The organism is Neotabrizicola sp. VNH66 (genome assembly GCF_049445895.1).
In the GTDB taxonomy this organism is placed as follows: domain Bacteria; phylum Pseudomonadota; class Alphaproteobacteria; order Rhodobacterales; family Rhodobacteraceae; genus Pseudogemmobacter.
The window spans coordinates 1-89,511 of sequence record NZ_JBMSDW010000017.1; the positions used below are offsets into that span (position 1 = coordinate 1).

Sequence of the window (89,511 nt, forward strand, 5' to 3'; positions counted from 1 at the left end):
GACCAGACCAAGGTCATGGACGGCACAATGTGCTCGGTCCTGAGCTGGTACGACAACGAATGGGGCTTCTCCAACCGCATGGCGGATACCGCCGTCGCCATGGGGAAACTCATCTGAAACCGCGGAAATCCCACGAAAAAGGCGCCTTCGGGCGCCTTTTTTCATTCAGAACAGCTATGCCGCACCTGCATAGCCGCACCGCAGCATCGGCAGTTGTTAGCGCCAGCATAAACGCTATCTTTCACTCAGCCGGAAGGAAAAGCAGACCCCCGCGATGAAAGGATATGAAAATGCTGACGATGATCCGTGAAGCCGCCCGCAAGCATACGCTCTACCGCCGCACCCGCGACGAGATTGCCCGCATGCCGCGCGAAGTGGCGCTTGACCTGAACCTGTTCCCGGAAGATGCCCAACGCATCGCCTATGAAGCCGTCTACGGCCGCAAAGCCTGAGACGTCTTCCCTTCCGGGTCCCGCAGGGCCCGACCAGAACACGGGGGGCCCAAAGCCCCCCTTTCGCATTTCAGGCGTATTTCGCCTTCAGCGCTTCGACCACCGGCGGGGTCACAAAGCGCGAGACATCGCCCCCCAGCCGGGCGATTTCCTTCACCAGCTTGGAGGCGATGGCCTGACGGCGCGCATCGGCCATCAGGAAGACCGTCTCGATACTGTCGTCCAGCGCCCGGTTCATGCCGACCATCTGGAATTCATATTCGAAATCCGCCACCGCCCGCAGTCCGCGCACGATGACCGTGGCATTCACATCCCGGGCGCAGTCGATCAGCAGGTTTTCGAACGGATGGACCACGATCTCGCCCCCGGTACGGGCCTGGATCGCGTCACATTCGGCGCGGACCATGGCCACCCGCTCCTCCAGGTTGAACAGTGGCCCCTTGTCGCGGTTGATCGCCACGCCGATCACCAGACGGTCCACCATCGCCATGGCGCGCTGGATGATGTCTGTATGGCCAAGCGTCACCGGATCGAAGGTTCCGGGATAAAGACCGATGCGCATTCGGGCATCCTCCAAGGGGCATTCCACGCGACGCACGCAACAATATTGCGCGCGTCGCTGCAAGGGCGAAAATGACGCGGCGCAGCGTCAGAAGCCCTTGATCATTCCCTCCAGAGCATCCTTTTCAGCGTGAAGCTCCTCCAGCCGGGCCTTCACCACATCGCCGATGGAGATCAGGCCGACGAGTTCGCCGCCCTCGATCACCGGCATGTGGCGGAACCGGCCGTCGGTCATCTTCTGCAGCACCTCCTGCGCCTCATCCCCGCGCTGGCAGGATACGAGCCGGGACGTCATCAGCGAGCCCACGCTGTCGTTCAGACAGGCTGCCCCGCTTTGCCCGAGTGCACGGACGATGTCGCGTTCCGACAGGATGCCCTGCGCGCGCTGCCCATCGCCCGACACGATGACCGCACCGATCTTGCGACCCGACAGCAGCGCCACCGCCTCGGCGATGGTGGCCTCCGGCGCAATGGTGATGACGCCGGCCGTGGGCTTCGATTTCAGGATCTGGCTGACAAGCATGGGCTCCTCCTTCCCGTGTCCGTCCTTTGAAGCGTGGCCGCCGCGACATGAGTCTGTCAAGCAAGCCTTTCGAATGACGCCATTTCTGCCCGCGCCTCGCGCAGCAGCACCTCGGCAAAGCTGCGCAGCCGCGCGACCCGCCCGTCATCGGCATGGCGGATCAGCCAGAACGACCGCTGCAGCGCGATCTCAGGCAGAATCCGCATCAGCTCGGGTGCGGCGGGCAGCGCGAAATCATGCACCATCCCTAGCCCCGCCCCATGCCGCAAGAGGTTCAGCTGCACCGAGGCGGAGTTCGACGACAGCGTGACCGCAGGGCCGCCCAGTTCGGCCAGATAGTCCAGTTCCTTGTCGAAGATCAGATCGGGGATATAGCCGATGAAACGCCGCCCGGTCAGATCGGCCGCGCTGCGGATCGGCGGCTGCGCAGCCAGCCAGGCGCGGGAGGCCGCCAGCACCAGCCGGTAATCCACCAGCTTCTGCACCGTCAGCCGCCCCGTCTCGGGCCGGGAGACGCCGATCGCCATATCCGCCTCGCGCTTTGACAGGTTGAAGACACGGGGCAAGGCCACCAGCTGCACCTCCAGCCCCGGATTGGCGTCGCAGATCCGGGCCAGCACCTGCGGCAGCAGGAAATTGGCGCAGCCATCCGGGGCCCCCAGCCGGATCAGCCCGCTGAGACCGGCCTCCGGCCCCGTGACCGCGCCCGAAGCCGCCAGCAGCGCCGCCTCGGCCGCTTCGGCATGGGGCAGCAACCGCTGGCCCCCGTCCGTCAGCGCATATCCCTGCGGCGAGCGCAGAAAGAGCCGCCCGCCCGTGGCTTCTTCCAGCCGGGAGATGCGACGGCCCACGGTGGCCGCGTCGATCTTCAGCCGCCGCCCGGCAGCCGACAGGCTTTCGCTGCGCGCCACCGCCAGAAACACCCGCAGATCATCCCAGTCCATGCCATGCCTCCTTGTGCGCTCCGCTTCTCCTCGGAGAGATCCGCCGATGCGCGCATGACCATGCGACGAAGCGGCGGCCTTTGCGAAAATGCAAAATGACTTTGGAATATTGACGCTACCTTCCGCATTTCCGCAAGACTACAAAGGGGCAGCAAAAACGGGAGGCGTCGATGGAAGAGATCGGTCACTGGATCAACGGCAAGCGGGTCGCAGGCACTTCGGGCCGCTTCTCGGATGTCTACAACCCCGCCACGGGCGAGGTTCAGGCGCGTCTGGCGCTGGCTTCGGTTGCGGAACTGGACGCGGCGATCCAGTCGGCGGCGGCAGCGCAACTGAAATGGGCCGCCACCAACCCGCAGCGCCGCGCCCGGGTGATGATGGCCTTTGGCGCGCTGATCAACAAGAACATGGACCGTCTGGCGGAACTGGTCAGCCGCGAACATGGCAAGACCCTGCCCGACGCCCGCGGCGATGTGCAGCGCGGGCTTGAGGTGGTCGAGGTCTGCATGGGTGCGCCCGCGCTTCTGAAGGGCGAATACACCGATTCGGCCGGCCCGGGCATCGACCTTTATTCGATGCGCCAGCCGCTTGGCGTTGTCGCAGGCATCACGCCCTTCAACTTCCCGGCCATGATCCCGCTGTGGAAGATGGCCCCCGCCCTCTCGGCCGGGAATGCGATGATCCTGAAGCCCTCGGAACGCTGCCCCTCGACCTCGATGCTGCTGGCAGAGCTGCTGCAGGAGGCCGGTCTGCCCGATGGCGTGCTGCAGGTGGTGAACGGTGACAAGGAAATCGTCGACGGTCTTCTGGACCATGAGGTCATTCAGGGCATCGGCTTTGTCGGCTCGACCCCGATCGCACAATATATCTACGGCCGCGCCGCGACGAACGGCAAGCGGGCGCAATGTTTCGGCGGCGCCAAGAACCATATGATCATCATGCCCGATGCCGATCTGGACAAGGCGGCGGATGCGCTGATCGGGGCGGGCTTCGGCGCGGCAGGCGAACGCTGCATGGCGATTTCGGTCGCGGTGCCGGTGGGCGAAAAGACCGCCGATGCGCTGATCGACAAGCTGGTGCCGCGGATCGAGAAGCTGAAGATCGGGCCCTACACCGCGGGCGATGACGTGGACTTCGGCCCGGTGATCACCGCACAGGCCAAGGCGCGGATCGACGGGCTGGTGCAATCGGGCGTGGATCAGGGCGCGAAACTGGTGGTCGATGGCCGCAATTTCCGCCTGCAGGGCTATGAGAACGGCTTTTTCGTTGGCCCGTCGCTGTTCGACAATGTCACCCGCGACATGGACATCTACAAGCAGGAGATCTTTGGCCCGGTCCTCTCCACCGTCCGCGCCAAGACCTATGAGGATGCGCTGAATCTTGTCATCGACAATGAATATGGCAATGGCACCGCGATCTTCACCGCCGATGGCGACACCGCGCGCGACTTCGCCAGCCGGGTGAATGTGGGCATGGTAGGCATCAATTTCCCGATCCCGGTCCCGCTGAGCTATTACACCTTCGGCGGCTGGAAGAAATCGGCCTTCGGCGACCTGAACCAATATGGCCCGGACGCCTTCCGCTTCTACACCAAGACCAAGACGGTGACCGCGCGCTGGTTCAGCGGCATCAAGGACGGGGCCAGCCTGAATTTCAAGGCGCTGGACTGACGCAATCGCGGCCGGGGGGCCAGCCCCCCGGCCCCCCCGGGATATTTAGAGACAGAAAATGGCAGCTTGCGGGCTGCCTTTTTCATATTCGAATTTCTTTATATTTATGCTAGGCTGATCCCGGCAGCATTCCCCGGAGGACGCCATGTTCACCACCAATGTCGGCGGCATCGACCGTATCCTGCGCATCGTGATCGGCGCGGCGCTGATCGTCTGGTTCTTTGTCGATCAGGGCACCACCGGCTTCTGGCACTGGGCCAAGCTGATCGGCATCGTGCCGCTCCTGACCGGGCTGTTCAGCACCTGCCCGCTGTATTCGGTGCTGGGCCTGAACACCTGCCCGGTGCGGCGCTAGGCCGCCATGGCCAGCAGGCGGCAGGGCCGGAATGGCTCGACCGTCAGTTCCGCGCCACGGAAGGTGCAGAAGCTGGCATCCGGCAGTTCGGTCCAGTCGCCCTCGGCATCTTCCAAGGGCTCTGACACCACCGCCATGCCACGGCGGCTGTCGGACCAGCGGTAATAGAGCGTCGGCGCTGGTTCGGCATCGCTGGCATAGCGCACGGCGTAAAGGTTCACCCCGTCCGACATGGCCACCGTCATGCGCAGATGCGGCCCCTGCCCCTTGTCCCGCGCCAGCCGGATGAACCGCGCCGCCGCGCGTTCCAGCGCACCGCACGGATCCTGATCCATCCCCTCCCCCAGGGCGACGAGAAACAGCGCCTCGCTGTCGGTCGCGCCCTTGCGGTGCGGATACAGCGCCTCGGGGATCAGCATTTCGGCGTCGCGGCGAAAGCCGTCATAGCCGCCCACCTGCCCGTTGTGCATGAAGCTCCACCGGCCCACGGTGAACGGATGGCAATTGTTGCGGCTGGTCGCGGTGCCGGTCGAGGCACGGACATGCGCCAGAAACAGCCCGGATTTCACCTGTGCGGTCAGGCTGCGCAGGTTCGGATCGCTCCATGCCGGCATCACGTCGCGGTAAAGCCCAGGCTCCGGCCGCTCACCATACCAGGCGATGCCAAAGCCATCCGCATTGATCGCGGTATGGCAGCGCGTCGCGCCCTGACTTTGGTGGATCAGCGAATGTCCCGGACGGGACACGATATCTTCCAGAAAGATCGGCTCACCCGAATAGGCTGCCCAACGGCACATGTCACCCTCTTATGCCCGCCCGCGCTGGTGCCGGGGGTTCATCCTCCCGTACCGCCAGTGTCACCTCTGCGTTGCAGAATAGCAGCCCTTCGCGCCGCCGTTAAGCGGGGGAAAGGCTGACCAGGCCGGATTTTGCGGCAGGATTCCGCCCTTTGCCGCAACAAAGGGCAGGAATTCGTTATTCGATCCCTTCGACCACCACCAGATCGCGCACGGCGGCGCCCCGGGCATGGTCCAGCGCCGCCTGATATTCCGGCGAATGGTAGCAGGCGACCGCCGCCTCAAGGCTCGGGAACCGCGCCAGCACATTGCGCGCACGGTCGGTGCCTTCCAGCTGCACATAGCGGCCGGACCGCGCCAGAAACACCCCGCCATGCGCGGCGATGGCATCGGTGGCCCCGGCGGCGTAAAGCTTGTAACGCTCCGGGTCGGTCACTTCGACATGGGCGATCCAATAGGCTGCGGGCATGGGTTAACCTCCAATCACGGCTTCGGCGGCCTTGATCGCGGCCTCGGCCCCGGCAATATCGGCCCCACCCGCCTGCGCCATGTCGGGACGGCCACCGCCACCCTTGCCGCCCATCGCCTCAGCCGCAGCCTTGACCAGCGCCACCGCGCTCAGCCGCCCGGTCAGATCCGCCGTGACCCCCGCCGCGACCGCCGGCTTGGCCCCGGTATCGGCGATCAGCAGCACCGCGCCCGAGCCGATGCGGCCCTTCATCTCATCAATCAGCGCGGGCAGATCCTTGCCCGAAACGCCTTTCAGCACCTGAGCAATCAGCTTCACCCCGTTGATTTCACGCGCTTCCGGCCCCGCACCGCCACCGCCCATGGCAACTTCGCGCCGCAGGCTGGCCACTTCGTTCTGCAGGCTGCGGCGTTCGTCGAACAGGGCCTTCACCCGCTCCACCACCTCGGCCGGAGAGGCCTTCAGCACCGCGGCAATCTCGGCCAGCCGGGCCTCCTGCGCGCGCAGATGGGCCAGTGCCGCCTCACCCGTCAGCGCCTCAATCCGCCGCACCCCGGCCGAGGACGCGCTGTCGCCCAACAGGACAAAGGCGCCGATGTCGCCGGTGCGCGTGACATGGGTGCCGCCGCAAAGCTCAAGGCTGTAGGTCTTGCCGTCCGCGCCCTTGCCGGACCCGTCCTGCCGCCCCATCGAGACGACACGCACTTCCTCGCCGTATTTCTCGCCGAACAAAGCCTGCGCGCCAAGCCCGCGCGCATCATCCGGCGTCATGATCCGGGTTTCGACCGGGGTGTTCTGGCGGATGTAGTCGTTCACCTCCGCCTCGACCTTCGCCAGTTCCACGGCGGACAGCGCCGCATTGTGGCTGAAATCGAACCGCAGCCGGTCCGCCGCGTTCAGGCTGCCCTTCTGGGCCACATGGGTGCCCAAGGCGCCCCGCAGCGCCTCATGCAGCAGGTGGGTCGCCGAATGGTTCGCCCGGATCGCGCCGCGGCGGCTGTGCGACACCTCCAGCTTCGCGGGCTGGCCCTTGGCCACCGCCCCTTCGCACACCGTGCCGATGTGGATGAAGACGCCTGCTGCCTTTTTGGTATCCGTCACCTCGACCAGCCCGGTATCGGTGCGGATCCAGCCGGTGTCACCGACCTGACCGCCGGATTCGGCATAGAACGGGGTCTGGTTGACCACGATCTGTACCGCTTCCCCGGTCTGAGCGCTGCCGATTTCGGCGCCGTCGCGGATCAGGGCCTGTACGACGCCTTCGGCCGTCTCGGTCTCATAGCCCAGGAATTCGGTCGCCCCGTCCTTCTCGGCCAGTTCGAACCAGATCTTGGCGTCTTTCGCCTCGCCCGTGCCGGACCACGACGCGCGCGCCTTGGCCTTCTGTTCGGTCATGGCGGCATCGAACCCCACCACATCCACCGCGCGGCCCATTTCGCGCAGCGCATCCTGCGTCAGGTCCAGCGGGAAGCCATAGGTGTCATAAAGCTTGAACGCCGCCTCGCCCGGCAGGTCCGCGCCTTCCGGGATTTTCGCCAGTTCGTCATCCAGAAGGCGCAGGCCGCGGTCCAGGGTCTGGCCGAACTTGGTTTCTTCCAGCTTCAGCGTCTCTTCGATCAGGCTCTGCGCGCGGGTCAGTTCGGGGTAAGCCGCCCCCATCTGGCGCACCAGGGCCGGCACCAGACGATGCATCACCGGATCCTTCGCGCCCAGCATATGCGCATGGCGCGCGGCCCGGCGCAGGATACGGCGCAGCACATAGCCACGCCCTTCGTTCGAGGGCATCACCCCGTCGGCAATCAGGAAGGAGGTCGATCGCAGATGGTCCGCGATCACCCGGTGGTGCACCTTGCCCGGTCCATCGGGATCCGAGGAGGTGACATTCGCACTGGCCTCGATCAGGCTGCGCATCAGATCGGTATCGTAATTGTCGTGCTTGCCCTGCAGCAGCGCGCCGATCCGCTCCAGCCCCATGCCGGTGTCGATCGACTGCATGTCCAGCTTGCGCAGGCTGCCATCGGCCAGCTGCTCATTCTGCATGAACACGTTGTTCCATATCTCGATGAAGCGGTCGCCGTCCTCATCCGCGCTGCCGGGCGGGCCGCCCCAGACCGAGGGGCCGTGGTCGTAGAAGATTTCCGTGCAGGGACCGCAGGGGCCGGTCGGCCCCATCCGCCAGAAATTGTCGTCCGTTGCGATGCGGATGATCCGCTCCTCCGGCAGGCCCGCCACCTTTTTCCACAGCGTCGCCGCCTCGTCATCGGTATGATAGACGGTGACCAGCAGGCGCTTCGGATCAAGGCCGAACCCTTGCGTCAGAAGCTCCCATGCGAAGGGGATCGCCTGATCCTTGAAATAATCGCCGAAGGAGAAATTCCCCAGCATTTCAAAGAACGTGTGGTGCCGCGCGGTATAGCCCACATTGTCCAGATCATTGTGCTTGCCGCCTGCACGCACGCATTTCTGCGCCGTGGTCGCGCGCTTGTAATCACGATGTTCGGTCCCGGTGAACAGGTTCTTGAACTGCACCATCCCGGAATTGGTGAACATCAGCGTCGGATCGTTCCGCGGCACCAAGGGAGAGCTGTCCACCACGCGGTGGCCGTTCTTCTCGAAAAAGTCGAGGAAGGTGGAACGGATGTCGTTCAGGGACGCCATGGCCGGGGCCTTTCGGAAATCGGACTATCGGCCTTTCATGTAACGGCGGGTTCGTGGCCTGTCCACGGGGCGCACGGGGCCGGAGCCAAGAAAAAGGCCGGGCATGAGCCCGGCCGTTTCACGGTTACGCGTCGTCTTCGGTGACTTCACCGTCCGACATGTGGAAATCCAGCCCGTTGGCGGCGCGAATCCGGTCTTCGATATCCTGCGCCATGGCCGGGTTGTTCCTCAGGAAGGTCTTGGCGTTTTCACGGCCCTGACCGATCCGCTCATCCTTGTAGGAATACCAGGCCCCGGATTTTTCGACCACGCCAGCCTTCACGCCGATGTCGATCAGCTCACCCGTCTTCGAGATGCCTTCGCCATACATGATGTCGAATTCCACCTGCTTAAAGGGCGGTGCGACCTTGTTCTTCACCACCTTTACCCGGGTGCTGTTGCCGACGACTTCGTCCCGGTCCTTGATCGCGCCGATGCGGCGGATGTCCAGCCGCACCGAGGCGTAAAACTTCAGCGCATTGCCGCCGGTGGTCGTCTCCGGGCTGCCGAACATCACGCCGATCTTCATGCGGATCTGGTTGATGAAGATGACCATGCAGTTGCTGCGCCCGATCGAGGCGGTCAGCTTGCGCATGGCCTGGCTCATCAGCCGGGCCTGGGCGCCCACAGTAGCATCGCCCATATCGCCCTCAAGTTCAGCCTTGGGCGTCAGCGCGGCCACCGAGTCGACCACGATCAGGCTGACCGCACCCGAGCGCACCAGCGTATCGACGATCTCCAGCGCCTGTTCCCCGGTGTCGGGCTGGCTGATCAGCAGCTCGTCCAGATTCACGCCCAGCTTGCGGGCATATTGCGGATCCAGCGCATGTTCCGCATCGACAAAGGCGCAGACGCCGCCCTTTTTCTGTTCTTCCGCCACCACATGCAGCGTCAGCGTGGTCTTCCCCGAGCTTTCCGGGCCGTAGATCTCAACGATCCGCCCCTTGGGCAGCCCGCCGATCCCAAGCGCAATATCCAGCCCAAGGCTGCCGGTCGAGGTCGCCTCGATCTCCATCGCCGGATTGTTCGCGCCGAGCTTCATGATAGAGCCCTTGCCGAACTGCCGTTCGATTTGCTGGAGCGCGCTTTCCAGCGCCTTCTGCTTGTCCATTTCCTTCTTGCTCCCGAAGTCCAGCAGGCTGGCCGTGCTCATGTTCAAGATCCCTTATCCCATAGCCGGTCCGGGGCGACAACCCGGCGGATGTTTCGCAAATGTTCCCGTTCTTATCAGATCAAAACGGGAACAAATCAAGCAAATTCTTGCAAAATCAGCTTTTGCGCGATTCCGTTAAAGGATAGTTTACAGCGCAGAGAGAAACCGTCCGGCAGGGGCGGAAATTTGCGGACGGGGACGGATATGCTGGTTTTCTGGGAGGCGCGGCTGGTCTTTCTGGCCACGCCCAAGGCGGGCTCCACGGCTCTGGCCAGCGCGCTCGAATCGCTGGCCTCGGTCTCGGTCCAGCGCCCGCCCGTGCTGAAACACACCACGGTCCACCGGTTCCGCCGTTTCGTGGGTCCCTATCTGGAGGCGGCGTCCAAGGCCGAATTCACCGTGGTCGCGATGATGCGCGAACCGCGGGACTGGCTCGGCTCGTGGTATCGGTTCCGCATGCGCGAGGATCAGCCCGATCCGCAGAAATCCACCCGCGGCATCAGCTTCGATGATTTCGTCCGCGCCTGGTGTTCGGATCCGAAGCCGGAATTCGCCGATGTTGGCAGCCAGGCCCGGTTCCTGCGGCCGCGGCAGGGGCAAGGGGTGGACCGGCTGTTCCGCTATGAGGATATCGGCGGTTTCGTCGGCTTCCTCGAAGACCGCCTCGGCTGCGAGATCACCCTGCCCCGGGTGAATGTCTCGCCTCCGGGCGCGACCGACCTGTCGCCCGAGACGGAGGCCCTGCTGCAGGAGGCGGCGGCCGAGGATTTCGCTCTGTATCGCGCGCTGCCCTGACCGGCCGGGTCAGTGCAACTGTCCCTGCACCGTGGCCGTCAATTCCGAGAGCGAAAAGGGTTTCGGCAAGAAGACCGAATTCGGAATCCGTGCCTGATCCTCGCTCAAGCAATCCTCAGCATAGCCCGAGACGAAGATCACCGGCACATCCGGCCGGTCGGCCAGCGCCTGCCGGACCCAACTGGGGCCATCCATTCCCGGCATCACCACATCGGTGACGAAAATATCCACCTGCAGGGCCGGATCGGCCAGAGTCTCCAGCGCCTGTTCGGCATTCTCCGCCTCAAGCACAGTATAGCCGCGCAGCCGAAGCGCCCGGCTTGCAAAGGCGCGGACCGGCGCCTCATCCTCGACCAGAAGCACCACGCCATCCCCCTTGCGCGGCCCCTGTATCTGCGGAACGAGCTCAGGAACGGCCCGCTCCGATGCGCCTTCGGTCAGGTCCTGCACCGGGAACAGCAGTTCGAAGGTGGTTCCGTCGCCCGGGGCGCTGTCGACGAAGACATAGCCGCCGGATTGCTTGACGATGCCATAGACCGTGGACAAACCAAGACCCGTCCCCTCTCCCGGGCGTTTCGTGGTAAAGAACGGCTCGAAGATCTTGCCGATGCGGTCGGGCGGAATGCCGCAACCGGTGTCCGACACCCGGATCACCGCATATTCGCCGGCCGGAACCGTGGCATCGCCCCGCAGCACCGGATCGGCCAGATGCAAGGCCTCGGTCGCGATGCGGATGGTGCCCCCCATGGGCATCGCATCCCGTGCATTGACCACAAGATTCATCAGCACCTGTTCCAGCCGCCGGCGATCGGCCCGCACCGGCCCCAGAAGCGGGTCATTCGCCACTTTCAGCGCCACCCGCTCTCCGATCAGGCGGTTCAGGAGGTGGCTCATGTCCAGAAGCACCTCAGCCATATCCAGACGCTCCGGCTTCAGCGTCTGCTTGCGCGAGAAGGCCAGCAACTGGCTGACCAGCGCAGCCGCACGGTTGGCATTCTGCCGGATCTGCTCCAGATCCGCGAAATCGCCGTCCTCGCGGTCCCGCCGCAGGAGAAGCAGATCGCAATGACCCGAAATGGCGGTCAGCAAATTGTTGAAATCATGTGCAATCCCCCCGGCCAGCTGCCCGATGGCCTGCATCTTCTGGCTCTGGTTGAACTGCGCCTCCAGCCGTTTCAGCGCGCTGGCATCGGACAGGATGGCCAGCGCCATCGGCCGGCCCAGTTCAACGAAACGCCGAAGCTGCACCTGAACGAAGCTTTCCTCGCCCGCGCCGCGCAGCCGCATGACCTCGGCCCCGGCGGGCAGCCGCTCCTCGACGATGTCCGAGAGCCAGTCGCCCACCGGACGGCCCAGGTCCTCAAAAAGGTCGTGGATGGCAAGGCCCGCCGTCTCTCGCAGGAGAAGATCACGCGCGGCGCGGTTGGCCGCCTGAAGAAAGCCGTCGGCCGCGAATTTCAGAAGCGGCACCGGAAGCGTCTCGAACTCGGCCGGGCTGTCATCCTCGGGCCGGTGTTGCGCGGGCAGCAGATAGATCTCGCGCCGGTCGCCCACGCCTTCGACCTCGGCTGCGATGGCGCGCACCGGGCCAGAGACCGCAGCCACCTGCACGAATTCGCCGCTGGCAAAGCGGGGCCTGCTGAAAATCCGGTCAAGCCGCTTGGGCCGTTCGCCCAACAGGCGCCGCATCGCCTCGTTCGAGAACAGCACGACCCCGGCGCGGTTCGCCACCACCATCGGCAGGCTCAGCCCCTCGGCCCCGCGGGCGCCCGGGCTGCGGTCCTGAAATTCCTCGATCCGCCAGAGAAATCTTGTCCGGGCCAAACGATGTACCGAAAGCCGCATATGGCCGCGGCGGGTGACCACATCCTCGCGCGCCCAGCCGGAGCCCGCGGCCCGCGTCTGCAGGCGGAACATCACGGCCGAGGGTGAGGCCATCTGTTCCTGCAGCGCGCTGACCAGCGAAGCGGCAGGGCGGTCGCCGAAACGGGTGATCGCCGCAGTGTTCCGGAAGAGGATCTGGCCCAGCTCATCAGTGGAAAAGCAGGGCGCCGCATCTTCGCCCAGCAGCATCTGCAACTGTGCGGCAAGCCTGCCCTCACGCCGAGTCTCAATCCGGGTGAAGGCCACCAGCCCCAGCGTCAGCACGATCAGCACGATTCCCGTCGCGGTCAGTGTCAGCCGGAAGCCGCTTTCCCCCGCCATCAGGGCAAGGACAAGGGCCACCGCCGCAGCCGCCACCAGCCAGACCGCCTGCGCCGACAGGCCGCGTGCCGCGACCATCACCGCCCTGAGTTCGCCGTCCTGCCTGATCACATGCCATCTCCACCCGGGGGAGAGAAGTCCCCGATGCCTTTAGGCCCTGCAAATCGTTAATTCCGACTTAACCGCAGCCCGCCAACATCCGCAAGTTGAGCGATTATGCACGCGCCAGCAGCGCGAGATAGAACCCGTCGCCACCCTGAAGCGGCGAGAACCGGCGTTCCGCCTCGATCCGCCAGCCGGGGGTGCGGGACAGGAAGGCGGCGATCTGGTCCTCATCTTCAGCCCGCAGGAAGGAACAGGTGGCATAGGCCACCCACCCACCGGGGGCGACCATCGGCGCCACGCGGTCCAGAATATCGGCCTGAATGCGGGTCAGCTCGGCCAGACGCTCCGGTGTCAGCGCCCATTTTCCCTCGGGGTCGCGGCGCCAGCTGCCCGAGCCGGAGCAAGGCACATCTGTCAGGACCAGATCATAAGGCGCTGCCTTCTCGGGGTTTTCCGTCAGAATGACTTTCACCCCCGCCCGCGCTGCACGGGCCGGAAGATCGGCCATCCGCCGGGGCGCCGCGTCATGCGCCCAAAGCCGCAGCCTGGACCGCGCGGCCATGGCCAGCGTCTTGCCGCCACCGCCCGCGCAATGGTCCAGCACCCGCATCCCGTCGCGCAACGGCAGCGCCTCGATCACCGCCTGCGAGGCCGCGTCCTGCAATTCCACCAGACCTTCGGCATAGGCGGCGCTGTTCTGCACCTTGCGCGCGCCCTCGGTCACCTCCAGCGCCATGGCGGCCAAAGGATGCGGCACGGCGGCAATCCCCTCGGCGGCGAGCCGGGCCATCGCATCCTCGCGGCGGCCGCGGGCGGCATTCACCCGCAGGCAGACCGGGGCGCGGTCGCGCATCGATTCGGCCACCGCGGGAAAATCGGTGCCAAGTGCCTGCTGCATCAGGGGGATCAGCCAATCCGGCAGATCGGTCGCCTCGGCCCAATCAGGCGCGCGACCGGCCCCGGTGGCAGGGGCCGGGCCATGCGGGCTGCCGTCAAACCACTGGTCCTGCAGGCCGGAGGCACGGGCAAGGCCAAGGATCAGCCCATGGCCCGTGTCGCCTCCGCCAAGTGCCGCAGCCGACCGCCGCCGCCGCAACGCCCCGAAGACAAGGTCACGCACCGCCGCCCGGTCGCCCGATCCGGCATAGCGCGCGCCGCGGCCCCAATGAGTCAGCGCCCGTTCCGCCGGTTCCCCGGCCAGAACGCGGTCCAGCACGGAAATGGCCGCGGCGGCCCGGGCAGCGGGCGTCATCAGCCGACCCGGTAATTCGGGCTTTCGCGGGTGATCTGCACGTCATGGACATGGCTTTCCTTCAGCCCTGCCCCCGTGATCCGCACGAATTCGCAGTTGGTCTTCATCTCTGCAATCGTCGCACAGCCGGTGTAGCCCATGGCCGCGCGCAGACCGCCCACCATCTGGTGCAGCACCGTCGCCGCCGGGCCCTTGTAGGGCACCTGCCCCTCAATCCCCTCCGGGACCAGCTTGTCCGACGCCGCATCCTTCTGGAAATAGCGGTCGGCCGAGCCGCGGGCCATGGCGCCAAGGCTGCCCATGCCGCGGTAGGATTTGAACGACCGGCCGTTCCACAGGATCACCTCGCCGGGCGACTCGTCAGTGCCCGCAATGGCGCTGCCGACCATGGCGCAGGAGGCGCCCGCCGCGATCGCCTTGGCGAAATCGCCCGAGAATTTGATGCCGCCATCCGCGATGATCGGCGTGTCGCCCGCGGCGCGGACCGAATCCATGATGGCGGTCAGTTGCGGCACGCCCACGCCCGCCACGATCCGCGTCGTGCAGATGGAGCCGGGGCCGATCCCCACCTTCACCGCATCCGCCCCCGCGCCGATCAGCGCGCGCGTCGCCTCACCCGTCGCCACATTGCCCGCCACCACCTGCACGGTGTTCGACAGCTTCTTGATCCGCTCCACCGCGCGGGCCACGCCTTCGGAATGGCCATGCGCGGTGTCGATCACCACCATGTCCACGCCCGCGTCGATCAGCGCCTGGCTCCGCTCAAACCCCGCATCCCCCACGGTCGAGGCGGCAGCCACCCGCAGGCGGCCCAGCTCATCCTTGCAGGCATGGGGGTTCAGGACCGATTTCTCGGTGTCCTTCAGCGTCAGAAGGCCGGTGAGTTTCCCCGTGCCATCGGTCACCAACAGCTTTTCGATCCGCCGCGCCTTCATCAGGCTGATGGCCTGCGCGCGGTCCACCGGCTCGCGCAGCACGGCCAGATTGTCGGCGGTCATCATCACCGAAACCGGGGTGCGGTCATCACTGGCAAAGCGCATGTCGCGGTTGGTCACGATGCCCAGCACCCGGCCCCCGGCATCCACCACCGGAAATCCGGTGATGTTGTAGCGCTCCATCAACAGCTTGGCATCGGCCAGCGTCTGATCGGGCGTCAGGGTGATCGGCTTGTAGACCACACCGGATTCGAACCGCTTCACGCGGCGGACCTCGGTCGCCTGCGCCTCGGCATCCAGATTGCGGTGGATCACACCGATGCCGCCCGCCTGCGCCATGGCAATCGCCATCCGCCCCTCGGTCACGGTGTCCATCGCGCTGGACAGCAGCGGGATGTTCATCCGGATCGACTTTGTCACAAAGGTGGTGGTGTCGGCATCGGACGGCAGCACCGAAGAGGCGGCCGGAACCAGAAGCACATCGTCGAACGTGAGAGCCTCACGAATCTCCATGGGAGTCTCCTCGGGGATGATCGTTTGGCGGTTCCCTGTTTCACTTCCCTGCTGCGGGTGCAAGGGGAAATCCCCCGCCCGCCCTTGAAAGCCGCCCGCGCCCGTGCAGACTGGCCGCAGCCTGCCGGAGAAGCCTATGCGCGTGCTGATCGTCGAGAATACCGCCATCACCCATCATGGACAGGTGGGGGTCGCCTTGCATGAACGCGCGGCGCTGGTGGATATCCTTCGCCCCTTCCGGGACGAGGCGCTGCCGCTGCGCCCTATGGCCGATGCGCTGGTGGTCTTCGGCGGCGAACAATCGGCGCTGGACGACGAAAGCCACCCCTATCTGCCGCAGCTGGCCGATCTGATGGCCGCCTATGCCGCCGAAGACCGGCCGGTGCTGGGCATCTGTCTGGGCAGCCAGCTTTTGGCCCGCGCCTTCGGGGCGGAAAACCGGCTGGGCCAGACGCAGGAGTTCGGCTGGTGCGAGGTCGCGCTGACCGGGGCCGGACAGGCCGATCCGGTGACCGGCGCCCTGCCCGGCCGGTTCCCGATCTTCCAGTGGCATTCCGACACATTCACCCTGCCGCCCGGCGCGGTGCATCTGGCGGGCAGCGATGTGGCGCCGGTGCAGGCCTTCCGCATCGGCCGCGCCACCTATGGCACGCAGTTCCATTTCGAGGCGAACCGCGCGGTGGTCGCCGACTGGACCCGCACCTTCCCTGCCCTGACCGAGCGGCTCCGCCCCGGCTGGGCGGATCAGCACCCCGAAGAGGCCCTGACCCGCGGCACCACCGCGGATGCATTGGGCCTCACGCTGGCCCGCAACTGGGTCAGCCTGATCTGATCCCATTCATCTGTTCATAAATATCCTGCGGGAGGTCCGGAGGGTGCAAAACCCTCCGGGAGTGCGGCAGGACGCAACAGCTCAGCCGCTGGCCGCCAGCCAGGCCGCGCAGCCGGTCAGCGCGGCATAGTCATCTTCCACGACCGAAACGCTGAAATCATTCAGCAGAAGATCCACCCGCCGCGCCTCGCGGAAACCTTGCGTCAGGCCGAAGCGGTCGAAATGCGGGGTCATCGCGCGGGCCATGCCGCCGATCAGATAGATGCCGCCCCACGGCAGATGGATCAGCGCCAGATCGGCCAGAACCTGCGCCAGGATCCGGGTATACAGCGCCGCGGCATGCACGGCCACCGGCTCGTTCGCGGCCAGCGCGGCCAGCACCTCGGCAGAGGCCAGACCGCCGGGCTGCCCGGCCTCTGCCGCAGCAAAGGCGTATAGATTGCCCAAGCCGCGGCCGGCCAGAACCTCCTCAACTCCGCAATGCGCCACCTCGCCCCGGGCCGCCAGCAACCCCTCGACAAAGCGCAGCAGGCGCAGGTCTTCGTCACCGCGCACCGGCATGTTCACATGACCGCATTCCGAGGCCGGCACCACGCGGCCCGCCCCCGCCCCATGCACCGGGGCGGCATTGACGCCGGTGCCAAGACCGACCACCAGCATCGGCCCCGCCACTTTCGGCCCGGTGATCACCGGACGCAGCAGCGCCTCGGGGATATGGCCAAGCGCATGGCCCTGCGCCTGCAGATCGTTCAGGATCGCCACCCGCGCAGCCCCTGTCGCGCCCGACAGCTTGGCCGCATCCATCACCCAGTCCAGGTTGGTCATGGTCGCCACGCCATCCTGCACCGGCCCGGCGGCGGCCACGCAAACCCCTTCGGGCGCCGCGCCGGTCTGGGCGAGATAATGCCGCAGGATCTGCGCGATATCCTGCCCGCGCGCCTTGTAATCGGCGTTCGGGAAGCGCCGGATCGTTTCTGTCAGGACGCGCGTGCCCTCGGCCAGCGCAACCCGCGTGTTGGTGCCGCCGATATCGGCCAGAACTGCAAGGGCCATTGCCCGTCTCCCCCCGGAAAACCTTTGGTCTTTGAACCTGCGTTCAGTCGTTTCGGGCCAGCGCCCGCTTCAGCGCGAGATACGAGGCTTTGGGCACCCGCTGCAAGGTTTGATAATCGACATGCACGATGCCGAAGGTTTTGGCATAGCCCTCGGCCCATTCGTAATTGTCCAGAAGCGACCAGTAGAAGAACCCCTTCAGGTTCACCCCGTCCGCAATCGCCTGTTTCATCGCGCCCAGATGCGCCTCTATGAACCGGATGCGGGCCTCATCCGTTATGGCGCCCCCATCGACCGTATCGGCATTCGCCATGCCGTTTTCGGTCACGAAGACCGGCAGATCGCCCACATAGTCGCGCGCCAACCGGGTCAGGAAGCCGTGCAGGCCATCGGGATAGATCTCCCAGCCCATCTGCGTCTTGTCCAGCGGGCCCGCAACCTCACGCGTGGCGGGCCAGGGCGTGCCGGGTGCGGCCTGATGGATGTGGCGGGTGTAGTAATTCACCCCCAGCCAGTCCAGCTTCTGGCCGATCACCGCCATATCCGCCTGCCAGCCCTGCGGCAGATACGGCTCCAGCCCCTCCAGCGCCTCGGCAGGATAGCTTTGCCGGGTGATCGCCTCGATGAACCAGCGGTTGAAGATCGCATCCTGCACCGCCGCCGCCGCCCCGTCTTCGGCCGAAGCACTGGCCGGCGCGGCATGGTCGAAGTTCAGCACGATGCCAAGCGGCGCCGACACCCCGTCCGCGCGCATCCGCTGCATGCCCAGACCATGGGCCAAGAGGATATGATGCATTGCCCGCGCGGCGGCCCGGATGTCGCGCAGTCCGGGCGCATGGGCGCCCAGAAAATGCGACAGCCATGCCACGCACCAGGGTTCGTTGATGGTGGAAATATTCATCACCCGGTCCCCCAGGCGGCCCGCGACGACACCCGCATAATCGGCAAAGTGCTGCGCGGTGTCGCGGTTCGCCCAGCCCCCCCGGTCAGCCAGCGCCGAGGGCAGATCCCAGTGATAGAGCGTATGCGACGGCTTCAGCCCCCGTTCCAGCATTCCATCGACAAGACGGTCATAGAAATCAAGACCTTCCGGATTGACATTCACGCCATCCGGCATCACCCGCGCCCAATTGGTGGAAAAGCGGTAGGCATCGAAATTGCCCGCGCGCAGCAGGTCCAGATCCTCGGGCCAGCGGTGATAATGGTCGCAGGCGATCCCGCCGCCTTCGGCCTTCACCACATTGCCCGGCGTCGCGGAAAACGTGTCCCAATGGCACGGGCCGCAGCCCCCGAAGGATGAACCTTCGATCTGGTAGGCCGCCGTTGCGGCGCCGAAAACAAAGCCCTCGGGGAAATCGAAACGCGAGAATTTCATGGCAGGTCCGTGTTTTCGTTGGGGGATCAGCGCCGCGGCGCCGGACCTGTGGACTGGCCGATGATCAGATCGGCCTCCATCAGGCGGCTTGGCAGGGTTTCGGGCCGCTCGGCGATCAGGCCCAGCAGGGTTTCGGCGGCAATGCTTCCCGCCTGCCGCACCGAGGACCGCGTGGCGGTGAAGATCGGCACATCCTCGCCGTTCTTCATGTAGCTGAGGTCGTCGTCATGGATCACGACCGAAACGTCGCGCCCCATCCGCAACCCCCGCTCTTCCAGCGCGCGGCGGATGCCCATGCCGGATATCATCGAGGATGCCAGAAAGGCCGTGGGCGGATCGGGCAGGTCCAGCATCCGCCGTCCGGCGCGATAGCCCGACACTTCGGTCATCTCCTCGCTGGCCATCAGCCGCGGATCCGGCGCGATGCCGCGCGCGGCCAGCGCCTCGACATAGCCGCTGCGGCGGCGCACGGCGAAATCCATGAATTCCAGCCCGTTGACCAGCGCGATCCTCCGGTGGCCGAAATCCAGCAGCACCTCTGTCGCGCGGTGAAAGGCGCGGCGGTTGTTCACGTCGATCCAGCTGTAGGGCAACGCCACCTGCGAGGCGCGGCCATGCACCACGAAGGGCAGCCCGATCTCGGTCAGCAGCGGGATCCGCGCATCGTCCAGCCTTGGGGCATGGACGATGACGCCGTCCACATTGCCCTTGGACTTCAGCGCGCGGTAGGCGGCCTCCTCATCCTCGTCCCGCACGACCGACAGCACCATGTCATAGCCGTTGCGGCTATAGACCTCTCCGGCACCGGCGATGAAATCCGCGAAGACCGGGTTCACGATCTCATGCCGGCTGGCGATCGGGATGACATGACCCACGGCCATCGCCCGGCCGGTGGCCAGCCGGATCGCCCGGGTGTTGGGATGATAATTGTAACGTTTCGCAGCCGCCATCACCCGCTCACGGGTGGATTCGTTCACCTCGGGATAGCCGTTCAGCGCACGGCTGACGGTTGTGGGCGACAGGCCCAGCTTTGCTGACAGCTCCTTAAGGTTCATTTCAGGTCCGGTCGGGGCGGTTCAAAACGGTTTCAATCCGCCCGAACTTAGCCATTGGCGGCGAAGAGTCAAAGCCCTTCACACCGCCCCTGCGCAGATGCAACGTTGCAATTTCTGCAAGTGCAAAGGCGCTTTGAGTTTGACAGGGCAAAATCCATCGGCAAGTGTTGCGCATCCAAAGCGGTTTGAGCGAATCTGGATTCCGGCCCGTTCCGGGCTGTTTCGGGGATCGTCAGACCGGAAGGATTTCTGCCGGCGGGGACGTCGGCACAGGGGAGGAAGTGATGAAGAAGATTCTGATGACCGGCGCCGGCATGCTGGCGCTGACTGCGGGTCTTGCGCAGGCACAGGACCTGAAATTTCCCGTGGGCGAAGGTGCGTTCAACTGGGACAGCTACAAGGCCTTTGACGAGGCGCACAATCTGGAAGGCCAGACGCTGACCATCTTCGGGCCGTGGCGCGGCGAGGATCAGGTCCTGTTCGAATCGGTCTACGCCTATTTCGCGGCGGCAACCGGCGTGAAGGTGAACTATTCCTCGTCCGAGAATTTCGAACAGCAGATCGTCATCGACACCGAAGCCGGCAGCCCGCCCGATGTGGCGATCCTGCCGCAGCCGGGCCTGATCGCCGAACTGGTGCGCAAGGGCCATGTGCAGCCGCTGGGTCAGGAAACCCAGGACTGGCTGGCCGCGAATTATGCCGCGGGTGACAGCTGGGTCGCGCTTGGCAGCTTTGCCGGGGCGGACGGGGCCAAGGCGCTTTATGCCTTCCCCTTCAAGATCGACGTGAAATCTCTGGTCTGGTACGTGCCCGAGAATTTCGAGGATGCGGGCTACGAAGTGCCCGAAAGCATGGAAGACCTGAAGGCGCTGACCGAACAGATCGTGGCCGATGGCGGCACGCCCTGGTGCATCGGTCTGGGATCGGGCGGGGCGACCGGCTGGCCGGCGACCGACTGGGTCGAAGACATGATGCTGCGCACCCAATCGCCTGATGTCTATGACAAATGGGTCAGCCACGAAATCCCGTTCAACGACCCCGCCGTCGTTGGCGCCATCGACGAATTCGGCTGGTTCGCCAAGAATGACGCCTTCGTGGCGGGCGGTTCCGCCGCCGTCGCCTCGACCGATTTCCGCGACAGCCCGAAGGGACTGTTTACCTCGCCCCCGCAATGCTACCTGCACCATCAGGCCAGCTTCATCCCGTCCTTCTTCCCCGAAGGCACCGTGGTGGGCGAAGATGCGGACTTCTTCTACATGCCCGCCTATGCCGGCAAGGATCTGGGTCAGCCGGTTCTGGGCGCGGGCACGCTTGTGATGGAGATGAAGGCCACCGATCCGGCCAAGGCCTTCATCGAATTCCTGAAGACGCCCATCGCGCATGAAGTCTGGATGGCGCAATCCTCGTTCCTGACGCCTTACAAGGCCGCCAATGCCGAGGTCTATGCCAATGCCGCGATGAAGAAGCAGGGCGAGATTCTGCTGAACTCCACCACTTTCCGCTTCGATGCCTCGGATCTGATGCCGGGCGCCGTGGGCGCGGGCACCTTCTGGACCGGCATGGTCGATTTCGTCGGCGGCAAGTCGGCGCAGGCTGTGGCCGACGCGATCGAGGCCGGCTGGCCGAAGTGACGCGACCGGCCCCGGGGCATCCGCCTCGGGGCCGTCTTCCGCAGCGCCCCGCTCTGGCGGGGTGCGGCTTCGGTTGCAGGGTAACGGGGGGAGGCGAGTATGAATCCGGCACTTCAGGCCGTCGTGGTGATCTTGGTCGGCGTCGGCGGTTGCATCGGCTATTTCTGGCTGGCGAATTTCATTCTGGACAAGGTGCTGTTTCCGGCCCGCGGGCCGCAGGCAGGGCGCAACATCAACCGCGCCAGCGCCATCCGGCCCTGGCTGTTCCTGTTCCCCGCCCTGTTCCTTCTGGGCCTCTATCTGGCCTATCCGGTCTTCGCGACGCTCTGGCTGTCGCTGACGGGCCGCGACGGGCAGTTCGTGGGGCTGAACAACTACACCGCCATGTTCGGCGAGCCGAAATTCCGCGAATCCTTGTGGAACAATCTCTTGTGGCTGGTCGTGGTGCCTGCCGCCTCCACCGCCTTCGGGTTGCTCGCAGCACAGCTGACCGACCGCATCCGCTGGGGCAATCTGGCGAAATCGCTGATCTTCATGCCGATGGCGATCTCCTTCGTCGGCGCCTCGGTGATCTGGAAGCTGATCTATGACACCCGCGATGCCGGGCTGGCGCAGATCGGCCTGCTGAACGCGCTGTGGATGAAGTTCGACGGCGGCATCGGCTCGATCCTGATCCTGCGGGTGTTGCCTGCGGTTCTGCTGGGGGTGCTGATCCTCGGGCTGGCCTATGTGGGCTGGCTGGTGCTGCGCCCGGTGCTGGCGGGCCGTGCCCGCGGGCCGTGGCCCATGGCGGGCCGGATCACCGGCGCGGTGATTGCGGCGGGGCTGGTGATCGTGCTGGCCACATGGCTCTGGGGGGTGTTCACCAATGCCCTGCCCTATGGCCGCCCGCAGGTCTGGCTGCAAAAGCCGTTCTGGAACAGCTTCTTCCTGATGGCGGTGCTGATCTGGATCCAGACCGGCTTTGCCATGGTCATCCTGTCCGCCGCGATCCGCGGCGTGCCCGAGGATACGATCGAGGCCGCCATTCTGGACGGCGCCAACCCCTTCCAGATCTTCTTCAAGATCAAGGTCCCCCAGATCCTGTCCACCATCGTCGTCGTGTGGACCACCATCACCATCACCGTGCTGAAGGTGTTCGATATCGTTCTGGCCATGACCAATGGCCAGTGGGAGACGCAGGTTCTGGCGAATTACATGTATGACAAATTCTTCCGCGCCTTCGACTACGGCACGGGTTCGGCCGCCGCCATGATCATCATGCTTCTGGTGACGCCGATCCTGGTCTGGAACGTCTGGAACGCCCGCAAGGAAATGCGCTGAGGGGAATGGTCATGGACAATATCGCCGGCAAGAAATCCGCGCTGCAATGGGCCGTCCACCTGTCGGTGGGGCTGCTGGTCCTGCTCTGGGTGCTGCCCACGCTGGGGCTTCTGGTCTCCTCCTTCCGCACCGGGGACCAGATCTCTTCCTCCGGCTGGTGGCAGGCGTTTTCGACACAGGAAGCACAGCAGCCCGCCATCCGCATCTCAGGAACCGAGGTGCAGAGGGACGGGCTTTTCGTGATCGAGGGCAGGCTCTTCGCAGGCTCGGGGGCCGAGGTCAGCGCATGGGGCACCTCCTCGCGCGAGCCGGAGGCCTATGAGCCGGGCCAGACCGCCGATCTGCCCGACGGGCTGCGTCTGACAGTGCAGGGCGACGGCGCCTTCAGCCTGACCTCGCCCGTCACCACCGCCGACATGCGGCTGCCCCGCGTCTTCACCACCGCCTCCACCCCGCCCGAATTCACGCTGGACAATTATTCCAACGTGATCTTCTCGCCGATGGCGGGGCAGTCGATCGGACAGGCCTTCCTGAACACGCTGACAGTGGCCATCCCGGCGACGATCATCCCCATCCTTGTGGCGGCCTTCGCGGCCTATGCCCTCGCCTGGATGGATTTCCCCGGCCGGGCGCTGCTGGTGGCCTTTGTCGTGGGCCTTCTGGTCGTGCCGCTGCAGCTGGCGCTGATCCCGCTTCTGAACATGCACAATGCCATCGGCATCGGCAAAGGCTATCTGGGGATCTGGCTGGCCCATACCGGCTTTGGCCTGCCCTTGGCGGTCTATCTCTTGCGCAACTACATGGTGGGCCTGCCGCGCGACATCATCGAAAACGCCAAGGTCGATGGCGCTACCGATTTCCAGATTTTCGTCAAGATCATCCTGCCCCTGTCCTTCCCCGCGCTGGCCAGCTTTGCCATCTTCCAGTTCCTCTGGACCTGGAACGACCTTCTGGTCGCACTGGTCTTCCTTGGCACCGGCAATGACCAGCAGGTGCTGACCGGCAACCTTGTCAACCTGATGGGGTCGCGCGGCGGCGATTGGGAAATCCTGTCGGCCTCGGCCTTCGTGTCCATCGCGGTTCCGCTTCTGGTGTTCTTCTCCATGCAGCGGTTCCTCGTGCGCGGGCTTCTGGCCGGTTCTGTCAAGTGAGAGACCTATGACCATCGAAAAGAACCCGGACTGGTGGCGCGGCGCCGTCATCTACCAGATCTACCCGCGCAGCTTTCAGGATTCGAACGGCGATGGCATCGGCGATCTGCCGGGCATCACGTCGCGCCTGCAGCATGTGGCCGATCTGGGCGCCGATGCGATCTGGATCAGCCCGTTCTTCACCTCGCCAATGAAGGATTTCGGCTATGACGTCAGCGACTATTGCGACGTTGATCCGATGTTCGGCCGGCTGGCCGATTTCGACGCGCTGATCGCCCGCGCGCATGAGCTGAACATCCGGGTGATGATCGACCTCGTGATGTCGCATACCAGCGATCAGCACCCGTGGTTCAAGGAAAGCCGCAAGGACCGCACCAATCCCAAGGCGGACTGGTATGTCTGGGCCGATCCGAAGCCCGACGGCACGGCGCCGACCAACTGGCTGGCGATCTTCGGCGGCTCCAGCTGGCAATGGGATGCCCGGCGCGAGCAGTATTATCTGCACAACTTCCTGGCCAGCCAGCCCGACCTGAACTTCCACAATCCGGACGTGCAGGAGGCGCTGCTGGCCGCCACGAAATTCTGGCTGGAACGGGGGGTGGACGGGTTCCGGCTGGACACGATCAACTTCTATTTCCACGACAAATATCTGCGGGACAACCCGCCGCTGCCCCCCGAATTCCGCAATGACCGGACGGCGCCGAAGGTGAACCCCTATAATCACCAGATGCATCTGTTCGACAAAAGCCAGCCCGAGAATCTGGCGTTCCTGAAGCGGTTGCGCGCGCTGATGGTGCCCTATGGTGCGGCCGCCGTGGGCGAGGTCGGCGATGCCGAGCGCGGCTTGCAGATCATGGCCGAATATACCTCGGGCGGCGACAAGGTGCAGATGTGCTACCCGTTCGAGCTGTTGCAGCCCGCGCGCGTGACAGCCGCCGATGTGGGGGCGACCTTTGATCAGCTGGCCGCCGAAGCCCCCGATGCCTGGCCCTGCTGGAGCTATACCAACCACGACACCATGCGGCATATCACCCGCTGGGGCCTGGATGCGCAAAAAATCCGCGGCTATCTGATGATGCTGCTGTCCCTGCGCGGCTCGGTCTGTCTGTATCAGGGCGAAGAGCTGGGCCTGCCCGAGGCCGAGATCGAATATGAAGAGGTGCAGGACCCCTATGGCCTTGTGCTCTGGCCCGAATTCAAGGGCCGCGACGGCTGCCGGACGCCGATGGTCTGGACGCGGGACAATGCCAATGCGGGCTTTTCCACCGCGGAAAAGACCTGGCTGCCGGTCAAGGCGCCGCATCTGCCCCTGGCCGTGTCGGAACAGGAGGGCCGCGACGGCAGCCTGCTGGAATATTACCGTGCCGCCCTTGCCTTCCGCCGCACCCATCCGGTGCTGGCCCATGGCACGATGACCCATCCGGTCATTCAGGGCGATACGGTCAGCTTCACCCGCGACGGGGACGAACGGCTGTTCTGCGCCTTCAACCTTGGCCCCGATGCCGCGCAGGTCGCGCTGCCCGCGGGCAAATGGCGCAATCTGGCAAAGGAACTTGGTGGTGTGGACCCGGATGCGGCGCAGGTCACCCTGCCCGGCTGGGGCTTTGCGATACTCAGGGAGGGGTAATCCATGGCCGATCTGAAACTGACCGGAGTCGAAAAGGCCTATGGCGAGGTCAAGGTCCTGCGCGACATCAACCTTGATATCAAAACGGGCGAGCTGATCGTCTTCGTCGGCCCCTCGGGCTGCGGCAAGTCCACGCTTCTGCGGATGATCGCCGGGCTGGAAAAGATCACCGGCGGCACCTTCACCATTGATGGCGAGCGGATGAACGATGTACCGCCCGCGCAGCGCGGCATCGCCATGGTGTTCCAGTCCTATGCGCTGTACCCGCATATGACGGTGCGCGACAACATGGCCTTCGCGCTGAAGATCGCCAAGAAGCCGCAGGCCGAGATTGACGCCGCCATCGAAAAGGCGGCGCGGATCCTGCAGCTGACACCCTATCTGGACCGTCTGCCCAAGGCGCTGTCGGGCGGGCAGCGGCAGCGGGTGGCCATCGGGCGTAGCATCGTGCGCGACCCCAAGGTCTATCTCTTCGACGAACCGCTCTCCAATCTGGACGCCGCCCTGCGCGTCGCCACCCGGATCGAGATTGCGCAGCTGAAAGAGCAGATGCCCAATTCCACCATGGTCTATGTGACCCATGATCAGGTGGAGGCGATGACGCTGGCCAGCCGCATCGTGGTGCTGGCGGGCGGCGGGATCGCGCAGGTCGGCACGCCCTTGGAGCTGTATGAGCGGCCCGAGAATGAATTCGTGGCCCAGTTCATCGGCAGCCCCGCGATGAACCTGACCGCCGGAGAGGTGGTGGCCACCGGCGCGCAGACCACGATCCGGCTGGAAAACGGCGGAACCGCCGTGTCGATCGTGCCGACCGCTGCGGCCGATCTGGGGCTGAAGGTCAATGTCGGCGTCCGGCCCGAGGATCTGGTCGAGGCGACGGGCGCCGCGATCTTTGAAGGCACGGTCGAAATCACCGAAGCTTTGGGCGAGGTGACGCTGCTCTACCTGAAGCGCGACGCCAAGGGTTCGCAGGTCATCGCCAAGCTACCCGGCATCCGGCCCGAGCTGCGCCATTCCACCGTCCGGCTGACCGCCGACCCGGCAAAGGTGCATCTCTTCACCGGCGGCAAATCGCTGCTCTACCGCTGAGGTGCGCGGGCCGCCCCGACGGGCGGCCCCTGCTCCGGCCTATTTCCCCCGATTCACTTCCCCCGGGCGTGGAAGATGAAGCCAAGGAAGTTCAGCAGGACCTGCGCGGCCAGAATGGCGGTGCTGCCGGTGTGGTCATAATCCGGCGCCACCTCCACCAGATCTATCCCCACGACCTCATGCCGTTGGGCCACCTGCTGCAGGATCTCCAGCACCTCATAATACAAAAACCCGCCATGCGAGGGCGTGCCGGTTCCCGGCGCGATTGAGGGGCAAAAGCCGTCGATGTCGATGGTCACATACAGACGCGCGTCCTTCGGGATGCGGTCCACCACGCCCATCGTGCCCAGCTTGCGCACCTGCCGCACCGACAGGATGTCGTCGCCCATGGCCCGCGCGGCCTCATACCCGTCTTTCGCGGTCGAACTGACGTTGCGGATGCCAAGCGCGGTGATCCCGGTCACATAGTCCTTCTCGGCCGCCCGCCGCATCGGATTGCCGTGGCCGTGCCGCACGCCATGGCGCACATCGACGAAATCCAGATGCGCGTCGATCTGCAGAATATGGATCGGCCCGCGGCCTTCGAAGGCGCGGATACAGGGGATGTTGACCGAATGGTCGCCCCCCAGCACCACCGGCAGCGCCCCCGCATCCAGAATGGCGCGCACCCCGGTTTCGATATTGGCGTGGCTCTTTTCGGTGTCGGTATGGACGATATCGGCATCGCCAATGTCCACGATGCTGACCTCCGGCCCCAGATAGGTGGCGCCATCCTCATGGTCATAGGCGCCCGCATGTCCGAACGAGAACAGCGTCGAGGCTTCGCGGATGCCGCGCGGCCCGAAGCGCGCGCCCGCCCGGAACTGGGTGCCAAAGTCGAAAGGCGCGCCAAGCACCGCCACATCGGCCCGGATCGCCGACCAGTCGGCCTGATAGGGCCGCTTGCCGAAGGTGGAAATCCCCACGAAGGGCAGGTTCAGCCGCCCGGTGTCATAGCTGTTGGTCATGGTCCGTCCCTGTTCTGGTTGCCGCCATCGTGGCCGCGGCCCGGGGCGCTGGCAAGTCTGCCTGCGGCATCGCAGGGCCTTGCCGCGGCAGGCCGGATCGGATGATCTGGCGCGCAGGAGATGCCCATGACGCCCGACCCCACCATCCGCCCGCGCCGTTATCCACCGCCGGAGTTTCCGCCGCGCCGCCCGAAGCTGTTCGCAAAGACGCCGCCCGCGATCTTTCCACCGATCCTTGGCCTTCTGGGGCTGGTGCTGGCCTTGCGTGCGGGGCTGGCGCATCTGGGCCTGCCCTCGGCGCCCGCCGATCTACTGGCCGGGCTGGTCATACCGCTCTGGGCCTTTGCGGCGCTGGCCTATGCGATGAAACTTGCCCGCCGCCCCGCCGTGATGGCCGAGGATCTGCGGGTGATGCCCGCCCGCGCCGGACTGGCGGCGGCCACCATGGGCGGGATGACCTCGGCCGGGCTGCTGGCGCCCTATGCGCCCGATGCGGCGCTGGCGCTGCTTTGGGCGGCGCTGGTCCTGCACGGGGTCGTGGCTGCCATGATCGTCCGCACCCTTCTGACCCTCCCGCCCGAGGCGCGGGGGGTGAACCCCGGCTGGCACATGATCTTTGTGGGTTTCATCGTCGGTGGGCTGTCGGCGGCCCTGATGGGGCAGACGGCGCTGGCGCAGGTCCTTCTCTGGGCCATGCTGGGGCCCGCAGTGCTGATCTGGGCCGTCAGTCTGAATCAGCTGCGGCTTGGCAGCCCGCCCGCACCGCTGCGCCCGATGCTGGCGATCCATATCGCGCCTGCCGCGCTTCTGGGCAGCGTGGCCTCGGTCACCGGCCCGGCGGAGCTGGCCACGGGGCTTAGCGTTCTGGCGCTGGCAATTCTGGCAACCCTGCTGGTCAGCCTGCGCTGGATCACCGCGGCAGGGTTCAGCCCGCTCTGGGCCGCCTTCACCTTTCCGCTGACCGCTGCGGCGGGGGCGCTGATCCGGCAGGGCGGGCTTTTGGCCGATCTGGGGCTGGGGTTGCTGGGGCTGGCGCTGATTGCGGTGCCGCTGATCGCATGGCAGGTGCTGCGGCGCTGGCCGGGCGGGCAACTGGCCGCCCGCACCAATACGGCCGAGGCCTGAGGCTTAGCCCGGCAGCCGCTCCTTCAGAAAGCCAAGCGCCGCGCCCAGACCATCGGGCGCGATGCCGTGGCCGGTGCCTTTCATGACATGGCCGTAGGTTTCGAACCCGGCCGCCACCAGCGCATTCCCTGCCGCCGACATATCGGCAAAGGGCACCACCGGGTCCTCATCGCCGTGGATCAGCAGAACCGGCGGTTTCACCCGCAGCTGCGCCTGCAACAGCTCGGGCGCCAGCAACCGACCGGAAATGGCAACGATCGCCGCCACCGGCGCAGCACGGCGCGGCGCAACATGCAGGGACATCATCGCGCCTTGGGAAAAGCCCACCAGCGCCACAGCCTCCGGCCCCACGCCCTCATCGGCCATGCGGGCATCAAGGAAACCGTTCAGATCCTCCGCCGCGGCGACAAGGCCCTGTTTCGCCGCCTCTTCGCTGGACCCGTCCAGCCAGGGGATCGGAAACCATTGCCGCCCGAACGGGTTGCCGGTACAGGGCTCCGGCCCGTCCGGCGCCACGAAGGCCGCGCCCGGCAGATGCATGCCCAGAACATCGGCCAGACCCAGCAGATCCGCACCATCCGCACCATAGCCATGGACGAACACCACCAGCGAGGTCGCCTTGCCCTGCGCCACGCCCTTGCGGCCGAATTTCAGTTCCCTCATGCCATGATCCCTTCGCGGCCCCTGTCCACCCGGTAGTAGGCCCAGAGCAGCCGCGCCGCAACCGCACGCCACGGACGCCAGTCCTCGGACAAAGCCCGCAGCGCCTTTTCCGTGGGCCGCGCCTCCAGCGTGAACAGCGCCCGCGCCGCCTCCTGCAGGGCCAGATCGCCGGGGGCAAAGACATCGGCGCGGCCAAGCGCGAACATCGCGTAGATCTCCGCCGTCCAACGCCCGATGCCCGGCAAGGCCACCAGCGTCGCCACCACCTGATCCGAAGGCGCCGCGCGCAGGCCTTCATAATCCAGCCGCGCCTGCGCCAAAGCCAGCGCATAGCGCGCCTTCTGCCGCGACAGGCCCGCGGCGCGCAAAGCGTGATCATCGGCGGCGGCCACCGCCGCTTCTTCCACCAGACCCGCCGCGGCCATCCGCGCCCGGATCGCCCGCGCCGACGCCACCGAAACCTGCTGGCCGATGATCGCATCCAGAAGGGCCGCAAACCCGTCCGGCTGGCGGCGCAACGGCAAAGGGCCGGTCAGCGCCAGCGCCGCGGCAAAGCGCGGATCCTGCGCAGAAAGCCACGCGGCCCCTTCGGCCACGCAGGCGTCGGTCATGATGATACGTTCGTCCATGGCGGCAGATCGCCACGTTCCGCCCCCGCGCACAAGGTGCTGCGGCGTTTTTCCGCAATTTCCGGGCTTGCCCTTCCCATGGGGGAAGGAATTACTCCGCCTCATGACCGGGACAGAACAAATGCACTCCGATTCCCTCGCCCGCCGCAATGTGGCGGTGCTGGTGGCCGCGCAGGCCATCCTTGGCGCCCAGATGCCCATGATCTTCACCGTGGCGGGCCTCGCCGGGCAGACATTGGCGCCGAACGCCTGCCTTGCCACGCTGCCGATCTCGATGGCGGTGCTTGGCTCGATGCTGACGGCCACGCCGATCTCGGCCCTGATGCAGCGGTGGGGCCGGGCCGCGGGCTTTGCCATGGGGGCCGCGGGCGGCGCCGCAGGGGGCGCGCTTGGCGCCTGGGGGCTTTACACCGGCAGTTTCGTGATCTTCTGCCTTGGCGCCCTTCTGACCGGCATCTACATGAGCGCGCAGGGTTTCTACCGCTTTGCCGCCGCCGATACCGCGTCCGAGACGTTCCGGCCCAAGGCGATTTCATGGGTCATGGCGGGCGGGCTTCTCTCTGCCGTCTTCGGCCCGCAACTGGTGACGGCCACCGCCGATGCCTATGTGATCCCCTTCCTTGGCACCTATCTTGCGGTGATCGTGCTGAACATCGTCGGCGTCGGGCTGTTCGCCTTCCTGCGCATCCCGAAGCCCCAGGAAACAGGGGGCCACGGCACCGGCCGCAGCCGGAGAGAGCTGGTGCGCAATCCGGTCATCGCCGTCGCGATGATCTGCGCCACCGTCTCTTACGCGCTGATGAACCTTGTCATGACCTCGTCCCCGCTGGCCGTGGTGGGCTGCGGCTTTGACAAATCGGATGCGGCCAATGTCGTCTCGTCCCACGTCCTTGCGATGTATCTGCCCAGCTTCTTCACCGGACATCTGATCGCGCGGTTCGGGGTGGAAAAGATCATCGCCCTTGGCCTTGTCATCCTGGCCGGGGCCGGGGCCGTCGCCATGGCGGGGGTGGAGCTGGAGAATTTCTTTCTGGCCCTGATCCTTTTGGGCCTTGGCTGGAACTTCGGCTTCATCGGCGCCACGACCATGCTGACCATGGCGCAAAAGCCCGAGGAACGCGGCCGCCTTCAGGGGCTGAATGACATGGTGGTCTTCGGCGGGGTCACGCTGGCCTCGCTGTCGTCGGGCGGGCTGATGAACTGCTCGGGCGGCACGGTGCAATCGGGCTGGCAGCTGGTGAACATGGCCATGCTGCCGTTCCTGATCCTGGCAGGCGGCGCGCTGATCTGGCTGGCCTTGCGTCCAAAGGAAACGCGCTGAGGGTTACCAGCGCCCGGTGAAGGCCTGCCGCAGCAGGCCCCACCGGCGGGCGAATTCCGACAGCTGCAACCGCCCCTCGGCCACCGCCGCCGGATCTTCGGCCGCCAGCCGCAACAGCGGCCCGGCCTGCCACCCGGCCAGCAGTGCAGGCGCCGCCCCGCGCGGCAGCGTCCGCCGCGCAGCCTGCGCCGCAGCCAGCCGCACCAGCCCCTGCCGCGCCAAGGCGGCCACCGCCTCCAGCCCGTCTTCGGGCAAGGGCGCCCTGCCCCGCGCCACCAGTTCCGGCACCGCGCGCAGGTAATTGGCCAACCCCGAGGCCCAGCCATAGCCCCGCACTGCGGCCTCCGCCCCATCCGGCGCGCCAAGGGCGCGGGCGGCCAGCCACATCAGCCCCCCGCCGGTGTCTTCCAGAAACTCCTCCAGCGCGGCGGTGCTGACGAAAGGCTCCGCCCAGGCATCATGCCGCCGCGCCGCGATCAGCCGGTCCAGCACCGGCAGCGGCAGCCCCGCCTCCCGGATCAGCCGTTGCAACGGGCCTGCCACCTCATGCGCGCGGTCTGGACCGGCGGGGGCCGCCTCCACCACCTCGCGCCACCATTGCAGGCGCATCTCGGCGATCATCGCCTCTTTGGTGACCCAGGGCGCGCGCGCCACCTCAAGGTTGAAGGCGTAAAGCGGGAACAGCCTTTCGCGTGCCCAGACCGGCGCCGCCATCACGGCGAGATACCGCTCCGGGTCGCTGCGTTCGACCAGCGCGGCACATTCCGCCACGCTCATGCCGGGACCGCCACGGTCAGGTAATAGCCGTAATCGCCGCCATGATCGCGCCAAAGGTCGATCTCGGCCTGCGTAGCGTCCAGAACGGCGGCCAGTTCGGAATCCGCGCCGGGGCGCAGTTCCGCCACCCGTTCGGACAGCGGCCCGTAATAGGCCGCCCAGGCCGCCTCACCCAGCCAGCGCGCGCCGCGCACCCGCCAGCCCGCGGCCTCCAGCCGGGACAGATGGCCGGGCAGATCGCACATGCCGGGATAGTCGCGGTCCCAGAAGGCGCGGGCCTGCGGCGCAGGCCGCGGGTTGCGCCAGAGGCAATCGGAAAAGGCCACCGCCCCGCCGGGCCGCAGATGCCCCGCCCATGCCGCCAGCGCCGTCCGTACGCCCGGCCCATAGGCCGCCCCGGCCGACCAGATCAGATCAAAACTGCCCACGGGCGCCAGCATGTCGCCCACCACCGCATCGGCCTCGGGCACATCCGCCCGAACCCGCGCGATGAAGGGTTCGTGCAGGTCCATCCCCACCAGCGCCGCCCCCGGGCGCAGATCGCGCAGCACCGCCAGATCAGCCCCCGGCCCGCAGCCCGCATCCAGAATACGCGCGCGCGCAGGCGTTCCCGCCACCTCCAGCGCCCAAGCCAGGCTTTCCGCATCGCCCGGCGCCTCGCGCGGCAAGCCGTGGTGCAGCTCGAAAAACGCTTTCACCGCAACGCCTCCGCCACTGCGGGCGCGCCCACATCGCGGATCAGCTTCCACTGCACCGCATCCAGCAGCGCCTCGAAACTCGCGTCCACGATATTCGGGCTGACCCCCACGGTGGACCAGCGGCGACCCTGCCCGTCTTCGCTGTCGATGATAACGCGGGTGACGGCCTCAGTCCCGCCCTGGGTGATCCGCACCTTGAAATCCACAAGCTTCATATCGTCGATCACGTCCTGATAGGGACCCAGATCCTTGGCCAAAGCCTTGGACAGCGCATTCACCGGGCCGCGGTCGGCGCCTTCCTCATCCAGCGAATCCGAGACGGACATCATCTTCTGCCCCGCCACCTTCACCTCGACCACCGCCTCCGACAGGCTGACCGGCCGCCCGTCAGGGCCGCGACGGCGTTCCACCGTCACCCGGTAGCGCTTCACCTCAAAGAACTCCGGGCAGAGCCCCAGTTCCCGCCGCGCCACCAGCTCGAAACTGGCCTGCGCGCCGTCATAGGCATAGCCCTGATCCTCGCGCGCCTTGACCCCCTCAAGGATGCGCGCCAGCCGCCGGTCCTTGGGATCGACCTCGATCCCGGCCTGCGCCAACCGCGCGCGCAGGTTGGACTGCCCGGCCTGATTGCTCATCGGGATGACGCGCTGGTTGCCCACCACATCGGGGGCGATATGCTCATAGGTAGTGGGGTCCTTCAGGATCGCACTAGCATGCAGCCCCGCCTTATGGGCAAAGGCGCTGGCGCCCACATAGGGGGCCGAGCGCAGGGGCACCCGGTTCAGGATATCGTCCAGCATGCGGCTGGTCTTCACCAGCCCGCGCAAAGCCTCGTCCGACACGCCGGTCTCGAACCGGCTGGCGAAGGGTTCTTTCCGCAAAAGCGTGGGGATCAGCGTCACAAGGTTCGCATTGCCGCAGCGTTCGCCCAGACCGTTCAGCGTGCCCTGAATCTGCCGCGCCCCCGCCAGCACCGCGGCCAGCGAATTGGCCACCGCATTGCCGGTGTCATCGTGGCAATGGATGCCCAGCCGGTTGCCCGGAAGGCCCGCGGCGATCACCTGCTCCACCACCTGCCCCACCTCCGCCGGAAGGGTGCCGCCATTGGTGTCGCAAAGCACGATCCAGCGCGCGCCCTCGTCCAGCGCGGCGCGCAGGCAGGACAGTGCATAATCGGGGTTGGCGCGAAAGCCGTCGAAGAAATGCTCGGCATCGAACAGGGCCTCGCGCCCCTGCGCCACCAGATGCGCGACCGAGGCCGCGATATTCGCCCGGTTCTCCTCCAGCGAGATGCCAAGCGCGGTGGTCACATGAAACTCATGCGTCTTGCCCACCAGACAGACCGCGGGCGTCCCCGCATTCATCACCGCCGCCAGCACATCGTCATTCGCGGCGGAAATCCCGGCGCGTTTCGTCATGCCAAAGGCGGTCATCGTCGCGCGCAGCTTCGGCGCCGCGGCGAAGAAATCGCTGTCGGTCGGATTGGCCCCGGGCCAGCCGCCCTCGACATAATCCACCCCAAGCGCATCCAGCGCCCGCGCGATCTGTACCTTCTCGGCCGAGGAAAACTGCACGCCTTGGGTCTGCTGGCCGTCGCGAAGGGTGGTGTCGAACAGCGACAACCGCTCCCTGCCGGACGCCGCCCCTGCCCCTTCCTCTTGACCCAAATACTCTCGGGGGGTCCGGGGGGCAGAAAGCCCCCCGCTGCCTGCCGGTTCCATCAGAGAAGCGCCTCCAGTTTGGCGGGATCGAAGTCCGCGCCGGTCATCAGGCGGATGCCACTCCGCTCCATGAGAACATCCACCCCGACCGACGCGAGTGCAGCTTTCTTCGCGTCCAGCTTTGAAAAGTCTTTTGTTTCCTTTGCTTCGGTCCAGAGAGCGGTCAACTGGACCGAAAGATTCGCGAAAGGAGATTTTCCGCGAGCCTTAATAATCCCCATCAATGCAAGGTAATCCCTGTCTTTAGCGAGTTGCTCGTACCAAGTCTTTACATCGAAGCCCAATAGAAGCTGCGAAGCATAGATGTCGGCCTTCCGTTCTCCGACATTGGCCTTGCCGATACGCTGCTCAACTTCTTTCGGGGCCAAAAGCGAAAGAGCCAGACTGGTGTTCAGATCATCAGAAAGGGCCTCGACAATCCATGGAAGGGGGGTCCCTGGGACCAAAGTCGAGAGGTCATCATCCATGCTGCCAAGCATGAGGAACATTCGCGACAACGCTGCCCGCGCTTCAACTGTCTTGCGATGCGTCCAGTCCATCGGGCTACGGTAGTGGCTGCTCAGAAGGACATAGCGGATCACCTCGCCGGGATAGCTTCTGTCCAGCAAATCCCGTACCGTAAAGAAATTGCCCAGGGATTTGGACATCTTCTTCCCCTCGACCTGCAGCATCTCATTATGCAGCCAGACGCGCGCAAATTCGCCGTGGGGGTGGGCGCAGCAGCTTTGGGCGATTTCGTTTTCGTGGTGGGGGAATTGCAGGTCCAGCCCGCCGCCGTGGATGTCGAAGCTTTCGCCCAGCAATTCGCGGCTCATGGCGCTGCATTCGATGTGCCAGCCGGGGCGGCCGCGGCCCCAGGGGCTGTCCCATCCCGGCAGCGCGTCATCCGACGGCTTCCACAGGACGAAATCCATCGGGTCTTCCTTGAAGGGCGCCACCTCGACCCTTGCGCCCGCGATCATGTCATCCACGCTGCGCCCCGACAGTGCGCCATAGTCCTTGTAGGACCGCACGCGGAACAGGACATGGCCCTCTTTCGCATAGGCATGGCCGCCGTCGATCAGCGTCTGGATCATCGCCACCATCGGGCCGATATATTCCGTCGCCCGCGGCTCATGGTCCGGGCGCAGCGCACCAAGCGCATCCATATCGGCGTGATACCAGGCGATGGTCTCTTCCGTGCGCCCGCGGATCAGCTCTTCCAGCGTGCCGGGGGCGCCCGCCTGCTGGCGGCGCAGGGCCTCAGCGTTGATCTTGTCATCCACGTCGGTGAAGTTGCGGACATAGGTCACATGATCGGCGCCATAGACATGCCGCAACAGCCGGTAGAGCGTGTCGAACACCACCACGGGGCGCGCATTGCCCAGATGCGCGCGGTCATAGACCGTCGGCCCGCAGACATACATCCGCACGTTTTTCGGATCGAGGGGGGTAAAGTCCTCTTTCCGGCGGGTCTTGGAATTGGTCAGGCGGATCGTCACCATGGTGTCCTCACGCGGCAGGCGTTGCCCGCGCGGGGGATCGGCTGTTCCTTGGGGGACAAGACGAAGCGCCCGCGCGACCGAAGTCAGCGGGTAATGCAGCAGATGCAGGTGTTGCGCAATGTCGTCATGCCCTTGGCGATAGCGCATTCCCGTTGCCGCGCCAAGCGATTCCGGCAAGGATGGCGCATGTCCGGTGATCCCCGCGCCTTCGTCAACGCCACCTGCCGCGCCCTGCCCGGGGCCGAATGGTCAGACCCGTGGGGCGGCGGCCATGATGCGTGGAAGGTGGGGGGCAAGCTTTTCGCCGTCATCGGCGCGGTCGAAGGTCACGGCGTTTCGGTCAAATGCACGGATGTGGACACCGCCCGCCTGCTGATCGACATGGGCCGGGCCGAACGCGCACCCTATTTCCACGCAAGCTGGGTGCGGCTGCCCTGGGGGCTGGTCCCGGAGGAAGAGATCGCCGAACGGATCGCCACCTCCTACGCGCTGATCCGCGCCAGCCTGCCGAAGAAGGTGCAGGCCGCCCTTTGACAGGGGTTGCGGCGCCTGCCCCGCCATGACCTTCTGCCCCGCAGGGAGAGGCCAACATGAACCATGACGAGCTGAACATCTGGTCCAAACGCGCGGCCGACTGGGCGCGGGACTACCATGCCGGGCTGCGCGACCGCCCCGTCCGCGCCCCTCTGGTGCCCGGACAGGTGGCAAGCGCCCTGCCCGCCACGCCCCCGGACGGACCCGAACCGATGGAGGCGATCTGGGACGATTTCACCCGGCTGGTCCCCGATGCCATGACCCATTGGCAGCATCCCCGGTTCTTTGCCTATTTCCCCGCCAATGCGGCACCCGCCTCGATGCTGGCGGCGCAGCTCGCCAATGCCATGGCCGCGCAGGGCATGCTGTGGCAGACCTCTCCCGCCGCGACCGAGATGGAACAGGTGATGATCGGCTGGCTGGCGCAGGCCGTGGGGCTGCCGGAGGGGTTCACCGGCACGCTGCATGACAGCGCGACCACCGCCACCCTGTCCGCCGTGCTGACCATGCGGGAACAGGCGCTTGGGCATGAGGGGCTGGTGAAGGGCCTGTCCGGCATGCCCCGGCTGCGGCTTTATGCCAGTGCCGAGACGCATTCCAGCGTGGACAAGGCAGCGCGCCTGTCAGGCATCGGGCAGGAGAACCTGGTGAAGGTGCCGACCGACACCAGCCTGTCGATGGACCCCGCCCTGCTGGACGCCGCGATCCGCGCCGATCTGGCGGCAGGCTTCCGGCCCTGCGGCGTGGTCCTTTGCGCGGGCGGCACCTCGGTCGGGGCCTTCGACCGGATCGGCGCCTGCATCGCCGTGGCCAAGGCCCATGGCCTGCCGGTCCATGTCGATGCCGCATGGGCCGGATCGGCGATGATCTGCCCCGAGTTCCGCCCCCTTTGGGCCGGAGTCGAAGGCGCGGATTCGGTGATCTTCAACCCGCATAAATGGCTGGGCGCGCAATTCGACTGCGCGGTGCAGTTCCTGCGCGATCCGGGGCCGCAGGTCCGCACCCTTGGCCTGCGCCCGGCCTATCTGGAAACCGCGGGGCGCGAAGAGATCGTGAATTTCAACGAATGGACGGTGCCGCTTGGCCGCCCGTTCCGCGCGCTGAAACTGTGGTTCCTGATCCGCGCCTATGGGCTGGAGGGGCTACGCGCCCGCATCCGCAACCATGTGGCCTGGGCCGTCGAAGCCTGCAACGCGCTGCGGGCACAGCCCGGGGTGGAGATCGTGACGGAGCCGTCGCTGTCCCTGTTCACCTTCGCCCTGGCGGAGGAAGCCGCGACGGCGGCACTGCTGGAGGCGATCAACGACGATGGCCGCATCTACCTGACGCCCACGCGGCACCGGGGACGTCTGGTCATCCGGGTGCAGGTGGGCCAGTTCGACTGCACGCGCACGGATGTCATGGAAATCCCCGCAACCGTGGCCCGGCTGCGGGGCGTGTAATCTGTCAGGACCGGACGGCGAAACCCTCGCCCGCCGGTCCTGCCGGCATCACTTCAGCGCGGCAGTCACGATGACCTCGACCTTGTATTCCGGTGCGGCCAGCTTCGCCTCACCCGTGGCGCGGGCGGGGGTGTGGCCCTGCGGCACCCAGGAATCCCAGACAGCGTTCATTTCGGCAAAGGCGGAAATATCCGCCAGCCAGATCTGCGCCGAAAGGATACGGGTCTTGTCGGTGCCCGCCTCGGCCAGAATGCGGTCCACCTCGGCCAGGCACTGGCGGGTCTGATCGGCCACGCTGTCGCCCGGATTGCCCACCTGCCCCGCCAGCCAGACGATGCCGTTGTAGGACACGGCTTCCGACATGCGGGGGCCGGTGCCGATGCGCTTGATCTCGGTCGACATGGAAATCTCCTTCAGGGTTCTGTCGCCCCGGGGATAGCCGAGCAGGCCGGGTCAGTCCAGCGGGCGGCAGGTGAAGCTGTCGCCCGAGACCGGCGAAAACCACGCCATCGTGCCATCGGGGTTCATGCCCAAAGACAGCTGATAGTCATCCGCAAAGGTCAGCGTATAGGTCTGGCCATCCTGCGCCACGTCCAGAATCTCCATCGGCGCCTCGCCCGGGTCATAGGTGGTGGCGGAGAAACTGAATTCCCCCACCTCGCAATCCCACCGGCCAATGAATGGATAAGAGGTCGGCCCCTCCGTCATCTCGGCTGAGGCCGGGGCCGCAACCGCGGCAAGAAGAAGGGCAAGGATCGCGCGCATGGACGAAGGCTTTCTGGTGAAGGTCTGCCCCCGGAATATCAGCGTGACAGGCCGCTTCGCAACGCCTGCCATGGCCCGCCGCCGCCCCCCCGGCAAGCACCCGCCCATCAAAGCGACGGCCGCCTTGGCACCGGATTGCAGGCGACATGATCACGACCAACTCCGCCGGCGCGGCGCGCGGGGACAAGCCCGTCAACCGGCCGTGGCTGCAAGCGGAAAAAGACATCTGCGGCGGGAGGGGATGGAGCGGGTGAAGGGAATCGAACCCTCGTATTCAGCTTGGGAAGCTGCTGCTCTACCATTGAGCTACACCCGCATGCGCCCCGACCTAAGCCATGGCCGGGGCAAGGTCAAGCGGCCTGCCGTCACTTCAGCGCCAGTTCCACCCGCTCTCCGGCCTTGACGGTGAAGGGCGTTTCGGTGTGGGCGCCGTTCAGGTCCATCGCCGCGATATAATCCCCGGCGGGCAGCGTGGTCTGCCATTCGGGGCCATAGCCATAGCCATGGGCGCTGCGGTTGCCCTGGATGTCCTTCGCCGCCGACAGCACCTCGACATAGCCGCCCTGCGGGAAGGCGAAGGCCACGACGCCCGCGTTCAGCAGGACCTTCACATCATTGCGCTGGCCCGTGGCGATGGTGAACGGCGTCTCGACCCGGGTGCCGCCCAGCTCCACCACCGCCACGTAGTCACCGGGCGGCAGGTCGAACTGCACGCCATCGCCGTAATTGTAGGCCACGGAGTCGCGGTTGCCCTCGATATCCTTTTCGGCCCGCAGGATTTCCACATATTGCCCGGCATCCCCGGCGGCCAGCGTTTCGGTATAAAAGCTGGTGACCACCGCCAGCCCCACCCCCAGAACCACCGTCTTGACCGTCACCTGTCCGGCCTCGATCACCACCGTATCATCGGCTTTGGCCGCCCCCAGTTGGGCGTGAAGCGCGAATTCCCCGACCGGGAACACCCGATAGACCTGACCATAGCCGCTTTCGGTCACATCATCCGGCCCGTCGATCTGGAAGAACCCGTCAGGATCGGGGGTGCCGCCCTCGGTCGCCAGAACCTTCAGGTCCAGAATGCCCGCCTCCATCACCACGAGGGGCTGCGACAGTTCGGACGCCGGGCCGATCTCGACCTCCTGTTCGACCATGGCCTCATGCAGGGTGGTGCGCAGAAGATATTTGCCCGGCGCGAGCTGGCCCGTGGTGCCGCCGTAGATCGTATAGGACTGATCGGTCGGCGTGCCGTCGGCGGCCAGCGTGATGAAGTTGAAGATGGCATCCCGCAGCACACGCTCTTCCGGCTCCGGGCCGCCGGGCACCAGATAAAGCACAGGATCGACGTTGTTTTCCAGTGCAGCAGGGGCCGGCGGCGGCTCCGGTGCGGGGGGCGGTTCGGGCGGGGCCTGAACCACAGTGGTCTTCAGCGCCTCGACCAGCTGGCCCGCATCGCCGGCCTGAATGTATTTACCCCCGGTATTCTCGGCCAGACAGGCCACAGCACGGCCTTCATCCGCGGTAAGGCCGAAGCCCACCACATGGGCGGTGAAATCCACGCCCGACGCCTCCAGCTCGGTGCCAAGGGCGCAGGGATCGGCGGCGCAGGTCTCGATCCCGTCGGTGATCAGGATGACGGTCGCCTTCTCTTCGGTCGAACGCAGGTCGCCCGCCGCCTGCCGCACCGCCTCGGTCAGCGGGGTCTTGCCCTGAAATTTCATCGCATTGGCCGCGTCGATGATGGCCTGTGCCGTGCCCTGCCCGGGCGGCACCACCAGTTCGATGTCGCTGCAATCCCCGCGTGAACGATGGCCATAGGCCATCAGCCCGATCTCGGTTTCCGCAGGCAGGCCCGAGAGCACATCGGCCAGCGCAGACCGCGCGATTTCAAGCTTCGGCTTGCCGTCGATCTGGCCCCACATCGAGCCGGAGGCGTCCAAGACAATGATCGACCGTCCTTCCGCCCCCGCGGCCCAAGGCGACAGCGCCGCCACTGCAACCGCCAATGCCTGCAAAATCCGCATCCCGAACCTCCACTCTTCAAAATATGCGCAAAGAGTGAAGCAAGCCCACAAGCCCCGTCAAGCGCGCAGGATCCCGGACCAGAGAGACCAGCGCCCTCCCGCAAAAGACAGCGGCGCGGGGAGAGGACCCGCGCCGCCGCCCCGAACGGGGGTTTGCTGCCTGCTGCCTGGCGCACCCATAGGGGCATGGGGTGCGCGCACCGGCATGGGCCGGCCCCGTCCGGGGCCTTGCCTCTGCGATCACATGGCCGGAAGCAGCACGGTGTCGATCACATGGATCACGCCGTTCGACTGTTTTACATCGGCAATGGTGACCGTGGCCACATTGCCCTGACCGTCCTTGATCATGATCTTGCCGTCCTTCTCCATCGCGGTGAATTCGCAGCCGCCCACGGTCTTGATCGTGTGCATGCCGCCGTCATCGGCGATCATCTTGCCGATGTCCGCCGCCATCGCATTGGCGGCCACCACATGGCAGGTCAGGATCTTGACCAGCTGATCCTTGTTTTCCGGCTTCAGCAGGGTTTCGACCGTGCCCGCGGGCAGCTTGGCAAAGGCTTCGTTCGTGGGGGCGAAAACGGTGAACGGGCCCGGACCCGACAGGGTTTCCGCCAGACCCGCGGCCTGCACCGCGGCCACCAGCGTGGTGTGATCGGCCGAGTTCACGGCGTTTTCGACGATGTTCTTGTCCTCGAACATCGGTGCGCCGCCCACCATCGGGTTTTCGGCCAGCGCGGGCGCGGCGGCGGTCAGGGCCAGAAGGGCAGCAATGCGGATCGCTTTCATCTTGGTCTCTCCCAGTGTTCCGGCGGGACTGTCCCGCCTGATGCCCGGAGATACGAAGGCCCCGAAGGCCGAGTTTCAGCAGCCGGAAAAAATCACGCAGCCGTGATCAGACGCCCACCTCACCCGCCGCGATGACAGGGCCGGTCGGGGCGCCGGTGGGGCTGCCGCCCAGAGGTTCCAGCGAAACGGCCAGCGTCCAGCCCGCAGGCGGGCGCGGCGCGGGGATAGGGTCTGCCCCGGCCAGCCCCAGCGAGACCGGAGCCGCGCCCGGCGCGATGGCCCAGACCTCATAGCTGTGGTCCGCATCCGCCGCGGCCCCTGCGGTCTGCCGCAGGATCAGCGCGCGGCCGTCATGATGCACCTCGAAGGCGACCCCAAGCGCATCCGCCGCGGCCAGCGAGGCGATGACAGGCGGCGCTTCGGGGGGGGCCGGTGGCAGGACCAGCAGAACGGCCACGCCCAGAACCGCAGCCGCCGCAGCGCCGGACAGCCAGCCCCACAGACCCGCACGGCGCGCGGGGCGCGGCGGATCGGGAAAAAGCCGCGCCTCGATCGCCTTCAGGTGATCCGGTGCCGGAACTTCGGCGTAATCCTCTGACAACGGGGCCAGACGGTCCTCCCACGCCTCCACCGCCGCGCGGAGAGCGCCATCGGTTTTCATACGCTGCTCGACCGCCATGCGCTCGGGCAGGTCAAGCACGCCCAGAACATATTCGGCGGCAAGGGCATCGGCCTCTTCGGCCGGGCTGAGCGGAAGATCGGTCATGCGTCGATGCACTCCTTCAGCCGAAGGAGGCTGCGCCGCAGCCATGTGCGCATCGTATTCAGGGGCACCGCATGGCGGGCGGCCAGTTCGACATAGGACAGCCCGTCCAGATAGGCGCCGCGCACAGCGGCGGCGCGGTCGGCCTCCAGCGTGGCAAAGCAATCGGCCACACGCCGCGCCTCTCCCATCGCCACCAGCCGGGTTTCGGCGCGGGGGCTGCGGTCGGGCGCGGTGTCGGGGTCAGTGTCGCCGAAATCCTCGGCCGGGCGGGCACGCAGCCGGTCGATGGCAAGGTTGCGCGTCAGGGTGATCAGCCAGGTCATGCCGCGGCCGCGGGCGGGATCGAACCGCCCGGCACGCAGCCAAACCCTGGTATAGACCTCCTGCAAGGCATCCTCCGCCTCATGTCGTTCCCGGAGGATACGGAGAAGCACGCCCATAAGTTTCGCCGAGGTGTCACGATAGAGGGCACGGAACGCCGCACGGTCCCCGGCGGCGCATCCTGCGATATGGGTGGCGACGGGGTCCTCCATGCCCGGCAAGATAGGCGGGCGGGCGAAACGGTCAAGCCCGCATCTGCCGCAGAGGGGCGGATTATCCTTGTCAGGGCCCCTGCCCTGCGGTCAGCCGCGGCGACGGCGGCGCCCGCCCTCTCCGCCCGAACCGCCGGTGTTGAAGGAGACATCGGGCAGCGTCACGATCTTCGACAGCTCCGGGAAAGTATCCACCGCATGGGGGATGGCGTTGGCATTGACGAAATGCTCCTGAAACCGCGGCTCGATGGCGGTCTCGACCTTGTGGATGTCATGGACCGTCCGCTCGATCCCGTCACGCGCGGCCCGGTTCAGAAGCGCGATCCGCGCGCCCGTCCCCGCCGCATTCCCCGCGCTGAACACACGGTCCAGCGGCACATCGGGGATCATCCCCAGAACCATTGCATGTTTCGCGCTGATATGCGCGCCAAAGGCTCCGGCCAGAACCACGCGGTCGACCTTGTCCACCCCCAGCTCATCCATCAGAAGGCGCGCGCCCGCATAAAGTGCGGATTTCGCCAGCTGGATCGCCCGGATATCGCCCTGCGTCACCGTGATCCGCGGCCCGCCCGTCGCGGTGCCGTCGTGGATCAGATAGCTGAAGGTCCGGCCATGCGGTTCGCAGCGGGCGGTCCCGGTCTGCTCCGACCCGCCGACCAGCCCGCCCGGATCGACAAGCCCCGCCATGCGCATCTCGGCCACCGCCTCGATGATGCCCGATCCGCAGATGCCGGTGATGCCGGTTTTCTGCGCCGCATCGGCAAAGCCCGGCTCGTCCGACCATGGCTCCACCCCGATGATGCGGAAGCGGGGTTCCTTGGTCACCGGGTCGATCTGCACCCGTTCGATGGCGCCGGGGGCGGCGCGCTGGCCGGAGCTGATCTGCGCGCCCTCAAAGGCCGGGCCGGTCGGGCTGGAACAGGCCAGCACCCGCGCCTCATTCCCGCACAGAAGCTCGGCATTGGTGCCCACATCCACGATCAGCACCATGTCCTTTGACTTCTGCGGCTCCTCGGCCAGCGCCACGGCGGCGCAATCGGCCCCGACATGGCCCGCGATGCAGGGCAGCACATAGACCCGCGCATTGCGGTTCAGGCTGGTCAGGTCCAGATCCCGCGCGTCGAGACTGAGCGAATCCGAGGTGGCCAGCGCAAAGGGCGCCTGCCCCAGCTCCACCGGATCCACCCCAAGGAACAGGTGGTGCATCACCGGATTGAAGACGATCGCCATCTCATAAATGGCCGAGGCCGCGATCCCGGCCTCCTGGGCGATGGTGCGGGACAGATGGTCAATCGCCTCACGCACGGCGCGGGTCATTTCCACATCGCCGCCGGGGTTCATCATCGCATAGGAAACGCGAGACATCAGATCCTCGCCAAAGCGGATTTGCGGGTTCATCAGCCCCGAGGAGGCCAGCACCCGGCCATCAGTCAGGCTGCAGAGATGCGCGGCGATGGTGGTGGAGCCGAGATCGACGGCAAGGCCATAAAGCGGCAGATCGTGGTATCCTGGGAAAATGTCCAGAATCCGGTGCGCGGCATCGTGGTTGCCCCGGTGCAGCACCACGGTCGCCTTCCATTCGCCCTTGCGCAGGACGGGCTGCAACCGGCGCAGCACGGAAAGATCGGCCTCCACCCCCTCGATCTGCCATTGCGCGGCAAGGGCGCGCTTCAGCCGTTCAAAATCGCCGGTGGGTTCCTCCATGTCCGGCTCCTGCACCTCGACGTAGAGGGCGCGGGTGGCCGGGTCCATGTCGATATGCCGCTCGGCCGCGGATTTGCGGATCACCTGCTTATGGACTTGGGATTCGGGCGGCACGTCGATGACCACGTCGCCCATCACCTTGGCCTGACATCCCAGACGCCGCCCCGCGGCCAGCCCGCGGATGCGGTTATAGCGATCCTCGACCGCGTTCCACTCGCTGAGGGCACCTTCGGCCACGGTCACGCCGTGCTTCGGAAATTCACCATATCCCGGGGTGATCTGGCATTTCGAACAGATGCCGCGTCCGCCGCAGACCGAATCGAGATCGACCCCCAGCTGCCGCGCCGCGGTCAGCACCGGCGTGCCAATGGCAAACCGCCCCCTTTTGCCCGAGGGGGTGAAGATCACGAGTGCATCGTCGGTCATGGCCATTCTCCTGCGCGCCCTTTGTTCTAGCGCGCCGCCGCGCCCCGGCAAGCGCGCGAAAGCGGCAGGTGGTGCCCGGTTTGCGGCTGTTGCGCCCGGATCAGACCGCAGGCCGGAGGGTTTTGCACCCTCCGGACCTCCCGCAGGATATTTATGAACAGATGAATGGGGGGAAGGCAGATTGACGGGGGCCGCCGGCCTTCGTAAGCGCAGGGCATCATGGCACGCGCACCCGTACTTCAGATTTCCGACGTTTCCCTGACCTTTGGCGGGAACCCCGTTTTCGACGGCCTTTCCCTGACCGTGCAGCCCGGAGACCGGGTGGCGCTGGTCGGGCGCAACGGCAGCGGCAAATCCACCCTGATGAAGGTGATGGCCGGGCTGGTGGAGCCCGACCGCGGCGGAAGGGTAATCCCGGCGGGCGTGACCGTGGGCTATATGGAGCAGGACCCGGACCTGTCCGGCTTTGAAACGCTGGGCGATTTCGCCGGATCGAACCTGCCCGAGGAAGAGCGCTATCGGCTGTCTGTCGTGGCGGAGGGGCTGAAGTTCAACCCCGACACCCCGGTCGCGACCGCAAGTGGCGGAGAGCGGCGGCGGGCGGCGCTGGCGAAGCTGCTGGCCGAGGCGCCGGAGCTGATGCTTCTGGACGAGCCGACCAACCATCTGGACATCCATGCCATCGAATGGCTGGAGAACGAGCTGCGCGAGACCCGGGCCGCCTTCGTGCTGATCAGCCACGACCGCGCCTTTCTGCGGGCGCTGACGCGGGCGGTGCTGTGGATCGACCGGGGCGAGGTGCGGCGGCGCGAGGCGGGGTTCGAAGGCTTCGAGGATTGGCGCGAGGACATCTGGGCGCAGGAGGACGAGGCCCGTCACAAGCTGGACCGCAAGATCAAGGCCGAGGCCCGCTGGGCCGTGGAGGGGATCAGCGCGCGCCGGAAGCGCAATCAGGGCCGGGTGCGGGCGCTGGCCGCACTGCGGGCGGAGCGGGCGGCGCAGATTCGGCGGCAGGGCACCGCGGCGCTTGGGCTGGATGCGGGGCCGGTCTCGGGCAAGCGGGTGATCGAGGCGGTGGACCTCACCAAACGTTACGGCGAGAAAACCATCGTGAAGGATTTCTCGCTGCGGGTCCTGCGCGGCGACCGGGTGGCTTTCGTCGGCCCGAACGGGGTGGGGAAGACCACGCTTCTGAAAATGCTGACGGGCGAGGTACTGCCGGACGCCGGTGCCGTGACGCTTGGCACCAATCTTGAGATCGCGGTCTTTGACCAGACCCGCAGCCGTCTGGACCCCGAGGCCAGCCTTTGGGAGAATCTGACCGGCGATCCGCTGATGGCGGTCTCGGGCGCCTCGGATCAGGTGATGGTGCGGGGCATGCCGAAGCATGTGGTCGGCTATCTGAAGGACTTTCTCTTTGACGAGCGGCAGGCCCGTGCGCCGGTCAAGGCGCTGTCCGGCGGAGAGAAGGCGCGGCTTTTGCTGGCCAAGATCATGGCCTTGCCGTCCAATCTTTTGATTCTGGACGAACCGACCAACGATCTGGATGTGGAAACGCTGGACCTGCTGCAGGATATTCTGGGCGAGTTCGACGGCACCGTCCTGCTGGTCAGCCACGACCGCGATTTCATCGACCGGGTGGCCACCGCCACCGTGGCGATGGAGGGGGATGGAAAGGCAAGCGTCTATCCCGGCGGCTGGTCGGATTACGTGGCGCAGCGCCCGGTGGCCGAGGAGCGGGCGGTGAAAGCCGCCGTGAAGGTCCCGGAGCCGAAGAAGGAGGAGGCGCCGAAGGGCAATGCCCTGTCCTTCACCGAGCGCAAGCGGCTGGACGATCTGCCGGGTCTGCTGGAACGGCTGGAAACCGAGATCGGCAAGCTGAACGACCTGCTGGCCCAGCCGGATCTTTTCACCAAGGAGCCGGTAAAATTCCGCAAAGCCAGTGACATGCTGGCCGAACGTCAGGCAGCCCTGGCAGCGGCGGAAGAGGAATGGATGGCGCTGGCCGAACGCGCCGGATGATCGGCAGCTTCCGGCCTGCGCATCCGGCCGGAAAGGCCGGTTTCCGCCCAAACTGAACCGAACCGTTCACTTCCTGTCACCGCTGCGTGAGGACGGGTTTTCCAGACCCCGCGGCGATGAAAGGTAGGGTCTGGCCGCAGCGAAGACCGCCCGGACGAGGGCGGCCCGGACGGCCCGAACAGGAGAACGACAGATGAAACGTATCGCATTGATCCTTGCCGCCAGCGGCGCGCTGGCCGCGCCCGCGCTGGCGGGGGGTCCGACCGTTGTGGTGACCGAGCCCGAGGTGGTTCCCGCGCCCGCGCCGGTCATCATGCAGCCGCAGGCCAACTGGGGCGGTTTCTACGGCGGTGTGCAGCTGGGCTATGGCGACGCGGATGCCGCCGGAAACAAGGGCAACGGCGGCACCTATGGCGTGCAGGCCGGCTATCGCTGGGATCTGGGCCAGACCGTGCTGGGCGTGGAAGGCGAATACAACAAGGCCGGCACCGGCCTGACCACCGCCGGGGACGAGCTGGACAGCGTGACCCGGCTGAAGCTGCAGGCCGGGTATGACCTTGGCCGCACGCTGGTTTATGCAACCGCAGGTGCGGCCCATGCCAAGGCCACCCTTGGCGGCAGCAGCCTGTCGGAAAACGGCTGGACCATTGGCGCGGGCCTTGACTACGCCGTCACCGACAACTGGACCATCGGCGGCGAGATCCTGGCCGACAAATTCGACAATTTCGGCGGTTCGGGCGTGGATCTGGACAACACCTCGGCCGCGCTGCGGATCAACTACAAGTTCTGACAATGAAACGCCCCGCCGTCCTTTCGGGCGGCGGGGCGTTTTGCAGGGGTCGCGGGCTCAGCCCTTCAGGAAGGCGACCAGCGCGGCGGTGGAGCCGTCCTTGCCTTCGGCGCCGGTCTTGCCCTCCAGCACGGGCTGCAGCGCCAGCGCCAGTTCCTTGCCCAGCTCCACCCCCCATTGGTCATAGGAGTTGATGCCGAGGATCACTCCCTCGACAAAGACCCGGTGTTCGTAAAGCGCGATGATCTGCCCCAGAACGAAGGGCGTCAGCCGGTCATAGGCCAGCGTGGTGGACGGACGGTTGCCCGGGAACACCCGGTGCCGCGCCTGCCGCTCCAGCTCGGCCCCCGTGACCCCCTTCTTCGCCATGATCGCCCGCGCCTCCTCAAGGCTGCGGCCGCGCAGCAGCGCCTCGGATTGCGCAAGGCAGTTCGCCACCAGAAGAAGGTGATGATGCGCCAGATCCGGCTCATGCCCGTGGCGGGCCACAAGGAATTCGCATGGCACCACCCGGGTGCCCTGATGGATCAGCTGATAGAAGGCATGCTGGCCATTGGTCCCCGGCTCTCCCCAGACCACGGGGCCGGAGTTCACCACAAGGGACGAGCCGTCCACCGCCACGCTCTTGCCGTTTGATTCCATTTCCAGCTGCTGGAGATAGGCGGGCAGCCGTGACAGGCGCTGGTCATAGGGCAGCACGGCACGGGTCGGGTGGCCGCAGATCTGGTTGTGCCAGATCCCCACAAGCGCCAGAATCACCGGCATGTTCTGCGCGAAACCGGCGGTCAGGAAATGCTGGTCCATCGCCCGGCCGCCGGCAAGGAATTCTCCGAACGCCTCCGGCCCGATGGCGATCATCAGAGACAGGCCGATCGGCCCCCACATCGAATAGCGCCCGCCCACCCAGTCTTCGAAACCGAAGACGCGCGAGGGGTCGATGCCATAGGCGGTGGTCTTGTCCAAAGCGGTGGAAACGGCGGCGAACTGCGCCGCCGGATCGGTGACACCGCCCGCCATCCAGCGCTTGGCGGTATCGGCATTGGTCATCGTCTCGATGGTGGTGAAGGTCTTGGAGGCGACGATCACCAGCGTCGTGGCCGGGTCCAGCCCCCGCAGCGTGTCATGCACATGCGCGCCATCCACGTTCGAGACATAATGCACCCGCGGCCCGTCGTGGAACGGTGCCAGCGCCAACGTGGCCATGGCCGGGCCAAGGTCCGACCCGCCGATCCCGATGTTCACCACATCGGTGATCCGCCCGCCCTGCCCCTGCACCACGCCGGACCGCACATCGCGCGCGAAAGCGGCCATCCTGACCAGACCGTCGCGGATCGCGGGCATCACATCCGTGCCATCGACAGAGATCACCGCCTCATCGCCCGCGCGCAGCGCCACATGCAGCACGGCGCGGCCCTCGGTGTCGTTGATCTTCTCGCCCCCGAACATCGCGCTGCGCTTTTCCGCCACGCCCGAACCCTCGGCCAGCCGCACAAGCAGATCGCGCGCCGTGGCGTCGATCCCGGTCTTCGACCAGTCGAACAGCATCCCGTCCGCCCGGACCGAGAACTGCGCGGCGCGGTCCGGGTCTTCAGCGAACAGCGACAGGATCGGCCGGCCGACGGTGGCGGCGTGATGGGAGAGAAGATCGCTCCACTTGCTCATATGCGGGATTTCCTTATTCGGCCCAATGGATGGTGGCCTGATCCAGCACGGCACGGATCGGGGCCTCTTCTGGCGGAAGCGTGGCCGCGCGCTGGATCGCCTCGCGCTTGGCCGTTCCGGTGATCAGCACATGGATGTTGAACGCCTCCCGCAGCACGGGGGCGGTCAGGGTGATACGGGGTTCCACCGCCGCAGCGGCCCGCATCGGCAAAAGAAGCGGCGCATGGGGCGACAGCCCTTCCGCCAGACGGTCGGCCCCGGGGAACAGGCTGGCCGTATGCATGTCGGCCCCCATCCCCAGCAGCAGCACCGAAAGCGGCAGATGCGGCGACAGTCCGGCCTCCAGCGCGGGCAGCGCCTCTTCGGGCGCGGCATGGCCAGGCAGATAAAGCGGGATCAGCCGCGCCTTGGCCGCGCGCCCCTTCAGCAGCCTTTCGCGCAGGAGGCGCGTGTTGGAGCGGTCAGAGTCTTCCGGCACCCAGCGTTCATCATTCAGCACGACCGAGACGAGGCCCCAGTCCAGATCCACCCCCGAGAGGATGTCGAAGACCGGCCCGGGCGAGGTGCCGCCGGGCACGGACAGCGTGGCCCGCCCCTCGCGCCGGATAAAATCCGCAAGCTGCCCGGCAATCGTATCGGCCAGTTTCAGATGCAGAAAATCGCGGTCGGGGTAGTCCTGAAAATTCATGCCTTGATCTCCCGCCAGCGCCGCCCGTCGCGGTGCATCAGCATCAGCGCATCCTCCGGCCCCGAGGTTCCGGGGTCATAGCCCTGCGGGCGGTGGCCGCGCGCCTCCCACCCTTCGATGATCGGATCGGTCCAGGCCCAGGCCGCCTCCACCTCATCGCCGCGCATGAACAGCGTCTGGTTGCCGCGGATCACATCCATGATCAGCCGCTCATAGGCGTCGGGCACATCCTGTGCCGCATCGCCAAGCGCATCGGCAAAGGACATGTCCAAAGGCACCTGCACCAGCCGCATGCCGCCCGGGCCCGGCTCCTTGATCATCACTTTCAGATTCATGCCTTCATCAGGTTGCAGCCGGATGACAAGCACATTCTCGCGCCAGCCGCGGTCATCGTCAAAGATCGAATGCGGCGGTTCCTTGAAGGTGATGGCGATTTCCGATTCCCGCGCCCGCAGCCTTTTGCCGGTGCGCAGGTAGAAGGGCGTGCCCTTCCAGCGCCAGTTCGAGATGTTCAGCTTCAGCGCAATATAGCTTTCGGTGCGGCTGTCGGGATTTTCCGAATGCTCGACATAGCTGCCTTCATCCCCGCCGGCCCGGTACTGGCCGCGGACGATATCTTCGGGGCGCACCGGGTCCAGCGCGCGGATCACCTTCAGCTTTTCATCGCGCACAGCATCGGGGTCAAAGTGATAGGGCGGCTCCATCGCGATCAGGCACAGAAGCTGCATCATGTGGTTCTGCACCATGTCCCGCATCGCGCCGGATTTGTCGTAATAGGCGCCACGACCGTTCACGCTGACCGTCTCGGCCACGGTGATCTGGACATGGTCGATGTATTCGGACTTCCACAAAGGCTCGAACAGGATATTGGCAAAGCGCACCGCCATCAGGTTCTGGACGGTCTCCTTGCCCAGATAGTGGTCGATCCGGTAGATCTGGCTTTCCGTGAAATGCTGCGCCAGCGTGGCGTTCAGCGCGCGCGCACTGGCCAGATCGCGGCCAAACGGCTTTTCCACCACGATCCGCGCCTGCGGCCCGGCGATTCCATGCAGCCGCAGCCGTTCCGCCAGATCGCCGAACAGGGCAGGCGCCACCGAGAAATAGAAGGCCTGCACCACATCGTCACGGATCAGCTCTTTCAGCCTGGCCCAGCCCGTTTCGCCCTTCGCGTCGATGGCGACATAGGCCAGACGGCCCAGAAATCCGGCAATGGCCGCGGCATCGCGCCGGGCGGCAGGCACGAATTCCTCGATCGCTTCGGCCACGGTCTTGCGGAATTCATCATCGGTCAGATCGCCCCGCGCGGCGCCGATCACCCGCGCATCGGGCGGCATCTGTCCGGCCAGATACCGCAGATAAAGCCCCGGAAGAATCTTGCGGCGGGCAAGGTCGCCGGTACCGCCAAAAACCACCAGATCGAAGGGTTCGACCGGAATGACACGCGAGACCATGGTTCCTCCGCGGCTATGTTAGCGCTAACGCAAGCCTTTTAGCGGCTGGCCCGGCCTCTGTCTAGCATCGCTTGGCGGCAGGGGCAAAAGCGCAAAGCAGCGCCCTGCCCTGTCGGGCAGCATTTGCGCGGAAAACGGGCTGCAGCCCCTGCGTCAGCCCTCGTCCAGCGATTCCCAGCGGACCCGGGTCAGGCCCGGCTCGGCGGCCAGTCGCTGAACCGCCTGTTCCAGCACCGCATCTGTGGTGGCCCCCTCGGCCGCAACGGTCGCCACAAGAACCAGCGTCTGCCCACCGTCCGCCGGGCGCATGTCGATCTCGCTCAGATGCAACCCGCTGAGGCCGAGTGTCCGCAACAGCAGGCTGCGGGTCCCGCCCTCAAGGTCCGGTGTCACTGTCACCGCCACGCGGAACACCCGGCCCTGCGGATTGCGCGCATTCAGCCGCCGTTTCAGCCATTGCACGAAAGGCCGCAGCCCGAAGTTCACGAATACCACCAGCCCCGTCGTCAGAAGCGCGAAATCCCAGTTGCCATGGCCCGCCAGCAACCCCACCGCCGCCGAACACCAGAGCGTGGCCGCCGTGGTCAGGCCGTGCACGTTGAACCCGTCACGGAAGATGATTCCCGCCCCCAGAAAGCCGATGCCGCTGACCACCTGCGCGGCCACGCGGCTGGGGCTCATGTCCCCCTCGACCAGCATGGAAAAGACCATGAAGGCCGCCGCGCCAAGCGCCACCAGCGCATTGGTCCGCAGCCCGGCCTTGCGCTGGCGCAGCTGGCGTTCAATCCCGATCAGCGCGCCGCAGCCCATGGCAACGGACAGATTCAGGCCGGCAGCGACAAGGGTGATCATCCGGAGGTCCTTTTGTTCGAAACCTCAGGATAGGCGGCTACCCGGCAATTTGTAACAGATTTACGACACATCCATGACAGAAGGCGGCGGGCGCGAAAACCGGCACCTGCGGCACCGCTTTCTGATCTGGATCAGGGACGCCGCCGCACGGACGCTGCATGATGGGTCCGTTCCAGCCCATTCCGGATTCCGATGCGCCTGACCCTCCGCACCAATCTTGCCGCCCGCGTGCTGATGTTTTGCGCGGTCAATCAGGGCCGCATCGTCCGCACCCAGGACATTGCAGACCATTGCAACGCCTCATTGAACCATCTTCTGCAGGTGGTCGCGCTGCTGCAGGGGGCGGGATTTGTGGAAACGTTGCGGGGCCGGTCGGGCGGGCTGCGGCTGGCGCTGCCCGCGGCCAAGATTTCCATCGGCCATGTGTTCCGCCTGTTCGAGGGCGACCTGCCGCTGGCGGAATGTTTCGACCCCGCCCGCAACACCTGCCCCCTGCGTGGCCCCTGCCGGTTGCAGGCCGCGCTGTGCCGGGCACAGGCGGCATTTTTCCACGAACTGGACGCTGTCTCGCTGCAGGATCTGGTGGCGGAAAACCACGGGCTGGCGGGGTTGCTGCGCCTGTCAGACCCGGCACCCGGCCTCACCGCCCCGCCAGCACCCTGAAGTTACTCCGCCGCGGCGCGCTTGGGCAGAACCCAGCCCGGACGCGGGAAATGGCAGGTATAACCGTTCGGCAGCCGCTCCAGATAATCCTGATGTTCGGGCTCCGCTTCCCAGAAGTCGCCGGCGGGCTTCACCTCCGTCACCACCTTGCCCGGCCACAGGCCCGAGGCATCGACATCGGCAATCGTGTCAACGGCCGTGTCGCGCTGCGCCTCGGACAGATAGAAGATGGCCGAACGGTAGGACGGGCCACGGTCATTGCCCTGCCGGTTGGGCGTGCTGGGATCGTGGATCTGGAAGAAGAATTCCAGAAGGCGCCGGAACGACAGTTTCGCCGGATCGAAGATCACCTCAATCGCCTCGGCGTGCATCCCGTGATTGCGGTAGGTGGCATTCGGCACCTCGCCGCCGGAATAGCCCACCCGGGTCGAAATCACCCCGGGCAGCCGCCGGATCAGCTGCTGCATGCCCCAGAAACAGCCGCCTGCCAGAATTGCACGTTCCGTCATGACATTTCTCCGCATCGCCGCGGGCGGCACTTGCCCGCTTTCCCGGTGAATATGGGGCGTGGCGCAGCGGGCCGCAAGCAAGCGTCATGCGGCGCTATTTGCGGCGGCAATACAGCTCCAGCCGGTGATGAACGATCTCATAGCCCATTTCGGCCGCGATCTGGCGCTGCAGCTCCTCGATCCTGGCATTGTGGAATTCGATGATCTCACCCGAATCCACATCGACGATATGGTCGTGATGCGAGGTATCGGCCACCTCGAACCGCGCGCCGCCATTTTCAAAGGAATGGCGGTGAACCACGCCCTCCCGCTCCAGCACCGCCAAGGTGCGGTAGACGGTGGCAAGCGAAACGCTGTCATCCAGCCCCTGCGCCCGGCGGTGCAGCTCGGCGGCATCGGGATGGTCCTGCGCCTCGGTCAGGACGCGCAGCAAGGCCTCACGCTGGCGGGTGACGCGAACGCCTCCCTCACGCAAAGCCTGTGTCATCCGGGCGGTCATGTCGGTGATCTTCTTCATCGCGCCAGCCTATCACGCGCTTTCGCAACAGGAAACCCGAAGGTGAGAATCCCCCGGCACCCCATTCTTCAGTTGCAAATGCTTCTCAGTTGCATAAGATCGCAACCATGGAACCCAGACGCCGCCAAACATCCCGCCCGTTGATCCTTGCCACTGCTCTTGCCCTGTTGGTGCCAGCCTCCGCCCGCGCTCAGGCGCCGTTGGATGTGCTGGCGACGGTGGGCATGATCGCCGATATTGCCAGGCTGGTCGGGGGTGAATGCGCGCAGGTGGAAACCCTGGTCGGCCCCGGCGCGGACCCGCATCTCTTCACCCCCGCGCCTTCGGATCTGGCCAAACTGCAACGGGCGGAGCTGGTGCTTTATGGCGGGCTGAACCTTGAGGGCCAGCTGGGCGCCGTGCTGGACAAGCTGTCACACAGCCGCCCGGTCGTCGCCGTGTCCGAGGCTGCCGTGACCGAAGATCAGCGCCTGGCCAGCGACGGCCAGCCGGACCCGCATGTCTGGATGGACCCGGGGCTTTGGGCCGGAACCGTTCCGGTGATCGCCGCGGCCATCGCCGCCGAACGCCCGGATTGCGCGGCCGAGATCACCGCCAATGCCGCGGCCACCTCGGCCGCGCTGACGGCGCTGGACGGCTGGGTTGCGACCTCGGTCGCCACCATTCCGCAGGCGCAGCGCCAGCTCGTCACCGCCCATGACGCCTTCGCCTATTTCGGCCGGGCCTACGGGCTGGAGGTGACGGCCATTCAGGGCATCTCCACCGCGTCCGAGGCGGCGATTGCCGATATCGACGCAGTGGCCGCCACCGTGGCCGAAAGTCGCGTGCCAGCGGTTTTCATCGAATCCACCGTGAACCCGCGCACCATTCAGGCGCTGATCGAGGCGGTCGCCGCCCGCGGCGCCACCGTCCGCGTGGGGGGAGAGCTTTATTCCGACGCGCTGGCCCCCGCGGGCAGCCCGGCCGGAACCTACATCGGCATGATCCGCCACAATGCCGCAACCATCGTCACCGCTTTGGGCGGCACGCCTGCCCCGCTGCCGCCGGAGATTGCTGAATGACCACGACCGCGCTGCACGAGCCGCATCTTGCGCTGCATGCCGAAGACCTGACCGTCGGCTATGGCGGAGAGCCGGTGCTGATCGACGCCGATATCGACATTCCCCCCGGAGTTATGGCCGCCATCGTCGGCCCGAACGGGGCCGGAAAATCCAGTTTCCTGAAAGGCTGTCTCGGGCTGGTGAAGCCCACGGCGGGGCATGTGCGCTACTTCGGCCAGCCCCTGGCGCAGGCGCGCGGGCGGGTGGGCTATGTGCCGCAGCGGTCCTCGGTGGACTGGGATTTCCCGACCACTGTGGTGGATGTGGTGACGATGGGCCTTTATGCCCGGCTGGGCCTGTTCGGCCGTCCGGGCCGGGCGGAGCGGGCCAAGGCCATGGCCGCGCTGGAGGATGTGGGCATGGCCGATTACGCGGGCCGCCAGATCGGCCAGCTGTCGGGCGGCCAGCAGCAGCGGGTCTTCATTGCCCGGGCGCTGGTGCAGGACGCGGACCTGTATTTCCTGGATGAGCCGATGGCGGGTGTCGATGCCACGACCGAGGCGGCGATTGTCGCGCTCCTCCACCGGCTGCGCGACCGCGGCAAGACGGTGGTCGTGGTGCATCACGACCTGTCCACCGTGCGGCGCTGGTTCGACTGGCTGGTGATGCTGAACCGCCGGGTGATCGCCCAGGGGCCGGTGGCAGAGACATATACCGCGCAGAATCTGCGCGCCACCTATGGCGGACAACTGGCCGTGCTGGACCCCGCGGACCATGGGCTGGGGGGTGCGGCGTGATTACGGCCCTTCTGACGCCCGGCCCGGTGCAGACCGTGGCGCTTGGCACCGCCCTTCTGGGGGCGCTGGCGGGCGCACTTGGCACCTTTTCCACGCTCCGGCGGCAAAGCCTGATGGGGGATGTCCTGTCCCATGCCGCGCTGCCCGGCATTTGTCTGGGTTATCTGGCGGCGGGCAGCCGCAGCCTGCCCTGGCTTCTGGCGGGCGCGCTTTTGGCGGGGCTGCTGGCGGCGGCCTCGGTGCAGCTGGTCTTGCGGATGACGCGGCTGAAGGCCGATGCGGTGATGGGCGTCGTCCTGTCGGGCTTTTTCGCGCTTGGCACCGTGCTGCTGTCTGCCATCCAGCACAGCGGCGCGGGCGGCCATGCGGGGCTGTCGACCTTTCTCTTCGGGCAGGCGGCGGCCATGCTGCAATCCGATGTGCGGCTGATCGGCGGCGCAGCGGCCGCGGTGGCGCTGGTGCTGGCGCTGGTCTGGAAGGACCTGAAGCTGGTGACCTTTGACCGCGACTATGCCCGCAGCCTTGGCCGCCCCGTAACGGGGATCGAGGCGCTGTTGTCCGCGGCAACTGCGGTCGCCATCGTCCTTGGCCTGCAGGTGGTGGGCGTGGTCCTGATGGTCGCCCTGCTGATCGCGCCCGCGGTGGCGGCGCGGCAATGGGTGCAGTCGCTGTTTCCGATGCTGGTGCTGGCCGCGCTGGCGGGGGCGGTGTCGGGCGTAGCGGGGGCGCTGGTCTCCTCGGGCGCGCGGGGGTTGGCCACCGGGCCGGTGATCGCGCTGATCGCCGCCGGGCTGGCCGGGGTGTCGCTGCTGCTGGCGCCCGGGCGCGGTCTTCTGGTGCGCGGGTTTCTGAAGGGGGCGCGCGGATGATCGGCCTCTTGTCCCAGCCGGAAACGGCGATCCTGCTGACCGGGGTGCTGCTTTCGGCCGCCGCCGCCCTGCCCGGCAATTTCCTTGTCCTGCGCGGCAATGCGCTCTTGACCGATGCGATCAGCCATTCCGTGGTCTTCGGCATCGCGGTCACATGGCTGGCCACCGGGCTGATTGCCGGGCCGGTGCAGGTGCTGGGCGCGGCCGCCGCGGGCCTTCTGACCGTCCTTGCCATCGAGGCGCTGAGCCGCAGCGGCGTGATCCGGCAGGATGCCGCCATGGGGCTGGTCTTCCCAACGCTGTTCGCCGCGGGTGTGCTGATCCTGAACCTCTACGCCCGCGACATCCATCTGGACATCGACACCGTTCTTCTGGGCGAGATCGCCTTCGTCTGGCTGGACACCACTCCGGTTCTGGGGGCTGAGGTGCCGCAGGCCCTGCTGACGCTGGCGGCCTGTGCCGCGCTGAATGCGGCTTATGTGGTGCTGTTCTGGAAGCAGCTGAAGCTGGCCACCTTTGACCCCGATTTAGCGCGGTTGCAGGGCATGCGGCCCGGGGCGGTCTTCAGCGGCCTTCTGGCGCTGACGGCCACCACGGCGGTGGCCGCGCTGGATGCCGTGGGCGCGATCCTGTTCGTGGCCTTCGTCATCGTGCCGCCCGCAACAGCCTTTCTGCTGACGCGGCGACTGTCGGTCATGGTGCCCTTGTCAGTGGCCCTGGGCGTGGGGGCGGTCTTTTTGGGCCATCGCGCCGCCTTCGCGCTGGATGTCTCCATCGGGGGCAGCATGGCGCTGACGACTGCGGTGCTGTTCATCGCCGCGCTGCTGGCCGCGCCGGAACAGGGCATGGTCGCCACCCTGCGCCGCCGCCGTGACCGGCAGGTAATGGTCGCGCTGCGGACGCTGGTCAGCCACCTGTCCGCCCATGCCGATGGTCCGCGGCAAAGCGAGGAGAACACCGTTTCCGCGCTGGAGGATCATCTGCGCTGGTCCCGCCCGCATGCCGAACGGGTGATCCTGCGCGGGCTGGACGCCGGGCTGATCCGGCGCGAGGGTGGACTTCTTGCGCTAAGCGCCACGGGTCAGGCCATGGCGCGCGAGATTGCCGCTGCCCTTGGCCCCGGCAGCAACCGCCCCGGCTGAGCCTATTGGTGGCGCAGGGCCTCGATCGGGTCCATGCGCGCCGCCCGCCGGGCGGGGAAGAAGCCGAAGACCACCCCCACCACCGCGGAAAAGACAAAGGCCAGGAGGATCACCCCGGCCGAGGGCGCGAAGGGAATGCCCATGAACACCCCCGCCCCCCAGGCCAGCGCCAGCCCCGCGGCAATGCCGATGACCCCGCCCAGAAGGGACAGCACCACCGCCTCGACCAGAAACTGCGTCAGCACCTGGCGCGAGGTGGCGCCGATGGCCAGCCGGATGCCGATCTCCCGCGTGCGTTCGGTGACGGACACCAGCATGATGTTCATGATCCCGATGCCACCCACCAGCAGGGACACCGCGGCGACCGAGGACAGCATCCCCGACAGCACCGAATTCACCTGATTCAGCATCGAGGCCACCTCTTTCATATCGGTGACCGAGAAATCATCCGCCGCGCCCAGACCGATCCGGCGGCGTTCCCGCATCAGATCCTGCACCGAACGGATGCCCTCGGCCGTGGAAACCCCGGGCGACAGCGCGATCTGGATGGAATTCACGTCCTGATCGCCGTTCAGCCGCCGCTGCACCAGCCGGATCGGCATGATGATCAGATCGTCCTGATCCTGCCCAAAACTTCCCGCCCCTTTCGAGGCCAGAAGTCCGATGACCTGACAGCTGAGCTGTTTGACGCGGACCTGCTGGCCCACCGGGTCCAGCGTGCCGAACAGGTTCTTGCGCACCGTCTCGCCTATAATACAGACGGGGGCGCCTGCGCGGGCCTCGGCGGCGGTCATGTTGCGGCCATTGGCCAGCGTCCAGTTGGCAATCTCCAGATAGCTTTCCGTCGATCCGGTGATCGAGGTCGAGACATTGGATGCGGCAAAGACCACCGTGGCCGAGGCGCTGGCCGTGGGCGCCACCAGCCGCGCGACGGGCAGTGTCGCCACCGCCTCGGCATCGCGCAGGGTAAAGCGGCGGGCGGGCGCCCCGCCCGGCGGGCCGAACCCGCGCTGGCCGGGCCGCAGCACCAGCATGTCGGAGCCGAGAGAGGACACCGAGGCCGAGACCTGCTGCGACGATCCCTGCCCCACGGTCACCATGGCGATGACCGCAGCCACCCCGATGACCACACCAAGGATGGTCAGGAACGACCGCAGCTTGTTGCGCAGAATGGACCGCAGCGCCAGGCGCATCGCCTCGATGATCATGGCGCAGCCCCCGCTTTGGTCCGGTTCCACTCCACCGGGGCATCCTTTGTGATCCGGCCGTCGGTAAAGACGATCAGCCGCTTGGCATAGGCGGCGATGTCGGGTTCGTGGGTGACCATGACGATGGTGATCCCCTCGGCCGCGTTCAGCTGCTGCAGCAGGATCAGGATTTCGTGGCTGCGGTGACTGTCAAGATTGCCGGTGGGCTCATCGGCCAGAATAACCATGGGGCTGCCCGCCAGCGCGCGGGCAATCGCCACCCGCTGCTGCTGCCCGCCCGAAAGCTGCGACGGATCGTGCCCCTCGCGCCCGGAAAGGCCAACCTTGGCCAACGCCGCCCGCGCCTGTTCCGCCCGTTCCGCCGCAGGCACACCTTTGTAGATCAACGGCAGTTCCACATTCTCGGCCGCCGAGGTGCGGGCCAGAAGGTTGAACCCCTGAAAGACAAAGCCCAGATAATGCCGCCGCAGCAACGCCAGCGCATCGGCCGACAGGTCCTGCACGGCAACGCCCTCGAACAGGTAATCGCCCGAGGAGGGCCGGTCCAGACAACCGATGATGTTCATTGTCGTGGACTTGCCCGAGCCCGAGGGGCCCATGATCGCCACGAACTCCCCCCGCGCGATGGTCAGGCTGACCCCGTCCAGCGCCCGCACCTCGGCCTCACCCTGCCCGTAAACGCGCGAGACGTTGCGGAATTCGATCAGCGGCGGCTCTGTTTCGGCCATCAGCCGGCCTCGCGCTGGCTCAGGATCACGGCGTCGCCCTCCTGCAGCTCTTCCGAGGTGACGACGATCTTGGTCCCGTCGGTGGCACCGGGGGTCACCTTCACCCGCACCGGCACCCCGCCGCGCAGCACCCAGACCCCCGATCCGTCCACCCGGCCCGCGGGGGTGTTGGACGGCGGGCTGGGCAGGATGAAGCCCAGAAGCCCGCGGCCCGACCGGCTGCTGCTGGTCTGCGCCGGCGGCGCGTAGCGCAGCGATGCCACCGGCACCAGAAGAACACCCTCATCCCGCGCGATGGTGATGGTTGCCGTGGCGGTCATGCCGGGGCGCAACAGCAGGTCTTCATTGGAAACGCTCAGCACGGCGGTGTAGGAGACCACATTCTCGGTGTCGTCCGGCGCATAGCGCAGGCTGGTGATCCGGGCGTCAAAGGCGCGGCCCGGATAGGCATCGACGGTAAAGGTCGCCTCCTGCCCCACCTTCACCCGGCCGATATCCGCCTCATCAACCGAAACCCGCAGCTCCATCCGGGTCAGATCTTCGGCCAGGGTGAACAGGATCGGGGCGTTCAGCGAGGCGGCGACGATCTGGCCCTTTTCGGCGGCGCGGGTCAGCACGATGCCGTTGATGGGCGACCGGATCTCGGCCTTGTCGAGATCGGCCTTCTGACTGGACAGGTTCGCTTCGGCCAGCGTGACATCGGCCTCGGCCATCTCCACCGCGGCCACCGCCCGGTCATGCGCGGCCTTGGCGGCAACATAGGTCTGCCGCTGCTGCAGCCCGCGCTTGTCCAGCGCCTCGGCCGTGGTCAGCGCCTCAGCGGTTTCGGTCACCGTCGCCTCGGCCGAGGCAAGCTTTGCCCGCGCGGACACCAGCTGCGCCTCGGCATTGGTCACCGCGGCCTTCAGCTTGGTGTCGTCCAGCCGGGCCAGCACCTGCCCTTCGGTCACCTCGTCATTATAGTCCACCTCGACTGCGGCCAGCGTGCCCGACAGTTCCGAGGAGAGTTCCACCTGCGTTGTGGGCTGGACCGTGCCGGTGGCAACCACCGTCACCTCCAGATCGCCGCGGGTGACCGGTGCGGTGTCATAGACATAGCGCGTCTCGCCCTGCGAGACCTGCCAATACCAGAGCGCGGCGCCGCCAAGTGCCAGCAGCAGAACCAGCCACAGCCAGAGACGCCCGCGCCTGCGGCGCGGCATGCGGGACAAGGCGGCAAGATCGGGGCGGCTGTCTTGGGTCACGATAAGCTTCCGGTGGCCTGTGCAGGTTCAACGGAGCCGGAGCCGGTTTCCGTCGGACGTGCCGCCACTATAGGCCGCGCCCGGCCCGCAGGGAAAGCGGCCCCTGCAGCCGCAGGCAGACAGAGCCGCCGCCCAAAATGCGAAAAGGCAAGGCGCCGCAGCACCTTGCCCCTTTGCGCCCATGGCGCGGCGCAGGAATTCCCGACCCGCCTTCAGCCGATCAGCGGACCGGAGCGGCCGTAGGTCTCATCATAATGCCGGCGCAACCGCATCAGGGCGATGCGCAGCACGATCTTGCCGGACCGCGCCGCCCATCCCATCCGGCGTTCCGCCGTCTCGATCCCCTCCAGAAAGCAGCAGACCCGCAGCGCCACGTCGCCCAGACCCGGCCCCAGATCGCGCAGGGCGCCCGCCACCCGGTCACGCGCCCGGGCCGGACCTTCCGCCAGACCGGAATCACCCCGGAACCCGCCGCGGTCGGCGCCGGTCAGAAACCGCTCCCAGTTCTGGGCGACACGCGGGCCCATCTGCGCCAGTTCGAAATCCTCGCGCAGACGTTCGGCCGCCTCGACCATCTCCGGCTCCAGAAACGGCTTGCCGTCCTTGTCGCGGCGGCGGCCCAGCACGGCCACCGGGCTTTCCGCGATGTTGCAGCGGATGCGGCGCGGGCCTGCGTCATCCATCACCTCGCGCTCTTCCCAGATGCGGTGGCGGTCGGCAAAAGGCGCCGCCGCCTCGGCCATTCCGGCCGAACGGCTGTCTGCATCCAGCAGACGCCGCGCCTCGGCCCGGCCCGCGGCAGTGATCTCATAGGTGGAAATGCGCCCGGTCTTCCGGCAGGCGATCCAGTCCTTCAGGCTGAAGGCCTGCGCCACCGCACGGTCCAGCACAGCGGTGCGCGCGCTGCGGCCATCAGGGAATTCGCGCAGAACGACGGCCTTTTCCATCTCGGGCGCGAAGGCCAGCACGGCACCGGGTTCGGCCAGCCGCCGCAGCAGGCGCCGCGCCTCGCGCAAGAGTTCGGCATCGTCGGGCAGCATGGCCGAGGCCCCTTTGGCGGGCTGGGCAAGGGTGCGGAAGGGCGCGGTCATCTGGGGGGTATCCTTGGAGCGGGGGGTGTCGGGGCTCTGGGGAAGGCGCAGCGCGCTGAGCGCGCCGTCCATCAGCGGATCGTCGCGCCGGGATTCATAGCGGCGCACCTGCCGCATCACGGTTGACGCATTGAGCCCGGTTTCCCGGGCCAGCGCCCGCAGCGACTGCCCGTCCTCCGTATGGCTGATATACAGGCGGACGCGGGCAGGCAGCCAGCACGGAAGCGATGGGGCGGCAGAGGCGATCAATCCGGTTCCTCAGCGATGGTTCAGGCAGGTTGCAGGCGGCGTCAGCGGGGCGCCTTGCACAAATGCAACCTACAGGTGATCGGTTACTCGACGGTTAACTTTTAACACTTTGGCGATCTTCGTAACCAAAACCTAAACATTTCCGAAGCCGGCGTTCGCAGATTGGAAACACTCCGCAACGATGGGTTGTATCGTTGCAGTCTTATGGCCTTGTCACCCAGAGGCCCCCATGTCCGATTATCGCAAGAACCTGACCGACCTGCGCCGCCCCTCAATCCTGATGAACGCGGTGCGCCACGGGTTGCCCGCCTATCAGCGCGGGCGGATGCTGAAGCGGCTGACGCCGGGGGAAACCTCTCCCCTGCGCACCCTGCCCCGGCTGATCGAGGCTGAGGCGGCGCTGGAGGAAACCCGTGTCCGGGGCGATGCGACCTATTCGATCCCGCGCCATATCGAGGTGCTGGTGGCCTTGGTGGCCGAGGCACAGATGCTGCACAACGTGGTGCCGATGCGCTGACGGAAAAGGCCCGCCGCGGATTGCGCGGCGGGCCTTTTGTATCGTCGGGGGGAAAAGGTCAGATGAAGGCGTCCGGCATTTCGGCCTTGCGCTTGGTCACGAACTCTTCCAGCCCCTCGCGCTTGGCCACATCCAGTTCGGGCGGCTGATAATCCCCCAGCATCTTCTTCACGCGGACAGAGGCAAGGGCCTGCGTGTCGCGGGCGCCCTCTTCTTCCCAGGTTTCGAATGGCTTGTAATCCAGCAGATCAGACCGCCAGAAAGCGGATTTGAAATTGGCCTGCGTGTGCGCGCAGCCAAGGTAATGGCCGCCCGGGCCGACCTCGCGGATGGCGTCCATGCCCTGCGCATTCTCGTCCAGCGCGATGCCCTTGGCGATGCCGTGCAATGCGCCCAGCTGATCCGCGTCCATCACAAATTTCTCGTAGGACGACACGAGGCCACCCTCCAGCCAGCCGCAGGCATGCAGCATGAAGTTCACGCCCGCCAGCAGCGCCATGTTCAGGCTGTTCGCGGTTTCATAGGCCGCCTGCGCATCCGGCAGCTTCGAGCCGCAGAACGACCCGCCGGAACGGTAGGGCAGCCCCAGACGCCGCGCCAGTTGCCCCGCGCCATAGGTGATCAGCGCCGCCTCTGGTGTGCCGAAGGTGGGCGCGCCCGAGTTCATGTCGATCGAGGTGACGAAGGCGCCGTAGATCACCGGCGCGCCGGGGCGGACCAGCTGGGAATAGGCCACGCCGGCCAGAACCTCGGCCTGCACCTGCGCCAGCGTGCCCGCGACCGAAACCGGCGCCATCGCCCCGCCCACGATGAAGGGGCTGATGATGGCGGCCTGATTGGCCCGCGCATAAACCTCCAGCGCGCCCATCATGATCCCGTCAAAGGTCAGGGGCGAGTTGATGTTGATCAGGCTGGTCATCACCGTGTTCTGATCGACGAAATCGTCGCCGAACAGGATCTTCGACATCGCCACCGAATCCGCGGCGCGCGAGGGTTCGGTGACCGAGCCCATATAGGGTTTGTCCGACAGCACCATATGCGCCATCAGCATGTCCAGATGGCGCTTGTTCACCGGCACGTCGGTCGGCTCACACACCGTGCCGCCGGAATGGTGAAGCCATTTGGACATATAGCCCAGCTTCACGAAATTCTGGAAATCGGCGATGGTCGCATAGCGGCGGCCGCCTTCCAGATCACGCACGAAGGGCGGGCCGTAGACCGGGGCCAGCACCAGCCCCTTGCCCCCCACCTCGACATTGCGGGCCGGATTGCGGGCGTGCTGGGTAAAGCTGCGCGGCGCGGTCGAACACAGCTTGCGCGCCAGACCGCGGGGGATCCGCACCCGTTCGCCCCGAACATCGGCGCCCGCCGCCCTCCACAGCGCCAGCGCGCCGGGGTTTTCCACGAAATTGACGCCGATCTCTTCCAGCACCGTTTCGGCGTTCCACTCGATCGTGGCCAGCGCCTCTTCGTTCAGCACCTCGAAATTCGGGATGTTGCGCTCGATGAAGCGCGCCGTCTCGAACGAAACCGCCGTCCGCTCTGCCCGCCGGGTTGCCCCGCCGCCGCCACGCGCCCGCCGCCCGGCTCCGGCCACCACATCCAGATCGCTCATCTCATCCTCCCAGAGGTTCTTGGCCCGTTATGACGGCAAAGCGGGGGCGCCTGTCCCCCGTTTCCGTCGCTGCCCGGACAAAAACGACACAAGCCCCGGCAGAAAACGACGCGCCCCGGGCCACCCCCGCGCCGACGAGGATCAGCCCACCGGCATCCGGCTTTCGGCCATGCCCGCATACCAGCTGGCCCCAAAGGGAATGGCGTTGTCGTCGAAATTATAGGCCGGATGGTGCACCCCGGCGGTATTGCCATTGCCAAGGAAGATATAGGCGCCGGGACGCGCCTCCAGCATGAAGCTGAAATCCTCGGCCCCCATTTGCAGCGCCGCCTCCTGCACCGCGCCGGGGCCAGAGATGGCAGCCGCCACGTCGATGGCATAGCCGGTATTCTCCTCGGCATTCACGGTCGCGGGATAACCGCGGTGATAATGCAACTCTCCCGTGGCGCCAAAGCTGGCGGCGATGCCGCTGATGATCTGCCCCATCCGCCGCTCCGCCTCATCCCTCACCGCGGGTTCAAAGGTGCGCACCGTGCCCTTCATCACCACGACCTGCGGGATGACGTTATGCGCCGGGCTGTCGGTCTGCATGGTGGTGACCGAGACGACGACCTGTTTCACCGGGTCTACGATCCGGCTGGCAATGCTTTGCAGGCCCAGAATGATCTGCGCGGAAATCACCATCGGATCAATGGTTTCATGCGGTTTCGCCGCATGGCCGCCGCGCCCCGTCACCACGATCTCGAACTGATCGGCCGCGGCCATCAGGGGGCCCGGGCGGATGGCGAACTGCCCGACCGGCAGGCCCGGCCAGTTGTGCATCCCGTAGACCTCGCCCACGTTCCAGCGGTCCATCACCCCATCGGCCACCATCTCGCGCCCGCCACCGCCGCCCTCTTCGGCGGGCTGGAACAGGCAGACCACGGTGCCGTCGAAATTCCGCGTCTCGGCCAGATATTTCGCGGCGCCCAGCAGCATCGCCGTATGACCGTCATGGCCGCAGGCATGCATCTTGCCCGGGGTTTTCGACGCATAGTCCAGCCCGGTCTGTTCCATGATCGGCAGAGCGTCCATATCGGCGCGCAGGCCAACGACCTTGCCCGATGTATCCGTGCGCCCCTTGATCACCGCCACCACGCCGGTGCGGCCGATGCCTTCCACCACCTCATCACAGCCAAAGCTGCGGCACAGCTCTGCCACCTTCGCCGCCGTCCGGTGCACTTCGAACAGAAGCTCGGGATTTTCGTGGAAATCATGGCGCCAGGCGGTGATCTCGGGCAGGAGTTCGGCGAAACGGTTCTTCACGGGCATGGGATCAGTCCTTCACCGGCAGACGGTTTTCGACAAGGGTGACGAAGTAGCTGCACCCGGCCGGAATGGCCTCATCATTGAAATCATAGGCGGGATGGTGGCACTGCGCGGTATCGCCGTTGCCCATGAAGATATAGGCGCCGGGCCGCGCCTCCAGCATATAGCTGAAATCCTCGGCCGGCATGATCGGGCGGCAGTTGCGGTCCACCCGCCCCGCCACCGCCTCGGCCGCCTGCGCGGCATATTCGGCATTCTCGGCATGGTTCACGGTGACGGGATAACCCCGCTCATACTCCACCACGGCCGTCGCGCCAAAGGCCGCGGCGGTGGCGGTGGCGACAGCCTTCACCCGCTCCTCGGCCAGATCGCGCATTGCGGCATCCAGACAGCGCACCGTCCCCGCCATCACGGCGGTGTTCGGGATGATGTTCGACGCGCCGCTGTCGGTGCGGAAGGTGCCCACGGTGACGACGACCGACAACAGCGGATCGACATTCCGCGCGACGATGGATTGCAGCGAGACCACGATCTGCGCCGCGGCAAGGGTCGTATCCACCGCCATATGCGGCTCGGCCGCGTGGCCGCCCTTGCCCGTGACAGTGATCACGAATTCATCGGCGCTGGCCTGCAACGGACCGGGGCGCAGGACGAACTCCCCCGCCGCCAGACCCGGCGCATTGTGCAACCCGTAGACCTCATCAACGCCGAAACGGTCCATCAGCCCGTCGTCGATCATCGCCTTGGCGCCTGCACCGCCCTCTTCGGCGGGCTGGAAGATACAGACCACCGTGCCCGCGAAATTCCGCGTCTCGGCCAGATATTTCGCGGCCCCAAGAAGGATGGCTGTATGCCCGTCATGGCCGCAGGCATGCATCTTGCCCGGCGTTCTGGACGCATAGGGCAGGCCCGTCGCCTCATGAATGGGCAGCGCATCCATATCGGCGCGCAGGCCCACAGTGCCCCCGGTGCCCCGGCCCCGGATCACCCCCACAAGGCCGGTGCCACCGATGCCCGTCACCACCTCATCCACGCCGAAGCTGCGCAGATGTTCGGCCACCCGGGCACTGGTCCACGGCAGGTCGTACATCAGTTCGGGGTTTTCGTGGAACTCGCGCCGCCAGGCGGCGATTTCGGGCTGCATCTCGGCAATGCGGTTGCGGATGGGCATGATCGGTCTCCTTGTCCCGCCAGCCTGATCCGAAAGCCCGCGGCCCGCAACCCCCGCGGGCGACAGGCCAAAGGCATGCCGCGACCTCAGCCGAACCGCCGCCGGGCCTCCACCGCCAGCCCGGTTCCGACCGAGCCGAGCATGTCGCCGGTCGCAATCCGCGCCCCGGGCAGCACCGCCTGCACGGTCCGGTGCAGGATCGGCAGACCCGAGGAGCCGCCGGTGAGGAAGGCCGTGGCAATCGCCCCCGGGACCACCCCCGCGGCGGCAATCACCCGGGCCAGAAGATCGCGGATCCGGTCCAGGGGCGCCTCCACCGCCGCTTCGAACCCTTCGCGACGGGCCATGGGATTGGGGCCGCCGGTCAGGTCTGACATCTGCAGCCGCGCGGCCTCAGACTCCGAAAGTGCGATCTTCGCCGCCTCCACCCGCATCGCCAAAGCATGGCCGTGCCGCTCGGCCACCACCCGCGCCATCCGGTCGATCAGCTCGGGCCGTTCCGCCTCATGCCGCAGCGCCTTCAGATCCGCCGCGGTGCGCGCGGAGTAAAGCCCGTTGATCCGGTGCCAGGTCGCCAGATCCAGCCAGTAATGCCGCGGCATCACCCCGCCGTTCTTCGTGGGCGAGAGATAGCCCAGATGCGGCATCGCCTCGGCCAGCGACAGCAGCCGGTCGAAATCGGTGCCGCCGACCCGGATGCCGTCATTGGCCAGAATGTCGCCCGCCCGGTCCGGGCGCCGCGCGCGGTCCGGCCCTACCCGTACCACCGACACGTCCGAGGTGCCGCCGCCGATGTCCACGATCAGCACCAGTTCCTCGGCCTGAACGCCCGTCTCATAGTGCAGGGCTGCGGCGATCGGTTCGAACTGGAACGCCACCTCGCGCCAGCCGCAGGTGCGGGCGATCTCGGCGAGCGTTTCCTCGGCCGCTGCATCCAGGCTGGGATCGTCGTCGATGAAATGCACCGGTCGGCCCAGCACCACCCGGTCCAGCCCCGGCGCCACGGCCTCCTGCCTGCTGCGAAGATGGGCGATGAACCGGCTCAGCACCTCGCGGAAGGCAACAGACTTGCCACCCACGGCGGTGCGTTCATGGATCAGCCCGGTCGACAGCGTGGTCTTCAGCGCCCGCATCAGCCGGCCATCCTCGCCCTCCAGATAGGCCGAAACCGCCGCGCGGCCGAATTGCGGCGGCGCGCCATCGGCATCCCAGAACACGGCCGAAGGAATGGTGACCGCCTCACCCTCCACCCCGATCAACCGCGCGCCATTCGCATCGGCCAAAGCCACGGTGGAATTCGACGTGCCGAAGTCGATGCCGCAATAAAGGCCCATCTGCCGCCCCCGGATCAGGAAAGACGGCGCTGATACCTGCCGCGCAAGACCCGGGCAAGTGTCATTTTCTGTGCGTAAACACCCCAAGGGGGCTGGCCCCGCTACAGCGCAGGGCCCGGGGCAATGCGGCTGCCGTCGCTGAAGCGTGACAGGCGGAAGCGGCTCAGGTCATGGTCCGGCACCTCGCCCGCGACAAGACTGGCGACCACGCGCCCCATGCCGGGGCCGATGCCGAAGCCATGCCCGCTCATCCCCGTCGCGACGGTCAGCCCGGGGATCGCCGCCACATGGTCCACCACCGGCACCACATCGGGCATGGTGTCGATCATGCCTGCCCATGCCGTCCGCAGGGGCGGGTGCCCGATCCCGGGAAAGGCGCGGGCAAAGGCGGCCTGCACCCGCCCAAGGGTGGCGCGGTTCGGCGCCGGATCCAGCACCCGCATCCGCTCGAACGGGGTTTCGGAATCGGCGGACCAGCGGCGCGACGTGCCCCATGCGTCTGGAAACCCGGCGGGCGCCGCCAGCCGAAAGGTGGTGGCGCGGAAATCCTTGCGCAGCACCGGCAGGTATTTCGGCAGGCTGGCAAAGGCATCGCGGCCGATGAAGAAATCATGTTCGGCGCCCGGGGCCAGCGTATAGCCGCCATCGGCGCGGCGGCGGAAGGCAAAGTCGGCATCGGCCGCCGCACCGGGAAAAATCTCCGGCAAGGGGCCGGTTTCCGCCACCGAGGCCAGAACCGAAAGCTGCGGGATCTGCACCCCATGCGCGGCCAGGAACAGCCGCGACCATGCGCCTGCCGCCACGACCACCCGGTCACAGGCGATGCGTCCCGCCTCGGTGATGACGCCCGCCACCTGGCCCGCGGCAATGTCCAGCGCGCGGACGGCACAGTTTTCGCGCAGGGTCACCCCCCGCGCCGCGGCCGCCTCAGCCAACATCGGCACCGCCGTCCATGGTTCCGCCCGCGCATCGGATGCGGTCCAAAGCCCCCCGGTCCAGCCCGCCGCCGCCCCGGGCAGCAGGGCCGAAACCTCGGCCGCCGTCACCATCCCCGTGTCCAGATCCTGCGCCCGGGCATGGGTCAGCCAATCCTCATATCCGGCCAGCTCCCCGCGGGTCTTCGCCAGATACAGGACTCCGGTCTGCCGAAATCCAAGGCCATCGCCCAGTTCCCGGGCAAGTGCCTGCCAGATACGCAGACTTTCCATCATGATCGGCAGTTCAGCCGGATCGCGGCCCTGCTGGCGGACCCAGCCCCAGTTGCGGCTGCTTTGCTCGGCGGCGATGCGGCCCTTCTCGGCCACGACCACGCGCAGCCCCTTCTGCGCCAGAAACCACGCGGTCATCACCCCGATCACCCCGCCGCCAATCACCACCACATCGGCCTGCCGGGGCAAGGGGCCGGTGTGGCGCGGGGGCAAGGCGCAGGTGATGGGAAAGCTCACCGCAGCTGCTCCACCAGCCGGGCCATGAACTGGTGTCCGGCCTCGAACTGGGCCACCTCAAGATATTCGTCGGGCTGATGGGCCTGCGCAATATCGCCGGGGCCGCAGACCACGGCGGAATAGCCTTCATCCTGAAACTGCCCCGCCTCGGTCCCGTAGGACACCACCCCCGCCGCATTGCCGCCGGTCAGGCTGCGGGCCAGACGTTCGGCCGCACCATCGGTTTCGGGACGCAGACCCGGGATCTGGAAGGCGCGGCGGAACTGCACCCCCGCCTCGGGGCGCCGCGCCTTCAGCGCCGCATCCAGCCGCAGCGCCTCGGCCTCGAAATCCGCGGCGCGGGCGTCCACGCTTTCATCCGGCACCACCCGCATTTCCACGAAGAAATCGCAATGCGCCGCGGTGATATTATGCGCGGTGCCGCCCCGGATCGCGCCCACATGAAGCGTGGTGAACGGCGGGTTGAAGGCCTGTGCCACGGCGCTGCGGGGGGCAGCCTGAACGGCGTCGTTCCGTTCATTCACCCAATGGACCAGCCGCGCTGCCTCCATGATGGCCGAGACGCCTTCGGGCAGCAGCGAGGAATGCACCTCATAGCCCGTCACATCGACCTGAAAGCCGACACCGCCCTTGTGCCCGGTGATCACGCCCATGCGCGACGGCTCTCCCACGATCACGGCCGAAGCCTTGGGCACCACCTCCTGCATGGTGCGGATCATCGGCGGTGCGCCGGTGCAGCCGGTTTCCTCGTCATAGGACAGCGCCAGCTGCAAGGGCCGCGTCACGCCCGCCCGCTGCGCCCGCACCAGCGCCCAGATGGCCAGCGCGACATAGCCCTTCATGTCGCAGGTGCCGCGGCCGTAAAGCCGCCCGTCGCGTTCAGTGACGGTCCAGGGATCCGAGGTCCAGGCCTGGCCGTCCACCGGCACCACATCCGAATGACCCGACAGCACCACGCCCCCCGCCTGCCACGGGCCGGCATGGGCGATCAGCGCGGCTTTCTGCCTGTCTTCGTTCCAATGCCGGAAGGTGCGGATACCATGGCCTGAAAAATAGGCATCCAGCCAGTCGATCAGCGGCAGATTCGTATCCCGACTCACGGTCGGAAAGGCCACGAGCCGGCTGAGGATTTGACGCGGCGTAAGTTCTTCCATCGTTCCCGTCCCATATGTTGCGGCCAGCCTCTGCCGCAGCACTGCCCCTGTCAAGTTGTGGCAGATTGACTGACGGATCAGGCAGAATGACGAAACATTCCGGTGGATTCACACCCCAGAAACAGGATTGATCCCTGTCCGAAAATCGACAACAGTTGACCATCCGGTCAGACCTTGGAAAAAGGCGCGCCGGAAAAATAAGAAAACAAAAACAAAAGACTGGGGAGTCTACATGGCCGAAACGGGCCTGCCCGTCCTGGATGTCCGGGGCCTGAAGACGGTTTTCCGCACCCGTGGCGGCGAGGTTCATGCCGTGAACGATGTCAGCTTTGCGCTGCACCGCGGCGAACTTCTGGGCGTGGTGGGGGAAAGCGGCTCGGGCAAGTCGGTGACGATGATGTCGCTGATCGGCCTTCTGCCCTCTCCCCCGGCCGAGGTGCGGCGCGGTCAGGTGCTGCTGGGCGGCACCGATGTGCTGAAGGTTCCGCCCGAAAAGCTGCGAGAGATCCGCGGCGCCAAGATCGGTTTTGTGTTTCAGGACCCGATGACCAGCCTGAACCCGGTGTTCACCGTGGGCATGCAGATCATGGAGCCGTTGCGCAAACACCTGAAGCTGGACAAGGCAAAGGCCGAGGCCCGCGCGGTCGAACTTCTGGAACTGGTGGGCATCCCCGATGCGCGGCGGCGGCTGAAAAGCTATCCGCACCAGTTTTCCGGCGGCATGCGGCAGCGGGTGATGATCGCCATCGCGCTGGCCTGCGACCCCGATGTCCTGATTGCCGACGAACCCACCACCGCGCTGGACGTGACCATTCAGGCGCAGATTCTGGAACTGGTGAAAGACCTGCGCCAGAAGCTGGGCATGGCGATCATCTGGATCACCCATGACCTTGGGGTCATCGCGGGCATCGCTGACCGGGTTCTGGTGATGTATGGCGGACAGGTGGTCGAACAGGCCCCGGTGCGCGATCTGTTCCGCAACCCGCAGCATCCCTATACGCGCGCCCTCCTCCAGACCATTCCGCGGCTCTCCGGCCCGCGGGAGGCGCGGCTGAAGGTGATCGAAGGCCAGCCGCCCATCCTGATGGAGGAACCGCAGGCCTGTCCGTTCCGCGCCCGCTGCGAGCACCGTTTTGACCGTTGCGATGCCGAAAATCCCGCCCGCCGCCCGGTAGATGGCGTGCCGGTGGGCGAAGGCCATGACGTGGCCTGCCACTGGACCGCCCCCGCCCCCGTCCGGCAGGAGGCGGCCCATGCGTGACAGCGTGACCGAACCTCTGGTCCGGGTCGAAGGGCTGAAGATGCATTTCCCGATCTATTCGGGACTGTTCCGCCGCCATTCCGGTGATGTGAAGGCGGTGGATGGCGTGTCCTTCACCATCAACCCCGGCGAGACGCTGGGCCTTGTGGGCGAATCCGGCTGCGGCAAATCCACCGTGGGCCGCGCCGTCCTGCGGCTTTATGAGCCGACAGCGGGCCGCGTGGTCATCGACGGCGAGGATGTGGCCAGCCTTGGGCGGGAAGCCCTGCGCAAGAAGCGCCCTGCCATGCAGATGGTGTTCCAGGACCCGCAGGCCAGCCTGAACCCGCGGATGACCGTGGCCGACATCATCGGAGAGCCACTGAACGAACATACCCGCTGGCCCCGTGCGCAAAAGACCGCCCGCATTTATGAGTTGATGGATGCCGTGGGTCTGAACCGCCGCTTCGCCAACCGCTATCCGCATGAATTCTCGGGCGGGCAGCGGCAGCGGATCGGCATTGCGCGGGCGCTGGCGCTGAATCCGAAATTCATCGTCTGCGACGAGCCGATTGCCGCGCTGGACGTGTCGATTCAGGCGCAGGTGGTGAACCTGCTGGAGGATCTGCAGCAGAAACTGGGTCTGACCTATCTGTTCATCAGCCACGACCTGTCGATGGTGCGCCACCTCGCCCAGCGGGTGGCGGTGATGTATCTGGGCCGGATCGCGGAACTGTCGCCCTCGGCCCAGCTTTATGCCCGGCCGCTGCATCCCTATGCCGAGGCGCTTCTTTCCGCGGTGAATGAGCCGGACCCCGAGATCGCCGCCACCCGCAAGCGCATTCTGCTGAAGGGGGATGTGCCCTCTCCCGCGAACCCGCCGGCGGGCTGCAATTTCTGTACCCGCTGCCCCAAGGTGTTCGACCGCTGCCGTACGGAAAAGCCCGATCTGGCCGAGGTCGAACCGGACCGCTGGGTCGCCTGCCACCTTTACGATACCAAGACGGAAGCCGGATCAACCGGCGGACCCGAGGTCAAAGAGCCAAACCAACGAGGAGTGAACCCATGAAGATCAAGACCGCCCTGATGGGCGCAGTTGCCGCTGTGGCCATGGCCCCCGCGGCCTATGCCGAGCGCGGCGCCGATGGCAATGTGAACATCCTGTATTGGCAGGCTGTCTCGATCATGAACCCCTACCTGTCCTCGGGCACCAAGGACGTGGAAGGCTCGTCGCTGGTTCTGGAAGGGCTGGCCGGGTTCAACGAAAAGGGCGAAGTCATCGCCCGTCTGGCGGAATCGGTGCCGACGGTCGAAAACGGCGGCGTCGCGGCCGACCTGACCTCTATCACCTGGAAACTGAAGCCGGGCCTCCTGTGGTCCGACGGCACGCCCGTCACCTCGGCCGATGCGAAATTCACCTATGAATATTGCACCCATCCCGAAGGTGGCTGCGCGCAGGCCGCACGCTATGAAGGCATCTCCTCGATCGAGACGCCGGATGACCTGACCGTCATCATCAAATATGCCGCGCCGAAGCCCAATCCCTATACCGCTTTCGTGGGCGCCACCTCGCCGCTGCTGCAAAAGGCCCAGTTCGAAAAGTGCCTTGGCGCCGCCGCCTCGACCTGCACCACGGAAAACACCTATCCCATCGGCACCGGCCCCTTCACCGTCAAGGACTTCAAGGTCAATGACGTGGTGATGCTGGAAGCCAACCCGAACTACCGCGATCCGGCGAAGCCGGCCTTCGCCACCGTTACCCTGAAGGGCGGCGGCGATGCGCAGGCAGCCGCCCGCGCCGTCATGGAAACCGGCGAGTTCGACTATGCCTGGAACACCCAGATCAACCCGGAACTGCAAGAGCAGATGAAGGCCGGCGGCAAGGGCGTGTTCCTGATCGGCTACGGCACGCTGGTCGAGCGTCTGGAAATGAACATGACCGACCCCTCGCCCAGCCTGCCCGAGGGCGAGCGGTCCACGACCAAGCATCCGCACCCGTTCTTGTCGGACATCAAGGTGCGCGAAGCCCTGTCCAAGGCGATTGACCGCGAAACGCTGGTGGCTATCGGCTACGGCGACTCGGGTCGCGCCACCTGCAATCTGGTGCCCGCGCCGGAAATGTTCGCCTCCGACAACACCGGCTGCATCCCGCAGGATGTGGACGGCGCCAAGGCCCTGCTGGACGAAGCCGGCTGGACCGACACCGATGGCGACGGCATCCGCGACAAGGACGGCAAGAAGCTGTCGATCCTCTACCAGACCTCGTCGAACCCGGTCCGTCAGGACTTCCAGGCGGTCATCAAGCAATGGTGGAACGACATCGGTGTCGAGGTCGAGCTGAAGGTGGTCGACGCCTCGGTCTTCTTCGGCGGCGATGCCGGCTCGCCCGACACGTTCCAGAAGTTCTATGCCGACGTTGAAATGTACGCGAACAACTTCGACGGTACCGACCCCGAGCCCTATCTGGCGCAATACCTGTGCGACAAGATCCCCGGCCCGGAAAATCAGTGGCAGGGCGAGAACATCAACCGCTTCTGCGACCCGGCCTATGACGCCATGGTCGAAGAGCTGTCGAAGACCGCCGAAATGGGCAAGCGGGCCGAGATCGCCAAGAAGCTGAACGACATGCTGACCAAGGACAGCTTTGTCGTGGTTCCGCTGGTGGACCGTGGCCGTCTGTCGGCCGCCTCCAACACGCTGGGCGGCACCATCCTGAACACTTGGGATTCCGAACTGTGGAATGCCTCGGACTGGTTCCGGGTGAAGTGACCTGACTTTGCAGGGCGGGCCTTTGCGGCCTGCCCTGCGCCTTCTCCCTCCGATCAAAGACTGCTGACCAAAGGCGCCGCCATGCTGACCTTCGCGCTTCGACGGCTACTCATCGCCATCCCGACGCTTCTGCTCATCAGTCTCGTCATTTTCCTGCTGGTCGATCTGGCCCCGGGCTCTCCCGCCTCGGACATTCCGCTGACCGTGCCGGCCGAGGTGCGCCAGAAAATCCTGGAATCCCTGGGGGTAAACCAGCCCGTCTATGTCCGCTATCTGCTGTGGTTGAAACAGTTTTTCTGGCACGAGCCGCTTTATGCCATCGACCATATGTTCGGCACCGACTATGCGCAGGGCGCGCAGCGGATCATCAGCTATTCCAGCCGTGCCCCGGTTTTCCAGATCATTGCCGAGCGTCTGCCCCAGACGCTGATCGTGATCGGCACCGCCTATCTGGTCGCCATCCTGATCGCGCTGCCCATCGGCATCTATTCCGCCTATCGGCAATACAGCTGGTTCGATCAGGCCGGCACCTTCGTGTCGATGGTCGGCTATTCGGTGCCCACCTTCTTTACCGGGGTGGTGCTGATCCTGATCTTCTCGGTCATGATCCCGCGGGACAGCTTCTTCTGGTTCCCGTCGATCTATGACACTTCGCTACGCATCACGGACTGGGCCAGCTTCGGCGCGCAGATCCGGCAGATGGCACTGCCCGTGCTGGTGCTGGGCCTGTACAACGCGGCCGAGATCAGCCGTTACACCCGGTCATCCATGCTGGAGAACCTGAGCCAGGATTACGCCCGCACCGCCCGCGCCAAGGGCATGGGCGAAGGCACGGTCGTGCTGAAACACGTGGCCCGCAATTCGATGATCCCGGTGGTGACCATCATTGCGCTTGGCCTGCCTTCGGTCTTCGGTGGCGCAATCATTACCGAACAGGTGTTCAAGATCAACGGGATCGGCGCTGCGCTGATCGGTGCGATCCATGCCAATGACCTGCCCGTCGTGCAGACCATCACCTTCATCACCGCGATCCTGATCGTGCTGTTCAACCTTGTCGCCGATATCCTTTACGGCCTTCTGGACCCGCGTATCCGCTATGACTGACACAGCCGCCCCCCGCGCCCCGCAGGTTATCGAAGCCCCGCGCAGCCAATGGGCCGATGTCTGGAACCAGTTCCGCCGCCACAAGGGCGCGATGGCCGGGCTGGTCGTGCTGTCGGTGCTTGTCGTGCTTGTGGTCTTCGGGCCCATGGTATGGAAGCCCGACATGGGCACCACGGCGCAGGCCATCCTGAACCGCAACAAGCCGCCCAGCTGGGCGCATCCCCTGGGCATTGATCAGGTCGGGCAGGATGTGCTGCGCCGCATGATGCAGGGGGGCCGCGTCTCGCTGGCGGTGGGACTGGTCGCCATGATGGTATCGATTTTCCTGGGCACGCTCGTCGGGGTGCTGTCAGGCTATTTCCGTCGGCTGGACGGGCTTTTGATGCGGGTGACCGATCTGTTTCTGGCCCTGCCGCTGCTGCCGTTGCTGCTGGTGCTGATGTTCCTTTATGGCCAGCAGATGAAAAGCGTCCTCGGTCCCGAGATGGGCGCCTTCGTGCTGGTCGTGCTGGGCATCGGGCTGACCTCCTGGATGCACTCGGCCCGGATCGTCCGCGGACAGGTGCTGGCGCTGAAAGAGCGGGAATTCGTGCTGGCCGCGCGGTCGATCGGCACGCCGCCGCGGCGCATCATCATCCGCCATATCCTGCCCAATGTGATGTCCGCCGTGATGGTTGCGGCCACGCTCTGCATCGCGGGCGCCATCATCACGGAATCGGTGCTGTCCTTCCTGGGGCTGGGCTTCCCGCCCGATTTCCCCACCTGGGGCAGGCTGCTGTTCGAAGGCTATGGCAACCTGACCACCTATCCCAGCCGCGTGGTCTATCCGGGTGTCGCGATTTCGCTGACGGTGCTGTCGGTCAACTATATCGGCGACGGGCTGCGCGACGCGCTGGATCCGCGGATCCGCGGGCGTTGAGCGGTCAGAGCCAGTGGCGCAGCCGGGTCTGGATGAAGGGGATGATCCCCCAGACCATGCAGGTGACCATGATCGGCACGACCAGAGCGGTGCGGGCCGGCAAGGGCCAGCCCGGCGTCAGGGTCAGCACAACCTCCAGAATCAGGGTGATCAGCGGGTAAACCGCCGCCCCCACCAAAAGGGCAAAGCGCAGCCGCGACGGCATGCGGGGTTTACTTGCGGCCTCGGCCATGGCACGACTCCTATGAAACGCATCGTTCCGATTAAATAGAACGGAACGTTTCGTTTTGCAAGTGAGTCTTCCGGGGGGAGGAACCATGTCCGATGACGAAAAGCGCGTCTCGATCGGTGCGCGCCGCAACCCGGAAACCGAGGCGGCGGTTCTGGACGCCGCCGAGGCCCTGATCCGCGAAGACGGCTATGCCAGCGTTACGATGGAGGCGGTGGCCCGGCGGGCCCGCGCGGGCAAAGCCACGGTCTACCGCTGGTGGCCGTCGAAGGCGCATCTTCTGCTGGCGCTCTACTCGCGTGCCAAGCTGGAGATTCCGGTCCCCGACACCGGCAGCCTGCCCGGCGACATGACGGCCTATTTCACCCCGATGTTCGCCCGGCTGACCGGCGAAAGTGGCCAGCCGCCGATTGGCCCGATCCTGCGCCTGCTGATCGCCGAAGCGCAGACCGATCCGTCGGTGCAGGACGCCCTGAACGAGGAACGCCGCGCCCGCTGGCACCATATCGACCGTATGATCGCACGGGCGCGGGCGCGTGGAGAGCTTGCCCCCACCCTGCCCGTCCGCCGCGCCGAACAGCGCATCGTGGCGATGATCTGGTATCTCCTGCTGTCCGATCAGCTGCCGCTGCGCGAAGAGGTGCCCGAGCTTGTGGAGGCGATCGTCACCGGAATGGTCGTCCCCGCCCGCGTTTCCTAGTGGAACTTCTTGCGGATGCGCCGCACCGCAAGCCAGACCATCGCCAGCACCGGCAGAACCAGCGCCGCCGTCAGCATCTCTTTCGACAGGCCCGCCGCCTTGGCCGCGGGATAAAGCGCATAGGAGGCAAGGCTGACGGCATAATAGCTGATCGCCACCACCGACAGACCTTCAACCGTGTGCTGCAGCCGCAATGCCAGATCGGCGCGCTGGTCCATGCTTTCCAAAAGCCTCTGGTTCTGCGCGCTGCGTTCCACATCCACCCGGGTGCGCAAGAGTTCCGCCGCCCGTTCGGCCCGTTCGGACATCGCCTCCAGCCGCCGCTCGGTCGACTTCACCGTGCGCATCGCCGGATCATACCGTCGCGTCATGAACTCACCAAAGGTCTGGCGGCCCTCGATGCGTTCTTCCCGCAGCACCTCGACCCGCTGCACCAGAATGGCCTCATAGGCCCGCGTCGCCCCGAAGCGGAACGTGTGCTGCACGGCCAGCCGCTCCAGCTCTGCCGAGATGGACAGAAGGTCATGCAGCGTCGTCTCGGCACTGGTCGCGGTATCCAGCCCCGCCACCAGCGCAGAAAGCCGCGGGTCCAGCCCGTTCAGCCGCGCCGACAGATCACGCGACCGCATCAACCCCAACATGGACATGGCGCGATAGGTCTCGATCTCGCACAGCCGCTGCACGATCCGGCCCACCCGGCGCGGCCCGGTGCCCGGGCGCACGAAAACGGCAAAGCGCATGTGGCCCGACTCGTCGATGCGGAAATCCCCCGCCACCACGGCCGCCCCGTCCACCACCCGCGACAGGGCCAGGCTTTCCGGCACGAACCAGCTTTCGGTCAGCCGCAGCACCTCCTCCTCGGTGTCGGGCATCGGCTCGATCCGGATTAGGACCGAGGTCAGCCGCAACCCCGGCGCGGCCGCCTGCCATTCCTCGGGGAAAACCCAGTCTTCAGCCGGATCGAAGGGCCGCGCACTGACGCCCGAAGCAAAGGCCGAATAGGTCACGAATTCGGTGTGGCTTTCCCATTTCAGCACCGACCGGCCGATCTGACCGGAATAATGGTTGGCGCCCGGCTGCGGATGGGCGCCGCCATGCCGGTCGATCAGTGCCGTCAGATGCGCCAGATCGCGGCCCCGGTCGCGGTTCGCGGCATCGACCGGTTCCTTGAAGCCCAGGAACACCGCGGTCGAAGGCACGTCCAGCGCGGGAAACGGCCGGGCGTGCAGTTCGTTGACGGTGGCATAGCGCAGAGGATGATCTTCAACGGGCGGCATGGTGCATTCTTCGGGAAAGTCTTGGCTTCCCGCCGGTTACGTCGCCTGCCCCCATCCTTTCCAGCACATTCCCGGCATACCGGAGTATGCACCCCCGGTGTTGCGCGCTTGCCTCAGCGCTGGCCGGTCTCAGGTCCGGATGGTGCCATCCCCCGTCACCAGATATTTGAAGCTGCACAATTGTTCGGCCCCCACGGGACCGCGGGCATGCAGCTTGCCGGTGGCAATGCCGATCTCCGCCCCCATCCCGAATTCGCCGCCATCGGCAAACTGGGTCGATGCATTGCGCAGAAGGATCGCCGAATCCAGCTCGCGGAAGAACTGCTCGGCCACGGCGTCATTTTCGGTCAGCACGGCCTCGGTATGCTGGCTGCCGTATTTGCGGATATGGGCAATCGCCTCATCCACACCATCGACCAGCTTGGCCGCGATGATCATGTCCAGAAACTCGCGCCCGAAATCCTCCGGCGCGGCCTTCACCGTGCCGGGAATCTTCAGCAATTCGCCCTCGGTCCGCACCTCGACGCCCGCCTTCAGCAGATCCTCGATCAGCACGGCGCCATGCTGGGTGTAGAACCGCCAGTCGATCAGCAGGCACTCGGCAGAGCCGCAGATGCCCGTCCGCCGGGTCTTGGCGTTCAGCACCACGGCCCGGGCCTTTTCCAGATCGGCATCCTTGTCGGCATAGACGTGGCAGATCCCTTCCAGATGGGCGAAGACCGGCACCCGCGCCTCGCGCTGCACCAGCCCGACAAGACCCTTGCCGCCGCGGGGCACGATCACGTCGATATGGGCCACCGCCTGCAGCATGGCCGTGACCATCTCGCGGTCGCGCGTCGGGATCAGCTGGATCGCCGCCTCGGGCAGGCCTGCCGCCCGCAGCCCCGCCACCATGCAGTCATGGATTGCCTCGGACGAATGAAAGCTTTCCGATCCGCCGCGCAGGATCACCGCATTGCCGGATTTCAGCGCCAACGCCCCGGCATCCGCCGTCACATTCGGCCGGCTTTCATAAATCACCCCGATTACACCGATGGGCGTGGCCACCCGCTGGATATGCAGCCCGTTCGGCCGGTCCCATTCCGCCAGAACGCGGCCGACCGGGTCCTTCTGCTCGGCTACAGAGCGCAAGCTGTCCACGATCCCGCGCAGCCGGTTCTCATCCAGCCGTAAGCGGTCCATCATCGACGCGCTCAGGCCCTTTTCGGTGCCATAATCCAGATCCAGACAATTCGCGTCCAGAATCTCCCGCCGCCGCGCCCAGACCGCATCCGCCGCCGACAACAGCGCCGCCGCCTTCCGCTCGGACGAGGCGCAGGCCAGTTCCAGCGCCGCCGCCTTCGCCTTGGTGCCGATCTCGCCCATCAGATCCGTGAATTGCCCGTCCATCTGTCGCTTCCTCTTGATCCAAATACTCCGGGGGGGTCGCGGAACGCGACGGGGGCAGCGCCCCCTCCCCGGCCGGTCCTCAGACCACCATATCATCCCGATGCACCAGCGCCGCCCGGCCCTGATAGCCAAGGATCGCCTCGATCTCGCCGGACCGGTGCCCGGCAATCGCCTTCGCCTCGGCGCTGGTGTAGCGCACCAGCCCCTTGCCCAGCACCACCCCTTCGGGCGACAAGATCGCCACCGGCTCCCCCCGCCCGAACTTGCCGGTGACCTTGGTCACCCCGGCGGGCAGCAGGCTCTTCCCGGCCCGCAGCGCCGACACCGCGCCCGCGTCCAGCACCAGCTCTCCCTTCGGCTTCATGGCCGAGATCCAGCGCTTGCGCGCCTGCTGCGGGTCGCCTTCGGGCACGAACCATGTCCGCGTCGCCCCCTCGGCCAGCGCCTTCAGCGGGCGCAGGGTCGATCCTTCCATGATCGCCATGGCACAGCCGCCCGCCACCGCAGTTTTGGCGGCCAGAAGCTTGGTCTTCATCCCGCCCTTCGACAGGCCGGAAATCGGATCGCCCGCCATCGCCTCGATCTCGGGCGTGATGCGGTCCACCACATCGAACCGTGTGGCCGTGGCGTCCTCTTTCGGATTGGCGGTGTAGAACCCGTCCACATCCGACAGAAGGATCAGCTGATCCGCCCCCACCGTCACGGCAATCTGCGCGGCCAGCCGGTCGTTGTCGCCAAAGCGGATCTCGTCGGTGGCCACCGTGTCATTCTCGTTCACGATGGGCACGACATGCAGGCCCAGCAGGGTTTCCATCGTGGCCCGGCTGTTCAGATAGCGCCGCCGGTCCTCGGTATCCTCCAGCGTCACCAGAACCTGCGCCGTGGTGATGCCATGCGGCGCCAGCACCTCTTCATAGGCCCGCGCGAGGCGGATCTGCCCCACCGCCGCCGCCGCCTGTGACTGCTCCAGCGTCAAAGGCCCCGCCGGCAGCCCCAGCACGATCCGCCCGAGCGCGATGGAGCCGGAGGAGACCAGCACCACCTCTGCCCCGCGGGTCTTGGCCTCGGCCACATCCAGCGCAAGGGCCGACAGCCAGCCCTGCTTCAGCCCTTTCGCCCGGTCCACCAACAGGGCCGAGCCGATCTTGACCACCAGCCGCCGCGCCGCCCGCACATCGGGCGCCCGCAGATCCATCACGGCTGCCCCGCTTACGGTTGCCACGGCCCGGTCTCCTCGATGGGATCGGCGCCGCGGATTTCGGCATAGATCGCGCGCAGCACCTCGGGGATGCCCTTGCCCGCCGCGCCCGAGATCACGAAGACCGGCCCGCCGCTGGCCTTTTCCAGCGCGCGACGACGGTCGCTGATCTGCTTCGAATCCATCGCATCCACCTTGTTCAGCGCAAGGATGCGGGGCTTGTCGCCCAGAATGTCGGAATAGGCCTCCAGCTCGGTCACGATGGTGCGGTAATCCTTGGTGATCGTGGACGAGGTACCGTCCACCAGATGCAGCAGCACCTTGCACCGCTCCACATGCGCCAGGAACTGCATCCCCAGACCGCGGCCCTCGCTGGCGCCTTCGATCAGGCCGGGAATGTCGGCCATCACGAATTCATGCCCGTCGATCCCGACCACGCCCAGATTGGGCACCAGCGTGGTGAAGGGATAATCCGCGATCTTCGGGCGGGCGTTCGATACCGCGGCCAGGAAGGTCGACTTGCCCGCATTGGGCAGCCCCACCAGCCCTGCATCCGCAATCAGCTTCAGCCGCAGCCAGATCGTGCGCTCAATCCCTTCCTGCCCCGGATTGGCCCGTCCCGGCGCGCGGTTGGTGCTGGACTTGAACCGCAGGTTGCCCCAGCCGCCATTGCCGCCCTGGGCAATCAGCACGCGCTGACCCGGCTCGGTCAGGTCGGCCAGAACGGTTTCCTCGTCCTCGTCCAGAATCTCGGTCCCCAAGGGCACCTTCAGCACGATGTCATCGCCCGATTTGCCGGTCTTCTGGTTGCCCATGCCGGGCTGGCCGGACTTGGCAAAGAAATGCTGCTGATAACGATAGTCGATCAGCGTGTTCAGCCCCTCGACCGCCACGGCATAGACAGAGCCGCCATGGCCGCCGTCGCCGCCATCCGGCCCGCCGAATTCGATGAACTTTTCGCGCCGGAACGAGACGCAGCCCGCCCCGCCCCCGCCCGAGCGGATGTAGACTTTGGCAAGGTCAAGAAACTTCATCGGTCACGGCTTTCTGTTGGTCATACAGGCGATACACAAACTGGCGCCGCTTCTCAAGCAAGCCGCCCATCCGGATCGGCGCGCCTTGCGGAAACCGGGGCCTCCGGCGGGGATATTTGAACCAGTATGAAAGACCTTTGCCCATTCATACTGGTCTAAATATCCCGGGGGTGAGGGCCGCAAGGCCCGAGGGGGCAGCGCCCCCTGCGCGGGGACGGCCCGGAACAGCCGTCACGGATGTGGTCGCGCGTCCAGCCGCAGTTCCATGAACATGAGGTCCAGCCAGCGGCCAAACTTCTGCCCCACCTGCCGCATCACATGGTCATTGCCGAAGCCCAAGCTGCGGTGCAGCGCGACCGAGGCGGCATTCTCCGCCTCGATCGCCGCCACCAGAACATGCAGCCCCTGCCCACGTGCCCGGGCGATCAGCGCCTGCATCAGCGCACGCGCCAGACCACGGCCACGGAAATCCGTGGCCACATAGACCGAATGTTCCGCCGTCGCGCGGTATCCGTCGAACGCCCGCCAGGGGCCGTAGCTGGCATAGCCGGCGACAGTGCCGTCAACCTCGGCCACGAGCACGGGAAAGCCCGCCCCGCGCCGCGCCGCCATCCACGCCACCCGGTTCGCCGCATCGACGGTGATCTCGTTCCAGATCGCCGTCGTGTTCAGCACTGCATCATTGTAGATGGCGGCGATGGCGGCAGCATCCGCAGGCGTGGCGTCCCGGATCATTTCCGCAGCTTCCGCGTATAGGTCCAGGTCGGCACCATGGCATTGCGGGCCACCGAAAACGCCTCGGCATCGCCGAGATAGACGAAGCCGCAATTGGTCAGCACCCGGGCCGATCCGGGGTTGTCCTGAAACACCTCGGCGAAATAGGTGCAGTCGCCCAGGGGATTGGCCGCGATCAGCGCCTGCAGCGCCTCGGTGGCGATGCCGGTGTTCCAGAAGGCGGGCGCGACCCAATAGGCCACTTCGGACTGCCCGTGGCGGCCCTCGGCCACTTCCATCGGCTTCAGGCTCAGGATGCCCAGAAGCTCGGACAGGCCGCTGGCCGATCCGTCCATCACCCAGACCGAACCGGGCCGTTCATGTTTCATCGCCCGGGCCACAAAGGCCTCTGCCGCGCCCGGAGGGAACGGGTGCGGGATGTTCTGCGTCGCCTCGGCCACCCGGCGGTCGCCCGCATGATGCGCGATCAGCCCGGCGTCCGACACCCGCACCGGGCGCAGCACGAAACGGCCCGCGGCGATCTGCCCTTCGGCAGCGGCGGCAATCGTATCAAGAACCATGGCTTCCCTCCTTCGAAGCACATGTGGGGCCGAAGCCCCGGTTTTCAAACAGCTTCACGGCCGAAACCGGGCAAAACAGCGCCCGCATGGCGGAGATTTCCCGCAAGCGTTGCGCATCTGTCCCGGCGCCGGAGTCAAAAAAGATGAAAGCGGGCATCGCGGCCTTCCGTCGCCTTGGTTGCGGCGGGAACCCCGCCGTTCGGCCCGGTCCCCAAAGGCTGCCCTGAAAAGGAAGCGGGGGACCGGCTTTGCTGCCGATCCCCCGTTTATCTGTCAAACGTGACGGTTCGGCTTACTCTGCGGCCTCGGCCACCGGGAGGACCGAAATGAAGGTCCGGCCCTTCAGGCCTTTCTTGAACGACACCTTGCCTTCGACGGTCGCGAAGATGGTGTGGTCGGTGCCCATGCCGACGCCTTCACCCGGGAACCAGGTGGTGCCGCGCTGACGCACGATGATGTTGCCCGGAATGGCGGCCTGACCGCCATAGAGCTTCACGCCGAGACGACGACCGGCCGAGTCGCGGCCGTTGCGGGACGAGCCGCCTGCCTTTTTATGTGCCATGGAACTCGCTCCTTACTTCGCGGTTTCGTGGGCGGCGCGGCGCGCATCGGCGGTGCCGGTGGCGGCCTTCACGCCGGTGGCATCAGCGCCCGCGGCCAGAACCTCGGTCACACGGACCAGGGTCAGCTGCTGACGGTGGCCCCGGGTGCGCTGCGACGAATGCTTCCGGCGGCGCTTGTGATACGAGATGGTCTTCGGGCCCTTGATCTGGTCGATCACTTCGGCCTGCACCGCGGCGCCGGCCACGAAGGGCACGCCGACGGTGGTGTCCACCATCAGGATTTCGTTGAACTGGATCTTGTCACCAGCCACAGCGTCAAGCTTTTCCACGCGCAGCACGTCACCCGCCTGCACCTTGTATTGCTTGCCGCCGGTCTTCAGGACCGCAAAGGTCATGTCCGTCTTCCTTCGTGTTCCGCGTCCTGCGGCCCCCGTTTCCGGGTGTTGCCGGGGTGACCCCCGCCTCGGACAGCGCGCCCCTTCCGGGTGCGATCGTCAATATGGAATCCGCCCGGGAGTCGCACCCCGGGCCGGATGCGCGCTTATGGTCCTGCCCGGCCCGGGTGTCAATCAGATATCGCGGCCCTGCAGGGTGCGTCCCGCCTCGAACCCCAGCTCTTTCAGCGCGGGCGAGAATGCCGCGTCATAGGCGGCGAACATGGCGGCATTCACCGCCTTTGCGGCATCGGTCTGCATGAAGGCGATATAGGCGCGCAGCTCGTCATCTGGCAGCGGTCCATAGGCCAAAACCATATAGGTGACCAGCCAGTCCGTGGCATCGGCCCGCATCTGCGCCTCCTGCCCCCAGATGCCGGTCATCAGATCCTCTGCCGGGGTGCGCCGGTTTTCTGGCAGTGCGGATTCAAGCCCGGTGTTGAAGGCCAGATAGCCGGTCATCGAACTCGTGGCATTCTGCTCCACCATATTGCCGGCCTCGATCAGCTGGCGGATCAGCCGCAGCCGCGGATCGCGTGCGGCCGCCATCTTTTCGGCCTGCACCTCGGCCGCTTCGGTCACCGCCTCATCCAGAAGCGCGCGGCGTGCTTCGACCTCCAGCGCGGTGATCCGCTTGCCAAGGTCCGAGCCGAAAAAGGCGGCGGCGGCGGCCACCGCATCGGGATTTGCCGCCAGCGCAGCCGAGAAGGCTGCATCGAACCGCCCCTGCAACGCAGCGGCATCGTAGATTCGCGCCACCTCCGCCGCCCAGACCGAGCCGCCCCGGCCCGGAAACATCGAATCCTCGATGCTCTTGCCATGCGCCGCGCCTTCCTCGGCAATGATGCGGAAATGATCGTCCAGCCGCATCAGCCCCGAGAGCGTTCCGACCGCCCCCGTCGCGACAGCGGTCTCCGCCCGGACCGGCATCGAAAACGGGCCTGCCAGCGCGAAGCCAAGCGTCACCGCGGCCAGAGGCGCCCTGAAACACAAGGCCAAACCGCCCCTTGCGCGCCGGGCCGGTAAATCTCTGGCCGGGAAATCTCTGGATCGCATGGCATGCTCCGTCTGGCTCCGGCCGCCCCGCCGGTCCCGCCAGCCTATGCCCGCCCTGCCCCGCGGCCAAGGGGCAAGCGCCCCGCATCATGTTCACATCCGGTCACAAATCGGGGTTGCACTTGTCCGAACACCCCGCTAAATCCCGCCGCAGATGACCAACCGAACGCGGAGAGGTGGCGGAGTGGTCGATCGCGCCGGTCTCGAAAACCGGAGTGGGTTTGCGCCCACCGTGGGTTCGAATCCCACCCTCTCCGCCATTTGCCCTTGAGAAAGCGTTCTCCCGATCCGGCTGCGGCCGGAATTTCTCGTTGTTTTCGAAGGTTATGCGGATGGGGCTGAGCACTGACGCCCTCGCCACAGCAGCCGGACACGTTCTCTTGAGCCCGATATTCTCCGGACCTCTCGACTGCTCGATTTCGGTGTAGAGCCCGTAACCAGTTGAAAATATGGGGACAGTTCCTCGCAGAACCTGAGCACTTCGACGCCAGTGGCGTTCGTGGAATGGAACAGAAATCGAACTTTCAGACGGAGCTTCCATCCGACAGGGGCAGCGCGTTGAGGTCAGATCGGATTTGCCGCCATCCCGGCATGTTACGATCGAGGGTGTTCAGGAAGAGTTCGTCGTGTCGCGGTGAAACGAAATGGGCCATTTCATGCAGGATGACGTAGTCGATGGCGACCAGAGGCTTCTTCGCCATGTCGAGGTTCAGCCACACCAGCCCCTTTTCGGGATTGCAGCTGCCCCACTTCGTCTTCATCAACCTGATGCCCCACTGCGGTATCGGCACGCCTAGCCGATCCGACCACTTGGCGATGCGGGGAGCGGCCTTTTCCCGCAGCTGCGACCTGTACCACGTCGCCATCCAGTGTGCTTTCATGTCTGTCGTTGAGCCTGCTGGCACCGACATCGTCAGGCGATCCGAAGCGTCAGGCCGGATCGCACAGCGGCTATTGTCGTTCGGCTGGACCAGAAGCCTAAGCGGTTTTCCGAAGACAAAATGGGTTTCGCCGGAGACATATCGGCGTTCGGGTTGTCGCGCCTGACCTTCGAACTCGCGCTGCTTCTTCTTGATCCAGCCCAGCCGGGTCACAACCGCGACCCGGACGGCGTCTTCACTGATGGCCGGAGGGGCCGCGACGCGCACGCGACCGGCAGGAGGATAGACCCCAATATGCAGGTTCTTGATCGGTTTGCGGACCAGTTCGACAGAAAGACCGGCGATCTCGATCAGTTCAGTATTCATCATGCGACCGGATGATCTCGATGATGCTGTCCACAGCGTCCTCCGTTTCGAGGATCTCCAGCAGCTTTCGTCGCAGCATCCGCTCCTTCATCTTGTTCCCGCGCCATCCCGTCTGGGCTGTGCTGCGGATTGCCTCATCGACCGCCATGGTAGCGACTTCATCCTGACCGAGATTGTCAAAGAGCGCCTTGCGCCCCGGCGTGGTCATAGTCGTCGGGTATTCGCTGCCGTGCCCTGCCTTTACCGCCCTGACCAGTTCCGCGATCTTTTCCAGGTATTCCGCGTAGGCGATGGCATCGTCCTTCCGCTTCTTGACGAGGTCGGTCAGCAGTTCTGACATTCGTTCGTAGAACTTCGGGTTCACCGGCGTTTCGTCGATGATCAGCCTGCGCACGTTGTTCTCGATGGCTTCGGCCACGTTCTCGCGTTTGTTCTTCAGGGAACTCGGCAACTCCCCCTCGACTGCGGCCGCCTTGCTCGCCACCAGGTCGATCAGGCTGATATCGTCCAGATGCGAGATCACCTCGGATTGGTCGGCCTTGATGTAGGTGTCGATCAGGTGCCGCATCGTGGGTTCGAACTGTTTCATGTCCACGGCATCACCGCTGTGCAGGCGCACCGCATCACGCAGCGAAATCGCCCGTTCCACCTCGTTTCGGTACTGCGCCAACTGCAGGTCATTGACCCCGGAGGCTGCGGGATCATCCGCCACCGCTGCGAAGGCCCGGGCATAGGCACCGGCCAGCTTGTAGAGCGCCTGACGCCGCCGTGCCTTTTCCTCGGCCTGCGGATCGGCCTCCCACCCTCCGGGGCTGGAGAAATACGCAAGCACTTGGTCGTCGCCCTTTGGCTGTTCCACGGGGTCCAGCAGCCCGAACCACGCGTCGCGCGCGGTCATCAGGTCTTCGCCCGCCTTTTCGGCCCGCGAAGAAATCAGCCCCTCAACATCGGCCGCGTCAAAGGCATCGAAGGCGCCCGAGGTGTAATCCTCGACGGCTGTCTCGATGTTCTTGAACAGGTCCTTGTAGTCGACGACATAGCCGTAATCCTTGTCGTCGCCATCCAGGCGGTTCACACGGCAGATCGCCTGGAACAGCCCGTGATCGCGCATCTGCTTGTCGATGTAGATGTAGGTCGCCGTCGGCGCGTCGAACCCGGTCAGTAGGCGGCTGACAACGATCAGCAGCTTCATCTGCGCCGGTTCCTTGCGGAACTTCCGCAGCGCCTCGGCCTCATAGGCCTCTTCATCCGTGCCCAGATCGGTCATCAACCGGTCATAGACGCGATAGACGTATTGCTTTTCCGTCTCGCCCATCCCGGCCTCTTCGCCGGTCAATTCCGAGGCGTTCCGCGTGTAGGACGTGACGATGGCGCACTTCCCGGCGAGGTCCGAGCCGGAGTTGCGGAAGATCTCGAACAGCCTGCAGGCCTCGGGGATCGACCCCGCCACCAGCATGGCGTTGCCGCGGCCCGCCTTGAGGCGCGGCTTCAGCTCCATGTCCATGATGATGTCGCTGGCGATCTGTTCCAGCCGGTCCTTCGAGGACAGCACGCGCTGCAGCGTGCCCCAGCGCTGTTTCAGGGTCGCCTTGGCCACCGGGGTCAGGCCCTTGGTCTTGGCCTCGAACCATTCGTCGATCTTCTTGGGCGAGGCCACGCGCTGGTCGATGTCCCGCGCCTCGTACCGCAGGTCCAGCACGACGCCATCCTCGACCGCCTCGTTGAAACGGTAGGGCGTGCCGATGTAGGGGCCGAACACCTCCAGCGAGGTTTGCTTGTCCGACCGCAACAATGGCGTGCCGGTGAAGCCGAAGAACACCGCGCCCGGCAGGATCGTCCGCATCGCGCGGGCCAGCTTGCCCGACTGGGTCCGGTGCGCCTCGTCGATGAAAACGAAGAACTCGCTGTTGATTTCCACTGAGAAGTGACCCGTGTAGGCGCATAATTTCCACTGAGATTTGACCCATGTGACCCTCCCCCAAGCGAAGAGCGAGGGGGTCAAAGGAGTGATCGACATGGGACTACTGAAC

Annotated in this window: 83 protein-coding genes, 2 tRNA genes and 1 pseudogene; 30 read left to right on the plus strand and 56 right to left on the minus strand. The window is 66.1% G+C overall.

Going from position 1 to position 89,511, the window contains the following annotated elements; translation table 11 throughout:
• Positions 1-117, plus strand: a pseudogene (locus ACO2Q5_RS19020) (erythrose-4-phosphate dehydrogenase); the annotation flags it as partial.
• A 173-nt stretch (positions 118-290) separates the two neighbouring features.
• Positions 291-452: a hypothetical protein gene (locus ACO2Q5_RS19025; protein WP_423293954.1), complete on the plus strand. Its 162-nt coding sequence runs from the start codon at positions 291-293 to the stop codon at positions 450-452.
• A 70-nt stretch (positions 453-522) separates the two neighbouring features.
• On the opposite strand, the gene coaD is transcribed toward ACO2Q5_RS19025, so the two are convergent.
• From coaD to ACO2Q5_RS19040, 3 genes are all read right to left on the minus strand, one after another.
• The gene (gene coaD / locus ACO2Q5_RS19030) at positions 523-1,014 is read right to left on the minus strand and encodes a pantetheine-phosphate adenylyltransferase (RefSeq protein ID WP_423293956.1); all 492 of its coding nucleotides are present in this window, start codon (positions 1,012-1,014) and stop codon (positions 523-525) included.
• Between the two features lie 87 nt (positions 1,015-1,101).
• Positions 1,102-1,536, minus strand: a complete 435-nt coding sequence (locus ACO2Q5_RS19035) for a CBS domain-containing protein (protein WP_423293958.1) — start codon at positions 1,534-1,536, stop codon at positions 1,102-1,104.
• 56 nt (positions 1,537-1,592) lie between these two features.
• Positions 1,593-2,480: a LysR family transcriptional regulator gene (locus ACO2Q5_RS19040; RefSeq protein ID WP_423293960.1), complete on the minus strand. Its 888-nt coding sequence runs from the start codon at positions 2,478-2,480 to the stop codon at positions 1,593-1,595.
• Between the two features lie 170 nt (positions 2,481-2,650).
• On the opposite strand from ACO2Q5_RS19040, the gene ACO2Q5_RS19045 reads away from it, so the two are divergent.
• Both ACO2Q5_RS19045 and ACO2Q5_RS19050 read left to right on the plus strand, forming a co-directional pair.
• The gene (locus ACO2Q5_RS19045; protein ID WP_423293962.1) at positions 2,651-4,150 is read left to right on the plus strand and encodes a CoA-acylating methylmalonate-semialdehyde dehydrogenase; all 1,500 of its coding nucleotides are present in this window, start codon (positions 2,651-2,653) and stop codon (positions 4,148-4,150) included.
• A gap of 145 nt (positions 4,151-4,295) precedes the next feature.
• Positions 4,296-4,505: a YgaP family membrane protein gene (locus ACO2Q5_RS19050; protein ID WP_423293964.1), complete on the plus strand. Its 210-nt coding sequence runs from the start codon at positions 4,296-4,298 to the stop codon at positions 4,503-4,505.
• Here the strand turns inward: ACO2Q5_RS19050 and ACO2Q5_RS19055 are convergent.
• From ACO2Q5_RS19055 to recA, 4 genes are all read right to left on the minus strand, one after another.
• Positions 4,502-5,302, minus strand: coding sequence for a class II glutamine amidotransferase (locus ACO2Q5_RS19055; RefSeq protein ID WP_423293966.1), 801 nt, complete (start codon positions 5,300-5,302; stop codon positions 4,502-4,504). The two genes, ACO2Q5_RS19050 and ACO2Q5_RS19055, sit on opposite strands and share 4 nt — an antisense overlap.
• Positions 5,303-5,480: 178 nt before the next feature.
• Complete coding sequence (locus ACO2Q5_RS19060) at positions 5,481-5,771, minus strand: DUF1330 domain-containing protein (RefSeq protein WP_423293968.1); 291 nt, start codon at positions 5,769-5,771, stop codon at positions 5,481-5,483.
• Between the two features lie 3 nt (positions 5,772-5,774).
• Positions 5,775-8,429 (minus strand): alanine--tRNA ligase, encoded by a 2,655-nt coding sequence (alaS, locus tag ACO2Q5_RS19065; protein ID WP_423293970.1) that lies wholly within the window; start codon positions 8,427-8,429, stop codon positions 5,775-5,777.
• A 124-nt stretch (positions 8,430-8,553) separates the two neighbouring features.
• A complete protein-coding gene (gene recA / locus ACO2Q5_RS19070) occupies positions 8,554-9,621 on the minus strand; it encodes a recombinase RecA (RefSeq protein ID WP_423293972.1) in 1,068 nt (355 codons plus the stop codon).
• A gap of 204 nt (positions 9,622-9,825) precedes the next feature.
• On the opposite strand from recA, the gene ACO2Q5_RS19075 reads away from it, so the two are divergent.
• The gene (locus tag ACO2Q5_RS19075) at positions 9,826-10,416 is read left to right on the plus strand and encodes a hypothetical protein (RefSeq protein ID WP_423293974.1); all 591 of its coding nucleotides are present in this window, start codon (positions 9,826-9,828) and stop codon (positions 10,414-10,416) included.
• 9 nt (positions 10,417-10,425) lie between these two features.
• Here ACO2Q5_RS19075 and ACO2Q5_RS19080 read toward each other — a convergent pair whose 3' ends face one another.
• From ACO2Q5_RS19080 to guaB, 3 genes are all read right to left on the minus strand, one after another.
• Positions 10,426-12,699, minus strand: a complete 2,274-nt coding sequence (locus ACO2Q5_RS19080; RefSeq protein WP_423294112.1) for an ATP-binding protein — start codon at positions 12,697-12,699, stop codon at positions 10,426-10,428.
• A gap of 136 nt (positions 12,700-12,835) precedes the next feature.
• The gene (locus ACO2Q5_RS19085) at positions 12,836-13,978 is read right to left on the minus strand and encodes an RsmB/NOP family class I SAM-dependent RNA methyltransferase (protein WP_423293976.1); all 1,143 of its coding nucleotides are present in this window, start codon (positions 13,976-13,978) and stop codon (positions 12,836-12,838) included.
• The gene (guaB, locus tag ACO2Q5_RS19090) at positions 13,978-15,426 is read right to left on the minus strand and encodes an IMP dehydrogenase (RefSeq protein WP_423293978.1); all 1,449 of its coding nucleotides are present in this window, start codon (positions 15,424-15,426) and stop codon (positions 13,978-13,980) included. Before guaB ends, ACO2Q5_RS19085 begins: the two co-directional genes overlap by 1 nt.
• Positions 15,427-15,562: 136 nt before the next feature.
• Here guaB and ACO2Q5_RS19095 point away from each other — a divergent pair, with 136 nt between their 5' ends.
• The gene (locus ACO2Q5_RS19095; protein ID WP_423293980.1) at positions 15,563-16,258 is read left to right on the plus strand and encodes a type 1 glutamine amidotransferase; all 696 of its coding nucleotides are present in this window, start codon (positions 15,563-15,565) and stop codon (positions 16,256-16,258) included.
• 81 nt (positions 16,259-16,339) lie between these two features.
• On the opposite strand, the gene ACO2Q5_RS19100 is transcribed toward ACO2Q5_RS19095, so the two are convergent.
• The 3 genes from ACO2Q5_RS19100 to ACO2Q5_RS19110 are packed head-to-tail and all read right to left on the minus strand — an operon-like array spanning position 16,340 to position 19,741.
• A complete protein-coding gene (locus tag ACO2Q5_RS19100) occupies positions 16,340-17,311 on the minus strand; it encodes an ROK family protein (protein ID WP_423293982.1) in 972 nt (323 codons plus the stop codon).
• Between the two features lie 43 nt (positions 17,312-17,354).
• Entirely contained in the window at positions 17,355-18,686 is a 1,332-nt protein-coding gene (locus ACO2Q5_RS19105) for a GH1 family beta-glucosidase (RefSeq protein WP_423293984.1), read from the minus strand.
• 26 nt (positions 18,687-18,712) lie between these two features.
• On the minus strand, positions 18,713-19,741 hold the full coding sequence (locus tag ACO2Q5_RS19110) for a LacI family DNA-binding transcriptional regulator (protein WP_423293986.1): 1,029 nt from the start codon (positions 19,739-19,741) through the stop codon (positions 18,713-18,715).
• Positions 19,742-20,025: 284 nt separating this feature from the next.
• Between ACO2Q5_RS19110 and ACO2Q5_RS19115 the strand changes: the two genes are divergently transcribed.
• The 5 genes from ACO2Q5_RS19115 to ACO2Q5_RS19135 all read left to right on the plus strand — a co-directional run bounded on the left by ACO2Q5_RS19115 (position 20,026) and on the right by ACO2Q5_RS19135 (position 26,562).
• The gene (locus ACO2Q5_RS19115; protein WP_423293988.1) at positions 20,026-21,372 is read left to right on the plus strand and encodes an ABC transporter substrate-binding protein; all 1,347 of its coding nucleotides are present in this window, start codon (positions 20,026-20,028) and stop codon (positions 21,370-21,372) included.
• A gap of 99 nt (positions 21,373-21,471) precedes the next feature.
• Positions 21,472-22,695: a carbohydrate ABC transporter permease gene (locus ACO2Q5_RS19120; protein ID WP_423293990.1), complete on the plus strand. Its 1,224-nt coding sequence runs from the start codon at positions 21,472-21,474 to the stop codon at positions 22,693-22,695.
• Positions 22,696-22,706: 11 nt separating this feature from the next.
• Entirely contained in the window at positions 22,707-23,846 is a 1,140-nt protein-coding gene (locus tag ACO2Q5_RS19125) for a carbohydrate ABC transporter permease (RefSeq protein ID WP_423293992.1), read from the plus strand.
• 7 nt (positions 23,847-23,853) lie between these two features.
• The gene (locus tag ACO2Q5_RS19130) at positions 23,854-25,473 is read left to right on the plus strand and encodes an alpha-amylase family glycosyl hydrolase (RefSeq protein ID WP_423293994.1); all 1,620 of its coding nucleotides are present in this window, start codon (positions 23,854-23,856) and stop codon (positions 25,471-25,473) included.
• Between the two features lie 3 nt (positions 25,474-25,476).
• Positions 25,477-26,562: an ABC transporter ATP-binding protein gene (locus tag ACO2Q5_RS19135; protein WP_423293996.1), complete on the plus strand. Its 1,086-nt coding sequence runs from the start codon at positions 25,477-25,479 to the stop codon at positions 26,560-26,562.
• Positions 26,563-26,615: 53 nt separating this feature from the next.
• Here ACO2Q5_RS19135 and speB read toward each other — a convergent pair whose 3' ends face one another.
• On the minus strand, positions 26,616-27,569 hold the full coding sequence (gene speB, locus ACO2Q5_RS19140; protein WP_423293998.1) for an agmatinase: 954 nt from the start codon (positions 27,567-27,569) through the stop codon (positions 26,616-26,618).
• 126 nt (positions 27,570-27,695) lie between these two features.
• Here speB and ACO2Q5_RS19145 point away from each other — a divergent pair, with 126 nt between their 5' ends.
• On the plus strand, positions 27,696-28,694 hold the full coding sequence (locus ACO2Q5_RS19145; protein WP_423294000.1) for a tellurium resistance protein: 999 nt from the start codon (positions 27,696-27,698) through the stop codon (positions 28,692-28,694).
• A 3-nt stretch (positions 28,695-28,697) separates the two neighbouring features.
• Here the strand turns inward: ACO2Q5_RS19145 and ACO2Q5_RS19150 are convergent, their stop codons facing one another.
• A complete protein-coding gene (locus tag ACO2Q5_RS19150) occupies positions 28,698-29,357 on the minus strand; it encodes an alpha/beta hydrolase (protein WP_423294002.1) in 660 nt (219 codons plus the stop codon).
• Positions 29,354-29,986 (minus strand): DNA-3-methyladenine glycosylase family protein, encoded by a 633-nt coding sequence (locus tag ACO2Q5_RS19155; protein ID WP_423294004.1) that lies wholly within the window; start codon positions 29,984-29,986, stop codon positions 29,354-29,356. Before ACO2Q5_RS19155 ends, ACO2Q5_RS19150 begins: the two co-directional genes overlap by 4 nt.
• A 121-nt stretch (positions 29,987-30,107) precedes the next feature.
• Between ACO2Q5_RS19155 and ACO2Q5_RS19160 the strand changes: the two genes are divergently transcribed.
• Positions 30,108-31,307 carry an MFS transporter gene (locus ACO2Q5_RS19160; RefSeq protein ID WP_423294006.1) on the plus strand — a complete coding sequence of 400 codons (1,200 nt, stop codon included), beginning with the start codon at positions 30,108-30,110 and terminating at the stop codon, positions 31,305-31,307.
• A gap of 3 nt (positions 31,308-31,310) precedes the next feature.
• Here the strand turns inward: ACO2Q5_RS19160 and ACO2Q5_RS19165 are convergent, their stop codons facing one another.
• The 4 genes from ACO2Q5_RS19165 to cysS are packed head-to-tail and all read right to left on the minus strand — an operon-like array spanning position 31,311 to position 35,987.
• Positions 31,311-32,084, minus strand: a complete 774-nt coding sequence (locus tag ACO2Q5_RS19165) for a squalene/phytoene synthase family protein (protein ID WP_423294008.1) — start codon at positions 32,082-32,084, stop codon at positions 31,311-31,313.
• On the minus strand, positions 32,081-32,782 hold the full coding sequence (locus ACO2Q5_RS19170) for a class I SAM-dependent methyltransferase (protein ID WP_423294010.1): 702 nt from the start codon (positions 32,780-32,782) through the stop codon (positions 32,081-32,083). Before ACO2Q5_RS19170 ends, ACO2Q5_RS19165 begins: the two co-directional genes overlap by 4 nt.
• Complete coding sequence (gene cimA / locus ACO2Q5_RS19175) at positions 32,779-34,503, minus strand: citramalate synthase (protein WP_423294012.1); 1,725 nt, start codon at positions 34,501-34,503, stop codon at positions 32,779-32,781. The genes ACO2Q5_RS19170 and cimA overlap by 4 nt, the downstream gene beginning before the upstream one ends.
• Positions 34,503-35,987: a cysteine--tRNA ligase gene (gene cysS, locus ACO2Q5_RS19180; protein WP_423294114.1), complete on the minus strand. Its 1,485-nt coding sequence runs from the start codon at positions 35,985-35,987 to the stop codon at positions 34,503-34,505. Before cysS ends, cimA begins: the two co-directional genes overlap by 1 nt.
• A 186-nt stretch (positions 35,988-36,173) precedes the next feature.
• Here cysS and ACO2Q5_RS19185 point away from each other — a divergent pair, with 186 nt between their 5' ends.
• Together ACO2Q5_RS19185 and ACO2Q5_RS19190 are read left to right on the plus strand one after the other, a co-directional pair.
• Positions 36,174-36,521, plus strand: a complete 348-nt coding sequence (locus ACO2Q5_RS19185) for an MmcQ/YjbR family DNA-binding protein (RefSeq protein ID WP_423294014.1) — start codon at positions 36,174-36,176, stop codon at positions 36,519-36,521.
• 56 nt (positions 36,522-36,577) lie between these two features.
• Complete coding sequence (locus ACO2Q5_RS19190) at positions 36,578-37,963, plus strand: pyridoxal phosphate-dependent decarboxylase family protein (RefSeq protein ID WP_423294016.1); 1,386 nt, start codon at positions 36,578-36,580, stop codon at positions 37,961-37,963.
• Between the two features lie 48 nt (positions 37,964-38,011).
• Here ACO2Q5_RS19190 and ACO2Q5_RS19195 read toward each other — a convergent pair whose 3' ends face one another.
• From ACO2Q5_RS19195 to ACO2Q5_RS19230, 8 genes are all read right to left on the minus strand, one after another.
• A complete protein-coding gene (locus ACO2Q5_RS19195; RefSeq protein WP_423294018.1) occupies positions 38,012-38,365 on the minus strand; it encodes a RidA family protein in 354 nt (117 codons plus the stop codon).
• A gap of 51 nt (positions 38,366-38,416) precedes the next feature.
• Positions 38,417-38,728 carry a hypothetical protein gene (locus ACO2Q5_RS19200; RefSeq protein ID WP_423294020.1) on the minus strand — a complete coding sequence of 104 codons (312 nt, stop codon included), beginning with the start codon at positions 38,726-38,728 and terminating at the stop codon, positions 38,417-38,419.
• 242 nt (positions 38,729-38,970) lie between these two features.
• Positions 38,971-39,044: transfer RNA gene (locus tag ACO2Q5_RS19205), tRNA-Gly, on the minus strand.
• Positions 39,045-39,093: 49 nt separating this feature from the next.
• Positions 39,094-40,746: a vWA domain-containing protein gene (locus ACO2Q5_RS19210; protein WP_423294022.1), complete on the minus strand. Its 1,653-nt coding sequence runs from the start codon at positions 40,744-40,746 to the stop codon at positions 39,094-39,096.
• Between the two features lie 240 nt (positions 40,747-40,986).
• Entirely contained in the window at positions 40,987-41,532 is a 546-nt protein-coding gene (locus ACO2Q5_RS19215) for a fasciclin domain-containing protein (protein WP_423294024.1), read from the minus strand.
• Between the two features lie 106 nt (positions 41,533-41,638).
• On the minus strand, positions 41,639-42,298 hold the full coding sequence (locus tag ACO2Q5_RS19220) for an anti-sigma factor (protein ID WP_423294026.1): 660 nt from the start codon (positions 42,296-42,298) through the stop codon (positions 41,639-41,641).
• Complete coding sequence (locus tag ACO2Q5_RS19225; RefSeq protein WP_423294028.1) at positions 42,295-42,831, minus strand: sigma-70 family RNA polymerase sigma factor; 537 nt, start codon at positions 42,829-42,831, stop codon at positions 42,295-42,297. Before ACO2Q5_RS19225 ends, ACO2Q5_RS19220 begins: the two co-directional genes overlap by 4 nt.
• Before the next feature lie 90 nt (positions 42,832-42,921).
• Positions 42,922-44,961 carry an ASKHA domain-containing protein gene (locus ACO2Q5_RS19230; RefSeq protein WP_423294030.1) on the minus strand — a complete coding sequence of 680 codons (2,040 nt, stop codon included), beginning with the start codon at positions 44,959-44,961 and terminating at the stop codon, positions 42,922-42,924.
• A 219-nt stretch (positions 44,962-45,180) separates the two neighbouring features.
• On the opposite strand from ACO2Q5_RS19230, the gene ACO2Q5_RS19235 reads away from it, so the two are divergent.
• Both ACO2Q5_RS19235 and ACO2Q5_RS19240 read left to right on the plus strand, forming a co-directional pair.
• Positions 45,181-46,983: an ABC-F family ATP-binding cassette domain-containing protein gene (locus ACO2Q5_RS19235; protein ID WP_423294032.1), complete on the plus strand. Its 1,803-nt coding sequence runs from the start codon at positions 45,181-45,183 to the stop codon at positions 46,981-46,983.
• Positions 46,984-47,176: 193 nt separating this feature from the next.
• On the plus strand, positions 47,177-47,773 hold the full coding sequence (locus ACO2Q5_RS19240) for an outer membrane protein (RefSeq protein WP_423294034.1): 597 nt from the start codon (positions 47,177-47,179) through the stop codon (positions 47,771-47,773).
• 57 nt (positions 47,774-47,830) lie between these two features.
• Here ACO2Q5_RS19240 and pgi read toward each other — a convergent pair whose 3' ends face one another.
• The 4 genes from pgi to ACO2Q5_RS19260 form a co-directional block, all read right to left on the minus strand.
• Entirely contained in the window at positions 47,831-49,435 is a 1,605-nt protein-coding gene (pgi, locus tag ACO2Q5_RS19245; RefSeq protein WP_423294036.1) for a glucose-6-phosphate isomerase, read from the minus strand.
• Positions 49,436-49,448: 13 nt separating this feature from the next.
• Complete coding sequence (pgl, locus tag ACO2Q5_RS19250) at positions 49,449-50,123, minus strand: 6-phosphogluconolactonase (protein WP_423294038.1); 675 nt, start codon at positions 50,121-50,123, stop codon at positions 49,449-49,451.
• Positions 50,120-51,574: a glucose-6-phosphate dehydrogenase gene (gene zwf / locus ACO2Q5_RS19255; protein WP_423294040.1), complete on the minus strand. Its 1,455-nt coding sequence runs from the start codon at positions 51,572-51,574 to the stop codon at positions 50,120-50,122. Before zwf ends, pgl begins: the two co-directional genes overlap by 4 nt.
• 153 nt (positions 51,575-51,727) lie before the next feature.
• On the minus strand, positions 51,728-52,426 hold the full coding sequence (locus ACO2Q5_RS19260; RefSeq protein WP_423294042.1) for an MgtC/SapB family protein: 699 nt from the start codon (positions 52,424-52,426) through the stop codon (positions 51,728-51,730).
• A gap of 192 nt (positions 52,427-52,618) precedes the next feature.
• Between ACO2Q5_RS19260 and ACO2Q5_RS19265 the strand changes: the two genes are divergently transcribed.
• Positions 52,619-53,089 carry an RrF2 family transcriptional regulator gene (locus ACO2Q5_RS19265; RefSeq protein WP_423294044.1) on the plus strand — a complete coding sequence of 157 codons (471 nt, stop codon included), beginning with the start codon at positions 52,619-52,621 and terminating at the stop codon, positions 53,087-53,089.
• A gap of 2 nt (positions 53,090-53,091) precedes the next feature.
• Here the strand turns inward: ACO2Q5_RS19265 and msrA are convergent, their stop codons facing one another.
• Both msrA and ACO2Q5_RS19275 read right to left on the minus strand, forming a co-directional pair.
• On the minus strand, positions 53,092-53,598 hold the full coding sequence (msrA, locus tag ACO2Q5_RS19270; RefSeq protein ID WP_423294046.1) for a peptide-methionine (S)-S-oxide reductase MsrA: 507 nt from the start codon (positions 53,596-53,598) through the stop codon (positions 53,092-53,094).
• Positions 53,599-53,692: 94 nt separating this feature from the next.
• The gene (locus tag ACO2Q5_RS19275) at positions 53,693-54,115 is read right to left on the minus strand and encodes a Fur family transcriptional regulator (protein ID WP_423294048.1); all 423 of its coding nucleotides are present in this window, start codon (positions 54,113-54,115) and stop codon (positions 53,693-53,695) included.
• Between the two features lie 107 nt (positions 54,116-54,222).
• Here ACO2Q5_RS19275 and ACO2Q5_RS19280 point away from each other — a divergent pair, with 107 nt between their 5' ends.
• The 4 genes from ACO2Q5_RS19280 to ACO2Q5_RS19295 are packed head-to-tail and all read left to right on the plus strand — an operon-like array spanning position 54,223 to position 57,963.
• Complete coding sequence (locus ACO2Q5_RS19280) at positions 54,223-55,176, plus strand: metal ABC transporter solute-binding protein, Zn/Mn family (protein WP_423294050.1); 954 nt, start codon at positions 54,223-54,225, stop codon at positions 55,174-55,176.
• Positions 55,173-55,952: a metal ABC transporter ATP-binding protein gene (locus ACO2Q5_RS19285; protein WP_423294052.1), complete on the plus strand. Its 780-nt coding sequence runs from the start codon at positions 55,173-55,175 to the stop codon at positions 55,950-55,952. The genes ACO2Q5_RS19280 and ACO2Q5_RS19285 overlap by 4 nt, the downstream gene beginning before the upstream one ends.
• Entirely contained in the window at positions 55,949-56,821 is an 873-nt protein-coding gene (locus ACO2Q5_RS19290) for a metal ABC transporter permease (RefSeq protein ID WP_423294054.1), read from the plus strand. Before ACO2Q5_RS19285 ends, ACO2Q5_RS19290 begins: the two co-directional genes overlap by 4 nt.
• On the plus strand, positions 56,818-57,963 hold the full coding sequence (locus ACO2Q5_RS19295) for a metal ABC transporter permease (RefSeq protein ID WP_423294056.1): 1,146 nt from the start codon (positions 56,818-56,820) through the stop codon (positions 57,961-57,963). The genes ACO2Q5_RS19290 and ACO2Q5_RS19295 overlap by 4 nt, the downstream gene beginning before the upstream one ends.
• Positions 57,964-57,965: 2 nt before the next feature.
• Here the strand turns inward: ACO2Q5_RS19295 and ACO2Q5_RS19300 are convergent, their stop codons facing one another.
• From ACO2Q5_RS19300 to ACO2Q5_RS19315, 4 genes are all read right to left on the minus strand, one after another.
• Positions 57,966-59,171 carry an ABC transporter permease gene (locus ACO2Q5_RS19300; protein ID WP_423294058.1) on the minus strand — a complete coding sequence of 402 codons (1,206 nt, stop codon included), beginning with the start codon at positions 59,169-59,171 and terminating at the stop codon, positions 57,966-57,968.
• The gene (locus ACO2Q5_RS19305; RefSeq protein ID WP_423294060.1) at positions 59,168-59,899 is read right to left on the minus strand and encodes an ABC transporter ATP-binding protein; all 732 of its coding nucleotides are present in this window, start codon (positions 59,897-59,899) and stop codon (positions 59,168-59,170) included. Before ACO2Q5_RS19305 ends, ACO2Q5_RS19300 begins: the two co-directional genes overlap by 4 nt.
• Positions 59,899-61,143, minus strand: coding sequence for an efflux RND transporter periplasmic adaptor subunit (locus ACO2Q5_RS19310; RefSeq protein WP_423294062.1), 1,245 nt, complete (start codon positions 61,141-61,143; stop codon positions 59,899-59,901). Before ACO2Q5_RS19310 ends, ACO2Q5_RS19305 begins: the two co-directional genes overlap by 1 nt.
• Positions 61,144-61,355: 212 nt before the next feature.
• On the minus strand, positions 61,356-62,483 hold the full coding sequence (locus ACO2Q5_RS19315; RefSeq protein ID WP_423294064.1) for a DUF6456 domain-containing protein: 1,128 nt from the start codon (positions 62,481-62,483) through the stop codon (positions 61,356-61,358).
• A gap of 229 nt (positions 62,484-62,712) precedes the next feature.
• On the opposite strand from ACO2Q5_RS19315, the gene ACO2Q5_RS19320 reads away from it, so the two are divergent.
• Entirely contained in the window at positions 62,713-63,000 is a 288-nt protein-coding gene (locus tag ACO2Q5_RS19320; protein WP_423294066.1) for a DUF6477 family protein, read from the plus strand.
• Between the two features lie 58 nt (positions 63,001-63,058).
• Here ACO2Q5_RS19320 and ACO2Q5_RS19325 read toward each other — a convergent pair whose 3' ends face one another.
• The 6 genes from ACO2Q5_RS19325 to argE all read right to left on the minus strand — a co-directional run bounded on the left by ACO2Q5_RS19325 (position 63,059) and on the right by argE (position 71,027).
• On the minus strand, positions 63,059-64,615 hold the full coding sequence (locus ACO2Q5_RS19325; protein WP_423294068.1) for a trimethylamine methyltransferase family protein: 1,557 nt from the start codon (positions 64,613-64,615) through the stop codon (positions 63,059-63,061).
• Between the two features lie 141 nt (positions 64,616-64,756).
• Positions 64,757-65,926 carry a M20 aminoacylase family protein gene (locus ACO2Q5_RS19330; RefSeq protein WP_423294070.1) on the minus strand — a complete coding sequence of 390 codons (1,170 nt, stop codon included), beginning with the start codon at positions 65,924-65,926 and terminating at the stop codon, positions 64,757-64,759.
• Between the two features lie 4 nt (positions 65,927-65,930).
• Positions 65,931-67,094: a M20 aminoacylase family protein gene (locus ACO2Q5_RS19335; RefSeq protein ID WP_423294072.1), complete on the minus strand. Its 1,164-nt coding sequence runs from the start codon at positions 67,092-67,094 to the stop codon at positions 65,931-65,933.
• An 86-nt stretch (positions 67,095-67,180) separates the two neighbouring features.
• Positions 67,181-68,428 carry an Hsp70 family protein gene (locus tag ACO2Q5_RS19340; RefSeq protein WP_423294074.1) on the minus strand — a complete coding sequence of 416 codons (1,248 nt, stop codon included), beginning with the start codon at positions 68,426-68,428 and terminating at the stop codon, positions 67,181-67,183.
• A gap of 101 nt (positions 68,429-68,529) precedes the next feature.
• On the minus strand, positions 68,530-69,873 hold the full coding sequence (locus tag ACO2Q5_RS19345) for an NAD(P)/FAD-dependent oxidoreductase (RefSeq protein WP_423294076.1): 1,344 nt from the start codon (positions 69,871-69,873) through the stop codon (positions 68,530-68,532).
• Entirely contained in the window at positions 69,870-71,027 is a 1,158-nt protein-coding gene (argE, locus tag ACO2Q5_RS19350; RefSeq protein ID WP_423294078.1) for an acetylornithine deacetylase, read from the minus strand. Before argE ends, ACO2Q5_RS19345 begins: the two co-directional genes overlap by 4 nt.
• A 232-nt stretch (positions 71,028-71,259) precedes the next feature.
• Here argE and ACO2Q5_RS19355 point away from each other — a divergent pair, with 232 nt between their 5' ends.
• The 5 genes from ACO2Q5_RS19355 to ACO2Q5_RS19375 all read left to right on the plus strand — a co-directional run bounded on the left by ACO2Q5_RS19355 (position 71,260) and on the right by ACO2Q5_RS19375 (position 77,059).
• Positions 71,260-72,288: an ABC transporter ATP-binding protein gene (locus ACO2Q5_RS19355; protein WP_423294080.1), complete on the plus strand. Its 1,029-nt coding sequence runs from the start codon at positions 71,260-71,262 to the stop codon at positions 72,286-72,288.
• A complete protein-coding gene (locus ACO2Q5_RS19360) occupies positions 72,281-73,336 on the plus strand; it encodes an ABC transporter ATP-binding protein (protein ID WP_423294082.1) in 1,056 nt (351 codons plus the stop codon). The genes ACO2Q5_RS19355 and ACO2Q5_RS19360 overlap by 8 nt, the downstream gene beginning before the upstream one ends.
• Complete coding sequence (locus tag ACO2Q5_RS19365) at positions 73,333-75,036, plus strand: peptide ABC transporter substrate-binding protein (protein WP_423294084.1); 1,704 nt, start codon at positions 73,333-73,335, stop codon at positions 75,034-75,036. Before ACO2Q5_RS19360 ends, ACO2Q5_RS19365 begins: the two co-directional genes overlap by 4 nt.
• Before the next feature lie 81 nt (positions 75,037-75,117).
• On the plus strand, positions 75,118-76,140 hold the full coding sequence (locus ACO2Q5_RS19370; RefSeq protein ID WP_423294086.1) for an ABC transporter permease: 1,023 nt from the start codon (positions 75,118-75,120) through the stop codon (positions 76,138-76,140).
• On the plus strand, positions 76,133-77,059 hold the full coding sequence (locus tag ACO2Q5_RS19375) for an ABC transporter permease (protein ID WP_423294088.1): 927 nt from the start codon (positions 76,133-76,135) through the stop codon (positions 77,057-77,059). Before ACO2Q5_RS19370 ends, ACO2Q5_RS19375 begins: the two co-directional genes overlap by 8 nt.
• Positions 77,060-77,063: 4 nt before the next feature.
• Here ACO2Q5_RS19375 and ACO2Q5_RS19380 read toward each other — a convergent pair whose 3' ends face one another.
• Positions 77,064-77,291, minus strand: coding sequence for a hypothetical protein (locus tag ACO2Q5_RS19380; protein ID WP_423294090.1), 228 nt, complete (start codon positions 77,289-77,291; stop codon positions 77,064-77,066).
• Positions 77,292-77,376: 85 nt separating this feature from the next.
• Between ACO2Q5_RS19380 and ACO2Q5_RS19385 the strand changes: the two genes are divergently transcribed.
• Positions 77,377-77,988 carry a TetR/AcrR family transcriptional regulator gene (locus ACO2Q5_RS19385; protein WP_423294092.1) on the plus strand — a complete coding sequence of 204 codons (612 nt, stop codon included), beginning with the start codon at positions 77,377-77,379 and terminating at the stop codon, positions 77,986-77,988.
• On the opposite strand, the gene ACO2Q5_RS19390 is transcribed toward ACO2Q5_RS19385, so the two are convergent.
• From ACO2Q5_RS19390 to ACO2Q5_RS19430, 9 genes are all read right to left on the minus strand, one after another.
• Positions 77,985-79,265, minus strand: coding sequence for a DUF3422 family protein (locus ACO2Q5_RS19390; protein WP_423294094.1), 1,281 nt, complete (start codon positions 79,263-79,265; stop codon positions 77,985-77,987). The two genes, ACO2Q5_RS19385 and ACO2Q5_RS19390, sit on opposite strands and share 4 nt — an antisense overlap.
• A 129-nt stretch (positions 79,266-79,394) precedes the next feature.
• Entirely contained in the window at positions 79,395-80,654 is a 1,260-nt protein-coding gene (locus ACO2Q5_RS19395; protein ID WP_423294096.1) for a glutamate-5-semialdehyde dehydrogenase, read from the minus strand.
• A 79-nt stretch (positions 80,655-80,733) separates the two neighbouring features.
• Positions 80,734-81,849 carry a glutamate 5-kinase gene (proB, locus tag ACO2Q5_RS19400; protein WP_423294116.1) on the minus strand — a complete coding sequence of 372 codons (1,116 nt, stop codon included), beginning with the start codon at positions 81,847-81,849 and terminating at the stop codon, positions 80,734-80,736.
• Positions 81,850-81,863: 14 nt separating this feature from the next.
• Positions 81,864-82,886 carry a GTPase ObgE gene (gene obgE / locus ACO2Q5_RS19405; protein ID WP_423294098.1) on the minus strand — a complete coding sequence of 341 codons (1,023 nt, stop codon included), beginning with the start codon at positions 82,884-82,886 and terminating at the stop codon, positions 81,864-81,866.
• Between the two features lie 231 nt (positions 82,887-83,117).
• Entirely contained in the window at positions 83,118-83,621 is a 504-nt protein-coding gene (locus ACO2Q5_RS19410) for a GNAT family N-acetyltransferase (protein ID WP_423294100.1), read from the minus strand.
• Positions 83,618-84,181, minus strand: a complete 564-nt coding sequence (locus ACO2Q5_RS19415; protein ID WP_423294102.1) for a GNAT family N-acetyltransferase — start codon at positions 84,179-84,181, stop codon at positions 83,618-83,620. The genes ACO2Q5_RS19410 and ACO2Q5_RS19415 overlap by 4 nt, the downstream gene beginning before the upstream one ends.
• Before the next feature lie 292 nt (positions 84,182-84,473).
• Entirely contained in the window at positions 84,474-84,743 is a 270-nt protein-coding gene (gene rpmA / locus ACO2Q5_RS19420; protein WP_146285497.1) for a 50S ribosomal protein L27, read from the minus strand.
• Positions 84,744-84,755: 12 nt separating this feature from the next.
• Positions 84,756-85,139 (minus strand): 50S ribosomal protein L21, encoded by a 384-nt coding sequence (rplU, locus tag ACO2Q5_RS19425; RefSeq protein ID WP_423294104.1) that lies wholly within the window; start codon positions 85,137-85,139, stop codon positions 84,756-84,758.
• Positions 85,140-85,313: 174 nt separating this feature from the next.
• Positions 85,314-86,171, minus strand: a complete 858-nt coding sequence (locus ACO2Q5_RS19430; RefSeq protein ID WP_423294106.1) for a hypothetical protein — start codon at positions 86,169-86,171, stop codon at positions 85,314-85,316.
• A gap of 233 nt (positions 86,172-86,404) precedes the next feature.
• On the opposite strand from ACO2Q5_RS19430, the gene ACO2Q5_RS19435 reads away from it, so the two are divergent.
• Positions 86,405-86,494 (plus strand) — tRNA-Ser (locus ACO2Q5_RS19435).
• A gap of 264 nt (positions 86,495-86,758) precedes the next feature.
• Here the strand turns inward: ACO2Q5_RS19435 and ACO2Q5_RS19440 are convergent.
• The gene (locus ACO2Q5_RS19440) at positions 86,759-87,481 is read right to left on the minus strand and encodes a M48 family metallopeptidase (RefSeq protein WP_423294108.1); all 723 of its coding nucleotides are present in this window, start codon (positions 87,479-87,481) and stop codon (positions 86,759-86,761) included.
• On the minus strand, positions 87,471-89,511 hold a 2,041-nt coding region (locus ACO2Q5_RS19445), incomplete at its 5' end, for a type I restriction enzyme subunit R domain-containing protein (protein WP_423294110.1). The genes ACO2Q5_RS19440 and ACO2Q5_RS19445, both read right to left, overlap by 11 nt.

Coding starts and splice junctions, on each gene's coding strand:
- ACO2Q5_RS19100 (WP_423293982.1), bottom strand. CDS start 17,311: ATGGCCCTTGCAGTTCTGGCCGATATCGGCGGCACCAACACGCGGGTT.
- ACO2Q5_RS19230 (WP_423294030.1), bottom strand. CDS start 44,961: ATGACCGACGATGCACTCGTGATCTTCACCCCCTCGGGCAAAAGGGGG.
- ACO2Q5_RS19220 (WP_423294026.1), bottom strand. CDS start 42,298: ATGACCGATCTTCCGCTCAGCCCGGCCGAAGAGGCCGATGCCCTTGCC.
- ACO2Q5_RS19155 (WP_423294004.1), bottom strand. CDS start 29,986: ATGGACGAACGTATCATCATGACCGACGCCTGCGTGGCCGAAGGGGCC.
- ACO2Q5_RS19200 (WP_423294020.1), bottom strand. CDS start 38,728: ATGCGCGCGATCCTTGCCCTTCTTCTTGCCGCGGTTGCGGCCCCGGCC.
- ACO2Q5_RS19385 (WP_423294092.1), top strand. CDS start 77,377: ATGTCCGATGACGAAAAGCGCGTCTCGATCGGTGCGCGCCGCAACCCG.
- msrA (WP_423294046.1), bottom strand. CDS start 53,598: ATGACGGAACGTGCAATTCTGGCAGGCGGCTGTTTCTGGGGCATGCAG.
- ACO2Q5_RS19135 (WP_423293996.1), top strand. CDS start 25,477: ATGGCCGATCTGAAACTGACCGGAGTCGAAAAGGCCTATGGCGAGGTC.
- ACO2Q5_RS19105 (WP_423293984.1), bottom strand. CDS start 18,686: ATGAAATTCTCGCGTTTCGATTTCCCCGAGGGCTTTGTTTTCGGCGCC.
- rplU (WP_423294104.1), bottom strand. CDS start 85,139: ATGACCTTTGCGGTCCTGAAGACCGGCGGCAAGCAATACAAGGTGCAG.
- ACO2Q5_RS19095 (WP_423293980.1), top strand. CDS start 15,563: ATGCGCGTGCTGATCGTCGAGAATACCGCCATCACCCATCATGGACAG.
- ACO2Q5_RS19055 (WP_423293966.1), bottom strand. CDS start 5,302: ATGTGCCGTTGGGCAGCCTATTCGGGTGAGCCGATCTTTCTGGAAGAT.
- ACO2Q5_RS19375 (WP_423294088.1), top strand. CDS start 76,133: ATGACTGACACAGCCGCCCCCCGCGCCCCGCAGGTTATCGAAGCCCCG.
- ACO2Q5_RS19110 (WP_423293986.1), bottom strand. CDS start 19,741: ATGAACCTTAAGGAGCTGTCAGCAAAGCTGGGCCTGTCGCCCACAACC.
- ACO2Q5_RS19325 (WP_423294068.1), bottom strand. CDS start 64,615: ATGAGCGATCTGGATGTGGTGGCCGGAGCCGGGCGGCGGGCGCGTGGC.
- ACO2Q5_RS19300 (WP_423294058.1), bottom strand. CDS start 59,171: ATGATCATCGAGGCGATGCGCCTGGCGCTGCGGTCCATTCTGCGCAAC.
- ACO2Q5_RS19265 (WP_423294044.1), top strand. CDS start 52,619: ATGCGCCTGACCCTCCGCACCAATCTTGCCGCCCGCGTGCTGATGTTT.
- ACO2Q5_RS19045 (WP_423293962.1), top strand. CDS start 2,651: ATGGAAGAGATCGGTCACTGGATCAACGGCAAGCGGGTCGCAGGCACT.
- pgl (WP_423294038.1), bottom strand. CDS start 50,123: ATGAATTTTCAGGACTACCCCGACCGCGATTTTCTGCATCTGAAACTG.
- ACO2Q5_RS19260 (WP_423294042.1), bottom strand. CDS start 52,426: ATGATCACCCTTGTCGCTGCCGGCCTGAATCTGTCCGTTGCCATGGGC.
- speB (WP_423293998.1), bottom strand. CDS start 27,569: ATGACCAACAGCTATGACACCGGGCGGCTGAACCTGCCCTTCGTGGGG.
- ACO2Q5_RS19355 (WP_423294080.1), top strand. CDS start 71,260: ATGGCCGAAACGGGCCTGCCCGTCCTGGATGTCCGGGGCCTGAAGACG.
- rpmA (WP_146285497.1), bottom strand. CDS start 84,743: ATGGCACATAAAAAGGCAGGCGGCTCGTCCCGCAACGGCCGCGACTCG.
- ACO2Q5_RS19410 (WP_423294100.1), bottom strand. CDS start 83,621: ATGATCCGGGACGCCACGCCTGCGGATGCTGCCGCCATCGCCGCCATC.
- ACO2Q5_RS19280 (WP_423294050.1), top strand. CDS start 54,223: ATGGAACCCAGACGCCGCCAAACATCCCGCCCGTTGATCCTTGCCACT.
- ACO2Q5_RS19165 (WP_423294008.1), bottom strand. CDS start 32,084: ATGAGCGTGGCGGAATGTGCCGCGCTGGTCGAACGCAGCGACCCGGAG.
- ACO2Q5_RS19370 (WP_423294086.1), top strand. CDS start 75,118: ATGCTGACCTTCGCGCTTCGACGGCTACTCATCGCCATCCCGACGCTT.
- ACO2Q5_RS19190 (WP_423294016.1), top strand. CDS start 36,578: ATGAACCATGACGAGCTGAACATCTGGTCCAAACGCGCGGCCGACTGG.
- ACO2Q5_RS19185 (WP_423294014.1), top strand. CDS start 36,174: ATGTCCGGTGATCCCCGCGCCTTCGTCAACGCCACCTGCCGCGCCCTG.
- ACO2Q5_RS19210 (WP_423294022.1), bottom strand. CDS start 40,746: ATGCGGATTTTGCAGGCATTGGCGGTTGCAGTGGCGGCGCTGTCGCCT.
- ACO2Q5_RS19035 (WP_423293958.1), bottom strand. CDS start 1,536: ATGCTTGTCAGCCAGATCCTGAAATCGAAGCCCACGGCCGGCGTCATC.
- ACO2Q5_RS19145 (WP_423294000.1), top strand. CDS start 27,696: ATGACGCCCGACCCCACCATCCGCCCGCGCCGTTATCCACCGCCGGAG.
- alaS (WP_423293970.1), bottom strand. CDS start 8,429: ATGGCGTCCCTGAACGACATCCGTTCCACCTTCCTCGACTTTTTCGAG.
- ACO2Q5_RS19340 (WP_423294074.1), bottom strand. CDS start 68,428: ATGGGCCTTTATTGCGGCATCGACTTCGGCACGTCGAATTCCACCGTG.
- cimA (WP_423294012.1), bottom strand. CDS start 34,503: ATGGAACCGGCAGGCAGCGGGGGGCTTTCTGCCCCCCGGACCCCCCGA.
- ACO2Q5_RS19225 (WP_423294028.1), bottom strand. CDS start 42,831: ATGGAGGACCCCGTCGCCACCCATATCGCAGGATGCGCCGCCGGGGAC.
- ACO2Q5_RS19115 (WP_423293988.1), top strand. CDS start 20,026: ATGAAGAAGATTCTGATGACCGGCGCCGGCATGCTGGCGCTGACTGCG.
- ACO2Q5_RS19320 (WP_423294066.1), top strand. CDS start 62,713: ATGTCCGATTATCGCAAGAACCTGACCGACCTGCGCCGCCCCTCAATC.
- obgE (WP_423294098.1), bottom strand. CDS start 82,886: ATGAAGTTTCTTGACCTTGCCAAAGTCTACATCCGCTCGGGCGGGGGC.
- ACO2Q5_RS19305 (WP_423294060.1), bottom strand. CDS start 59,899: ATGGCCGAAACAGAGCCGCCGCTGATCGAATTCCGCAACGTCTCGCGC.
- ACO2Q5_RS19080 (WP_423294112.1), bottom strand. CDS start 12,699: ATGGTCGCGGCACGCGGCCTGTCGGCGCAGGCGGTCTGGCTGGTGGCG.
- ACO2Q5_RS19415 (WP_423294102.1), bottom strand. CDS start 84,181: ATGGTTCTTGATACGATTGCCGCCGCTGCCGAAGGGCAGATCGCCGCG.
- ACO2Q5_RS19390 (WP_423294094.1), bottom strand. CDS start 79,265: ATGCCGCCCGTTGAAGATCATCCTCTGCGCTATGCCACCGTCAACGAA.
- proB (WP_423294116.1), bottom strand. CDS start 81,849: ATGGATCTGCGGGCGCCCGATGTGCGGGCGGCGCGGCGGCTGGTGGTC.
- ACO2Q5_RS19150 (WP_423294002.1), bottom strand. CDS start 29,357: ATGAGGGAACTGAAATTCGGCCGCAAGGGCGTGGCGCAGGGCAAGGCG.
- ACO2Q5_RS19130 (WP_423293994.1), top strand. CDS start 23,854: ATGACCATCGAAAAGAACCCGGACTGGTGGCGCGGCGCCGTCATCTAC.
- ACO2Q5_RS19335 (WP_423294072.1), bottom strand. CDS start 67,094: ATGCCCATCCGCAACCGCATTGCCGAGATGCAGCCCGAAATCGCCGCC.
- ACO2Q5_RS19050 (WP_423293964.1), top strand. CDS start 4,296: ATGTTCACCACCAATGTCGGCGGCATCGACCGTATCCTGCGCATCGTG.
- zwf (WP_423294040.1), bottom strand. CDS start 51,574: ATGGTCTCGCGTGTCATTCCGGTCGAACCCTTCGATCTGGTGGTTTTT.
- pgi (WP_423294036.1), bottom strand. CDS start 49,435: ATGAGCAAGTGGAGCGATCTTCTCTCCCATCACGCCGCCACCGTCGGC.
- ACO2Q5_RS19295 (WP_423294056.1), top strand. CDS start 56,818: ATGATCGGCCTCTTGTCCCAGCCGGAAACGGCGATCCTGCTGACCGGG.
- coaD (WP_423293956.1), bottom strand. CDS start 1,014: ATGCGCATCGGTCTTTATCCCGGAACCTTCGATCCGGTGACGCTTGGC.
- ACO2Q5_RS19380 (WP_423294090.1), bottom strand. CDS start 77,291: ATGGCCGAGGCCGCAAGTAAACCCCGCATGCCGTCGCGGCTGCGCTTT.
- recA (WP_423293972.1), bottom strand. CDS start 9,621: ATGAGCACGGCCAGCCTGCTGGACTTCGGGAGCAAGAAGGAAATGGAC.
- argE (WP_423294078.1), bottom strand. CDS start 71,027: ATGGAAGAACTTACGCCGCGTCAAATCCTCAGCCGGCTCGTGGCCTTT.
- guaB (WP_423293978.1), bottom strand. CDS start 15,426: ATGGAGATTCGTGAGGCTCTCACGTTCGACGATGTGCTTCTGGTTCCG.
- ACO2Q5_RS19240 (WP_423294034.1), top strand. CDS start 47,177: ATGAAACGTATCGCATTGATCCTTGCCGCCAGCGGCGCGCTGGCCGCG.
- ACO2Q5_RS19060 (WP_423293968.1), bottom strand. CDS start 5,771: ATGCCCGCAGCCTATTGGATCGCCCATGTCGAAGTGACCGACCCGGAG.
- ACO2Q5_RS19160 (WP_423294006.1), top strand. CDS start 30,108: ATGCACTCCGATTCCCTCGCCCGCCGCAATGTGGCGGTGCTGGTGGCC.
- cysS (WP_423294114.1), bottom strand. CDS start 35,987: ATGGTGACGATCCGCCTGACCAATTCCAAGACCCGCCGGAAAGAGGAC.
- ACO2Q5_RS19285 (WP_423294052.1), top strand. CDS start 55,173: ATGACCACGACCGCGCTGCACGAGCCGCATCTTGCGCTGCATGCCGAA.
- ACO2Q5_RS19395 (WP_423294096.1), bottom strand. CDS start 80,654: ATGGACGGGCAATTCACGGATCTGATGGGCGAGATCGGCACCAAGGCG.
- ACO2Q5_RS19365 (WP_423294084.1), top strand. CDS start 73,333: ATGAAGATCAAGACCGCCCTGATGGGCGCAGTTGCCGCTGTGGCCATG.
- ACO2Q5_RS19120 (WP_423293990.1), top strand. CDS start 21,472: ATGAATCCGGCACTTCAGGCCGTCGTGGTGATCTTGGTCGGCGTCGGC.
- ACO2Q5_RS19025 (WP_423293954.1), top strand. CDS start 291: ATGCTGACGATGATCCGTGAAGCCGCCCGCAAGCATACGCTCTACCGC.
- ACO2Q5_RS19075 (WP_423293974.1), top strand. CDS start 9,826: ATGCTGGTTTTCTGGGAGGCGCGGCTGGTCTTTCTGGCCACGCCCAAG.
- ACO2Q5_RS19125 (WP_423293992.1), top strand. CDS start 22,707: ATGGACAATATCGCCGGCAAGAAATCCGCGCTGCAATGGGCCGTCCAC.
- ACO2Q5_RS19360 (WP_423294082.1), top strand. CDS start 72,281: ATGCGTGACAGCGTGACCGAACCTCTGGTCCGGGTCGAAGGGCTGAAG.
- ACO2Q5_RS19040 (WP_423293960.1), bottom strand. CDS start 2,480: ATGGACTGGGATGATCTGCGGGTGTTTCTGGCGGTGGCGCGCAGCGAA.
- ACO2Q5_RS19235 (WP_423294032.1), top strand. CDS start 45,181: ATGGCACGCGCACCCGTACTTCAGATTTCCGACGTTTCCCTGACCTTT.
- ACO2Q5_RS19085 (WP_423293976.1), bottom strand. CDS start 13,978: ATGACGCCCGCTGCCCGGGCCGCCGCGGCCATTTCCGTGCTGGACCGC.
- ACO2Q5_RS19195 (WP_423294018.1), bottom strand. CDS start 38,365: ATGTCGACCGAGATCAAGCGCATCGGCACCGGCCCCCGCATGTCGGAA.
- ACO2Q5_RS19330 (WP_423294070.1), bottom strand. CDS start 65,926: ATGCCCGTGAAGAACCGTTTCGCCGAACTCCTGCCCGAGATCACCGCC.
- ACO2Q5_RS19440 (WP_423294108.1), bottom strand. CDS start 87,481: ATGAATACTGAACTGATCGAGATCGCCGGTCTTTCTGTCGAACTGGTC.
- ACO2Q5_RS19215 (WP_423294024.1), bottom strand. CDS start 41,532: ATGAAAGCGATCCGCATTGCTGCCCTTCTGGCCCTGACCGCCGCCGCG.
- ACO2Q5_RS19275 (WP_423294048.1), bottom strand. CDS start 54,115: ATGAAGAAGATCACCGACATGACCGCCCGGATGACACAGGCTTTGCGT.